Source organism: Bizionia paragorgiae (assembly GCF_900107625.1).
GTDB classification, from domain to species: domain Bacteria; phylum Bacteroidota; class Bacteroidia; order Flavobacteriales; family Flavobacteriaceae; genus Bizionia; species Bizionia paragorgiae.
Window position 1 is genome coordinate 1 of sequence record NZ_FNQK01000001.1, and the last position, 115343, is coordinate 115343.

Below are 115343 nucleotides of genomic sequence, written 5' to 3' on the forward strand. Positions count from 1 at the left end.
TCCACGGCTATTTTTTTTTACAAAAATCGTAATCTTATTTCAATTCACACACAACTTTTGAGATTGATCCCTTTTATTACTGCGGCTACTAAAAAGAAATCTCAACCTATTCCAAACCTTCTTGAACATTACAAACTACAAGTCACTAAACTCAAGGAGAGAGATCTACAAATTAAAGACGAGGAGAACCAGAACCTTATGGCTTCTAAAAAACACTCTAAAGTCATTAAAGAGGCCTTTATAAAAGCATGCTTGCAGTTGGACGCCTCTATTTTTGAACCTCTTATTAAGGAAGATCAATACTTCCAAGATTTGGACAAATATAGATTCTTACAATCGCTAAAGGATGAATTTGACACTTGGAAAATACAAGGTTTCACCAAAACAACACTAATAAACGGACACTGTCAAGGTTGTCATTGCGGAGACCTAGTTTATCAGTTTTATACTAACTCTCTAACACCTGCGTTTGCATATAGAATACACGAAAATAACGGGGAAATTAAAGATATCTTTATGTGTAATTTGAGTAGCGGCATGAAAACCATTGAAATGGCCCTGTTAATGAAATATGATTTTTGGAGGTAAAAACACTTAGTTTTTAATACATAGGGGGTTTTTAATTCCTTTTCGGCACTGCTAAGGAATAGTTTATAGGTTTTTTGCTCTTATAATTAATAAATAAACCCAAAACCCTTCTATTAAAGCTAGATTTGGTTAACCACTTTACGGTTAATCGGGCTCCCCCCCCCTATTTATAACCTCATAGTAGCAATAAAACACATTGACCACATCAAACCTTAAGTTTTTTATAATCGTAAAACATTGTTTTTAGGGAAGTTATATTTTTTTTCAATATTTATATTATTTTAGTCTTTTTTTATTGAGAAAAGGTGTTATATTTGCACCCTCAATAGCGCAAGTTATTGTAAGTATTAAAAAATAATGACCTGGTAGCTCAGTTGGTAGAGCATCTCCCTTTTAAGGAGAGGGTCCTGGGTTCGAGCCCCAGCCCGGTCACTAAAAAAGTTAAGCATCGCTTAACTTTTTTTTTGCTCTAAACTGAACTGCTCCACTTTTCAATTTTTCACAGGTTATTTCAAATTATAAAATAATTAGAAATAATAGTGTTGAATTAATTTTGTTTAACTATTTTAGCTAAACAATGAACAATATAAAAACTCAGTTTAGTATTAAAGATTTAGAAAATCTGTCGGGTATTAAAGCGCATACCATAAGAATTTGGGAAAAGCGCTACAATTTATTTGAGCCCAAACGAACGGACACTAATATTAGGTACTACGATTTAAAAAATCTTCAAAAAGTACTTAACATATCCTATTTAAATAGAAATGGGTTAAAAGTCTCTAAAATCGCAGATTTAAACTCCACTGAAATATCACATTTAGTTAAAGAGTTTGCTTTAAACAAAGATAACAACAGTTACTGTATCGATCAATTTAAACTAGCCATGCTAAATTTTGATCAGCAGTTATTTAACGCCGTCTATTCGGAGTTAACTAAAGAACACGATTTTGATTTCATTTTTTTAGAAGTCTTTTTCCCTTTGCTTAATGATATTGGATTTTTATGGCAAACCGATTCTATAACTCCAGCACACGAACATTTTGTAGTAGAACTTATCAAACAAAAACTACTACTAAGTACATCTGAGCAATCTCAATCAACTGTTAGTGATAACTATAAAACAACCTACGTTTTATTTTTACCTGAAAACGAAATTCACGAACTGGGTTTACTATATATCAATTATAAATTAGCCGAAAAAGGGTGTCATCATATCTATTTAGGACAAAGCGTACCTCTTCAAAGTTTAGAACACCTCTTAACGCATTTTAATAAAATCACTTTTATAACCTCTTTAACCGTGATGCCAGAAAAACCACAAATTGAAGCGTATTTAAAAACCTTTAATGACACCTTATTACACGGTAAAAACAACAATCTCATAGCATTTGGTTATTTAACCCAATCTATTGAAAGCAGTAACTTAGCTAAAAACATCACTTTATATGATTCTACCAAAGACGCTGTTAACTCTTTAATTCCACTCTTGGAAACCGCTACTACTCATGACTAAAAATATATCAATAATAGGTTCTGGATTTGCTGCATTATCTGCCGCTTGCTATTTGGCAAAAAGCGGACATCAGGTTAATATTTTCGAAAAAAACAAAACGATTGGTGGTCGCGCTAGACAACTAAAAAAAGAAGGGTTTACTTTCGATATTGGTCCGACATGGTATTGGATGCCTGACGTATTTGAGCGTTTTTTTGCTGATTTTGATACCACACCAGGGGCTTTTTATACTTTAGATAAACTCAACCCCGCTTATAGTGTCTATTTTGGTAAGGACGATTTTATTACCATAGAAGACACCTTAGAAAAGATTTATAAAGCTTTTGAGACTGAAGAACCTGGTAGCTCTATTAAACTACAGGAGTTTATAGCTAATGCTCAAGATAATTATAATGTTGCTATAAAAGACCTCGTTTATAGACCTGGAGTTTCACCTTTAGAATTAGTTACGCCAGTTACTATAAAAAAGATCAATCAGTTTTTTAGCACGATAAAAAAAGACGTTAGAAAAGAATTTAAAAACAATCGATTAGCGATGATTTTAGAGTTTCCTGTTTTATTTCTTGGTGCTAAACCTAGTAACACCCCATCCTTTTATAGTTTTATGAATTATGCTGATTTTGGGATTGGCACCTTTCATCCTAAAAAAGGAATGTATCAAGTTATATTAGCCTTAGAAACCTTAGCAAAATCTCTAGGGGTTACCATTGAAACCGAAAAAGCCATAGAAAAGATTGTTATAAACAAGGGTAAAGCAGAAGCTATTATTGCCAACGGAATCACTTACCCCTCCGATATTGTTTTAAGTGGTGCCGATTACCATCACACAGAAACCTTATTAGACGAAAAACACCGTCAATATTCAGAATCGTATTGGGAGAGTAAAACTTTTGCGCCCTCATCACTACTCTTTTATATCGGGTTTGATAAAAAAATAAAAAATGTAAATCATCATACTCTATTTTTTGATGTGGATTTTGAAGTTCATGCTAAAGACATATACGACGAACCAAAATGGCCAGAAAACCCCTTATTTTATGCCAGTTTCCCTAGTATAACCGATGAGAGTGCAGCCCCTTCAGGGAAAGAAGCTGGAATATTTTTAATCCCAATAGCTCCTGGATTGGAAGACAATGATGACTTAAGAGCAGCTTATTTTGATAAAATTATAACGAGATTCGAGAAATTAACTTCACAAAATATCCGAGAATCCATTATCTTTAAAGAGTCCTTTTGTGTAAAAGACTTTATAAGCGATTATAATTCTTATAAAGGAAACGCTTATGGAATGGCGAATACCTTATTACAAACTGCTTTTTTAAGACCTAATTTAAAAAGTAAAAAAATAAGCAATCTCTATTTCACAGGACAGCTAACCGTACCAGGACCAGGCGTACCACCAGCCTTAATATCCGGAAAGTTAGTTGCTGATTTAATTAACAAACACCATAAAAATTAATGAAAGCTTTATTCGATTCGGTTTCATACAGTTGTAGCAAGCTCGTTACACAATCTTATAGCACATCATTTTCTATGGCTACCAAAATGCTATCTCACACGATACGACAAGATATTTATAATATTTATGGTTTTGTACGCTTTGCAGATGAGATAGTCGATTCCTTTTACGATTACAATAAAAAAGAATTGTTTTCAAATTTCGAAAAGGAGTTAGAGTATGCATTACATCATAAAATAAGTTTAAATCCCATACTCAATGCGTTTCAGCACACCTATCACAAGTATCAAATAGAGAAACATATGGTAGACTCCTTTATGGAAAGCATGAGATTGGACCTACATAAGTCTAAATACCTAACCGAAAGTGAATTTAAAAACTATATTTACGGTTCGGCAGATGTTGTTGGCCTTATGTGTTTAAAGGTTTTTGTTAAAGGAGATAATGAGAAGTACGACAACTTAAAAAGTGGCGCCATGTCTTTAGGCTCTGCCTTTCAAAAAGTTAATTTTTTAAGGGATTTAAAAGCTGATTTTCATGATTTAGAACGGTCTTATTTTCCAAATACGGATTTAAACAATTTAGACGAAAGGGCAAAGAAACTCATTATTCAAGATATAGAACACGATTTTAAATTGGGACTAGAGGGTATTAAACAGCTACCAATAGAAGCTAAGTTTGGTGTTTTTATGGCTTATAGATATTACAATCAGTTGCTAAAAAAATTAAAGAAAACGCCAGCTTTAGAGATTAAAAACACCCGTATTCGCGTACCGAATTATAAAAAAATTGAGCTTCTCACAAGAAGCTACGTAAAATATCAACTTAAACTATTATAATGCAAATACTATATTGGACACTTATTTTTCTAGGCACATTTAGTATCATGGAATTTAATGCTTGGTTTACTCATAAATATATAATGCACGGTTTCCTTTGGAATTTGCATAAAGACCATCATAAAAAAGACCATAATAGCTGGTTTGAACGTAACGATGCCTTTTTTATTTTTTATGCTGTGATTAGCATGACTTGTTTCTATTTATGGAGTTATGAAGGCCTGTGGTATTGTCTTCCGATAGGATTGGGTATTATGGCCTACGGCGCGGCCTATTTTTTAGTACACGACATTTTTATTCACCAACGCTTTAAAATTTTTAGAAACGCAAACAATTGGTACGCAAAGGGTGTTAGACGTGCACATAAAATGCATCATAAACACTTAGGAAAGGAAGATGGCGAATGCTTTGGAATGCTTGTCGTTCCATTCAAGTATTTTAAACGCTAACCTGCATTACAATTATGGTTAATAACCACTTCGATTATATTATTATCGGTAATGGTTTGGCCGGTTTTCAACTGGCTATCGCCCTTTCAAAAGATCCTTATTTTAAAAATAAGCACATTGCTTTGATAGATAAAGATCCTAAATTAACAAACGATAAAACATGGTGCTACTGGGAAAAAGGTTCTGGGAAGTGGGATCACCTCATTACTCAATCTTGGCAAACCGCGTATTTCTATTCTTCTAAAAAAGCGATAAACCTTGACTTAAAACCTTATACCTATAAGATGTTAGAAGCTATTCATTTTTATGATGAAGCTAAACGCATCCTATCAAAAAACAAAAACATTACCTGTATTGTAGAGGCCGTAATTTCGGTAGAGGCACACACTGAAGTTATAGTCAACACGACAGAAACTACGTATACGGCAACCCATGTGTTTGATAGTAGGATTACTCCTGAGTTTAATGACAAGAAGGAGGCATTTATTACTATTGCTCAACATTTTAAAGGTTGGACTATAGAAACAGATACCCCTGTTTTTGATACCAATGCGTTTACGATGATGGATTATAGGATAACACATAATAATCAAACCACCTTTACTTATGTATTACCTATAACACCAAAAAAAGCACTTATAGAATTCACTTATTTTACAAAAGAACTTGTAAAAGACGACGTTTACGATACGTTTCTAAAACGCTATATCTCAGAAATTTTAAAAATTGAGAACTATACAATTACTGGAGTTGAAAGAGGTGTAATACCAATGACCACCTTTCCTTTTAACTCCTACTCCACTCCAAAAATTACAAAAATTGGTACTGCAGGTGGATGGGTAAAAGGGTCTACCGGGTACTCTTTTAAACATACTGAAAAGAAAGTAGAACAGCTTTTGGTAAATTTAAAAGCTAACAAAAGCCCTTCAGTCGGTTTTTTTAAAAAGAAATACGGTTTTTACGATAAAGTATTCCTTAAAGTACTTTTAGACCATAACACTATGGGAGAATGGATTTTTGAACAATTTTATACAAAGAACCCTGTACAAACTATGTTTAAATTTTTAGATGAAGAATCTAATTTTAAAGACGAGTTTAAGGTGATGAAATCACTGTTTTCACTGGCTTTTATAAAGGCTTTTTTCAAGACCTTATAAACCCAATAACTCATCTATCTTTTCTCGAACTTTAGTACTGTTCCAATTAGCAGCTCCCGATTCATCAATTACAATTTTTCCATGTTTATCGATTAAATAGGATTGAGGAATACTACGAACATCAAAGCTTTTAGGACTCTTACTTAAAGCTGAGTAAACAGGGAAGCTATACGCCTTGTTTTTTAGAAATTTAGAAATGACTGCAGGCTCTTCGTTCGAGACCAATACAAATTCTATTTTATCTTTATAATCATCATATAGTGCTTGAATTGAAGGCATTTCAGCAATGCACGGCGGACACCAGGTGGCCCATAAATTAACAAAAACAACTTTATTTTTGGTCGTCTTAAAATCGAAAGCTTCTCCATCCAATCCCTGTAAACTCCAATTATAACTACTTAAAGGCTCTGAATTGTTAGCAGATTTAATACTAGGTCCGATTAAAGCGATACCTTTATTTAATACGAGTTGTATTTGTTTTCGTGATTGCGGAACAATTAGCGCAATAATAATCACTAGGTATACTATATTTTTAATAGAGAATAATTCTTTTTTCATGATGTTTATTAATTACGATTGAAAAGTACGTGTCTTAAACAGATAATATTATCCCATTAAAAACCATTACATATAAAAAAACTCCTGAAAATGATTCAGGAGTTTTAAAATTATAAAGATCTTAATACATTAAGATGCATTTTCCTTTTTTATTAAGTTTAAAGCAGAACCTTCATTATACCAGTCAATTTGTGCTTGGTTATAAGTATGATTCACTTTAATGGTGTCTTTACTTCCATCGGCGTGAACAAGCTCGATAGTTAATTGCTTGTCTGGAGCAAATTCATTTAAATCTAAGAAGTTAATTGTATCGTCTTCTTGGATTAAATCGTAATCAGCTTCATTGGCAAAAGTTAAACCTAACATCCCTTGTTTCTTAAGGTTTGTTTCGTGGATTCTAGCAAAAGACTTAACAATTACAGCAGCAACACCTAAGTGTCTTGGCTCCATTGCAGCGTGCTCTCTAGAAGATCCCTCACCGTAGTTATGATCTCCAACCACTATCGTTTTAATACCTGCTGCTTTATATTCTCTAGCTACATCTGGAACTCCAGCATACTCACCAGTTAATTGATTTTTAACAAAGTTTGTTTTCTTACCAAACGCATTAACAGCACCAATTAACATATTGTTAGAGATATTATCTAAATGCCCTCTGTAACGTAACCACGGTCCAGCCATAGAAATATGGTCGGTAGTACATTTTCCGAAAGCTTTGATTAATAGTTTAGCTCCTTTGATTTCGTTTCCGATTGGCTCAAATGGAGTTAATAATTGTAAACGCTCTGATGTCGGACTTACAACGATTTCAACTTTACTACCATCTTTAACAGGCTCTACATATCCATTTTCTTTAACATCAAATCCTAATGGCGGTAACTCTAAACCTTTTGGTTCATCTAATTTTACTTCTTCACCATTTTCGTTAAGCAACGTATCATTCATTGGATCGAAATCTAAACGCCCTGAAATTGCAATAGCAGCAACCATTTCTGGTGATCCTACGAAAGCATGTGTATTAGGGTTTCCATCGGCACGTTTAGAGAAGTTTCTATTAAACGAGTGAACGATTGTGTTTTTTTCATCTCCTTTTCTATCACTTCTCTCCCATTGTCCAATACAAGGTCCGCAAGCGTTTGTAAATATTGTAGCATCTAAATCTTCAAATACTTTTAAGATACCATCTCTTTCAGCAGTAAATCGGATTTGCTCTGATCCTGGGTTAATTCCGAAATCTGATTTTGACTTAATATTTTTATCTACGGCTTGTTTAGCAATAGAGGCAGCACGTGTTAAATCTTCGTAAGAAGAGTTTGTACATGAACCGATTAATCCCCAATCCACTTTTAATGGCCATCCATTTTCTTTAGCTTTAGCACCTAATTCTCCAACTGGAGTTGCTAAATCTGGAGTAAATGGTCCGTTTAAATGCGGACGTAAAGTATCTAAATCGATTTCGATAACCTGATCGAAATATTTTTCTGGGTTTTCGTATACTTCAGCATCACCTGTTAAGTATTCTCTTACTTTATTAGCTTCGTCTGCAACATCATTTCTATCTGTAGCACGTAGGTAACGCTCCATAGAATCATCATAACCAAAAGTTGAAGTTGTTGCTCCAATTTCAGCTCCCATATTACAGATTGTTCCTTTACCTGTACACGATAAGTTTGTAGCACCTTCACCAAAATATTCAACGATTGCACCAGTACCACCTTTTACAGTAAGGATTCCTGCAACTTTAAGAATAACATCTTTAGCCGATGTCCATCCATTTAATTTTCCTGTTAATTTAACACCAATAAGTTTTGGGAATTTTAACTCCCAAGCCATACCAGCCATAACATCTACAGCATCTGCTCCACCAACACCAATAGCTACCATTCCTAATCCACCTGCATTTACAGTGTGAGAATCGGTACCAATCATCATACCTCCTGGGAATGCATAGTTTTCTAATACCACTTGGTGAATGATCCCTGCTCCTGGTTTCCAGAATCCGATACCATATTTATTTGAAACTGATGCTAAGAAATCAAACACCTCGCTACTCACATCGTTAGCGCGTTTTAAATCTAATTCAGCACCTTGTTTAGCTTGAATTAAGTGATCACAGTGTACAGTTGTTGGAACTGCTACTTGTGATTTTCCTGCTTGCATAAATTGCAATAATGCCATTTGTGCAGTTGCATCTTGACATGCAATACGATCCGGAGCAAAATCCACATAATCTTTACCTCTAGTAAACGCTTTAGTCGCTTTACCATCCCAAAGGTGATTGTATAAAATTTTCTCAGAAAGTGTTAACGGTTTACCAACAACCTCACGAGCAGTATCTACGCGCTCAGCCATTTGACTATAAACCTTTTTTATCATATCAATATCGAATGCCATATAGTATAATTTTAATTATGTTATTTTTGTTTTCGTCTTGCAAATTTACGAAAATTAAAAGTATTTGGAAAGTATTTAATAAAAAGCAAATAAACTTAAGGATAACTCAACTTTTATAAGGTTTTAGTGACTAAATATAACGAAAAACTAGAATTACGTTTAAAACAATTATAATTTAACAATTTAAGTGCGCTTTTAAGCCCTATTATTTATAAAGAATCATTTTAAACTAGAAGCTATTTTTCAGGTTATTAGGCTTTCGTAACGCATTGCCAACACGCCTAAACCAAATAAAACCAAAATATAATATATAGTATTTCTACTACATGTATTTGCATTAAGACAGTGAAGTAAAACAACTATTTTATCACTATTGGAGGCCCCATAAATTTTGGTTTCACAGCAAAAACCACATCAATTAAGGCTTTAGTTCTCGCAAAATACTCGCGTATTTGAGTTTTTACCCCTCCTTTTATGGAGACGTCTTTAGCATTATAACCAATAGCATCTATACCCTGTCTTTGCGCTATAAAAATAGCCCTCTCGTTATGAAATTTTTGAGATATAATAGTGATTCGATCCTGACCAAAAATGTGTTTCGCCCGAACTACAGAATCTAAGGTTCTAAAACCCGCAAAGTCCAAGAAAATCTTATGCTCGGGAATTCCGTTTTTAATAAGTTCATTTTTAAAGTCTGTTGGCTCGTCGTAAAACGCATTACTATTGTCTCCGCTTACCAAAATAAAATCTATTTTCCCAGCATTATACAAGTCAACCGTAGCCTTTATGCGGTATTTAAAATACCTATTAATTTGACCGTTAGCCCTTCTTTTTGACGTTCCAAGAACCAAGCCTACACGATTTTTATCAATTTTTGAAACTTCAGTAAAGGTTTTGTTTTTAGCAGAATACTCTATAACTGTATTACCAAGAAGCAATAAGAAAACCGCTAGTAAAACCAGGAAAACAACGCTAAAATTAATTTTTCTTTTCATGGTATTCTTAGGACAACAATAGAATTATAACTTTTGTATTAAAGTCATAAAAACTGTTATTAATACATCCCGAGCTTAAAATCGTATTAAATGCAGATACGCCTTCTTAGGCCTAACGACATAAAAGCAAAATCATTAGAGCTTTAAAACAGACTTTTAATAATCTGTTCTTCGGTTACACCTTCGGCTTCGGCTTTGTAGTTTTTAATAATACGGTGTCTAAGAATACTAAAAGCTACCGCTTGAACATTCTCGATATCTGGAGAAAACTTCCCTTGAACCGCGGCATGTGTTTTCGCTGCTAGGATAAGGTTTTGTGAAGCTCTTGGCCCTGCACCCCAATCGATATATTTTTTCACTAAATCACTAGCAGTATCTTTATTTGGTCGTGTTTTAGCCACCATAGAAACCGCATATTCAATAACATTATCAGCTACAGGAATTCGTCTAATAAGATCTTGAAAGTCTATAATTTCTTGTGCAGTAAATAAGGCATTAACCTCAGATTTCACATTAGAAGTCGTTGCTTTTACAACATCTACTTCTTCCTGAAAGGAAGGGTAATCCAGATGTATAGCAAACATAAAACGATCTAATTGCGCTTCTGGTAAGGGATAAGTCCCCTCTTGCTCAATAGGGTTTTGTGTTGCTAGTACAAAATAAGGCAAGTCTAATTTATAGTGATGTCCAGCAACAGTTACCGAACGTTCTTGCATAGCCTCTAATAAAGCAGCTTGTGTTTTTGGAGGCGTACGATTAATTTCATCGGCAAGTATAATATTCGAAAAAATTGGTCCTTTTAAGAATTTAAAATTTCTATTTTCATCTAGAATTTCACTCCCTAAAATATCACTAGGCATTAAATCCGGGGTGAACTGAATACGTTTAAAATCTAATCCTAATGATTTAGCAATGGTATTTACCATTAAAGTTTTTGCGAGACCTGGCACTCCAATTAACAACGCGTGACCTCCAGAAAAAATGGAGATTAAAATTTGATCGACTACGGCATCTTGGCCAACAATAACTTTGGCTATTTCCTGCTTTAAATCGGTGTATTTTTGTACTAATTGTTTAATTGCTGCTACGTCTGACATACTTAAAACTCTATTTTTTTAACCAGTTACTATTAAATTGGCAATCTTTATAGCTATCACTAATTTTAATGTACGTATCCATTATTTTTTCTTCCTGCCATTTACCAATAATGTTCAAACGTTTTTCATTTAAAGCTAATTCTTTTATTTTTAAATAATCACGAGAATAATTAGCTTCATGCTCATCAATTCTATCTGTAACCGTAACAATTTTAAACTTTATATCACCTGTTCTATCTTGATCAGTAATCACTTCAGAAACCTCGTTATTTTCCAGACCTTGCAGTTGACCATATAATTCAGGATCCATTTTTGTTAATTCGAAATTATAATCTTGAGTTTGAGGATTTATTAATTGTCCACCTTGAAACTTAGTTTTCACTTCATCACTAGACTCTTTAGCTGCATCAGCGAAGGTTATATTACCATCAATAATATTTTGACGGATATTTTCTAGTTTGGCTTTAGCCTCTTGAACAGCTTCATTAGTTACCTCGGGAATTAATAAAATATGACGGACGTCGTACTCTTGTCCTCTAATTTTCTCTAATAAAACAATATGATATCCAAATTCTGTTTTAAAGGGTTCTGATATTTGTCCTTCTTGTAACGAAAAAGCCACTTCCCTAAACTCTTTAACCATTTGTGGTTTACTACGATTTAAAGTATATAACCCCCCTTTAGACTTTGAAGCTAAATCATCTGTATATAAAACCACTTTAGATCTGAAGTTGGCACCGTTTTCTTCTACATCTTTTTTGAATTCATTTAAACGATCGATTGCACGCTGAACACTTTCAGGCTCCACAACAGGTTTAACAACAATTTCAGCTACTTTTAATTCTGTACCAAAAATTGGACGCTCATCGGCAGGAATATTATTAAAAAAAACACGCACCTCTTCTGGAGTTATTTCAACACCATCAATAATTTTCCTCTGCATTTCTGAGGCTAATTTGTTTCCTTTATTCAATTCAAACATTTCATCTTTTAAAGTTTTTTCCGTATCCTTTTTATAAAACTCTAAAACCTCTGAAAGATCACCTTTAAATTGAATTTTAAATTGTTCGACTTGTTGGTTAACATACGATCTGATTTCAGCATCACTTACAACAATACTATCTTGGATCGCATGGTGTGCATATAGTTTATCTTCTAAAAGTTTGCCAAACAGCTCACACCTAGAAAAATTTGCAGGATCACCACCTTGAGCTTTAATTTGTAATTCGGTTTTATCAATATCCGAATCTAAAATAATAAAATCACCTACAACAGCGGCAACACCATCGATTTTTGATTCAACAAATGGCTGAATAGTGTCAGTTATTACTTTTTCTTGAGGTTTATCCTCTATAATTTCTTGAGCAAAAAGCCCCGTTGCGGCAAAAATAGATATGCTTAACGCTAAAATATTTTTCAAGTTACTTGTAGATTTCAAATTGTTTATTTTTAATAGCATCTTTTGTGATGTCTTTTTCTAATTGATTAATTAATTCTAATTTCCTTCTATTCACAACTATTTGGCGTATTGTAGGTCTTACATATTCCAACGGCGCCGTGTCGTTTCTTAAAAGTACATCGTTAATTTGCATCAAATATAATCCTAATGAGTCGTTGAGTCGTATAAAATTAGTTTTTTTTAACAAAATGTCTTTGTTCTCGACATTTACCACAGGGATTTTATTCAACACTTGACTTACGCGAATCCAAACCGAATCGTTTAATGAAAAAGATCTAAAATGAATTGAAATAGAATCTAATTCCCGTTGATCCTTTTTATTAAAGCGTTTAAACTTAGTTTCAATAGCATTTACATCTTGTCGATTAGGATCTAATTTTATGTATCGAAATTTTATAAGTTCTTCATTTAATTTAAAGGCCGTTTTATTTTCTTCATAATAAGCAGCAGCTTCACTTTTGCTTACCGCTGTATCTAAACTCTTATAAACTAAAGCTTCTAAATACGCTTTACTATAGAGATCCGTTTTATATTGCTCTACTAATTCATTAAACTCCTGTTGCTTCTCCTCTTTTAAATTGAGTTCTGCTCCGCCTACCAAAAGCCTACGAGTTGCCCAGCGGTTAATGTAATTATTGACTAATATTATACTATCTTCTTTGGTATAATTTTCGGGCAAAATATCTTTTAAATCGCTTTTATACAAATAGGAATCGATCGCTCTTGCCACAACATCTTCCTCTTGTTTAGGCTGAAAATACTCACAAGAAAAAAAGATAGTGAGTAGCAGAATGTAGATTATATTTTTAATTGTTTTCAGATTTAAGAGTTGTCCTTACTTCTTTTAAAACGTCTTCGTTTACTTTTATAGTATACGTACTAGCTAAGTCTTTTAGCCATTCCTTTTCTTTTTGTACTTGGAAATCACTAATCACTTGTCCTTTACAATCCTCGAAACTTTTTAGCTTAGACTCTGATGCACTGTTTATTTTCACCACAACATACGCATCGTTATGTTTATAAACTTTAGAAACACCTACGGCAATCTTTAGTTTCTTAGGAAGTGCTTGATGCTCTATTTCCAAGTCTCCAGTTGTAAAAGTAACATTAACAGTTTCTTTTGTGTTCAGCTCATTTTTTATTTCCGCTACGCTAAGCTCATCTTTTAAACGTTTCGCAACCGTTTTTATAGTTCGTTTATTGGCTGAAGAAGCCACTATAGCGTCAATAGTTTCACCTGTTACATATTTAGACTTATGCGTATTGTAATAGGCTTTGAGCCCTAGACTATCGTTTTTGGCTGCATTCCATATTTCGGTTTCCATTAAATTGAATAACAAAATACCATCTCTATATTCCTCGATAATATTAGCGTATTCTTTATTTTCATTTATTAAATTATCTTCTTGATAAGAAAATAATGCCTTTTCCAAAAAGGAGTTATACGCCTGTTCTACTATACTGCTCAGTTTTTTTTCGGTTTGGTTTAGGTACTGATGTTTTAGTAGGTAATCACTAAAATCACCGGTATTAAACGCTCTGTTTTCAATTTTTAAAAATGGAGTATCGGCTTTAAAATCTGATGGAAGCTCCCATTTTTTATTCAAAAAATCATTGGTAAGGATCGACTCAAAATAAGATAAATCTACATTATCTTCATTAATGGTATATCGCGATTTTAAACTCTCTAAACGCGAAGTGTTTATAAGTTGAGAGCGGGAGTCGCGTTTAATTCTACTAATCAATTCATTCCTTAAATCTTTTAATGGTGGTGTTCCACTCTTGTCGTACAATTTAATAATATGCCAGCCGTACTCACTTCTTATCGGCTCACTTATATCCCCCTTTGATTTTAAATTAAACGCCACATCTTCAAAGCGTGTAGAACTTAAATCGCCACTTGAAAATGGCTTTAGTCGCCCACCACTGACTGATGAACTAGGGTCTTCTGAATATTGTTTCGCTAAGGACTCGAACTCCTCCCCTTGCTGAATTCTTTTATAAATCTCATTTACTTTAGTCTCATCATTTTTAATCATAATGTGCCCTACAGTAACCTCGCCTCTTGCTTTTCTTTTATCTAAAACCTGTACAATATGGTAACCAAATCGTGTTGTAAAAGGTTTAGACACCTCACCCTCCGGCGTGTTATACGCTACATTCTCGAATTCATAAACCATTTTTAGCGCGCTAAAATAGCCTAAGTTTTCTGCGAAAACAGATGTTCCATTATGCACCGCTTTTTTAACAGCATCAAAACCATCGCTTTTAATATCATCACGTAGTTTCAATAAGGTGTTGTAAGCCGCTAACGAGTCTTTAGATGTTGCATTCTTATTAAGTCTAATCAATACATGATTAGCATTAACTTCATTATTTAATCGGTAATAGGCCTCATTTACTAATTCTTCGGTAACCTCTGTATCTAAAATAAAGTTTTTAGCTAATTGTTTTTTATACCCTTCGAGTTCTTTTTTATAATCGGCATCTTCATTGTATTTTAATCTCTTAGCTTCAGCTAATTTTAATTTATATTGAATAAAGAGCTTAAGGTATTCCTCGACATTCTTTTGAGATTCATCTTGAACTAAATCTAAATTTTTATTGAAAACCCTTACAAATTCCGAAGCATAGGTTGGCGTTCCATTTACGGTAAATAATATTTTTTCACTGTCTTGAGAAAAGCCGGTAAAGACAATTCCTAAACACAAATAAATAAAGCAAAGGACATTTTTTAATCTCATTATATCTATCGTTTTTAATAATTGCAAAAATAAGAATATTGGATTACTAATCAAGCAAAACGGCAACGGACTCCAATCTTTAATTCTTATTATTTAAAGGCATACAAGATAGGAACTAATTTAAAATTTAAAGTATTTTTACCGAATAAAAGTAACCTTAATCGAGTGTTTGTCTCTACTAGTAAAAAAACACATATCTTAGCTTTTACATTTACTATTTTTATGAAGTATACCACAACGGTAATAATTGATATTTCACTTTCAGAATTCGTAAAAATCTTAACAGATTACAATGCTATTAAATATTGGCAGCGTGGATTTATTAGTTTTGAACATATCTCGGGTAATTTTAGTCAGGTAGGCGCTACTATAAAACAGAATTATGATTTTGGTAAAGGATTGATTTCAGTCACGCAAACCATTAAGCACAGTAATTTACCTCACGAAATTTTTCTAAATTACGATTCTAAGGGTATATGTACTTATCAAAAGAATTATTTTACCGAGCTATCCGAAAATAAAATCCAGTGGGTTTGTGAAACGCGCTGTTTCGCGACTAATTTTAAAACTAGGATGCTGACTTTGTTTATGCCTGGCGTATTTAAAAAACAAACGTCTATATACCTTAACGACTTTAAAAACTATGCCGAAACAGGCAAAATTGTAAATCATGCGAAAACTTAAATTAATATGGGATTTTCGAGGTCCTGATAGTTTAAAAACTGCCCAACATCACGAGATTCACCTTAAAGAGTATATAGCGATAGAAAAACTGAGCTTAAATATCACAGGTTTTGAAGTGATTAGTGACAACCACACTATAGCTTTTATGGTTGTCAATGACGACGAGATGCGCCCTGTGCGTGATGCTTTAAAGCCACATCGCGGTCAATTATATACTGAGCAACCCTAATTGGTGTTTTCAAGGCGTCTTTTCAATTAACGTAGCGCTTATTACGTTAAAATAGTTCTGTTTTTACGTTAAAAATTTTCTATTTTTAGGAGTAACGGTTATCTTATGGTGTATACAATGAAACATCTCTTTATTTCCATATTAACCCTAATATATATGCCTATACAAGCGCAACATCAAATTCCTGAAGTTATAGCCCAGGAAGTTTCTACTGCCCTAACTTATTTTCCACAGTTAAAAAACACACCCATAGAATTTAAGTTTAAGAAAAACATTAAAAAATCCACTATGCAGGCTCAGCCTACTTTTGGCAGCCTCCTAAAATCAAAGAAAAATCGCAGTTATGTTATTCTAATAAGTGAAACGGTTAAAATATCGGACACCACCTTTTTAACTAAAGATATACCGAGTCCTGTTTTAACTGGCTGGATAGGTCACGAATTGGGACATATAATGGATTACCGGTCGCGAAGCAATTTAAACCTTATTTGGTTTGGCTTTAAATATCTATTCTTCGACACCCATATTATTGATGCAGAACGCGCTGCTGACACCTTTGCTGTACAAGCGGGTATGTCCGATTACATTTTAAAAACGAAGGACTTTATTTTAAACCATTCTGATATCGATGCCGATTATAAAAAGCGAATTGTTAAGTATTATTTATCACCGGAAGAGATTATGCATCTCCTAGAAAAAAAGTCTAAAAACGATAAAGATGGTATTATAAAAGTGACGCTCTAAGCACTCACAAAAGCCTCCCACTCTTTAAACTTATCCTCCCCCATAACGCGTTCCATTTTAACCTGACCGCCTTTCTTTTTATTGGCGCCATTCCAATCGTGAAATACATCGGGACGCACTACATGCACTTTAACGCCTTCCAAGGCTTTACCTCTTGCCACCTTATAGTTTTTATTTGCCGATTTCAGGTATTTATCTAAAGCTTCAGCAATAGTTTCTCCATCAGCTTGCAGAGTATCTGACCCCAAATACCACGAGTGATAAAAGCCATCATCGAATCGTTTTGCACATAGGGTATATTCCGGAATGGTCGTTGAAAATTCCTCCTCTAAAAACCGAATGGCATCGTCTAATTTGTTTACCGATAATTGGGAACCTACCGTATTTAAAAAGAACTTTGTGCGGCCTGTAATTTTAATTTCGGCACGCTCTACATTAGTAAACGCAATCGTATCCCCTATAAGATAACGCCACGCGCCACTCACCGTACTCATTATTAAAACATAGTCTTGATCCAATGCCACATCTTTTAATGTGATACTAGGTGCATGATCTACAAGAGACCCGTCGGGTTTAATATAATCAGGATGAAATGGAACGAACTCAAAATAGATTCCGTTATTCGTCACTAATTGCATGGCATCTGTTTCTGGTCGGCTTTGAAAAGCAATAAAACCTTCCGATGCCAAATAAGTATCGATAACTGTAATTGGGTGACCTAGCAAGGCATTAAAACTCTTTTCATAGGGTCCGAAAGCTACCCCACCCGAGGTATAAACTTGTAAATTCGGCCAGATTTCATGAATATGATTGGCATTATGATAATCAATAACAGCCTTCATCATAAGCTCCATCCATGATGGAATACCACTTAAAGCTCCAATATCCCATTCTTTAGCGCGCTTAGCTATAGTAGCAACCCGCGTATCCCAATCGTCAATTTTAGCAATATCTTCACCGGGCTTATAATAGCCCTTAAACCAAAAAGGAATATTACTGGCACTAATACCGCTGATTTCTCCTTCTAAATGATTCTCTTTTTCTGTCAAGTTTGTTGAACTCCCCAACATCATTACCTCCTTACTAAAAAAATCGGCAGGCAAATCAAAACTACTTAAAGCTGTAACTTGCTGTATTCCGGCTTCGCGAATAGCAGCTATCATCGCATCGGTAACAGGGATACGCTTACTAGTCTTACCTGTAGTCCCTGAGCTTAAAGCATAATACGATGGTGCACCTGGCCAAGTAACATCCTGCTCACCCTGGTGAAGTTTATTCCACCACTGCTCAGAAATGGTATTATAATCGAAATAAGGAATAGTAGATGCAAAATCTTTAGCGATAGTCTTACTCTCTAATAGCCTTTCAAACTGATAAGCTTTACCAAACTGCGTTGCTTTGGCAGTTTCCAACAGGTGTATTAATACCCGCTCTTGTGCTTCAATAGGATTGACTTCTGGGGTTAATGAATCTTTTAAATGGATCGCTCCTTTAATTATATTTCCTAGAATCTCCATTACTGATGTATTTTTCGGTTGGTTTCATTAAATATAGAAATAACACTTCACTTTTCAACTTTATTTAAAATAAGCTTAACAGAAGTAATAAAATAACATGCTCATCTTATAGCATTCCCTCTACAGTTTAGAGCAAAAAAAAGCCCCAACTAAGCGTTGGAGCTTTATACTATATTATGAGTCTCAAATTATCTTGAGTAATTTGGTGATTCTTTAGTAATGGTAACATCATGAGGGTGGCTCTCGTTGATTCCTGAAGCGGTAATTTTCACAAAACGACCAGTTTCTTTCAAGGTATCTACATCTTTAGCACCACAGTATCCCATTCCTGCACGTAGGCCACCAATAAACTGGTGAATACTTTCGTTCAACTCGCCTTTATAAGCCACACGACCTACGATACCTTCAGGCACTAACTTTTTAATATCATCTTCCACATCCTGGAAATAACGGTCTTTACTACCTTTTTTCATAGCTTCTACCGATCCCATCCCACGATACGATTTGTATTTTCTACCTTCGAAGATAATAGTTTCACCTGGTGACTCTTTAGTTCCCGCTAAAAGCGAACCTAACATGACACTATCGGCACCCGCAGCAATTGCTTTTGGAATATCTCCTGTGTAACGAATACCACCATCGGCAATAACAGGAACACCGCTACCTTTAATAGCTGCAGCGACTTCTAATACTGCAGAGAATTGAGGAAAACCAACACCAGCTACAACACGAGTTGTACAAATAGAACCAGGTCCTATTCCTACTTTCACCGCATCGGCACCAGCTTCTACTAAATACTTAGCAGCTTCGGCAGTCGCGATATTACCTACAACGACATCCAACTGTGGAAATTTACTTTTAATATCTTTTAACACGGAAACCACACCTTTAGTATGTCCGTGAGCTGTATCTATAATAATTGCATCGACACCAGCATTAACTAAAGCTTCTGCGCGCTCTACAGCGTCTCCAGTAACTCCAATAGCAGCAGCCACTCGTAAACGACCAAAGGTATCTTTATTAGCAATAGGCTTTTGGGTTACTTTAGTAATATCTCTAAAGGTAATTAAGCCTTCAAGTTTATAATCGTCATTTACGATTAGTAACTTTTCAATTTTATGTTTTTGAAGAATTAATTCCGCATCACTTAACGAGGTCCCTACGGGTGCAGTAACTAATCGATCTTTAGTCATTACCTCTGTAATAGGACGATCACCTTGATGTTCGAAGCGCAAATCTCTATTGGTAACAATACCTTTTAAGATTCCATTTTCGTCTACAATAGGAATACCACCAATACTATGTTCTTTCATAGCCTTATTAGCATCGTCAACAATTGCGGTAAGCGGTAAGGTCACCGGGTCGATAATCATACCACTTTCGGCACGTTTCACCTTCCTGACTTCTTGTGCTTGCTGCTTAACCGTCATATTCTTGTGTAACACTCCGATACCTCCCTCACGAGCCATAGCAATAGCTAAAGCGCTCTCGGTAACCGTATCCATTGCTGCAGAAACAATAGGAATGTTAATTGTAATATTTCTAGTAAATTTTGTTTGAATGTTTACTTCTCTTGGAAGTACTTCGGAAAAAGCAGGCACTAAAAGGACGTCATCATACGTTAATCCTTCACCAACTATTTTATTTTCGTGTGCTGTCATTGCAATTGGAATTAATTGCGTGCAAATTTAAGGTATTTATTTTATTCTATCTCTATTTAATTTACTTATATAGTAATACGCTTAAAATTTAACTTGCAACGTGGCATAATAATTTCTAGGTGAAGACGGAATTATTCCAGGCCCAGGGTAGCCTGTAGCTCGTCTTGTAAAGTAGGCATTATCTAATACATTATTGATTCCTGTTTCTAATTTAAAACGCTTATAACTGTAAGATAATGACAAGTCTAGAATATCATAACTCGGAATTTCTCCAACAATACCGCTGATTCCTGAGGAAACTGAATTCGAAGCATCTGTAAATTGTTCTGACAAATAGGAATACTGAACGTTAGCTAAAAGATTTTTATAACCGAACTTCACTCCGGTTTTAATATTCACCTCAGGAACAAACTCCACCTTATTTCCTTTAATACCTACTTCTTCTGAAGCGGTATATTCTGAATTCACAAATGATGAGTTTATAAAGTAATTAAATTTAAAATCATTTGTTAATCCGACAATTTTCTTCAAATTAAAGTCAAATAAAGACTCTATTCCATACATTCTAGCATCTCCAATATTCCCTCTTTCGTTTATGGTTCTATTAGTCGATTCCTTTTTGGTAAGTACACCGATTCTTCCGTTATAAAACAATCCGAAAACACCAACATCATAAGATACCATGCTATTTATAGCGCCACGAACTCCAACATCGGCAGTATATCCTTCTTCGTCTGTAATGTTTTCATTAATTCTAAAAGTAGGGTTCACAATATTAATATCTGAAAAGGTTACCGATCTGTAGTTCTGAGAGAGATTTCCATACACTTCTAGTGCTGAATTTGGTTTATAACTCCCCCCAATACCAAATAGCACAAAGGAGCGCTCAAAGTCTTGATTATCGCTAAGAGTTTCTTCAAAAATAACATTCCCAGCACCATCAAAATTTATGTTTTTATAAAAGCCATCACTTTGTGTTCTAATATACTCGAAACGAAAACCAGGTGTTATAGACAGCTTATCGTTTATATACACTATGTTTTCACCGAAAACGGACATATTAAAATTTGGTAACTCAAATTGCGATTGGTTATTATAACCAGAAAATTGATCGTTATAAAAATTAAAATCTGCTCCATAACCATCACTACCAGCTCCCTGTTGTTGTGCGTTATCGGCCTTATACAATTTAGCACCTATTAAAAAAGTAGCGTCTTTATCTAGCAGATGATATTTACTTAGCAAACGCGTTTCGAATCCGTAATTTTTAAAATCTCCTTTTATCAAATCGCGTTCTTTTAACGGATCGGCTTGATCCACACGGTTACTTCTATAACCCAATGCATCTCTAGAAGCGTTCAATCCGAAAAAATTAAAAGTAAAATTGGTTTGATCAGAAAATTTATGTGCAAACTTTAGATTGTATAGTAACCAATCGACCTGAAACCAGTTACGTTCTCTATTGCTTTGATACGGATCGTTATAAAACATATTGTCCGACAAGCCTCCACCTTGCTGGGCTAAGTATCTCATATAAGTTAGCTCGCCGGTTAAGGATGTATTATCATTAAATTGATATCCTACATGGGCAAAAACATTTTTAGATTCAAATTCAGAATTCGCTCTAAATCCGTCGCCTTTTTTATAATTAAAGTAACTGTAATAGCTCAGTTTATTTTTGGTACCACTTACGCTCGTAAAGTTGGTGTATAAACCGTAACTCCCCACCGTATTTCTTGTAATAAGTTCGAAGGGTTTGTTAGGGTTTGGCGCTTTCATTTTAAAGTTAATTAATCCTCCAAATTGGGTTCCGTACTGCAAGGAAGCTGCACCACGAATCACTTGAATCTCTTTAATGCCTTCACTTGCCGGTGTGTAATAGCTTTCTGGATAGCCTAAAACATCGGCACTAATATCATACCCGCTTTGTCGTGTATTAAAATTGGCAGTACGATTAGGATCTAATCCGCGACCTCCAATATTTAATTGCAATCCCGCATCGTCATTCTGATAAATATTTAAGCCCACCACCTGACTGTAAATCTGTCTTGCGTTGTTACTTGCCAAATTGGCCATGGACTGCTCGACCAAAATCACTTCTGTTTTTTTACCGGCATAGATTGCTGTTTCTTCGATGTCTTTTAACCGACTTATTTCAAAAACCTTTTCTTTTCTAGAAGCAATTTGAACTTCAGAAAGAGTGACCCCCAAAGGTTTTAATCGCACATTTACTTGCTCATCTTTCTGTATAAAAAGCAAGTGTTCTACAACTTCAAACTCATAAGAAAAGAAGACAAGTTGCAGCTCTTTTTTATCCGTTTGAAACTCGTAAAAACCAGAAGCATCACTTTCTGCCAGCAAGCCTGTGGTTTTATTATAGATCTGCACATCGGCAATCCCCTCTCCGGTATCGGCATGGCTTATCACTCCTGAAATAGTCTGTTGTGCTAAGGCATAACTACTAATTAATGCAACTACAATTACTAATTTAAAGTCCTTTAATCTCATCGTTAAATGGTAAAATCCACGTTTTAGGTTTAAATGATTCTTGTTCTTGATATAAATCGACAGTTTTATCTATAAACGGCTGACTTCGTCTACCGTTTAGGGCTACATAACTCTCTGCGAATACCTGTATATTCTTATGGCCTTGAGCCGCAAAATGATCGCCTAAGAAGTGTGCATACTCCAGAATAAAATCGGGTTGCGTACTCATTTCTTTCTCTTGAAAAACGGTCAGGAAATCTGAATTATTAACTATAAATGCCTCTCCACTCACCTTATCGACAATCTTGAATGTGGTATAACCCATTTTTTCCATTAGCATTACGCGCCACGAAAACCGATACCCTTCTTCTGTCCAAAATAACTCGCCTGGATACACAACATATCGAAAGGGCAAAAGTAATTGAAAAGCAAAAAATAAAGTCAATATTGCGGCACTAAAACGTTGAAATTTTGGAATCATAGGATGTGAAGTCACTTCTATGGGTTTAAAAACCCCCATAGCCTTTAAAAGTCGTTTTAGAATCGCGATAATTTTAAGGTGAAGCCCTGCATCGAAAAATATAAGCGTTGAGACTATCATAATAAAAGGAAACATTCCGATAGGAAATAAAACCCGAGTAAACACATGAAAAACCACCACTAAAAGAAAAGCGAAACCACGTGTTTTTCTGTAAAGTAGCAAAAAGGGAATACACAAATCGTATAACATACCACTCCAGCTCATTGCAAAATGAAACCACTCTTCTTGCATAATATGTGTTCCTAAAATTGGCATATCGTATTTTGAAGGCAGCCATATTTTTAACGGCATGGCTTTAAACAACCAATCGGAATTTATTTTAGCCAAACCCGCATAGAAATAAACCATGGCTAATAATAGTTTCACACTATCGATTGTCCATTTTGGAACCGATTGAAATGCTATTTTCCTCGTATATGCATCTACCGAGAAAAAGGCATTAGCTGGTAGAAAAATCATTACAAAGCTTAATACACTAATAAAGTAGTAATGGTTTAAATACGTGGTTTTATCCATTAACTCGATATAGGTAAAACTTAAAAAGAAAACAACAATTGCGAATCTGTATTTATAGCCTATAGCTACAAACAGTGCAGATAGTCCAGCGACACTAAAAAGAAGATTTGTGTAAATACCTAGGGGTTGAATCCACTCGAATCCATAATAAGAGAAGTGAAATTTAGGCTCAATGTACAGCGTGTTTATCCACCCATGATACCAAAATCGTACAATGCTATACAACATCATTATACCAAATAGCATTCTAAATACAGCCAAAGGAGCTGCGTTAGTTTGGGATTTAAAGTATGTTTTTAATTTTGCTGTCATCAGAAAAAATTTGCATAAAAAAAGATTCTCCAAAACCAATTAGAGAATCTTTATGTATTTTATTTTAAATGCTATTAATCGCCATCATTATCAACATAACCTTGGTCCAATTGAATCTGAAATGCTTGAAGCATATCTACTTTTAATAAAACCACACCTATTTGCAGGGCATCGTAAACAAGTGTCATTTTACTATTATCATTTTGTATTTGCTGATTAAAATTAGGATTAAGCACTTGAATACCATTTTGAGCTTGACCAAATTGGGTTAATACAGATGATGAGATATCCGATTTATTTAAATATTCTAAATAGGCCTTTAAACTCGGTCCGGTAGTCGTCGAATTATAAGCATTCCCAATAAAAAAGGCTTCAACGGCAGCCAGGGCCTCGGTAGCCAATTCTTTAGAATACACTTTAGAGTAGTAACCTTCTACCTTTTCTGGAAGTGGGTTATTAGAAAACACACCTGCAGGGATTCCGAATTTTGCCGATCGCAAACCACGTTCGTAATAGTTTACAAAATCATTAACCGTTTCGTTTACCGCACTTGTTTGTGAGTTTCCTGAACGATTTACATAATCTGCACGGTAGCCAGAATTCCAACTTGCTACCACTGTTTCGGTTAACATTTTCATTTTATTAACCACATCAGATAAGTATGTCGTATAATTACTTGCATTTACACTCGTCGAATATATAGCAACAATATCAGCATCTGTAGTCGCTACTCCAAATAATAAATAATCTAAAGCAGGGAATCCTACCGCTGCATTATTACCACTATTACCTAAATCGTAAGATCCATTTGAAATATTACTTTCGATTAAGATTATATTTGTAGGATAGATATTCATTTGTTTGTAATACCCTATTTCATCGGCTTTACCAACATTAAACATTTCCGCATACTGCCAAACTTTATAAGCTGATAACCAAGCTGTTCTAAGCCCTTCTAAATTAGCTTGATTTGGTGTGCTTACAAAAGCATCTTTTGCTTGCACCAAGGCTTCTAATTCTGAATTAACATCATCTAATACAGGCATGATAATAGCATCCGCCCAATACACCAACATGGCCTGTCTATCAAAATTATCTGAAGTACCACTAGGAGCATCTGGAGAATCACTATCTGAAGAACTACACGACACTATGATTAATGCTAACACTACAATTGAAATAACTTTTTTAATCATCCTTTTATATTTATTTTTAAAAAGTTTTGCAAAGATACTAAAACCCTAAGTATCTCATTTATTAAACCTTAATAAGCGTATTGTTTTTAATTGAAAACAGAAAAAGCAGATCGTTTAAATAAACCATCTGCTAGATTACTGTTTTATTATAATGCTTGTTGTACAGAGAAGCCAAAACGTGTTGCAATAGATTCTGACATTGTATTTAAGGTTTCAGGAGTGACGTCCCAAAAACCGTTACCATTTAATAACTGGTTACTAAAATCTTCCACTTCACTATCTAATACATAAGGAGCATCGGTATTTGGCTCTCTTGTAAATTGTAAACTATACATAAATCCAAACCCTTCAGATAATTGGTGGAAAGTTTTTGCCATATCTCCTGCTGCTAATGCATTTTTACCACCTTGTAAATAATGTACTGCGCGAACTGCAATCACTTTAGAGATATTTGCTCTTAAAATGGCAACTTGCTCATCTCTTAAGTCATAATCGTTAGCAATAATAGCGGCACGACCTAAAGTAAAGGCGTTAAAAACAGTAGTTGCAATTCCGGCGAAATCACCATCCTCATCTACTTTCCCTAAGTAATTGTTTAAGAACGCATCTCCTGATAAGGTTGGAAATGCAGGGTTTGCTTCGGCACCATAAAGATATCCAAAAGCCTCATCCCATTTGTGCTCCATAGTGGTATATGATTTTCCATCTTCTAAAACTTTATTGGTATTATTAGTTCTATTATCACCTGCATCTAAAACCGCAATACTTAAATAGTTATTTAAAATTTGATCGGCCATTAAACCACCAATCAATCCTTTGGCTACGGCTTGATTTAGTTCTAATCCTTTAGCATTTACATAACGGATTGCTCCGCCGCCAGCTTCTTGCTTAAAACCTGCTGTTCCTGCAGTCGCTTCTACACTCCAATTAGGGAATACTGTAGTTGCCTGTTCAGAAATCCAAGAATCAAAATCTGCTTTTATCGCATTAGAACCTGTTGTATTTGCTGCAAAAAAATCGTTAGAAGCAGCCACTTTACTACGTATATTTTTTCCTGAAGCATTTAATTCGGCATCCGAAAAATCTGCTTCACCTTCCACATGCGCAAACATATTGTTTAATTCTGTTTCGGTAGTAGTGTTTATTTTTAAGGCAGTAACTAACTCGGTAGCCATAGCTATACGCGTTGTTTGTCCGCCAAAGCTCACCGTAGATTCTCCATCACGTGTAAACTCGTAAGAGGTTGGTTGTTCTATACCAGGCTCTTGTGGTATTGATAATGCAACATCATTATCACTACTACAAGCGTTAAATGCCATTGCTGTTACTACTGTTAATCCTAAAACTACTCGTTTCATTTTTACTCTTTTTATTTAGACTTATTATAAATAATATTGTTTTGAGTCCACAAAAGTAAAATGCATACACGTACTACGCAAGTTTATTTAGACTTATTTTAAATAGATTATTAAAAAAAATAAAGGATAGCTCCTCTTATACTAATTTACAGTGACTTAATGGTACCGGCTAAAAACTTTAGTGGCTTCGTTATAGGCACTTTCAAAACTCAAAGCGTTTAACTGTGAGTCGTTTTTAGTGGTTAAGTAGGACAATAATTTTTCAGTTGGCATATTACCGGTAAGATCATCTTTTGCCATTGGGCAACCTCCAAACCCCTGAATCGCTCCATCAAACCTACGGCATCCCGATTTATAAGCGGCATCGATTTTCTCAAACCATGTATTAGGAGTAGTATGCAAGTGTGCACCAAATTCTATATTGGAATACTCCGGAATTAAGTGAGAAAATAAATAATTAATATTTTCAGGATTAGACGTCCCCACGGTATCACTTAATGATAGTATTTTAACGCCCATTTTAGCCAATCTTTCGGTCCACTCCCCTACAATATCAACATTCCATGGATCGCCGTAAGGGTTACCAAATCCCATAGAAATGTACACCACCACTTCTTTATTGTGTTTATTGGCAATATTAAGAATCTCTTGAAGTGCCACTACCGATTGAGCAATGGTTTTATGTGTGTTACGCATTTGGAAGTTCTCAGAAATAGAAAATGGATAGCCCAAGTAATCAATTTCTGGGTGCTTACACGCATCTTCAGCACCACGCACATTAGCTATAATAGCTAATAGTTTGCTTGTTGTTTTGCTCAAATCCAATTGGGCCAATACCTCGCGAGTATCAACCATTTGCGGAATTGCTTTTGGAGAAACAAAACTACCAAAATCAATGGTATCAAACCCCACTCGTAATAACGACTGTATGTATTGTACTTTTTGTTCCGTAGGTATAAAACCCTTGATACCTTGCATAGCATCACGAGGACATTCGATAACTTTTACTGGTGTTTTCATAGGAGTTCAAAGATAAAAAAGAATAGTAGTAAGTAAAATGTTTCTCTGTGTATTTTTTAGCAGACCTTATACATGTATTAGCACTAGGACCTATTATTCTAGCACACCACTTATATCAAAATCAAAATAGCAATAGCAATAAACACCACAATTTGCAGCCATTTTAAGACGACTCCAATATGTTTACGTTTTTTTATAGCTGTAGAAATCAGTCCAGCCAAAATCGCTATTAGGGTAAAGATAATGAATGATGTTATCATAAATAACAAGCCTAAAACATAAAATTGGGTCACGGTACTCAGGCTATCATCAAAAAGAAACCCAGGAAAAAAAGCTAAAAAGAAAATGGACACTTTCGGATTTAGCACGTTCATAATCACCCCTTGCTTAAAGAGTTCGCCGTAGGTTTTTTTGGGGACAGGACTATCTGACAAGGTTATTTTATCGGATGCTGAATAGACTTTATAAGCTAAAAACAACAAATAAGCAGCGCCAAACAATTTAATTATGAAAAACAGGCTTTCATTTGCTTTTAAAACTGCCGAAACTCCGAAAGCCACCAACGTGGTATGCAACAAACATCCAGAAATTAATCCGCACACCGTAGCGATTCCGTATTTAGTACCGTGAGCAATACTCTGCAATAGCACATAAATATTATCCGGACCAGGCGATAATGCCAATGCCGAAGTCGCAAGTATAAAGGCTAAAAGAATATCGTAGTGCACGTGTCTATATTATGTGGAAATCATTTTAGGAATTAGAAACTAACGTTCTGATTCTAAAATCGCTTTATTAATCTTTTTAATCAGGCTTGGACCTTCATAAATAAACCCTGTATAGATTTGAATAAGATCGGCACCAGCATCAATTTTATCTAATGCATCTTTAGCAGAATGCACACCTCCTACTCCTATAATAGGAAAGGCCTTATTACTTTTATCGGCAAGGTATTTAATCACTTGCGTCGATTTCTCTTTTATCGGCTGTCCGCTTACCCCACCATTTCCAATCGCTTCTAACTTTTCCACAGGTGTTTTTAGACCCGAGCGATCTACCGAGGTATTACTCGCAATAACACCATCTAGTTTTGTGGTCAGTACCAATTCGATAATTTCATCTAACTGCACTGTATTTAAATCTGGTGCTATTTTAAGCACTATAGGTTTCTGGGTAGGAAAACTCTTATTAATTTGTTGTACCGCTCCTATTAACTCCTCCAAATAATCACGATCGTTAAGTTTAGCATGGCTGCCAACGTTAGGACAACTCACATTTAATACAAAGTAATCTACATAGGGGTGCAAGGCCTTAAAACAATCTACATAATCTTGGGTATAGTTTTCTGGCAATGTGGCTGTGTTTTTTCCAATATTACCACCAATAACCAATTTTCCTTTATTTTTCTTTAATTGAGAAATGGCTGATTCTAATCCTTCATTATTAAAACCCATTCGGTTTATTATTCCTTTATCAGACTGCAGTCTAAACAATCTTTTTTTAGGGTTACCGACTTGGCCTTTAGGCGTTACTGTTCCGATTTCGATAAAACCAAAACCAAAATTAGCGAGCTCATTAAAAAGTACTGCATTTTTATCAAATCCTGCCGCTAATCCCACAGGATTTTTAAAAGTTAATCCGAAGACTTCACGTTCTAATTTTTTATCTTCAATACAATACAAACTTCTAAACAATGCTGGAACTCCAGGGATTTTAGAGCTTGATTTTATTAAAGAAAACGTAAAATGATGAATTTTTTCTGGATCGAAAAGAAAAAATAAAGGACGCAGTAATACTTTATACATAGGTGTAGATTTGGGCAAAAATAAGCCTAAAAAAAAAGATGAACAATTCAAAAGTCAAAAAAATTAATAATCGTACTTTAGCGCATCATATTAAGCAAGAATTAAACACCTTAAAAATGTCATTAAAAATGATTTCTAAAGAAGATATTATTAAGCGCTTTGTAAGTTACGTCACTGTAGATACAGAGTCTGATCCAGAAAGTAAAACGACACCGAGTACTGAAAAGCAATGGGATTTAGCGAATGCTTTAGTCGGTGAGTTAAAAGCTATAGGCATGCAAGATGTAAGCATAGACGAAAACGCTTATATTATGGCTACTTTACCGAGTAATGTGGACCATGACGTGCCTACTATTGGTTTTGTATCACATTTCGATACGTCTCCAGATTTTACTGGTGCTAATGTAAAGCCTCAAATAATTGATAAATACGATGGAAAAGACATTGTATTAAACGCCGCTGAAAACATTGTATTATCTCCGGACTATTTTGAGGATTTATTATTATATAAAGGACAAACTTTAATTACAACCGATGGTACTACTTTACTAGGTGCCGATGATAAAGCTGGAATTACAGAAATTGTTTCAGCTATGGAGTATTTAATTCAGAATCCACAAATAAAGCACGGTCCAATTCGAGTTGGTTTTACACCAGATGAAGAAATTGGTCGTGGAGCTCATAAATTTGATGTTGAAAAATTTGGTGCCGACTGGGCTTATACTATGGATGGTAGCCAAATTGGAGAGTTAGAATACGAAAACTTCAACGCTGCAGGTGCTAAAGTGCGTATAAAAGGAAAGATCGTACACCCAGGGTATGCTAAAGGAAAATTAGTAAACTCGATGTATATCGCGACAGAATTCATTAACTCATTACCGCGTTTAGAGACTCCTGAACATACTGAAGGTTACGAGGGATTCTTCCATTTATACTCTATGCATGGTGAGGTTGAAGACACCGTTTTACAATACATTATCCGTGATCACGACAGAGAGCATTTTGAAGCTAGAAAGGAAGTGATGCTCAAGTTAACAGAAGAAATTAACTCTCAATATGGGCGTGAAGTAGTAACGATTGAAATAGAAGATCAGTATTACAATATGAAGGAAAAAGTAGAGCCTGTAATGCACATTGTTGATATTGCTGAAGAAGCAATGAAACAATTGGGAATTAAACCACTTATTAAAGCTATCCGTGGGGGTACCGATGGTTCTCAATTAAGCTACATGGGATTACCTTGTCCGAATATTTTTGCTGGAGGTCACAATTTCCACGGACGTTACGAATATGTCCCTGTTGAAAGCATGATTAGAGCAACAGAAGTTATCTGCAAAATTGCTGAACTTACTGCACAGAAAAAATAGGCAAAAGTACAGCTGTTTAAAATAGCAAATCATAAAAAAGTCACTCTTTAGTTTTAGAGTGGCTTTTACTTTTTATAGGAGGCAAAAAGTCCTCTTAAAACGATAATGCCGACCTTATTTTCGTTGAAATTTAGACCTTAAACTTCCATTAAAACAGCATAAAAGCATAGGTATTAGAAACTATATCACAGCTTTTTTATTTAATTTAGACCTTTTAAAAATCTGCTCCTCACCTAATAACACGAGTTAGAAGTATAACTTAAAGTACAACACCATGAAAAAAGCAACAACTGTTGATGATTATATTGAACTCCATCCTAAATTTGGCAATAAACTGGAGGAATTGAGAGCCCTACTTCTAAGCACAGGCTTAAAGGAAACCCTTAAATGGAATGCTCCTGTATACACTTTAGACTCTAAAAACATCGTCGGTATTGGTGCTTTTAAAAACCATTATGGTCTTTGGTTTTTTAACGGCGTCTTTTTAAAAGACAAACACAAGCTTTTAGTCAATGCTCAAGAAAGCACTAAAGCCTTACGCCAAATGCGATTTGACGAGGACACCATTATAAATAAAGAGCAAGTATTATCGTATATAGAAGAAGCTATACAAAACCATAAATCTGGGAAAGAATTAAAGCCCGAACGTTGCAAACAACCTGTTGTCATTCCAGAAGAACTACAAGTCGCTTTACAAGAAGATCCTTCATTAGACCATGCTTTCACTACCTTATCTCATGCTAAGCAGCGTGAGTATTGTGAGCACATTGCATCTGCAAAGCGAGAGACTACAAAGACAACCCGTTTAGAAAAGATAAAACCTTTAATCCGTAAGGGAGTTGGATTACATGACAAATATAAAAATTGCTAAAAAGATAAGTTAAAAGAACAAAAAAAAGCTTCAAGAATAAACTTGAAGCTTTTTTTTGGTGAGCGTAAGGCTCTATGATTTTTCAGGTGTATTTACGATTTTACTCAATTCCATAGAAATTGATGAACGATCGAATTTTAATTTCCCTGACATCGTTTCAATTATACAGCTACGATCTTTATCGTTAAGCTCTAAAATTTTTCCGTGTAGTCCGCTTTTAGTGACAATTTTATCACCTTTTTTTAATTCTGAGGCGAACTTTTTTTCTTGTTTAGAACGTTTCATCTGTGGTGCAATCATAAAGAAATACACAACAGCAAACATTGCTAAAATAGGTAAAAAACTAGAAAGACTTTCCATTACTTAGCTACTGGCGTAATTGCTGCTGAACCTGCTTTTGTAGGTGCATTAGGGTCTGGTTTAACAAATGCAGAAATTTTAACAACTTCTCTACCTTTTTCTGTGTTAGCAGTTACTGTTACAGCTTTAGAAACTTTATTTGTTCCTTTTCCGTTAAATTTAACTGTAAAACTTCCTGACTCACCTGGAGCTAATGGCTCTTTACTCCAATCTCTTGGTACAGTACATCCACAAGTACTTTTAATATCTGTAATTACTAAAGGAGCATCACCAGTATTTGTGTAGTTAAACACTGTTTCTACATTAGTTCCTGAAATAAGCTCACCGAAATCATGCTCGCTTTTATCAAACGTAAGCACTGGGTACTTAGAAGATTGTGCATCTCTCTCTGCAGCTGCAGTTACGTTATTTTCATCAATCTTTTTCGTTGCATCTTCTTTACAAGATGTAAATGCTATTAAGCACATTGCACTTAATGCTAATACTACTTTTTTCATAATTAATTTTATTAATTTTATTAATTTTTAATTTAGGATGTGTAAAAGTAACAATAATTTTAGACTACATCAACCCTCTACCTATTTTATTTAGTTTTCCCTCACTTTCGTATTCTTTAACCAATTTGTCTAAAATACCGTTAATAAATATTCTACTTTTTGGCGTAGAATACTCCTTAGATATTTCGAGGTATTCGTTAATAGTTACTTTTGTTGGAATGGATGGGAAGTTTTGAATTTCACAAACCCCCATTTTTAATAATAGCATATCTATTTGCGCAATACGTTCAGAATCCCAATTGGTCGTTTTCTTAGTTATTTCTGCTAACAGTGCGTTTTGATTTAAAAGGGTCTTGGTAAATAAATTTACAGCGAAATCTTTATCTTCTAAGTCCTTATAAAGTTTTGGTATAAAGTGAAACGGACTAGAATCGGATTTTACTTTGCGCAATAGTTTTAATACGGTCGTATTTACTGTCGGCAAATCGTCTAACCACGTTAGTTTTTTGTCTTCTAAATAATCGTAAAGTTTCTCGTTTGGAGCGATTATCTCTTTAAAAATATCTTCTACGAAGGCTTTATCTTCTTTAAACGAAGACGTTCGTGTTTCTGTATACTCTTTGTATAGGTCGCTTTTTAAAATCGCTTTAAAAATTAAATCGACATATTCCCCATCAAGTTCCCAGTTAGAAATATTATACTCCTCAAATTTAGCTTGCAATTGCTCGTTTTCGGCAAGCATTTTAAGCACTTCATTATTGACAAATTTTCTATTGGGATTTTTCTCTTCTTGAGTCGCTAAGTGTTTATTTTGAGATTTTGTAATATAATCTTCGGCTCTTTTTTGAACCTCTATTAGTAAAGAGATGTTTAATAAATACAAATTATACATATTATCGATACTGGACAATAAAAACCTTTTGTCTTTACCAAAATCGTCACTTTCTGTACCATTAAATGCATATAAAACCTGCATTACTTTTACTCTTATGTGTCTTCTACTTAGCATAATTACAAAGAACTTTTTCTTATTATTTTAAAGGGATTAAAAAAAGGCGAAAAGTTATAAATAACTTTCGCCTTGCAAAAATAGTGTTTTTTATGAATATTACTTATTCATATTTTCTTTTTTTCTTGTATCAATTCTACCTTGAGCAATATTAAGTGCTGCTTGATAGGTTGTAATTTCGTTAGTATCTGCGTTTGCTAAAATCTCTAACGTCGTGTTATAGATATTTTCTGTTTTACGCATAATTTCGGCTTTACCGTAATTTTCTAATTCAGCATAAACATTAATAATCCCACCGGCATTAATTAAAAAGTCAGGAGCGTAAACGATACCTCTTTCTTTTAAAGCTTGTCCGTGAATCACTTCGTTTGCCAATTGGTTATTTGCAGCTCCTGCAATAACTTTAGCTTTTATTTTATTTACAGTATCATCGTTTAGTGTTGCTCCTAAAGCACATGGTGCATAGATATCTACATCTTCGCTATATAAATCTGATCCTCTATAAATAGTAGCACCGTATTTTTTACTAACCTCTTCTAAACGTGCTTCATTAATATCAGAAATAATAACCTTAGCGCCTTCATTAGATAAATATTCTACTAACGTTTCACCAACGTGCCCAATTCCTTGAACGATTACTTTTTTGTCTTCTAATACGTCAGATCCGAATTTATATTTCGCTGCTGCTTTCATTCCCATAAACACTCCGTAAGCGGTGATTGGAGATGGGTTTCCAGAACCTCCTCTTTCTTCAGAGATACCTGTAACATAAGGTGTAACATCGCGAACGATATCCATATCTGCAGTTTCCATTCCTACATCTTCGGCAGTAATATACTTTCCACTTAATGAGTGTACAAACTCACCAAAGCTTCTCATTAATTCTGGTGTTTTTTGTGTTTTAGAATCACCAATAATTACAGCTTTACCTCCTCCAAGGTTTAGTCCTGTAATAGCCGATTTAAAACTCATACCACGAGAGAGACGCAAAACATCGTTTAATGCTTCCCATTCGTTAGCGTAATTCCACATTCTTGTCCCTCCTAAAGCAGGACCTAATACTGTATTATGAATACCTATTATTGCTTTTAAACCTGTATCTTTGTCGTTGCAAAAAACAATTTGCTCGTGATTATCGAATGATAATTGACCAAAAACTGGGTCTAATTTGTGTAGTTCGTTTGTGTTTACAACTTCAGCTGTCATTATAATTATAAATTAAGTTAATAAGGTGCTTTTGTTATTTATGCAAAATAAAGCCACAAAAATAGGCTAATATTAAGAGTATAGCAAAATTAAGACTCAAATAAAAGAAATATTTAATAGCGAATTAAAACATTGGTTTTTCGAATGAAAGAATTACAACACTTAAATAAATACTTTTTAAAATATAAATACCAACTTGTTATAGGTGTTATTATTACTGTTGTCTCCAAGTTATTTATTGTTTTTGTACCACAACTAATTGGATCAACAATAGATATTGTTAACCAACAAACGCAAAACCCACAAGCCGATATCGCCGTCTTTAAAAAAGACTTGCTTACCAATATTCTGTTAATAGTCGGCACGGCGGTTATCGCTGGAATATTAACCTTCTTAATGCGTCAAACCATTATAAATGTATCGCGATACATTGAATACGACTTGAAAAATGAAGTCTACCAACAATACCAAAAACTATCTCTTAACTTTTATAAAAAAAATAAGACAGGGGACTTAATGAACCGTATTAGTGAGGATGTTGGACGGGTTCGTATGTATGCGGGTCCTGCTATTATGTACAGCATTAATACCATTACCCTATTCTTTGTCGCTATCTTTTTTATGTATAAGCAAGCGCCGTCATTGACCTTTTACACCATTATCCCCTTACCTATTTTATCTGTGTTAATTTATCTTATTAGCAAGGAAATTAATAAGCGCAGTACAATCGTTCAACAGTATCTATCTAAATTATCGGCATTCACTCAAGAGTCTTTTAGTGGGATAGCGGTTATAAAAGCCTACGGATTAGAGTCGGAAACCTTTAAAAATTTCGATGAACTCTCACAGGCAAGCAAGGAAAAACAATTGCATTTAGTGCGTATTCAAGCCTTTTTCTTCCCTATGATGGTACTGCTTATCGGTATTAGCAACCTGATTGTTATTTATATAGGAGGAAAACAATATATCGATGGCATTATTAGCTTAGGAACAGTATCTGAATTTATTATATATGTCAATATGCTAACCTGGCCGGTGGCGACAATTGGTTGGGTGACTTCAATTGTTCAAGAAGCTGAAGCCTCTCAGAAACGTATTAATGAGTTCTTAAAGATCGAGCCTGAGATTAGGAATACGAACACTACGCCTTCCGATATTAAGGGCGCTATAGAGTTTAAGGACGTCCATTTTACATACGACGACACCAACATTAAAGCCTTGCAAGGACTAAGTTTTAAAGTCGGTAGCGGAGAAACCCTGGCTATTATTGGTAAAACAGGCTCGGGGAAATCGACTATTTTAGATTTGATAAGCCGTTTGTATGACGTAGATTCTGGAGATATTTTAATTGATGCTAAAGAAGTATCAACACTAAACTTAAATAGCTTAAGAAACGCTATTGGTTACGTTCCTCAAGAAGCCTTTTTATTTAGCGATACCATAAAAAACAATATCAAATTTGGTAAGGAAGATGCCACCGATGAGGAAGTGATTTCAGCTGCAAAAAATGCTCAGGTTCATAAAAACATTAGCCAATTTACTCACGGATATGACACGGTATTAGGTGAGCGTGGTGTTACTTTATCTGGAGGTCAAAAGCAAAGAGTATCTATTGCTAGGGCTATTATAAAAGACCCTAAAATATTGTTATTTGACGATTGCTTGTCGGCAGTCGATACCGAGACCGAAGAAAAAATATTAAATAACCTGAATAAGGTCTCCCACGGAAAAACCACTATTATAGTGAGTCACCGAATATCTTCAGCTAAAAATGCCGATCATATTATTGTTCTAGAAGATGGTAAAGTAGCTCAAAAAGGCACCCACAATGAGCTTATAGCAATTGATGGTTACTACAAATCGTTATACCTAAAACAACTTAACCAAAAAGAAATGTAGTAATAAGTTGTGTGATTTCATTTTTTTTTAGATTTTTGAATGATAGTAACGTAAACAAATAAATTAAATAATATATAAAGGATGCACAATAACGACATGATGGAGAAGGAAGAGATTTATTCCAAAGTATTAAGAGCAGGTAGGAGAACGTATTTCTTTGATGTAAGATCTACTAAAGCTGGAGATTATTATTTAACGATTACTGAGAGTAAAAAATTTACTAACGACGACGGGTCGTTTCACTACAAAAAACACAAAATCTATTTATACAAAGAGGATTTCACAGAGTTTAATTCTATTTTAAAAGAGATGACTGATTATGTTATTTCTGAAAAAGGAGATGAAGTGATTAGCGAGCGTCATCAAAAAGATTTTAAGAAAGAATACGACATCCCTAAAGGTGAAGAAAATACGACTACCGATACAGAAAACGAACCTACAACAACTGTTGAAAGTCGTTTTACAGATATCGACTTCGACGATATATAATTGCGTATATATGTTACAACAAAAAAACCGTTACTCTTTTTAAGACTAACGGTTTTTTTTTATAGGCTATTTTAATAGGTCTAACTCACTATGCTACCATTGGGAACCTTGTTTTCAGGATGTAGCAAAATTACCTCTTTGGCATTAACTGCTCCAATAACAAGACATTCACTCATAAACTTCCCTATTTGCTTACGTTCAAAATTTACTACGGCAACAATTTGTCGTTGCATTAAATCCTCTTTAGTATACAATTCTGTAATTTGTGCTGATGATTTTTTAATCCCTAAATCTCCAAAATCTATAGTTAATTTATAAGCGGGACGTCGTGCCTCCGGGAAGTCCGCCACAGCAATAATAGTCCCTACTCGTAAATCTATTTTGGTAAAATCGTCGAATGTAATTCTTGTACTCATACTGTAAATATATTATTATTTTTAAAATAAAATGTATCTTAGAAATCGAATTTACCTCTTAAAACACTAGTCTATGTATCAAGAACGATTAAAGCTATACGATAATATCGTTTCAAAATGTGAGCGTTTTACAAGAAAAGGTAAAACCATGCCACACACTGCGGCCAACGGCTATATGTTTTCATTACTTAATAAAGCAGGGGAAATCGGATTTCGTTTTGACAAAGCCACACAAGAAAAATACATAAAACAGTTTAGTAGCACACACTACACCTCGTACAATGCTATAATGAAAGGTTATGTTTTAATTCCAGAAACGATGCATTCGGATGTCGATCTCCTAGTTGATTATTTAAACGAAAGCTATGATTATGTAATGCGCTTACCTAGTAAATGATTAATGTATTACCCCTGTTTAAACCCCATTAATTCCAGAGCTAAACGTAGTAAATCTTGATATAATATAAGCGTCTTAGTTATGATGTAATTATCCCATAAAACAATTAATTTTACCAACTACTAACTAACAGTTTTTACTGATATACTAGCTTATGAATTGGATACTACTTATTATCGCTGGCTTATTCGAAGTGGCTTTTGCTACCTGCTTAGGCAAAGCAAAAACAGCAACAGGAAACGCTGCCTTATTTTGGTACACTGCCTTTTTAGTATGTTTAATTATTAGCATGTCGCTATTAGTAAAAGTGACTCGAGAGCTCCCTATTGGAACGGCTTATGCGGTTTGGACAGGTATTGGCGCCGTGGGCACTGTACTTATTGGCATATTTGTTTTTAATGAGCCGGCTCACTTTTGGCGCTTACTGTTTTTAACAACACTTATAATATCGTTGGTGGGATTAAAATTTGTTTCGCAGTAAAACAGTGAACTCTTTATGCAATATGGTAAATTGCTATGATTTTGAATGTAAGAAACTAAAAACCCGCATTATATAATGCTAATATGTTTATTAATTATCTTATTTTAATCTTTTCTAAACAGCTATGAGCAACATGATAGATACTATTAGAAACAATAAATTAAGCCGGTTTATTTCTAAACATCAAAAGTACCTACTTGTTTTATTTTTTATTGGTGGTTTTATTTTTGATACTATAACACTTGGTCGCATCGATCGCACCTACGATTTAGTCGTGCTGTGTTTACACATGACATTTTTATCGTTAACACTGTATCTATATAACTTGACGGATGATGGCAAATGGAACAACACCTTTTTAGAGCGTTATCAACGCTTTTTCCCGTTAGCGATCCAGTTTTTCTTTGGTGGTTTATCGAGTGCTTACGTTATCTATTTTTCAAGAAGTGTTTCCTTATCTAAAACAATCACATTTTTTGTCATTCTTATTGCCTTACTCATGGCGAATGAACTCTTAAAAAAACGGATTTCAAATAAGTACTTGCAATTTAGCATCTATTTCTTTCTCAGTTTCACCTTTTTCACCTTTATGGTACCCGTTTTCATTAAAAAAATGAGTACACCGGTGTTTATATTTTCGGGGCTTTTAAGTTTAGTCATCACCCTTACCCTAATAACCTTTATCCATAAACAAAGTCCCAGTACACGCTCAGAAGTTCGACTAGGAAAACTATATGGTATTATTTTAGCAATTTACGGAACCATTAATTTGTTCTATTTCTCCAACCTTATTCCTCCAGTACCCTTGGCCTTAGATTCAGGATTGGTTGCTCATAAAGTAAAAAAAGTGAACAACAGCTATTTAGTGACCTACGAACGCGACGATTGGTATGTGTTTTGGAGAGATCATCGCATAGAGTTTATTCATAGCCCAGGTGAAAACGTTTATATTTTCACGTCTATTTTTGCACCTACCGAAATCGAGAAATCTATTTTTCACCGTTGGAAATGGTACAATACAACGCTTGATACGTGGGAGGTTCTCGATACGATAAGTTATGATATTACGGGCGGACGAGATGATGGATTTCGGGGCTATACATTTAAAAACAATGTCATGCCTGGCTTATGGCGTGTTGATGTCACCACCAAGGAAGGCCTCATCCTCGGAGTTATTGATTTCGAAATTATTTCGGACCCCAACTTACAACCGAAACGCATGAAAGAAAGGCAATTTTAATTAAGGGAGCCTAACACTACTTTTCCGAGATAGACTGTGACTACAGACTAAAAAGCATCCCTATGCAATGGTTTTAGTCCTATTTTAATTAAATTTACAACTTTAAAAGGGCGCTAAGATCGTATTTGAATGGAATCGACAATAAATCTTAGCACATCCCTCCTTTTTACACCTATTAAAATATCACTATGCGACACCAAATATCAAAATTTATATGTGCCATTTTTATACTGTTAAGCAGCACACTTATACTGCGTGCACAAACCAAAACAGAAGGCGTAATAACTGATACACTTCGCATAGGCGTTTCTGGAAATGAACCTTTTGTTTATGAAGGCAACGCGCAAGGAATCGCCCTTGAGATATGGGACCGAATTGCAGAAAAAAAAGGGTGGCATTGCCAATACACGTCCTATGACACGGTTGATAAAGCTCTAATTGCTTTAGACGAAAAAGAGGTTGATCTCCTTGTTGGTCCTATCAGTATCACCTCCGAACGTGTCGAAAATTTTAAATTCTCACAGCCTTTTTACAATTCAAGCATATCGATTATTTCACGAATTGGAAATCAAAGTATATGGCAAAAAGTGAAACCTTTATTTAGTATAAAATTACTGATGGCCGTTGGAATCTTTCTTATTATTCTAGCAGGTGTAGGCACGTTATTATGGTTAGCAGAACGCAAAGCGTCACCAGAACAATTTTCTCACGATCCTATAAAGGGAATTGGTACCGGAATGTGGTTAGCTATTGTTACCATGAGCACCACTGGTTACGGGGATAAAGCAGCCGTAACTTTAACAGGGCGAATAATTTCTGGAGCGTGGATGATTATTTCTATTATTTTCGCCACCTCAATGGTCGCTGGAATTGCTAGTACCCTAACTATTAACTCCATTGGAGCGACCACCATAACAAGTTTAGAACAGCTATCAGGACATAAAGCAGCGACTATTTCTGGTTCATCGTCAGCTCAATTTTTAACGAAATCCAATATAAAAACTATAGGAGCTAATAGCTTAGAGGATGCCATGTTAAAACTTCAGAATAAGGAAGTCGACGCTGTCGTGTACGACCGTCCGCAATTACTATACTACCTAAAAAATAATAAAAGCGTTAACGAACACTTATATATTAGCAAGGCTGAATACTATAAGCAAGGTTACGGGTTTGCCTTTCCTTTTGATTCTGAGTTAGTATACAGTGTAAATAGAACACTTTTAGCCCTCGCTGAAAATCAAGAAATAGAAAATATTGTTCATTTGTATATTCAAAAAGACGAATAAACACCATCTCCTTTTTTAATAAAAGAATCCCTAATACGACCTTATATGAGTCAAATTTCATCAGTAAGACCGAACAGATTCACACCATAAAAATCCACTCCACCATAAATTTTTCTAAATAAATCTCTATTTTTAATTCTATTAATCGTAATATTGCAATAAACAAATCAACTATGGGTATTACTAAGTCGGAAATATTTACATCTGATCAAAACGAAATCGCAACCTTTGCCAAAGTATTTGGTCACCCTGCTCGTGTTGCAATTTTACAACATCTCTTTAAAATCAACGCTTGTGTATGTGGTGATTTAGTTAGTGTTATCGGTTTAGCCCAACCCACCATTTCTCAGCATTTAAAAGAATTAAAAAATTTAGAATTAATTAAAGGCACGATTGAAGGCACTAGCGTTTGTTATTGCATTGATAAAGACAACTGGTTAAAAATGAAAAGCATTATGCAGACCTTTTTAGATCAAGATTATGCAGAATCTACAACCTGTTGTTAAACAAAGAAAACACACAACATATAACTATTTAATACGATTGACATATGACATTATCAGAAATTAAAGCCGTTTTAAAAGCGGTTAAAAGCATCACTTTTCAACTACCTAATGGTACTTTAGTACCGCCTCACTTTCATGTAACAGAAGTGGGTAAAATCACAAAAGATTTTATCGATTGCGGAGGAACCGTAAGACATGAGGAGGTAATTAACTTTCAGTTATGGAATGCCGATGATTACGATCACCGTTTACACCCAGAAAAATTAGTGAATATCATAGAATTATCTGAAAAGACCTTAAACCTAAAAGACCTTCCTATTGAGGTAGAATACCAAGGGCAAACGATAGAAAAATTTGGCTTAGAATTCAATGGCACTCAGTTTATTTTAACCTCTACAGCTACCGATTGTTTAGCAAAAGACAACTGTGGTATTCCAGAGCCTAAACAGAAATTAAATTTCGCCGACCTACAAACGGGGAATTCATGTGAGCCTGGATCAGGTTGTTGTTAATCCCTTTAAGCGTATGAAATCACTTTTTCCCGAGTTAGACAAACACATCATAGATTTTGATGACACTACTATTACGGACGACCGTAAAAAATTATTAAACCCTATAATTCAAGATCTTCAGCAAAAACTAACGCAGAAGGAAGCAATTAGGCTTAATTTTATTTGCACGCACAACTCGCGTCGTAGTCATTTTGCACAAATCTGGGGACAGACCTTAGCGTATTATTTTGGTATTCCTAATGTGAGTTGTTATTCTGCCGGCACAGAGGCCACCGCTCTATTTCCTTCGGTACTCAAAACCCTAGAAGACAAAGGCTTTCAAATCACAACGCTCTCCGATGGCAAAAACCCTATTTACAGCATAAAATACGGCAGTAATACACCACCAATCATTGGTTTTTCTAAAACCATTGATCACTCTTTTAATCCGAAAACAGATTTTATTGCTATTATGACCTGCTCACATGCCGATGAAGGCTGCCCGTTTATAGCTGGTGCCGAGCGTCGTTTTGCTTTTACATTCGACGATCCTAAGGCCTTCGACAATACCTCAAAAGCACAAGAAGCTTATCAGAATACCAGTTTACAAATAGCAAACCAATTACATTATATCTTTTCAAAGCTTAAGCCTTAAACGATGAGCACACCAAAAAAATTAAATCTTTTAGATCGCAACCTCACGGTATGGATCCTTATTGCTATGGGACTAGGCGTAGCTTTAGGTTATTTTTTTCCTAAATTTCCTGTGTTTGTAAATGGTTTAAGTAGTGGGTCGACAAATATTCCTATTGCCATTGGATTGATCTTAATGATGTATCCGCCACTAGCAAAAGTAAATTATGCTTTATTACCTAAAGTCTTTAAAAACACAAAAATACTATCCATTTCCCTAGTTTTAAATTGGGTGATTGGCCCTATACTTATGTTTATTCTAGCATTAGTATTTCTTCAAGACCACCCTGGTTATCTGGTTGGTTTGATTCTTATTGGCTTGGCACGCTGTATTGCCATGGTATTGGTTTGGAATGATCTCGCTGAAGGAAGCAGTGAATACGGAGCTGGTTTAGTCGCATTAAACAGTATTTTTCAAGTCTTTGCCTATAGTTTTTATGCCTGGTTATTTATTACCGTGCTACCGCCTTACTTTGGTTTTGAAGGGGCTATTGTAGATATTTCAATTGCTACTATTGCCGAAAGTGTGGCTATTTATCTAGGCTTACCCTTTTTATTAGGAATTGTGAGTCGCTATGTATTGGTAAAACAAAAAGGGGTAGAATGGTATAATACGGTCTTTATACCCAAAATATCTCCCTTAACCTTAGTGGCCTTACTTTTTACTATTGTGATTATGTTCTCGTTAAAAGGAGAGCTCATTGTGGAGATTCCGTTTGATGTGGTTATCATCGCTATTCCATTAATGCTTTACTTTACCATCATGTTTGCTATCGGTTTTTTTATGACTAAAGATAGTGGTGCGGACTACGATAAAACAACTGCTGTAGCATTTACGGCTGCTGGTAATAATTTTGAACTGGCTATTGCTGTTGCTATTGCCGTTTTCGGACTCCAATCGGATCAAGCCTTTGCGGGTGTTATCGGACCACTAATTGAAGTTCCCGCCCTCATTCTCCTAGTGCGCGTGTCTTTCTGGTTGCGTAAAAAATACTTTGTAAACATTACAAACTAATACAAATACTCAAACCCACATGTTTAATGAAAAGGCTTATTACTCGTTGTTATAAGCTTTTATATACCGTTGAGCACGTGGGTTTGCACTTTCTAAAGCTAGGGATTTGGAGTAGTTATTATAGGCTTGCAAACTATCACCACTTCGCAAATAAGCATCAGCTAAACTATCATACACATTAGCGCTTTTAGGATACAAAGCCACATTAATTTTAAAAATAGCTATAGCCTCTTCATAGGCTTTGCTACTCAACTTATTATATCCAAACCTGTTAAACTTTACTTCTTCAATAAGAGCTAAAGACGAATCTTTACTTTGCAGCTCTAGATACCCTTTTAATGCCTTGTCATACGCTTTCCTATGCAAATAATAACTCGGCACGCGTATAGAATCCGGTTGCTTTCTATAATCGTAAGTCACGGACTCATCACCCATTACCTCCGACAAGTAGTATAGACCGTCTGAAGGGTTTTGAACAAATCGCATTTTTTTATTCATTTCCTTTATGTAAAAGGTCTCGTTATCTAAAAGTAAGGGCTCTATATCTTTCACACCTACCCAATCTATTAAGAGTTTATTGTTATCATAATGCACATCGATTTCGGCATCGGGATGAAATAAATAATGCCCTGTAGTTTGCTGCTGAAAGGTTTCAGAAAAAACAGGTTTATCAGAACAACTACATACGATGACGGTAAATAAAAGAAAATACAAATATTTCATCTGAAACAGGGATTTAATAGTATGTAAAATAAGGGTATAAAAAAACGCCTCATAGCTATGAGACGTTTAAATTGTATTTTTGTTACGTATGGATTATTTAACAGCCATAAGTTCTACATCGAAAATTAAAGTAGCATCTGGTGGAATAACTCCCCCTGCACCACGAGCACCATATCCTAAATCACTAGGAATAACGAAACGCGCTTTATCTCCAACATTTAAAAGGCTTACACCTTCATCCCATCCTGCGATAACTTGTCCCATACCTAAAGCGAAATCTATAGGAGAATTACGTTTGTAAGACGAATCGAAAACGGTCCCATCAGTTAAAGTCCCCTTATAGTGAACAGATACTGTTTTTCCTTTTTCTGCTTTTGCTCCGTTTCCTTTTTGAATGATTTGGTAACGCAATCCACTTTCAGTAGTTTCAAAACCTTTAGCATACTTCTCTAATTCTGCTGCTTTTGCTGCACGCTCTTCAGCGATACGCGCCTCACGAGCCCCTTCGAAAGTTCTAAACGCTTCAATAGCATTAAAATTTTCGGCAGCCTCACCCACTCTAACTATTTCTAAGGTTTCAATGCTATCACCTTGAGCAATGGCATCAACAATATCTTGTCCTTCAATAACTTTTCCAAATACAGTATGATTACCATCTAACCAATCGGTAGCAACATGTGTAATAAAAAACTGACTACCATTTGTTCCTGGTCCTGCATTAGCCATAGATAAAACTCCTGGTCCGTCGTGTTTTAATTCTGGATGAAACTCATCGTCAAATTTATACCCTGGGTTTCCAGTTCCTGTTCCTTGAGGACATCCCCCTTGAATCATAAAATCAGGAATTACTCTGTGGAATTTTAATCCGTCGTAATAAGGAGTACCCTGTGGTTTTGCAGTGTTTTCCATATTACCCTCTGCTAAAGCAACAAAGTTACCTACTGTTCCTGGTGTTTTTTCAAATTCTAAATTCACTAAAATAACACCTTTGTTCGTGTTAAATTTTGCGTATAAACCGTCTTGCATTGTCTTATTTTTTTATGAGTGGCAAAGATACTAAGGTTTTACGAATTACGTTTTATCATTTCACATCTTTTTAAAATGGGCTTAAATAAAAATCAGCCTAAAAAAAGATTATTTTAGGCTGATTGTGTTTTAGTTAGCGACTTCACTCATAAATTTGATACGATAAAGCCGAAGCTCTTCGTCATCGTATTCACCATCGAACTCATCGATAGCGACATCTATTTTATCAGTTTCCGACTCCATAAAATAATCATGAAGCTCTTCCTGTTGGTCTTCATCTAAAATATCGTCTATCCAGTAATCAATATTCAGTTTTGTACCTGAGAATACAATCGCTTCCATTTCTTTAATAAAAGCTGGCATCTCCATACCTTTTGCCGAAGAGATATCGGTAAGAGGTAGTTTTCGGTCCACATTCTGAATAATATATAATTTAAGCCCTGAATTTGTTCCCGTAGATTTCACTACCAGATCATCAGGTCTTACAACATCATTATCTTCTACATAACGCGCTATAAGGGCAACAAAATCCTTACCATATTTCTTGGCTTTCCCTTCACCTACACCGTGAACATTACTAAGTTCTGCTGTCGTAATAGGGTATTTCAAAGCCATATCTTCTAGGGACGGATCTTGAAAAATCACAAATGGCGGTACGCCTAATTTTTTCGCATTTGTTTTACGAAGGCTTTTTAACATCGCCATTAACTCCTTATCTACAACAGCTCCACTACCTTTTGAAGCGGCAACAATACTATCGTCGTGCGTTTCATTAAAAGAGTGATCCTCAGTCATCATAAATGACGTAGGATTTTTAATAAAATCTAAGCCTGATTTTGTAATCTTAATCACACCATACGTTTCGATATCTTTTTTAAGATATCCTGATACTAATACCTGACGTATTAATGCCATCCAATAGGTGTTTTCCTTATGTTTACCGGTACCAAAAAAGGGTTTTGTTTCGGTTTTATGAGATTTTATTAAGGCATTTTCCTTACCGATAATAACGTTTACCAAGTCTTTAGACTTGTACTTCTCCATTGTTTTTTTAACAATCTCCAATAGCAACTTCACATTATCCTGCGCTTCATGTTGCTTTTTAGGGTAACGCATATTATCGTCTAAGTCTCCACCCTCTCCGGTTTCATTATCGAATTCTTCACCAAAATAGTGTAAAATAAATTTACGCCTAGATATTGAAGTCTCAGCAAAAGCTACTACTTCCTGAAGCAGTGCCTGACCAATTTCTTGTTCAGCAACGGGTTTCCCAGACATGAATTTCTCTAACTTCTCGATGTCTTTATAACTATAGAAAGCTAAGCAATGCCCTTCTCCACCATCGCGACCTGCACGACCGGTTTCTTGGTAATAGCTTTCAATACTTTTTGGAATATCATGATGGATTACAAAGCGCACATCGGGTTTATCGATTCCCATTCCAAATGCAATGGTAGCAACAACCACATCAATATCCTCCATTAAGAACATATCTTGATGTTTTACACGGGTTTTAGCATCTAACCCCGCATGATAGGGTAAAGCTTTTACTCCGTTAACCTGTAACACTTGGGCTAGTTCCTCTACACGTTTACGACTTAAACAGTAAATAATACCTGTCTTACCTTCATTTTGCTTAACAAATCGGATAATATCGGCATCGACATTTTTAGTTTTTGGGCGTATTTCGTAGTATAGATTCGGGCGGTTAAAAGATGCTTTAAAGGTACGCGCATTAGACATCCCTAAGTTTTTCAAGATGTCCTCTTGAACTTTTGGAGTTGCCGTAGCCGTTAATCCTATAATAGGGATATTGTCGCCAATACGTTCTATAATCTGTTTTAAATTTCTATATTCTGGTCTAAAATCATGTCCCCACTCACTGATACAATGGGCTTCGTCTACAGCCATAAAAGAAATTTTTACACTGCGCAAAAATTCTACATTCTCTTCTTTGGTAAGGGACTCCGGGGCAACATATAAAAGCTTCGTTATACCATTGGTAATATCTTGCTTTACTTGTTTAACTTCAGTTTTATTTAATGAGGAATTTAATACGTGTGCAACACCATGTTCATCAGAAACACCACGAATGGCATCCACCTGATTTTTCATTAGTGCGATTAAAGGCGAGACAACAATTGCCGTTCCCTCTTGCATTAATGCTGGTAGTTGATAACATAAGGACTTACCGCCACCCGTAGGCATAATAACAAAGGTGCTTTCCTTTGCTAAAATACTTTTGATAACAGCTTCTTGTAATCCTTTAAATTCACTGAAGCCAAAATATGTTTTTAGTGCTGAATGCAATTCACTTTTCACTAGTAACTTAATTGGTTTTAATTATTATTTACACTTTTTAAACTATACAATTTTCAAAAAAATAATCACTAATATTTAACGCTCTTTAATAATCTTTCCTTTTTATTTTTTCGCTAAATTTGCTGCGAATAAGAGATATTACAAATTATTCATATTGCATAATATTTTAAAGATAACAAAATCTTTTAAAAGCATCATCTATAAAATTTGATTATTTTGAATACTAAAGACAACATTATAAAATTAGCAAAAGAAACGATCGCAATAGAAAGCAAATCTATTGAAAACTTAGCACATTTAATCGATTCTGATTTTGCTGATGCTGTTGAATTAATATACAACTCCAAAGGTAGGGTAATTATTACAGGAATTGGTAAAAGTGCTATAATTGCCACAAAAATTGTAGCGACTTTAAATTCTACAGGTACACCTGCAGTTTTTATGCATGCCGCCGATGCCATTCATGGAGACTTGGGTTTAATCCTAAAAGACGATGTGGTTATTTGTATTTCTAAAAGTGGAAACACTCCAGAAATCAAGGTTTTAGTTCCCTTAATAAAAAATGCAAACAATAAGATGATTGCTATAACGGGAAATAAAGATTCTTTTTTAGGCAAGCAAGCAGATTACATTTTAAACGCCTTTGTAGAAAAGGAAGCGTGTCCTAATAACCTAGCACCAACAACTAGCACTACTGCTCAATTGGTAATGGGTGACGCTCTAGCAGTCTGTTTGTTGGAACTTCGCGGTTTTTCAAGCAAAGATTTTGCAAAGTACCACCCTGGAGGCGCTTTGGGTAAAAAACTATATTTAAGAGTACACGATTTATCGTCGGCCAACCAAAAACCGAAAGTCAACTTAGACACTAACGTTAAACAAGTAATTATTGAGATTTCTGAAAAAATGTTAGGGGTTACTGCGGTTGTAGACCAAGACAAGATTGTTGGAATTATTACCGATGGTGATTTAAGACGTATGCTTACCAAAGTGGATGACTTTACGAAGTTAACCGCAAAAGATATTATGAGCGCCAATCCGAAATGCATCGCCGAAGAAGCAATGGCTGTCGACGCAATGGACCTTATGGAAACCTATGGTATTTCTCAGTTATTAGTAGAACATAATGGTGTCTATGCTGGTGTTGTTCATTTACATGATTTAATTAAAGAAGGTATAATATAATGGCAAAAAGAGATGTAAACAGTATGTCATTTTTAGATCATTTAGAGGATCTAAGATGGCATTTAATTCGAATCTGTGTCGCTATTATCATTTGCGGGGCGGTAGCCTTTGTTTTTAAATCCTTCATTTTTAATGTGGTTATTTTTGGCCCAAGTAAAATGTCATTCCCCACTTACGAATGGTTATGTAGTATGGCAAATTTTGTCGGTATTGAGGAGTCCACCTTTTGTGGAGAAGAACTACCATTTATTATTCAAAGTAGAACGATGGCTGGGCAATTCTCTGCACATATATGGACCTCTATCTATGCTGGTTTTATTGTAGCCTTTCCTTACGTTATTTATCAATTATGGCTTTTTATAAGCCCAGGAATGAAATCTGGAGAACGTAAACACTCACGTGGTTTTATCATCGTATCCTCATTTTTATTCTTTTTAGGTGTTCTTTTTGGGTACTATATTATAACTCCACTATCAATAAACTTTTTAGGAACCTATCAGGTGAGTGCGCAGGTGGAAAACAATTTTGATATTAGTAGCTATATTGGCTTATTGCGAGCGTCGGTTATAGCCTCTGGATTAATTTTTGAGCTTCCCATCATTATTTATTTCTTAACTAAGGTAGGCTTAGTAACTCCAGAATTCCTAAGAAAATACAGAAAGTATGCTTTAGTAATTGTCCTTATTTTGTCTGCAGTAATCACACCTCCAGACGTCGCTAGTCAGATTATTGTAGCTATTCCTATTCTTATCTTATATGAGATAAGTATTTATATTTCAAAATTTGTGTTGCGCAAAGAAGAACGTAAAATCAAGAAAGATGTCAGACCTAGTTAGTGAATTCAATGACTACCGTTCTAAAATGAACGATAAGATTCTAGCCGATAACAACAAAGTTATCAAACGTATTTTTAATTTAGATACTAACGCGTTTTCTGAAGGGGCCTTAGATGTGCAAACCAAAGAATTATTAGGCTTGGTAGCCTCTACAGTATTGCGTTGTGACGATTGCATAAAGTACCACTTAGAAGCGTGTTACAAAGCCGGTTTATCTAAGGAAAAGGTTGTAGAAACCTTAAGTATTGCTACTTTAGTAGGTGGAACTATCGTTATTCCTCATTTACGCCGTGCTTACGAATTTTGGGATGCCTTAGAAGCACAGCGTTAAACTTTGCATAATTAGTCACTAGTGATTCTTGTTTTATTTTGAATTTACTATTTTTAGCACTTATACTCAAACCTTATGAAGCTTAAAGCCGAAAATTTAATGAAGTCCTACAACGGACGAAAAGTTGTAAAAGACGTATCTCTAGAAGTGAATACTGGAGAGATTGTTGGTTTACTAGGACCTAATGGTGCTGGAAAAACAACCTCGTTTTATATGATTGTCGGCTTAATAAAACCGAATGGAGGAAGTATCCATTTGGAAGGTACAAATATCACCAATTACCCGATGTACAAACGTGCACAACACGGTATTGGATACTTAGCTCAAGAAGCTTCTGTTTTTAGAAAGCTTAGTATTGAGGATAATATTTTGAGTGTGCTTCAAATGACTAAGCTGAGTAAAAAAGAGCAACTACATAAAATGGAGTCGCTTATTGAAGAGTTCAGTTTAGGTCATATTCGTAAAAATAGAGGAGACTTATTATCGGGAGGGGAACGCCGAAGAACGGAGATCGCCAGAGCACTTGCTACCGATCCTAATTTTATATTACTCGATGAGCCTTTTGCAGGGGTTGACCCTGTTGCAGTTGAAGATATCCAGCGTATTATTGCACAGCTTACAAAGAAAAACATTGGTATATTAATTACCGATCACAACGTGCAAGAAACTTTAGCGATTACCGATCGCACCTATTTAATGTTTGAAGGAAGCATCTTAAAAGCTGGAGAGCCTGAAGAATTAGCTAATGATGAAATGGTTCGTAAAGTGTACTTAGGACAGAATTTCGAACTCCGTAAAAAGAAAATTCGCGACTAATAGACTTCTATAAATTAGTAGTACGCAGTTTTAGTTCTGAGTGAAGCCGTACACTTAACATTCAACCTGCTACACGTTAGCAATCTTGTAAATGGAACAACGCAAAACCATTTCATCAAACATTGCCTTTAGAAAATACTTCCTATCATGGATGCTACTACTTATAGTATACATAATTACCTAATATTTTAATTTAAGCCGCTTTTGGGATTATGGGGTTTGGACAATCGCTTTACTTACTTTTGTTTTATTCATTTCCTTGAAAAAGGTAGAGTTCACAAAAAATGCGGTCTATTTTGATAATAAAAAAACCGAGTATGAATCTATTACAGGTTTAAAAGTATTTGAAATCCAACAAAGACCTTTTTATCTTTTTAAAACGAATTCTACACGTATTTTTAAGAGATACCATCTCACTGAATTGGGTGGCATTGGCTACTTTGCCATACTTAAGATTTTATTTACTAAATCAGCCGACACTGAATTGGTATTAGCTGAATTTTTGAAGCTATTAGATGAAAAGTCTAATATCCCGAAGACTCATTAAGTTCAACAACTGAACATCTATTTAATATCTATAGCAGCTCTTACTTAGGCTTTTTTCACTTTCGAAACAATCCACTTCACACCTACTACAAGGCCCAATACAAGCGCTCCAAAAGCTAGACCGACGATAAAATCACGAAGCATTCCTGGTATAGTTTCTAAAAAGTGATGTAGAAACTCTATGTTATGAACAAATATCCCTCCAGCGACTAATAGTAAAGCTATCGTACCAATTACCCCTAAGCTTTTAATCACCCACGGTAAGGCATTTACAAAAAAACGTCCAATAGACGCTAAAACCCCTTTACCATCATCACTTAATGCGATTAATTTCAAACCGAAATCATCCATTCTTACAATTAAAGCAACGATACCATACACCCCAATGGTCGCTATAATAGCGACTATAGACACTACCAAAACTTGAAACAAAAGATCGCGTCCTACAACGGTTCCTAAAGCAATAATTACGATCTCTACCGACAGGATAAAATCGGTTAAAATTGCCGATTTAATTTTACTTTTTTCAGCTTCAAGAACCTCTTCTTCTGTCAGCTCTTCTTTAAGTTGCGCTGTTTTTTCATGAGCGTGTGGCACGAGGTATTCGTAGATTTTTTCAGCACCTTCATAGGCGAGATAAAACCCTCCTAATACCAAAATAACGGTAACGGCAACCGGTAAAAAGGCACTCAATAAAAAGGCGACCGGTAAAATAATCAACTTATTAATAAAGGATCCTTTGGTAATTGCCCATAAAACGGGTAGCTCCCTAGACGAAACAAATCCTGAAGCTTTTTCGGCATTTACTGCTAAATCATCACCTAAGATCCCAGCGGTTTTTTTAGTTGTAATTTTACTCATCACCACAACATCGTCCATTAATGCTGCGATATCGTCTAATAATGCAAAAAATCCTGAAGCCATAAAATTTAAGTCTAGTTTATTGTAATGTTTTGAGGTTTGTTATTGATCTTTTAAAATCTCTATTTGGAAAACAAAGACATTAAAATATATAATAGTATTATTAAAGGGATAGCTGCAAACTGAAGCACTATCAATAACACCACACATAATAAAATAAACAGATATCGGATGGCATTGTTTTTAAAACTCCAATCTTTAAATTTTAGGGCGAATAATTTCACCGGTGCATTTAAAATATAACAGCTTGCAATAGCTAACGGTATTAAGAACCAAGTATTTAAAATGATACTATTTATAAGATCATTATTTTGAAACTCCATGATTAAAGGCAGCGAAAGAATCAGCAGGGCATTTGCCGGAGTTGGTAAGCCTTTAAAATAAGACTGTTGCTCTTCATCTACATTAAATTTTGCCAAGCGATAAGCAGAACCCAAAGTCACTAAAAACCCAATTAGGGCGATAGGAGCAAATTTAAAATCACCTAGGTGTAACATAGAATTCCAATCTGTAGACCCTGTTAGGAATGCCGAATCATCGATACTCAGGCTTATCAGTTTAAACATCACAATCCCTGGAACCAATCCGCTAGTTACCATATCGGCTAAGGAATCTAACTGCAAGCCTATTTCACTTTGCACATTGAGTTTCCGCGCTAATAATCCGTCGAAAAAATCAAAGAAAATTCCCAAAAACACAAATACTGCGGCAGCAACAAATAAATTATTAACCGCGAATAAAACGGCGATACTTCCGCATAATAAATTAAGAAGAGTCACGAAATTTGGAATAAAAGACTTTATAGCCATACAGATGATGTTTATTTTTTTGTAAAAATAATAAAGTAAACGCGTAAAAAAAGGGTTTATACAATATACTATGCGCTTTCAAGTTTAATATATAGAAAAATTATAGCATCTTTGTAAAAAATTTCGCAATTGAAAGCATTTATTACACTTGTTTTTATAACAGTGACCTTGGCAACCTATGCTCAAACCAAATATTCTAATGAATTTATGAATATCGGTGTCGACGCGGCTGCTCTTGGAATGAGTAATGCTGTTACTGCAAGCACAAAAGATGTTAACGCGGGATATTGGAATCCTGCAGGACTAGTTAACCTAGAAGATAGGCAATTGGCATTAATGCACTCCAGTTACTTTGCTAATATAGCCAATTACGATTATGCTGCTTTTGCGATGCCTTTAGATGACAGAAGTGCCTTCGGAATCTCATTAATCCGATTTGCTGTCGATGATATTTTAGATACCACACAACTTATAGACGACCAGGGTAATGTGAATTACGACCGTATCAGTTTATTCTCTACTGCCGATTATGGGTTAACCTTTTCTTATGCCAGAAAACTACCGGTTCAAGGCTTAAATTATGGAGTAAACGCTAAAGTGATTCGACGTATTATTGGTGACTTCGCCAACTCATGGGGGTTTGGTTTCGATGCTGCTATTCAGTTTAAAACGGATAACAATTGGGAATTTGGTGTGATGGCAAGAGATATTACAACAACTTTTAATTCGTGGAGTTACGACGAGGAGGCTTTCGAGCGTGTTCAAAATGCTGTTGAAGGTCAGAACCAAGAGCTACCAGAAACAACAGAGATAACAATTCCGAAATTACAACTTGGCGTTGCTAAAACTTATACTTTTCATTACGATTATACCTTACGTGCTGAGTTGGATTTAAACATGCGATTCGCACAAAACAATGATATTATCTCCACCTCTTTTGCTAGTATAAATCCTGCTTTAGGATTTGAATTCGGCTATATCGATATGATATATCTTCGTGGTGGTGTCGGAAATTTTCAAAATGAATTACAAATAGACAATAGTGAATCGTTAAGCTTTCAACCAAGCTTTGGTTTAGGGTTTAAATACAATGGCATTCATGTCGATTACGCGTTTACTGATATTGGTGACCAGAGTGTCGCCTTATATTCTAACGTCTTTTCACTTAAATTAGATTTCAGCATTTTTAGATAGATGTTCTTTTGCAACCTATGAAAAAACTACTTCTTATATGCGCACTTTTTATGAGTGCCGTTACTACCGCTCAAAACTCTCCGATAATAGAAAACGCACAATTTAGCGTGCTAACTATTGGCCCAGGAACATCCTTAAATGATGCTTTTGGACACAGTGCTTTTCGTATAAAAACATCGTTTTCTGACGAGGTTTATAACTACGGTATGTTTGATTTTGATGCACCAAATTTCTATTTAAATTTTGCTAAAGGGAAGCTCGATTATTATATGGGTGCGAGTAGTTATAAGCGTTTTAAAGACGTCTATATTTGGCAAAACCGGACGATAAAAGAGCAGATTTTAAATATCACACCGGCTCAAAAAATAGAGTTGTATAATTATTTAATTTATAATCTAAAGCCTGAAAACAAGTACTATGCTTACGATTTCTTTTTTGATAATTGCGCCACTAGAATTCGCGATGTTTCAGAAAAAGCATGGGATGGTAATTTAAAATACACTACACCAGCATCCTACAAAGGAGAAACCTTCAGAACGTTAATTCAAAACAACCTAGAATGGAATTCTTGGGGAAGTTTTGGGATTGATGTTGCCTTAGGCTCGGTAATCGATACCAAGGCCACGCCTAGAGAATATATGTTTTTACCGGAATACATCTTCGAATTCTTTGAAGAAACCACCTTTAAAACCACCGGAGCCCCTTTAGTTAAGGAATCGCATATCATCTATAAAAAAAGAGACAAGGACCACTCTAGCGCTTTTTTAACGCGTCCGTTGTTTGTATTTTCTATACTAAGTCTTCTCATCTTATTTATAACCTACCGTGATTTTAAAACCAATTCCCGATCTAAAGTATTAGACCTTATCCTATTTAACATTACTGGGCTTATAGGTGTTTTACTTTGCTTTTTATGGTTTGCTACCGACCACACGGCAACGGCTAATAATTACAACCTATTATGGGCCTTTCCATTAAGTTTGTTTTGCACACTACAGCTTTTAAAAAGAATCCCTAAGCAGTGGTTTATTGGTTACCTAAAATTACTGGTTGTCATGTTGTGTTTATTGACCTTACATTGGAGTATTGGTGTGCAACGATTTGCCCCGGTATTAGTACCGTTATTAATAGCGTTGGTGGTTCGCTACATGTACCTCATCCGCTATTACAAAACGATAAAAGAATAAATTATTTTCTAATTTGGACAAATTTACAGAAACGGTCATTTCCATAATTATAGGTCTTCAGTACGAATAACAAAACTTCTATCGGATTTTTTGGATATTTAGCCGTTATTTGCATAAAAACAATACATTGAATTATTTAACGGTAGAAAATATAGCGAAGTCTTATGGTGAACTCACCCTTTTTGAAGACCTTTCGTTTAGTGTACATAAAGATCAAAAGATAGCTTTCGTTGCGAAAAACGGAACAGGAAAGACCTCTATTTTAAATATTTTAGCACAGTTAGACTCCCCCGATGCAGGTCAGGTGATATTTAGAAAAAACATTAAAGTCTCTTTCCTCCCTCAAGAACCCCATTTGGATGAAAATTTAACCGTGGAGGCTACAATTTTCAATTCTGACAATCCAATATTGGATGTCATTAAAAATTACGAAAAAGCCTTACTAAACCCTGAAGATGAAGAGCTTTACCAAAGAGCTTTCGAGCAAATGGATATTAATAATGCTTGGGATTTCGAAACGCAATACAAGCAAATTTTATCAAAGCTTAAATTAGATAAATTAGATCAAAAAGTAAGCGCACTGTCTGGGGGACAAAAAAAGCGTCTATCGCTAGCCAATGCCTTAATTAATAAACCTGATTTATTAATTTTAGATGAGCCTACCAACCATTTAGATTTAGAAATGATTGAGTGGTTAGAAGAGTTTTTTGCTAAGGAAAACATCACCTTATTTATGGTGACTCACGATAGGTATTTCCTGGAGCGTGTGTGTAATGAGATTATAGAATTAGACCACGGAAAACTGTATTCTTACAAAGGAAACTACTCGTATTACCTTGAGAAAAAGGAAGCGCGAATAGAGCAAGATGAAGTAGAAACTGGCAAAGCCAAACAATTGTATAAAAAAGAATTGGGGTGGATGCGTAAGCAACCGAAAGCCCGAACTACGAAATCAAAATCTAGAATTGACGATTTCGCCGATATTAAACACCGCGCACAGCAGCGTCGCCAAGACCATGAAGTCCAGTTGGAACTGAATATGGAGCGCTTGGGGAGTAAAATCCTTGAGTTTCATAAAGTATCAAAAGCTTTTGATGACAAAGTGATCCTTAATAAATTCAGTTATGTCTTTCAAAAAGGTGAACGCGTTGGGATTATAGGAAAAAACGGAACCGGGAAATCGACGTTCCTGAATATCTTAACCCAAAGAGAAGAGCCTGATGCGGGAACAATAACCATTGGTGAAACCGTAAAATTTGGTTACTACACCCAAAAAGGAATAAAAGTAAAACCAGATCAAAAAGTTATTGATGTGGTTCGTGAGTTTGGTGATTATATCCCATTAAAAAAAGGACGCCAAATTAGTGCTCAGCAACTTTTAGAACGCTTTTTATTCGACAGAAAAAAACAATATGATTTTGTCGAAAAACTAAGTGGTGGTGAACGCAAACGTTTATATCTATGTACTGTATTAATTCAGAATCCTAACTTTTTGATTTTGGATGAGCCGACTAACGATTTAGATATCGTAACGCTTAATGTTTTAGAACAGTTTTTATTGGATTTCCCTGGTTGCTTAATTGTTGTGTCTCACGACCGTTACTTTATGGATAAGATTGTCGATCACCTTTTTGTATTTAGAGGTGAAGGGCTTATCGAAAACTTCCCTGGAAACTACACCGACTTTAGAGTTTATGACGACAGTAAGGATGTTGTTGTAGAGGCTGATGAGGACGATAGTAAAAAAGAAAAGAAAAACTGGAAGAAAGAGTCAACCGTAAAATTGAGTTACAACGAGCAAAAGGAGTACAAAAACCTTGAGAGTAAAATCAGCAGTTTAGAATACGACAAGAAAGAGTTTGAAAAGAAGTTTTTAAACCCTGACCTCAGCACAGAAGAAATTAACGAACTGTCGTTAAAACTTCAGAAGATTATTGATGCTCTTGAAGAAAAAGAAATGCGTTGGCTAGAACTCTCCGAAAAACTAGAAGGCTAATTTCTTTTATCAATTCGTTATACTAATGTGGTACAGTATTCTAGCCTATTTTAAGTTTTTAACAAAAGCCTCAAATCAGCACGGCGTACACTCGCCATTTGTCTATAATTTTATCACCAAATGCGTGTACGACAACACGCGTTATAGCGCTTATACCGCTTTAAAACACTATCGCAAACAGTTATCGTCTTCCAAAGAGACGTTAGAGGTTAGCGACTTTGGTGCGGGTTCTCGCGTAATGAAAACCAAAACAAGACGTGTTGGTGCTATGGCTAAAAAAGCGGGCACCCCGTTAAAACGCGCTAAATTAATGTATCGAATGACGCGTTATTTTAACATGGAGGAGCTTTTAGAACTCGGCACCTCTTTGGGTACAGCGCCCCATGCTATGCATCTAGGAAATCCCAAAGCACAGATTACTACAATTGAAGGCTGCCCGAATACTGCTGAATTTGCAAAACAAAGTTTAAAACAAAACAATGTAGCTAATACCACAGTTATTACAGGTGATTTCAGATCCGTATTACAAAAACAAAACACAAGGCCTTACGATTTGGTGTTTTTTGATGGTCATCATGAAAAAGAAGCGACTATAGCTTATTTTGAAAGCCTTGTTGTTAACACACATAACGATTCGGTTTTTATTTTTGATGATATTTATTGGTCTCGGGGTATGACAGAGGCCTGGGAATACATTAAACAACATCCTCAAGTAACGGTAACCGTTGACCTCTTCTTTTGGGGTATTGTGTTCTTCCGCAAAGAGCAAGTCAAAGAACATTTTAAAATCCGATTTTAAGTCTATACTTTTTAAAAGAATGGCGCAACTAAAAGATTTTGAATCGAGAACTTACACAGAGTAAAATTGCTTCTCGATACAATTCCTCATGCTCCGGAATCACTCGAAGTGACCTCGTTTTCCTCATTGTCAGTTCGAGTGTTTTACGTGCAATGCAATGGAACATAAAATGTATCGAGAACAATTTCAATAATCAAGACTTCAGGTGATTTACATAATCATAGATTAAACGAAATAGATGTCATTCTGAAAGAGGTACGACTAAAGAATCTTTACAAGAATTGAAGTTATAAGGTCCATTTTGATCGAGGACACATGTAGCGTAAGATTCCTCGCTATGCTCAGAAATCGAAGATTCGACGCAGTCAATGACAAAGAATGGCTCATCGCGTAACTAAGACTTCCAAATTCTACCCTCTAGCTTCCAGTTTCCAGCTTCCAACCTCTAGCTTCTACCCTCAACCTCTCAAAGTGACATAGAGGCTCTATGCATCAAGTGACCCGGAATTAAAACCTAATCCCAATTCCCTAATGACTAACCCCTACGAACCCTGTCAGTTCGAGTGGCGCGACATAGGAGCGTTGTATCGAGAACCTTTTGTACGAAATCACTTCCTTCTTGTCATCCTGAAAGAGGTACGACTGAAGAATCTTTACAAGAATTGAAGTTTTATGCCCGGGTGTGATCGAGGACACATGTAGCTCAAGATTCTTCGCTATGCTCAGAAATCGAAGATTCGACGCAGTCAATGACAAATAATGGCTCATCGCGTAACTAAGACTTCCAAATTCTACCCTCCAGCTTCTACCCTCAAGCTTCTTTGGAATCACTCAAAGTGACATGGAGGTTCTATACATCAAGTGAACCAAAATTAAACTATTTACTAATTACTGGCTACTAACCGCTTTTTACGCCTGAAGAACCTATACTTAAATTCAATCAAAAAGTTTCTTTTGTTACTTTGTTCATTTTTTTCATCGCCAAAAAAACGAACCAAAAACATCTAGGCTGACGAAACTATACCTAAATTTTATCATTCGACAGCTAAAACTTAGGAACTCGCTGGTGGAATCCGCATTCACGTCATGCTTATCACAAGCTCAAACAGCCTAAATTTTTTAACGCTGCCTTCATTTCAAATTTTACGATATATATTCGATAGGCCGAAGGCTTCCTTTTGGAACTACTAGTTGTGATTAAAACCTATCATTCCATGTTTCTTTAAACCCTAACCTTGATTATCATGATAATCATGATAATCAAAAAGATTAATTTTTGTCATTCTGAAAGAGGTACGACTGAAGAATCTTTACAAGAATTGAAGTTATAAGGTCCATTTTGATCGAGGACACATGTAGCGTAAGATTCTTCGCTATGCTCAGAAATCGAAGATTCGACGCAGTCAATGACAAATAATGGCTCATCGCGTAACTAAGACTTCCAAATTCTACCCTCCAGTTTCCAGTTTCCAGCTTCCAACCTCAGGCTTCTTTGGAATCACTCAAAGTGACATGGAGGCTCTATGCATGATGTGAACAGAGATTAAACTAATTACTAACTACTATTCCCCCTAATTTACTCTATAACGATTCTTCCTTACCTGCTTTCAATTTTCACTTTTTTGATATACCTTTAACCTATGAAAATTTACACAAAAACTGGAGACAAAGGCACCACTGCATTATTTGGTGGTACCCGAGTACCAAAACATCATATTCGTATTGATAGTTATGGTACTGTAGACGAGTTAAACTCACATATAGGATTAATTCGCGATCAAGACATTAAAAAAGAGTACAAAGACATTCTTGTTATTATACAAGACCGCTTATTTACTGTTGGTGCTATTTTAGCTACCGATCCTGAAAAGGCGACTCTTAAAAATGGAAAAGAACGTTTAAACATTCCGAAAATATCTGAAGAAGACATTGCTCTTTTAGAACGTGAGATGGATGCTATGAACGCCGACTTACCACAAATGACGCATTTTGTGCTTCCTGGCGGTCACCAAACGGTGTCATTCTGTCACATTGCACGCTGTGTATGCCGTCGCGCAGAACGCTTAGCATCAGCACTTAACGAAATAGAGCCTTTTTTACCCGAGGCACTAAAGTATTTAAATCGTTTATCTGACTATCTTTTTGTGTTGGCACGAAAATTGTCTTTTGACCTGCAAGCAGATGAAGTGAAATGGATTCCGGAGAAAAATTAAAACAAATTATATCTTCAATAAGAATACTTAAAAAAACACGCGCTTTTTCTGTAATTTAATAACACTGCAAGATATTTACAGTCAAATAGTTTCAGTGCAAAAAAGACGTTCTTTTTTATTATTGATAAAATAATTCACTTTTTTCTTGACTATTACAACTAAAAAATTATTTTTGCAAAAAAATAAACCTAATAAGAAATGTATTGGACTTTAGAATTAGCATCTTATTTAAGTGATGCGCCTTGGCCGGCAACAAAAGATGAGCTTATAGATTACGCTATTAGAACAGGAGCTCCTTTAGAAGTTGTTGAAAACTTACAAGCAATTGAAGACGAAGGAGATTCGTACGACTCTATAGAAGAAATCTGGCCAGATTATCCAACAGATGAAGACTACCTCTGGAATGAGGATGAGTATTAATAAATTAAAATAAAGAAAAAAGTCTCATAATGGAGACTTTTTTTTGTGCTTATTTTAAAAAAAGCACAGAAACATAACGTATATTTAAGCCCTTTTTACAAGGGGTATTAATATACATATAATAATTACCAGTAAACTCTGCTGGTGCAACAATAAATAATCTACAATGAGTTTTTTAGATTCAGTATTAAAACTATTTGTTGGCGACAAATCAAAACAGGATGTTAAGTCCATAACGCCAATCGTTGAAAAAATTAAAACATACGAAGCTGCCCTAGAAGCACTATCTAACGATGAGCTTAGGGCGAAAACAGCTGAATTTAAAGCCATAATTGCTAAAACTAGACAACCGTTTAATGACAGAATTGATGCGCTTTTAGAGGAATCTAATGCTTCGGATGATATTGATAGACGTGAGGATATTTATTTAGAAATTGATAAAATAAAAGACGAGTCTTACCTTGCTACCGAAGACACGCTTAACACTATTTTACCAGAAGCTTTTGCTGTTGTTAAAGAAACTGCAAAGCGTTTTACTAACAACACTCAAATTACGGTAACTGCAAATGCTTTCGATAGAGAGATTTCTGGTACTAAAGGCTACGTTACCTTAGAAGACGATAAAGCCATTTGGGCAAACTCATGGGATGCTGCTGGAAAGCCAATCACATGGGATATGATTCATTACGACGTACAGCTGATTGGTGGTATTGCGATGCACCAAGGTAAAATTGCAGAGATGCAAACGGGTGAAGGTAAAACATTAGTAGCAACCCTTCCGGTTTACTTAAATGCTTTAGCTGAAAAAGGCGTTCACTTAGTAACAGTAAACGACTACTTAGCAAAACGTGATAGCGCGTGGATGGCCCCTCTGTTTGAGTTCCACGGTATGAGTATCGACTGTATCGATTACCACAAACCAAACTCAGACGCTCGTAAAAAAGCGTATAACGCCGATATTACTTACGGTACAAATAACGAATTTGGATTCGATTATTTACGTGATAATATGGCAAACTCACCTAACGACTTAGTACAACGTCCGCATCACTACGCAATTGTCGATGAGGTCGATTCTGTATTAGTCGATGATGCGAGAACACCATTAATTATTTCAGGACCTATCCCTCAAGGTGATCGTCATGAATTCACTGAATTAAAACCTAAAGTTGAAGATATTGTAAACGTACAACGTCGTCACTTAACACAAGTTTTAGCAGAAGCTAAAAAACTCATTGCTTCTGGAGACACGAAAGAAGGTGGTTTCCAACTGTTAAGAGTGTATAGAGGTATCCCAAAAAACAAAGCTTTAATCAAGTTCTTATCGGAAGAAGGGATTAAGCAATTGCTTCAAAAAACAGAAAACCAGTACATGGCAGATAACAATCGTGAGATGCCAAAGGTTGATGAAGAACTGTACTATGTTATTGAAGAGAAAAATAATCAGATTGAATTAACCGATAAAGGTATCGAATACCTATCAGGAAAAGACAATCCTGATTTCTTCGTTATGCCAGAAATTGGTATTGAGATTTCTAAAATAGAAGCTCAAAACCTATCTTCTGAAGAAGAAGCGAATTTAAAAGAAGAGTTATTTAGAGAGTTCGGAGTTAAATCGGAACGTATTCATACCCTTAACCAATTACTAAAAGCTTACGCTTTATTTGAAAAAGACAACCAATATGTTGTTATGGAAAATAAAGTAATGATTGTAGACGAGCAAACCGGTCGTATTATGGATGGCCGACGTTATAGTGATGGTTTACACCAAGCGATTGAAGCTAAAGAAAATGTAAAAATTGAAGATGCGACCCAAACTTTTGCAACGGTAACACTTCAAAACTACTTTAGAATGTACCGCAAACTGTCTGGTATGACGGGTACAGCGGTTACTGAAGCTGGAGAGTTCTGGGAGATCTACGAACTTGATGTTGTAGAAATTCCTACCAACAGACCGATAGCACGTGATGATAGAGAGGATTTAGTTTTCAAAACAAAACGTGAAAAATACAATGCTGTTATTGATGAGGTCACCAAGCTTTCAAAAGCGGGACGCCCTGTATTAATTGGTACAACAAACGTTGAAATTAGTGAGTTATTAGGTCGTATGTTAGACTTAAGAAAAGTCCCTCATAATGTATTAAACGCCAAATTACACAAAAAAGAGGCCGATATTGTTGCTGAAGCTGGACAACCAGGACAAGTAACTATTGCAACCAATATGGCGGGTCGTGGTACCGACATTAAATTATCGGAGGCTGTAAAAGCAGCTGGTGGTTTAGCTATTATAGGTACCGAGCGTCACGATTCACGTCGTGTAGACCGTCAGTTAAGAGGTCGTGCTGGTCGTCAGGGAGATCCAGGAAGCTCTCAATTCTACGTATCGTTAGAAGATAACTTAATGCGTTTATTTGGTAGTGAGCGTATCGCTAAAATGATGGATAGAATGGGCCTTGAAGAAGGTGAAGTGATTCAGCATTCAATGATATCAAAATCTATAGAACGTGCTCAGAAGAAAGTCGAAGAAAATAACTTTGGTGTTCGTAAGCGTTTATTAGAATATGATGATGTAATGAACTCTCAACGTGAGGTGGTTTACAAGCGACGTCACCATGCTTTATTTGGAGAGCGTTTACGTGTGGATTTAGCAAATATGATTTTCGATATTTCGGAAACGATTACAGACAGTAATAAAACGGCTAACGATTATAAAAATTTCGAATTTGAATTGATTCGTTATTTCTCTATGAGTTCACCGATTACGGAAGCTGAATTTGCAAAATTATCACCACAAGTGATAGCTCAAAAAGTATACAAAACAGCATTCGACCACTATAAATCAAAAATGAGTCGTAATGCAGAAGTTGCTTTCCCTGTTATTAAAGATGTTTTTGAAAACCAAGGGGATAAATACAAGCGTATTGTTGTTCCATTTACAGACGGTACAAAGACATTAAACGTGGTTACCGACTTAGAAAAAGCTTACGAATCTCAAGGTAAAGAATTGGTTAACGATTTCGAGAAAAATATAGCTTTAGCAATTATTGACGATTCTTGGAAAACGCATTTACGTAAAATGGATGAGTTAAAACAATCGGTACAGTTAGCGGTTCACGAACAAAAAGACCCTTTACTTATTTACAAGTTTGAGGCCTTCGAATTGTTTAAAACAATGATTGACCAGGTTAATAAAGATGTTATCGCTTTCTTATTTAAAGGAGAGTTACCAAGTGAAACTACAGCTGCTATAAGCGAGGCTAAACAAGTTCGTGAAAAAGACAACTTACAAACTCAAAAAGATGAGATTCCGAATCTTGATGAGCGCTCGTCGCAAAACCAGGCTGCCGGAAACACTCAAGCGCAACAGCAAGTGGTAGAAACTATAGTTCGCGACAAGCCTAAAGTTGGTCGTAACGATAAAGTGACTATCAAACACGTTATGAGCGGTGAAAATAAAACTTTAAAATACAAACAAGCAGAACCTTTAATCGCTAAAGGAGAATGGGTGATTATTGAAGATTAACACTACATTTACTACTAAAAAAAGCCTGATGTTTATTATAAACATCAGGCTTTTTTTTTTATAAATAACATAACTTTATTTATTTCGCTTACAATCTCTAATCCAATTATTACTCTTTTAAAACTTACTTCAAAGAGCTGCTTAAATTATCTAGCATTAAAAACTAAAAACTCCTACTACAATCACTTGAATTAAAAACGAGTCCCTCAGTTCGCTTTATTCCAATTTCAGAAACTATAAATAGGTATATTTCTCAATTTTTATTCTTAAAACGATTAAAATAAAAAAAATTTAACAAAAGTTTCACAGTAATAATAATAAATCACTAAATTCATCAAAATTATGAAGAATTAACCATAAGTCCTTAATCAATAAAACCCTAATATAACCTACTATGAAGATTACACAATTACTATGTGCATCTGTTATTATTTTTAACAGCTGTAGTTCTACAAAAAAAATTAATAAAGATAATATTATAGGCTCCTGGAGAGTTTCAGAAATCAAAAAGTTTGATAAAGATAATTTACTACTTGACGAAAACACTCCGTTAGATTTAGAAAATCAGCAACTAAACAAAGGATCAGTATTGCATCTATTTCCAGATTCTACTTATACTGAATTAACTGAGCAGAAAGTAGAAGTAGGACAATGGTCTTTTCTTAATGATAGAGAATTTAAATATAAAAATCACAAATTAACAATAGAGCGGTTTGAAGAATTAGAGGCCAGCAAAAATCTAATAGCAAGTATTCCAAGGGAAGATCAATCAATAGAATCGGAATTTACTTTAGTTGAAGATGTATCCAAAATAAAAGATTATAAGAAAGATCCGTTTTACCCAAGTAATAATCAATGGAGACAAAAACCTTCAAAAAAAGAAAATAATGAAGAAATAATTGCTCGATTATCTAATTATTTATTACACAATGCTTATATCTTGAAAGCGGCACATGAACGAAATGAAAGTTCAGTTTCCTTTACACATTCTAAAGGGATTATTAAAGTATATCAAGGTGGAATAGGAATCGTTAAAGAGGATAAAATACATAAAGCATGGTTTGATTATTTCTATGACGAAAAGGACGCTATGAAAGCGTATCATTTATTTAATAGCTATTTAAATAACGAAGGTATTTCCACGATAAAGTCAACTGGAGATTGGGTAAAAGATGATTATGAAATATTATTAACCCTACATTCTCAAATTAGCAAAACTAAAAAAAGAGAGCATCGACGATTTATTGCAAAAAAAATCAGTTAATAACTCTTTAGCCATAAATTTATTTAAATAAGCATCACTAAATATCCCCCTAAATAATACTGCTATTATTTAGGGGGATATTTAGTTTACATAATTAATTATATACTATTTTCCTAACCCCAAAATAATATTAGGATCCGGACAATTTTGCTTGTAAAACTCTAAATCTCTTAGTGATGATACTCCGGGGTAATCGCCTATATTGCCCTGCAATTCTCTAATCACTTGAAAATGCAAATGCGGTGCATAATCACCGTTTACTGAGGCATCGCCCAAAACAGCTATCTGCTAACCTTGTTTTACAACTGTTCCTTCTTTTAAATCCCTCAAAGATTCGCGACTTAAATGCCCATATAAAGTATAAAAAGGAACGCTGTTAATGGTATGTTTTAAAATAAGCGTTGGTCCGTAATCCCCATAATTCCTATTGTCTTTAAAACTATGGATTTCGCCATCAAAGGCAGCCAACACTTTAGTACCTGATTCCACCCATAAATCCACTCCCAAGTGAATATTGCGTTCGGTTTCTGAAACTTCTGTATTAAAATACGCACTCCGTGAATAGATACTTCGACGTTCTAAATACCCTCCATAAGCCACGCGCTTGCCTTGGGCCGATAACCGAGAGCTAATATACTCTTGCCATGCCCTAGACGACGAGACATCAAATTCTTTTAAATCACGATTTGCTTCAGACAAATCTATAGGCATATAACTCGACCTATCTAAAGTCGCATCAATCACACAACAAGGAGACTGAATATTTTCGGCTAAAACAGAAGAAAACAAAGCGGTTGTCATCATAAATTTTATTTCCTTAAATGTAAAAAAAAGACCATCATGGCAGATGGTCTTTTACACTTTATTTACACTAAGATTATAGGATATTATTCTTGAAAAAACTTAACACCGTCTAATTTTTCCCATCCACCACGAGTGAAATCAGGAATTTCTACTGGAGCAGAATTATTATCTAAAGACAATTCTGTTAGAGGTCCTAAACACGACCATTCGGCTAAATCATAAACATCCATATCTAATGGCAATCCTTTTTGCAGGCAATACATTAAACGGTAGTCCATAATAAAATCCATACCGCCATGGCCACCAACTTCTTTCGCTTTCTCTTCAATATCTTTCACTATAGGATGCTTATATTTTTCCATTAAAGCGGTTTTAATATGATCGGGAGTAAACTGATGTGTATTAAATTTATCTGAAGGCGATACAATATCAGACCCTAAATCTTCAGCATTTAAAGCAAAGCCTTCTAAAGGATACTTGTTCGCGAATCCTTTGGTTCCACTCAATTGAAACATTCTTGAATACGGACGTGGTGAGGTCACATCATGTTGGATGTGAATGGTTTTACCTTTTTCGGTTTTAATCATGGTCATAGTATGGTCACCATTTCTAAAATCGGTTACCACCTCTCCTGTAGTTTCTTTAATATACGCAGGGTTTCCTACGGCTTTGGTGTCCATAGAAACTAAGTAGTTCATTTTATCTCCACGGTGAATATCTAGAGACAAGCAAGCTGGTCCCATACCGTGTGTCGCATACAAATCGCCACGGTGTTTGCGGTTGTAGTCCATGCGCCAATTATTCCAATAGTCTCCCCAATACGGTTGTAATTGGTGGATATATGATCCTTCGGCATGCAACACTTCTCCAAAAACACCTTGTTGTGCCATGTTTAAACTGGTCAACTCAAAAAAGTCATACACACAGTTTTCTAGTTGCATACAGTGTTTTCTAGTTTTTTCAGAGGTATCTATAAGCTCCCAAATTTCTTCCATTGTTAAAGCTCCCGGCACTTCTATAGCCACGTGCTTACCGTCTTTCATAGCTTGAACTCCCATTTTCGCATGGTTTTTCCAGTCGGTAGCAATATAAATCAAGTCTAAATTTGGCAAAGCTGAAAGCTCTCTCCACCCGTCCTCGCCGTAAAAAGCTTGAGCTTTAGGAAGGCCTAAGCCCTCTAAGTCGGCATTTACAGCTTCGGTACGGTCTTCCATAATATCACAAATAGCGACTATCTCGACATTTGGAATATTAGTAATTCGCGTTACCGCTCCAGAACCTCGCATCCCCAAACCAATAAACCCTACACGAACTACCGGAATAGGATCTGCTGTAAGACGCAAAACATCTTTCTGACCTGCAGCACGTATAGGAACCTCTGTTTTAATAACTGGAGATGTCGACGATTGCGTTGCTGGCTGAGTAGTGTTACACGACAACACAGTGAGCACTAACACCAATAAAAGGCTACATCCTTTTTGGAATGATAAATAATTCATGAATTTAAATTTATAAGGTTTGATTGTACTGAATATTATAGGTTTTACTTAAGTAATGTTTTACGTTTTCAAACAAATGCAATTGTGTTTTAGTCCGTATAAGATTATGGTTTTCATAACTGACTTCGTAATAGATATCATTATTAAGATAGTCTTCCAAAAAACGACAGGCTTGTTCTAAGAGAATTAAAGGTAAACTAAAATGAATAGCGCTTAGCTCTTGAGGTGTTAAAAAGTCTTGTCCTTCTTTTATATACGCTGATATAAATGCATCGTAAACGGTTTCATTAAAACGAACTTTACTCAGATCTTGCTCATCTTCGGGAGCTGTACTTGCCCCGGTTCTTAAGGCATCGCCAATATCATGTAAAACACTCCCTGGCATTACCGTATCAAAATCAATTATAGTGAGTAAATCACCATCAGAATTGAACAAAAAATTACTGACTTTGGTATCATTATGCACCACTTTTTGTGGAATTGTTTTATGTTGAATTGCCTTTGCTATAGGCTGAATAAAGTCAAAATTAGCCTGTACATATGCTATTTCCCGATCGGCGCTTAAGCGTCTTTCTGCTGAAGCATTAGCTATACTTGACAATAAATTAGAGTACCGTTTTTCAGTATGATGAAAATCTGGAATTGTCTCTATCAATTCAGACATAGGAAAATTGGTTAAAGCAGCATGAAACCTTGCGAGATACCCTCCCAATTGCCCGGCCATTTTTGGTGAGTCGATAATATGCTGCACCGTAGAAGGTATATACTTAGAAACCTGCCAAACACCATGTTCTGCCTCGACAAAAAACTCCCCGTTTATAGTCGCTAAAAACGCAATGGTTTTAAAATTGTTAGCTTGTAAATAATTGACAACATTTATCTTATTATTTAACACCCCTTGAATATTAGGGAATACCTTTTGGTTTATCTTTTGAATAATAAAGATACCACGCGAAGTATCCACTTTATACGTACTATTTATTAGTCCGCTTTGAAGCGTTTCTACACTAGAAATTGTGATAGTATCAAAATAACACTTTAATATGGTAAGCAGTTGGTCTTTCATTATATAGTGTCGTAGATTCCTTTATCGTGTAATTGCTGTAACTGAGTACGCACCTCATCCTTATCAGATTTGTAGGTCACCCCTACCCAATTGGATTCTGTAACCAAAGCTTTTACTTTAAAACGCTCTTGTTGAATCATAGCGTCTATAACTGTTGGTAATTGGTATTCTATACTCGGGTTTTGTTGCCACTGCGCAATAAAGTCGGTAATATCGTCATCTATAAAATCATAAATATCTGGCGTTAAGCCCCACATATTCATAGAAACTAAGCTGTTTTTTGCTAGCACTTTCTGTTTTCCTTCGGCAGAGAGGTAAACAATATCATCATTGGCCTTGCTTATTTTTTCTCGCTCAACGGTAGTTTGCAACCAACCGTTATTAATGGTTGCTTCCGCCCTATTAACAGTGCCATTACTACTTAATGTTTTTTCTATGGGGAATAAAACAGCACAGGGTTGCGCTTCCGACTGTAAATAATTATAGGCTAAGCGAAACGACTCGCGGCCATAAAAATCATCAGCATTAATCAATACAAAAGGTGTATTTATTTCATCTTTAGCACACCACAACGCATGAGCGGTACCCCAAGGTTTCTCTCGGGAATAAGTTTTACCTGTAACAGTAACGTCCTTTTCTTGAATAGCAAAACGTACCGGCCAGTTTCTCTGAGTAATATAGCGGTCTGTTAACAGCTCTACCATCGACTCTTGAACCACCAGAACAATGGAGGTAAACCCCACGTTTAAAGCATCAAATAAAGAGTAATCCATAATAGAATATCCGTTGGGACCAATAGCATCCACCTGTTTAAAACCACCATAACGTGATCCTAATCCTGCTGCCAATACCACTAATGTTGTGTTCATCATAAAACTTTTGTGCGATAACAAATTTATCGTTTTATTCTAAGAATCCTCCGAAATTTCATAAAACGAGTCGATTTTTACCGGTTTGTCTTGAAAAATGTAAACTTTTTGTTTATACTATTAATGTGATGTTAAATTCTAACATTCTATTGACACATAATTAGGTTTTAAAGTATCTTTATACCTCTAATACATACTATAATTAATGAATGCTTTTCTAAAATGGTTTATCCTAGTTTTGATCGTTGTTGCAGCGGGTGTATTCTCGTATTCCTATTTTAACGACGGGATTTTTAATGAGACTTTAAGTCCGAAAAAAACAGTCGCTTTTGAAGTGGACGACCTGGAGCTTAAAGTGGTTTATAACCGCCCATCAAAAAGAAACCGTGAAGTGTTTGGTGCACTAGTACCGTATAATAAAGTATGGCGAACGGGAGCCAATGAGGCGACGACTTTCGAAACAAACAAAAATCTTACGGTTGAAAACCAGGTGCTTCCTGCGGGAAAATACACCCTTTGGACGATTCCTAATGATACGGCTTGGAATGTGATTTTCAACTCTAAAATGTACCCTTGGGGCGTTAATGAAACGATGGAAGCCATGCGTGACCCTCAATATGATGTCGCTACCTTAAAAGCAGCACCTCAAAAAATAGATACAACAGTAGAACAGTTTACAATCGCTTTTGATAATTCTACCGATAATTTGTTTTTAACCTTAGCTTGGGATATGACAAAAGTTGCCGTACCTTTAAAATAACACGTATTAAATTCCTTGATTATTGACAGCTTCTAAAAAATCGGCATTAAAAGAAAACGATGGTGTTTCCCCACCAGAAACCACCAATGCTATATCTATTGCTAAGATTAAAGCCAATCGAAAAAAACACCGTTCGGTAGAGTCGCTGGTGTCTGCTATTTTGGAGGGTAATATTACTGCATTAAGTCAGGCGATTACCTTAGTAGAAAGTAAAAACCCTGAACATTTAGAAAAAGCAAATGCGATTATAAAACACTGTCTACCTCACGCTAACAAATCGGTAAGAATCGGAATTACCGGTGTCCCAGGAGTTGGTAAAAGTACTTTTATTGAATCTTTTGGAATGCACCTCACGGCTTTAGGAAAAAAGGTTGCTGTTTTGGCTGTAGACCCGAGTAGTTCGATTACAAAAGGTAGTATTCTAGGCGATAAAACGAGAATGGAAGATTTGGTAAAAAACAAAAATGCCTATATCCGTCCTTCGGCTTCCGGTTCTTCTTTAGGAGGTGTTGCCCGTAAAACACGAGAAAGCATTATTTTATGTGAAGCGGCAGGTTTTGATTCTATTATTATCGAAACCGTTGGTGTCGGTCAAAGTGAAACCGCTGTTCATAGTATGGTTGATTTCTTCTTGCTGCTCAAACTAGCCGGTGCTGGTGATGAGCTTCAAGGCATTAAACGCGGTATTATAGAAATGGCAGATACCATTGCGATTAATAAAGCCGATGGTGAAAATATGAAAGCTGCAAAGCTGGCTAAAGTCGAATTTAATCGTGCCTTACATCTTTATCCTCAGAAAGCATCACAATGGCAACCTAAAGTAACCACCTCTAGTGCGATTAACAACGACGGTATTGATAAAATATGGGAGATAATTTCTGATTATGTGACCCTAACTAAGGCCAATCAGTTTTTTGATGACAACAGAATGGATCAAAATAAATTTTGGCTGATTCAAACTATTGAAGAACAACTTAAAAATGATTTCTTTAATAATACGGAAGTTAAAATAGAACTCGCAAAACAACTTCAACTGATTGAAGATAATAAAACGACACCTTTTGCGGCTGCCGACTATCTTTTAAAGCTTAAACTATAGTTTCGGCTTTTACGAGATTATAAGAAATTCTCTTTATACCAATTTACTTGCTGCTCTACCGATTCTAACAAGGTTGTCTTCGGATTGTAATTCAGCAGGCGTTTCGCTTTTTCAATATTTGCCTTGGTACGTAATTGATCTCCAGCTCGCGCTTCCACGTTTGTAATCGCAATCGCTTTTCCTATCACTTTTTCTACGGCTTCTATCCCTTCTTGGGTAGTATGCTCTACTTCTGTCCCTAAATTTATAATTTCACCATCTACAGCTGTTTCATTTCCGATGACACTAACAATACCATCGATAATATCTCCCACATAGGTAAAGCTACGCAGGTGAGACGCACTCCCTTGATACAGAGGGAAAGCATCACCGTAATAAGCACATGCTATGAGTTTGGTATACATTTTCTCTGGGCGTTCGCGAGGGCCGATAACAGAATACAGTCTTAAAGAACATGCTTTAAACAGTGTTTCTCGACTTTTTTGAAGCACCAATTGCTCGGCTGCTAATTTTGTTACCCCATAATGAGAAGCGGGCTTTGGTGCCACATGTTCTGGAAAGGTAGCTTCCAGTCCATAGATAGATGACGTCCCTATATTTATAAAGAGCTGCAAATCGGTAAGCTGAACCGCAAAATCAATTAATTGTTTTGTCGCCAAGATATTATTGGTAAAATAATCTTCGAAGCTAGACGATGCCGAAATCCCCGGTTGAGCGGCAAAATGAAAAATATAATTAATATCCTGTGGTAAAAGAGAGCTTAAGTCGGCAGTACGCAAGTCACCAGTAATTATCTGTATGCCTTTATCAACTAAAGCCTTTGCATTCAGCTGTTTTAACTCTAAACTGTAATACGGATTAAAGTTATCAAAGCCAATAACATCATGACCCATTTCTTTCAGTCTTTCGCATGTATGCGAACCAATAAACCCTGCTGCTCCTGTTACTAATATTCTCATAAATTTCAATATCCTTCTACAAAGAAACATATTTTATTTCATACTCATTTTCAATTCTTAAAAAAACAATACATTTGCAGTATTAATACTTATTTATGAACTACGATTTTACAATAGTTGTACCGGTTTACAACGAAGAAGATAATTTATTACGTGTTGAAACCGAATTACTAGCTTACACAAAAAAAGCTTTAAAAAAAACTAAAATATTATTTGTAAACGATGGTTCTAAAGATAAAAGTCAGGAGCTAATAGAGCTGATAGCGCATAGAAACCCAGAATTTTCTTTTATATCTTTTGAGGAAAATCGCGGATTAAGTGCAGCGATTAAAGCGGGTTTTGATTATACTGAAACACCGCTTGTTGGCTATATCGATTCTGATTTACAAACCGCTCCCGAGGATTTTAATCTGTTATTACAACATATTGGCAACCACGAACTGGTAACTGGTGTTCGCGCTAATAGAAAAGATAGTTTTGTAAAGAATATGTCTTCTACCATTGCCAATGGTATACGTCGTAGTTTCACTCATGACGGGATGGACGATACGGGATGTCCGTTAAAAGTCATCAAAACCGATTACGCAAAACGCATTCCGATGTTTAAAGGTTTACACCGATTTTTACCGGCTATGATTTTGTTACAAAACGGAAAAATCAAACAAATTCCTGTCCAACATTTCCCGCGTGTGGCTGGAGAAGCTAAGTTTGGTGTATGGAACCGTTTACTTGGTCCGTTAATGGACTGTTTCGCTTATTTGTGGATGAAAAAAAAGTACATTAGTTATACGGTAGCAAAACAAGGATAATGAGCGACTGGATCATTTACAGTATCGGTTTTCTGGCGCAACTATTATTCTCGTCTCGTTTGGTTGTACAATGGCTCACCAGCGAAAAGCAAAAACGAGTGATTACACCTACCCTATTTTGGACTTTAAGTTTAATTGCATCTTTTCTACTTTTTATTTACGGCTACTTACGAAACGATTTTGCTATTATGTTAGGACAAGGTTTAACCTACTTTATATACATACGCAATCTACAATTACAAAATCAGTGGCAGCGCTATCCGGTGATTGTTAGGTATATTCTATTATTTATGCCTGCCTTTATCACTGTTTTCTATTTTAATAATAACACTATAGATGTGCAACTGTTATTTAAAAATGAAAGCATACCGCTGTGGCTTTTAGTTTTGGGAATAGTTTCACAAACGGTATTCACCCTACGCTTTGTGTTTCAATGGCTATACTCAGAAAAGCATAAAACCTCTTCTTTGCCTTTTGGTTTTTGGGCTTTGAGTTTAATTGGTTCTCTTCTTATATTAGCATATGCTATTTTTAGAAAAGACCCAGTGTTACTTGTAGGTCATTTATTAGGAGCCACCATCTATATTAGAAATTTAATCTTATTAAAAAAGCAAGATGCCCAAACTTCTTAAAAACTATCCGATTCTTACAATTTGTTTGTTGGTAGCGGTAATGCTATTGCCAAATTTAGATGCTATTCAGGTTTCTATTATGGAAGCCCGCAATTTTATTACTGCTCGTGAGATGGTGTTAAATGATAATTGGTTGCTGACCACAATGAATGAAGAACCCCGTTACCAAAAACCACCGTTTCCCACATGGCTAACCGCTTTTTCGGGACTCGTTTTTGGTGTTGATAGTGTTTTTGGTATGCGTCTACCAGCTGTTTTATTAGTGATGGTTGTGGGGATTTTTATGTATAAACTATCCCGTAGCATTTTAAAAAGTAGAAGTCATGCACTTATTAACGCACTAATTGTGGTAACTTCTTTTTATGTGATTGGAATTATTATCGAAGCACCGTGGGATATTTTTGCCCATGGATTTATGCTCGTTGCTATTTATCACCTACACAAATTATTTAACGCAAAAGGTATGGTGTGGAAACACACGTTAATCGCTGGTATTTTTATTGGATTTTCCCTGTTAAGTAAGGGACCGGTTTCCTTTTATGCGCTATTATTACCCTTTTTACTAGCTTATGGCTTTACCCTAAGTTATAAAAACCCAAAAGCGAAAGTATTTTCTTTTTTTAGTGTCCTTGTTATAGCTTTAGTTGTTGGTGGCTGGTGGTATGTTTACGTACGCCTTAACGACCCTACAACTTTTAATGCAATTACCGAAAAGGAAACGGGGAATTGGACGAGTTATAATGTGAGACCTTTTTATTATTACTGGAGCTTTTTTACCCAAAGCGGATTGTGGACTATTCCCGCAGTAATTAGTTTACTATATCCCTATTTAAAATCAAGAGTCAGCCATTTTAAAGCCTATAAATTTAGTCTACTTTGGACTATCCTAGCTGTGGTATTACTCTCCATTATCCCTGAGAAAAAATCACGTTATCTCATGCCGGTATTAATTCCCTTAGCTTTTAACATCGGGTTTTATATTGAATACCTCATCAGACGATTTAAAGACCTTAAAGATAAGCGCGAAACACTACCTGTTTATTTTAATTTCGGACTCATAGCTACTATTGGAGTAGCTTTTCCGGTGGTGTTTTATGTGCTATTTAAAAATGATATCCAACACCATTGGTTAGCCTTTTATATTGCCTCGTTGGTATTAGTTTCCCTGGGAGGCCTCATTTTACAGCAACTGATTAAGAAAAACATAAAGCAGGTGTTTTTACTTAGCGTATTGTTTTTTTCGGCTGTATTTATCGTAGGACTACCGCTAATCGGACTGTTTAAAAATGATAATTTCAGATCGGTTGCCAGTTTAAAATCTGATAATGACAAACGCGGGATTACCTTGCACGCCTTAAATTACGTTGCACCAGAAACCATTTGGCAATACGGCGATATGATGCCGCAGATTCACTTTAGTGAAAACGCCTATCAATTTCCTTCAACACCAAAATTTGGAATACTTACCAATCGTATATCACCTGAAGAACTAACACTTATAAAAGCTACTTATAACGTGAAAGAAATAGGAACTTACGATTTAAACCAGGCCAAAGAAGGCTCTAAGCAGTATAATGACCGTTTAACAAACACCTTTTATATTCTAACTAAAAAGTAAGAGCTTACCTCCTACCGCGAAACCGAAGCCGGTAATACCCTTATTAAATCGTTTTTACAATGTAACTGCTGGGTAAAAACTAAACCTCCAAAAACCGTAAGGTTGAATTATCAAACCTGTGGTTTATTAGGCGTATGAATACCTTTTCCTAACCTCACTACTTAATTACGGTAAAGCGTTTCTGAATGTAGCTATCTAACCTATAAAAAGCGTATCCAGAGATTGCTCCAAAAATACCTCCACATAAAATATCTAATGGAAAATGCACTCCAATATAAATACGGCTATAGGCCATAAGTAAAGACCACACAATTAATATATAAATTAAGTATTTAAAGCGGTACTGAAGCATTTTACCTGTAAATATAGCAACCGCCATACTGTTACTTGCATGACCAGAAAAATAACCATACTGACCACCACAATACGATTTTACTAAACGCATCACATCTACCAAACTCGCGTCATGACATGGTCTTAAACGTTGAAAACCACTTTTAAATAAGTTCGTCACCTGATCGGTAAATGTTATCATAAAGACAATAACAACTAGAGTGAGTATAAACATTTTAGTAGGACGTTTTTTATACATTAAAAACACTAAAATAGCATATAAGGGTATCCAATTAAATTTGGCTGTATAAGACATCCAAAAGGCATCCCAGTACACGTTACCTAGGCCGTTTAAGAATAAAAACAGTTCTTTGTCTAACTCTATAAGTTGTTCTATCATATCATATATTTTGATGGGTACGTCCTAGGTTATACTCTTTATATCTCGGATGGCGCTTGGACGTAAACTAAACCGAAACGGCAATACATGCCAGTAATGATTTGCATAAATTAAGCAAAGCCACTAGAATATTACTCGTCGTATCTTGAAACTTCTCTATCGTAAAATGCTGTAGCCAATTCTATTAAATTTTCAGTTTCTAACTCTAATTCTTTTTGATCTTCAGCATCAAAATCTTCTAACCATTCCACCTCATCATTCTCTAGGTTTATAATAAACATTGGGAATTCAGTATGAATGACAAAAATAGCATTCGGTAAATCGGTATTATCACCGAGTATAAATTTAGGTAGTTCCATTATTCGTTTCTTTTTGAGCAATTAATTTTTTTGTAAGATAATTAAATCGGATATATAATAAAATAGAAGCTGTAGTTAATCCTGCGATTAGCCCCATCCAAATACCAAAACTAGCATAATACGCCTCGGTACCGAAATAAAAACTGATAGGAAAACCTACTAACCAGTAAGATATAAATGTTAAGATAGTCGGTATTTTAACATCTTGCAACCCACGAAGTGCACCTAGAACTACCACTTGAATACTATCACTAATTTGAAACACTGCAGCGGCTAATAGTAGTTTTGCTGCAATACTCACCACTTCCATATTGTCCTCATAGTTAATAACGTCGTCAAAATCGACATAAATCCGCGGTAAGTACTCATGGAAAGCCAAAAAGAGCAAGCCGAAAAAGAGCGCTAAAATAGTTCCTAATAAGAATAGTGAAAAGGCAATACGTCGTAGTTCGTAATATTTATGTAATCCTTTTTGATTTCCAACTCTAACCATAGCTGCCACACTCAAACCAGAAGCCACCATAAAGGTCATAGAACTTAAGTTTAAGGCTATTTGATTCGCCGCTTGTGGGTTTTTACCCAACAAACCACTTAACCACACTGCAGAAGTAAAGATTCCAACCTCAAAAAACATTTGCATAGCACTTGGTGTTCCTAAGTTCACTATTTTTCTGAGCATAAGTTTATCTAAAACAAACAGCTTGATATTGGTAACGAAATAACGACTTTTATCTTTTTTCTTTAACAAATACCAAAGGTACCACAACATGACGAAACGAGAAATTAATGTTCCGTAGGCGGCACCGACAATTCCGTATTCCGGGAATCCGAATTTCCCAAAAATGAATAGGTAGTTTAATACAATATTAATTACATTTCCTATAATAGTCGCATACATAGGATATTTTGTCATAGACATCCCATCACTAAACTGTTTAAAAGCTTGGAAAATAATTAAAGGTATAAGTGAGAACGCTACTAAGTCCAGATAAGGCAAGGCTAAATCAACAACCTCTACGGGCTGTTTCATTAAATACATTAATGGTTTTGAAAAGTAGATCATTAGGAATAGTAAAATCCCTAGAATAGTACATAAGACTAGCCCGTGTTTAAATGCGGATTTACCATCCTCTTTATTCTTAGCGGAATCGGCCTCTGCAGTTAGGGGTGTAATGGCTGTACTAAATCCAATGCCTATGGACATAGCGATAAACATAAAGCTATTTCCTAAGGAAACTGCTGCTAACTCGGCAGTACCCAATTGCCCCACCATAATATTATCTACAAAGCTCACAAAGGTATGTCCCAACATCCCCAACATCACAGGTGCTGCGAGCTGCCAATTGTATTTAAACTCTTTCGTGTATTGACTTAAAATCATCGTGCAAAAGTAAGACTTAGCTTTGAGGTTTGAATGAAAAAATATAGAGATTTTGTACGCTTTTATCGATTTAACTTTTTATTATAAAATCGCTATGAATACTATAGGTTTACCACTTCTGCTTTCGCTTTTTCAAACTCAGAAACGATATCTTTTACTATAGTCGCTACAGGTTTTATATCGTGAATCAGCCCTGCTATTTGTCCGATTTCTAATTCTCCATCATCTAAATCCCCTTCAAACATACCTCTTTTAGCACGGGCACGACCTAGGAGTTTTACTAGATCGTCAACCGACGGTCCTGTTTTATAAAGCTCTTGTACCTCATCGTAAAACTTATTTTTTATTAAACGTACTGGAGCTAATTCTTTTAAGGTTAATTGGGTATCCCCTTCTTTAGCATTAACTACAACCTCTTTAAAGTTTTGATGTGCTGATGACTCTTCACTAGCCACAAAACGACTTCCTACCTGTACGCCATCGGCACCAAGAACCATACACGCTAACATTGCTTTACCAGTGGCTATACCACCAGCGGCAATTAACGGAATGTTTAATTGTTCTTTAACCATTGGAATTAAAGTCAGCGTTGTCGTTTCATCACGCCCATTATGACCCCCAGCCTCAAAGCCTTCTGCTACTATGGCATCGACTCCTGCATCTTGTGCTTTTAGAGCAAATTTTACACTACTCACCACATGTACAACGGTAATACCGCGATCTTGCAACCACTTGGTCCAAGTCTTAGGATTTCCTGCCGATGTAAATACGATTTTCACATCTTCTTCTACAATAATATCCATGATTTCAGTGATATTAGGATATAGCATAGGCACGTTAACGCCGAACGGTTTATTGGTCGCCGCTTTACATTTCTGAATATGCTCTCTTAACACGTCTGGATACATACTCCCCGCCCCTATAAGTCCTAATATTCCCGAATTACTCGCTGCCGAAGCTAAGCGCCAGCCGCTATTCCAAATCATTCCTGCTTGAATGATTGGATAGTCGATATTAAAAAGTTTTGTTATTCTGTTTTCCAATGTTAAAAAGTTTTATGTTATGATAAAAACAAGGTGGCTTACCCCTATAAATAAGGCGATAGGACACACTTCTGTTTCCGATTAATTTAAAATTAGTTTACTTGTTTTTGAACCCGATTCTGATTCAATTTTTATTAAATACACCCCTCTTGGTAGTTCAGAGACATTCACTTTAGATTGCTGACTAAGTAAGGCAACATTCAATACTTTTTTCCCTAATACCGTATATAGTTTTAGCTGAGCTGTAGTAATACTCGAAGGCAGTTTTACGTATACGAATTGCTTAGCAGGGTTAGGATAGACCTTAATCGCTATAGGTTCTAAAACCTCGTCGTTAACCGATAAGCCTTGTTGTAAGGCAAGAGACAAATCGGGAATACCATAGCCTAGATAATAATCTGGCGCGGTATATTGTGATGCCGACTCCCTAACCAGCTGCATAATTTGGGCATTCGTTAAATTCGGTAAAGCTTGCCACAGACAGGTTATACCACCGGCTAATATTGGGGAACTAAAAGAGGTCCCGTTTACTGTAGACACCCCTCCACTAGTATTAATAACATAGCTCGCCTGACCTTGAGCTACGACATCTGGTTTTTGGGTAGGTTGAAAAGCACTCCCTACAGAACTAAAACTCGCATAAGTGCCGTCCGATTTTACTGCTCCAATAGAAAGTACACCTGCCGCATCTGCTGGTGCAAAAACACCATTAGCTCCAGAATTTCCTGCCGAAGTAACTAATAACATCCCTTTTTCGAAGGCGATATTAGCCCCTTTAGTGATGTAGGTGGTATTACCATCTAGATCGGCACTGCTATATGTGTAATTCGGATTGTCGTAAGTTTTATAACCTAAAGACGTATTAATAACATCTACCCCCAAGCTATCGGCACGCTCTGCAGCTTCCACCCATAAACTTTCTTCTATAGGGTTTTCGGTTGGTGCGTTTTCGGTAATAAACAAGTAGTAATTCGCATCGGGTGCTGTACCTACAAAGGTATTTTCAAGATACCCTGCCATATCACTAAACACTAAAGTTCCGTGATTACTCTGGGTGTTGTTATACACATCGGCATCGCGATTAACAAAATCGTAAGTCCCCAAGATATTACCGGCATTGCGAACACGATCAAATCCTGGATTAGTATCAACACTAGGAAAACCAGCATCAATAACCGCAACTGTCATTCCCGAACCGGTATAATTTGCAAGATGCAAATCGTCACCATTAAACATTTCTATTTGATTTGCGGCATCACCATAGTTAAAGGTGGTACTTACACTTTGTAATTCGTATTCAAATTTATTAGCCACCTTTTTAGGGTTGGCGATTTTAGCATTTAAACCCCCATCAGCAAAAACAATATCGTCTATAAACGTTAAGGCTGATAACGCATTAATATCTGATTCTAAACCGCGAACATGGACGGCATTAAACCATTTTGATTTTGCCAATACGGTAATACCGCTTTGCGTTTTTAATTGGGAAATGTAATTTTCGTTAACAGGAACATCTCTTTCATCGATAGCTACATTATGTGCCGTTTTACGGTCGATAGCCTTTTGTGTTAAAATAGCAATCGGATTGGCTATAGACGCGGCTACATTCTCCTTATCGGTTAAATATACCCATGCATCTTCTTGGGCATAAACCGACAGTTGAAAACATAAAAAAGCTAAGACTAGTAATTTGTATTTCATAAGACTACAGTTAGACTGCAATTTATGAAATAACTCCCGAACCTACTAATTCGTCTTCCAAATACCAAGCTACAAATTGCCCTTCTGTAATTGCCGATTGGTTGTTTTCGAATTCCACATATAGTCCAGAATCCACTTTGTATAAGGTCGCTTTTTCTAAAGCTTGACGGTAACGAATACGAGCCAACACCTCTAAAGTTTCACCTGTTTGTAATTGCAAATCCTCACGTACCCAATGTAATTCGTCATTAGACACAAATAAAGCGCGCTTGTATAAGCCTGGGTGGTTTTTACCTTGTCCCGTATAAATAATATTGGTTTCTACATCGGTATCAATAACAAATAGCGGTTCTACTTTACCACCAACAGACAGTCCTTTTCGTTGTCCTTTAGTAAAATAATGCGCCCCTTGATGAGTACCAACCACATCACCATCGGTAGCGGTGTATTTAATTTTACGTGCTAGATATTCTAATTCCTCTTCTTTAGAATCAAAATCTTTTTTATCCTCATTATACGCTCCAAAGGCTTTTGGTATTTCAATAATATCACCTTGTTTTGGTTTTAATTGTTGCTGAAGAAATTCTGGCAACCTTACTTTACCAATAAAACACAAGCCTTGAGAATCCTTTTTATCAGCAGTAATTAAATCGGCTTCTGCTGCTATTGCTCTTACTTCTGGTTTCTGTAATTCACCGATAGGAAATAAAGCTTTCGCTAATTGGTCTTGCGATAATTGGCATAAAAAATACGACTGATCCTTGTTATTGTCTTTTCCTGATAATAACTGATAGGTTTCTTTTCCGTTTTCTGTAAGTGTCCCTTTGCGGCAGTAGTGTCCAGTGGCTACGTAATCTGCACCTAAGTCTAAGGCGATTTTCATAAACACATCAAACTTAATCTCACGATTACATAACACATCGGGATTTGGTGTTCTTCCCTTTTCGTATTCGTTAAACATATAATCTACAATACGCTCTTTATATTGCTCGCTTAAGTCTACGGTTTGAAAAGGAATACCTAATTTTTCTGCCACTAACATGGCATCGTTGCTATCGTCTAACCACGGGCATTCGTCAGAAATCGTTACAGAATCGTCGTGCCAATTTTTCATAAATAGTCCAATAACCTCATAACCTTGCTCTTTTAACAAGTATGCTGCTACACTAGAATCTACGCCTCCTGAAAGCCCTACTATTACTCTTTTTTTCATTGTTTTATTTATCGCTGCAAAGATACTAACATTTTTGCTATTATTAAGCCTTCTATAGGCTAACGAAACGCGGGATTAAACGGTATAATTTCTGGACTTAATTACATCTCATCACTACACCTTCTTTCAATTAGCAACCTAAGAGTTTCTCAATTAACATCTGGATTACTGACTACAATAGGTGGAGATATTACTGTAGATGCGGCTAACCTTGCGTTAACAGATGTTCAACAAAGAGTTTGTAATATAAGCCCTACACTAATTAACATACAAGCAACAAATGGGGTTGCCCATTTTATAGACAACCTTATTTTAACCCAACTATAAACAGAATAAAACCATCCAGTAAATAAGCAATAACCCGCATGGACACAGAAGTGTACATGCGGGTTATTTATTACTCAACCTATTGAGGAATATTATTTATTTTTATTCTTGTATGGGTTTTTACTGCGTTTAGTAAAGTCTTTTTCTCTAACTAGCTTACCATTTTCATAGAATTTCCAGATTCCGTGTTTTAAATCATTTCGATAAACACCTTCCATTTTAATCTTTCCATCAGAATCATAAGATTTTGATGGTCCTTCTAAAGCACCATTGGTATAATTAAACAAGCGTATTAGTACGCCTTTCTCAGAAAACCATTCTGATACACCATCTAAAACACCGTCTTTAAAATTAGCTTTTTCAGCAATAACACCGTTTTTATAGTAGGTCTTCTTTTCTCCTTCTAACTTTCCATTATCATTATAAAACTCTTCCATCATTACAAGGCCACCCCCCTTGTGGTAGTACACCCATTTGCCTACTTGAATTTTATCTTTCATTCCACCTTTACTCACTATATTTTTGTTAGTGTCATAAAAGGTAACGTGTACTACCTCACTATTAGTAACAAATTCTCGTGTTACCGCTAGGACAGCTTTTCCATCCACATTTTTATAGAATTTGAAAGTCCCCGTTTCTTTACCATGGTTAAACTCCCCTTCATAACGTAATATCTTGGAGTTATCGTAGTTTTTAGTCCATTTTCCGTGGCGCTCGCCCTGTGCATCAAATTGATTAATCTCTTGAGCAAAAAGTTGTCCTGAAAAAAAACATAGAATAATTATAAGTATCGATCTCATAAAATTATAACGTTTAAATTAATAGTATTAGTATGAAAAAAAAAAGCTGCCTTCTGTAAAAATTGGGAAGGCAGCTTTTTTATTGATTATAAAGGATTATTTTTTTCCTTTTTGATTTTGCATTTTTTTCTGTTGCTCTGCCTGCTCCATCATTTCCTTCATTTTCTTTTGGAATCGACTTTCTTTCTTAGGATTCTTTTTCTTCACTTGAATTTTAGCATGAATTTTTTCTTCATCTAAAACAAAGTTCTTAATCACTAATAAAATTCCAATACTAATAAGGTTTGAAATAAAGTAATACAAACTCAATCCTGAAGCATATTGGTTAAAGAAAATCATCATCATAATCGGTGCAAAATAGATCATGTACTTCATCATCTTTTGCATATCTGGCATCCCTTCTTGAGTTGGTGCCGACATGGTTTGCTGTCCTGTTGTTAACTTCATATAGAAGAAAATAGCTACCGCTGCAAGTATAGGAAATAAACTTACGTGATCACCGTATAACGGAATATGGAATGGTAACTCTGCAATCACATCATAAGATGATAAATCGTCTGCCCAAAGGAAGCTTTTTTGACGCAATGCGAATGCTGTTGGGAAAAACATAAACAGAGCGTAGAATACCGGCATTTGAATTAATGCTGGTAAACATCCTGCTAGCGGACTCGCCCCGGCTTTATTTTGAAGTGCCATAGTTTCCTGTTGCATCTTCATTTTATTGTCTTTATACTTTTCACGAATCGCATCTAGCTCCGGCTTTAACACCTTCATTTTCATTTGCGATAAATACTGTTTGTATTGAACAAAAGACATGGCTAACTTAATCAATACTGTCATTACAATAATGGCAACCCCATAAGGGAAAACACTAGATAAGAAACCAAACAACGGAATAAATAAATATTTATTTATCCATCCAAAAATCCCCCACCCCAATGGAATACTTTTTTCAAGACCTTTTTCTGCTTTTTTTAGGGCTTTGACCTCGGTTGGTCCATAATAGAACCCTAAATTTTCATTAAATTCATTACCACTTAAGGCTAATGTTGTTTTGGCATTGTATAGTTTAGTATATACGGTATCAATCTCTTCATCTTGAACTAAATTATTAGACGTTAATGAAATCGATTTAAAGGCGCTGTCGTTCGTTAAAATCGAACTAAAGAAATGCTGTCTAAAAGATAACCAATCAACATCCTCTTCCACCTCATTATCCTGATCTCCATGACCTAATTTTTCGATGTTACCTCCGTCTTGTTGGTATGTTAAACGTGTATAACGATTCTCGTATGCGATACTTTGGTCATGACGAAAAGCTTTTAAAGACCAATCTAAATTAACTTCTTGTGAGCTATTAATGACATCATTTAACCCTTGAGATTTAACTGTGAAATCGATTAAATAGTTATCCGGTTTTATAATATATCTGTATTCTAAAAATTTAGATTCAGACACTTTAAGTTTCATCGATACTATTGTATTCTCACCACTCTTAGTCACTTTAGGTTGAAATACTAAGTCTTTCGTATTTAAAATGCGATTATCGGTTGTACCGAAATTAATATTAAAAGAGGCGTTTTTATCTTTTACAAGATAAATAGGAATAGAATCGTAGTTAACAAACTTATTAAGTTTCACTTCTGAAATCTGACCTCCTTTAGTATCGAAAGTAATGGTTAATAAGTCGGTTTTAACCACAGGATTTTCAGCTGTAGATGCTTGTGATGCTGAATAAGCGAATGCTCCAAATTTATTTTGTAAAGCAATGGTTTTTAAAGAATCAGGCAAAGCTTCTAAAGGAACATCAGCTAGCGCTTCGGTTTTAGAATTCTCAATTAAAGCATTTTGCTCTTGCTTTGCGGCATCAATTTGCTCTTGTTTTGCTTTTTCTTGAGCAGCCAGTTCTTCTTCGCTTGGTTTATTCTGCCATAGCATAAACAATAAGATTCCAAAAATAATAATGAATCCTATTATCGAGTTTAAGTCTAATTTTTTTTCTTCCATGTTTTAATATTTAGAGCTTTAGTCATAAAAACTAAACACATCTATTTAATCGTTATAGTCAAACTTCTGACCACAAATCTATTTATGCCAATGTGGCGTATTACTTTTTCTTCTTTTTCGATTTGTACTGCTTAGCTGCAGTTACAAAAGCCATAAATAATGGGTGCGGACTCGCTACCGTACTTTTATATTCTGGGTGGTATTGAACACCTACAAACCAAGGGTGTGAAGGGACTTCAACTATCTCTACTAATTTCGTCTCTGGATTAAACCCGGTTGCGAGCATACCTCCAGCTTCAATTTGAACTTTAAAATCGTTGTTATACTCATAGCGGTGTCTATGACGTTCTTGAATAACTTTTTGGTTATAGACCTTGCTTGCAATGGTGTTTTCAGCAAGTTCACAATCCCAAAGCCCTAAACGCATAGTTCCTCCCTTTTCAGTAACACTTTTTTGCTCCTCCATTAAATTAATAACAGGGTACTTTGTGTTTTCATCCATCTCGGTAGAATTCGCATCCTCTAAGCCTAAAACATTTCTAGAGTATTCTATAACCGCCATTTGCATTCCTAAACAAATTCCTAAGAATGGAATATTGTTTTCTCTGACATACTTAATCGCTTCAATTTTACCACTTATTCCACGCTCTCCAAAACCTGGCGCTACTAGAGCTCCATCTAGATGAGAGAGTTTCAGTTTTATATTATCGGCGTTTAGATATTCAGAATGTATACTTTCTATATTAACTTTAACTTCATTTTCTGCCCCGGCATGCGTAAACGCTTCCAAGATAGACTTGTAAGAATCTTGTAATTCTACGTATTTACCAATTAAACCAATAGTAACTTCACTTTTTGGGTTTTTATGGCGTTTTAAAAAGGCATTCCACTGTTTTAAATCTGGTGTTTCACTTTTTAAATCTAATTTCTTTAAAACTATTTTGTCTAAACCTTGCTCTAACATTAAATTAGGAACATCGTAAATGGTTTTTGCATCTATAGATTGAATTACCGAATCTTGTGTAACGTTACAGAAACGTGCTAATTTAACACGTAAATCTTGAGGTAATTCGTGTTCGGTACGGCACACTAATATATCGGCTTGGACTCCACTCTCCATAAGAGTTTTAACACTGTGTTGTGTAGGTTTTGTTTTTAATTCACCTGCTGCTGCCAAGTAAGGCACTAAAGTTAAGTGAATAACTAAGGCGTTGTGTTCCCCTAAATCCCACTTTAACTGTCTTACAGCCTCTATATAAGGTAGTGACTCAATATCACCAACAGTACCTCCAATTTCAGTAATAACAATATCAAAATCGCCAGAATTACCTAAAATTTGGATTCTATTTTTTATCTCGTCTGTAATATGAGGAATGACTTGAACTGTTTTACCTAAAAACTCACCACGACGCTCTTTGTCGATAACACTTTGATAGATACGTCCGGTAGTCACATTATTGGCTTGACTAGTAGCAACGTTTAAGAAACGTTCGTAATGTCCTAAATCAAGATCTGTTTCAGCGCCATCATCGGTAACATAACATTCACCATGTTCGTAGGGATTTAATGTACCGGGATCGATATTAATATAAGGGTCTAATTTCTGAATTGTAGTTCTATACCCTTGTGCTTGTAGTAGTTTTGCTAAGGAAGCTGCAATGATTCCTTTTCCTAAAGAAGAACTTACTCCTCCTGTTACGAATATGTATTTTGTTGTTGCCATAGTGCGTTGTTAAACGCGAGCAAATTTACAATATTAAGTTGATAAAATTAACCTTTAACACTTTATTTATTTTGGAAAATTTCGTTGAATATTTCTTACAATATTCTCTAGACCATTAAGCTTTAATGTGTATACCGTTTCCAACATTTGACCTAACTTCCCTTTAGGAAAACCTTTGGCATGGTACCAAACCACATAGTATTCTGGTAAATCTATTAAATACCGATCTTTATATTTTCCATATGGCATTTTTGTATGTGCCAATTGTATTAAAAATTTTTTATCGGGTTGTAGGGCTTCCATTTTATGGGGTTTTATATGAAGATGTTTTTTTTAATGCTAGGGCTACGTGTTTAGACCAGAACATTTGACCTTCTTTATCTAAAGAAAACTGACTTTCTTGATCGTATTGACGCTGCATAATTTCTAGAGCTTTATTAATAGAATCATGTACAAACTTAAGGTCTTCAACAATTGTATTTGATGCTGTTAATTGTGCCGCTCGGGCTCTAAAGTAGCGTGCGTGTAACTCGGTAATATCAAAATGTACCTGTTCGTGAGCTAAAATATGATTGGAAATCTCATCGGTTTTAAACCAAGAGTATTCAGGATAGAAAAGCGCAGATATATCAGATTTAAACCCTACAATATCACGTCCTCTTTTTTGTAATGAATACCTATAACTAAGACCAGCAGCTGTTATTGCTGACGCTTTTGTATTATAATCGGGCTGCCCCTTAAAATCGGACCATTTTAATTTATAATCTTCACTCCATGTAATCGCTGTTTGCGTATCCTTTTGAAAAATGGACAGACAAAAGAATATTAAAAGATACTTAAACATAACACGGGCATTAGAATTATAAAACGCTAAGAGCGCGCTGCTTATTGCTTAACCTCTTCTATTTTTAGGTCGTTAAAATGTACAATATAAACCGCGTTATTATAATAGCCTCCAAACATTTTCTTTTGATAAGAAAACTTACTTTCTACATACTTAGTTAGTGGCGCATCGGTAGTTGATGTGTATAAATCGTCTGATGTTAACAGGCGTAGAACAACATCCATAGTAACATCAAAACCTCTTACTACATAGGCATTAGGTGTTAAACCATAGGTCTTTTTATAGCTGCTAACAAAACTATTTTCTTCATCCTCATTAACCACTTTAGATACAGCTGGATAGGTGAATTTTAAGTTAGACAAATGATAATTTGACACAATATCTGCTTCAAAAGCTTTTGTTTGACCAGAAGTAGCTAATATAATTTCTCTCTGACTAGAGTCGTTTAAAGAATTTAATATACTCGTCACATTAGAAATAAAACCCGAGTTATCCGTTTCTAAAAACACTATATTTTTACCTGGCTTTAGGGCCTTTATTACATCTTGATCAAAAATATAAAAAGCATCTTTACCAGATTTTTTATCCGTTCTTGAACTTACACTTGACGCTCCTAGTTGTGTTTTTAAAGCCCCCGCTTTTGTAAGGTGTTTTTGATCTGACACCACAACTATATTAGCTCCTGCTTGGTTTTTAAAATGATTAATTATAGCTTGTTCTAAATCGTCTTCGGAAGCTCTAGATTGAAAGACATTACTTCCTAGTGTAACCGATTTAGTAATTGGTGACACTACAGCGATATTATCTTCTCTTAAAGCTGATGCTACTGCATTAAAGTTCTTTGGCATCAACGGACCAATAACAGCATCGGTGTTTGAAAAGTCGTTAGTACTTAAAATTGACAACAATTCACTGTGCATATTTTGTGTATCGTAAACATTCACTTTTAGGTTAGCCCCCATCTTTTTAAGTGAATCCAAGGCAATTAAAGCACCTGAATAAAAATCTAGTGAGATACTTAAAGTTCTATCATTTTTTACCGCCTCTTTAGGGTCTTCACCAACTTTATTTAATCTAAAAGGTAGCATAATTGCTATTTCTTTGGCTCCTGCGTCACGACGATTTAATTCTGTTATTAAATTAGTACTAGACAAGTCGTTTACCTGACCTTGCATGCTTTCTGAATTATTTTCAACCGCCAAACCTTTTACAAATGGCACTTTTAACACCATGCCTTCTTTTAATCCTGTTTCAGATAAGCCTGGATTTAAATTTTCTAATTCCTCTTGCTCTAATCCTGTTTTTACTTTTAACCTATAAAAACCTTCTTTAGGTAAAACGGTATAATAGCTAAATTTATCATCTACATTTTTAATGGCTTCCTTTTCAAGACTAGGCACCTTAATCGTTTCTCCAGGTTGTAGCACCTCTGGTAAACCAGGGTTTAAATCCTCTAGTTCTTTAACGGTTATACCATATTTGTAGGCTATTCGCCATTTCCCTTCTTTAGGCTGTACGACATAGGTATTGGTGTTTCCCGAATTATTTGGAGTTACGGGAGTAGTAATCGTATTTGGCTCTTGATTTTTATCAGCCCCTTTTACAGCGACCTTTTTATACACTGGTATTTGTAACTCATCACCTTTTCTTAGATTATTGGCATATAAGAACGTGTTGTGTTTTTTAATATCCGCTTGAGAAATGTTGTAAGTTTTAGACAGACTGTATAACGTTTCTTTACGTCTTACTTTATGAGTAATAAACTTATCCACTTCATCGACAACCGTAACCTGCTTAACAGGGTTACTAATTACCGTTCCTGCTTTAGGCAAAATTAAAACGGTATTACTTTTTAAGCCTTTTCTTGCATCTGGGTTTAATCCTAAAATAGCAGAAACAGACACGTTATAGTGTTTCGAAATACTTTCTAAAGTTTCTCCGGAAGTTACTTTATGCGTGGAATAATCTTGTCCTTGCATGGAAGTACATCCTAAAAAACTAAATGCTATTACTACTGTAACTAATATTTTTCTCATATGTTCATTATACTTTAAAAACGGTAATGCAATACCACACCATTATTTTTATTTCTCACTAGTAAAATGGGATTGCAAAAGAAAGCGCGTTCACTTAGGTAACGCGCTTTCCTATACAATTCTTATAATTCTAAATATTAAACGCTAAAAAAACGTTTACTTTTTTATTCCCACTCTATTGTTGCTGGTGGTTTAGAACTTATATCGTATACTACTCGGTTTACACCTTTTACTTTATTTATAATATCGTTAGATGTTTTTTGCAGAAATTCATAAGGTAAATTTACCCAGTCTGCCGTCATACCATCTGTACTTTCTACTGCTCGTAAAGCTACACATTTTTCGTAAGTACGCTCATCGCCCATTACACCTACACTATTTACAGGTAGTAATATAGCGCCTGCTTGCCATACTTTATCGTATAGTCCTGCTTTTTTCAATCCGTTAATAAAAACAGCATCAACTTCTTGCAATATTCTCACTTTCTCCGGGGTAATATCTCCCAGAATACGAATTGCTAAACCTGGACCTGGAAAAGGGTGACGCCCTAACAGCGCTTTATCCATTCCCATAGACGCACCTACACGACGCACTTCATCTTTAAACAATGCCTTTAGAGGCTCCACAATTTTAAGTTTCATAAAATCTGGTAGTCCGCCAACATTATGGTGACTTTTAATAGTTGCACTTGGACCTCCTGTTGCCGAAACACTTTCGATTACATCAGGATAAATCGTTCCTTGAGCCAACCATTTCACATCTTGAATTTGGTGTGCTTCATCATCGAAAACCTCAATAAACACACGTCCAATAGCCTTACGCTTTAATTCTGGATCGCTTAATCCTGCTAATGCATCCAAAAAGCGTGCCGAAGCATCGACTCCTTTTACGTTTAAGCCCATTCCTTTGTATTGCTCTAATACATCGGTAAACTCATTTTTACGCAAGAGTCCGTTATTTACAAAAATACAATATAGATTTTCTCCAATTGCTTTGTGTAATAACATAGCAGCCACACTAGAATCTACACCTCCCGAAAGCCCTAAAACCACCTTATCGTTTCCAATTTGTGCTTTTAGCTTATCGACAGTTTCTTCTACAAAGCTATCTGGTGTCCAATCTGGATTAACCTTTGCGATGTGAATTAGAAAGTTTTCTAGTAACTGCTTACCATCTGTAGAGTGGTAAACTTCAGGGTGAAATTGAATAGCGTAGGTTTCCTCACCTTCAATTTTATAAGCCGCATTTTGAACGTCTTCAGTACTTGCTAAAAGCACTCCATTTTCAGGAAGACTTTTTATAGTATCACTGTGACTCATCCAAACTTGGCTCCCTTTTTCTATGTTTTTGAAAAATGTTTCTCCTCCTTTAACAAAACTTAAATTAGCTCGTCCATATTCTCTTGTATTGGAAGGTGCTACCTCCCCACCAGAAAAATGAGCTAAATATTGAGCCCCATAACACACTGCAAGCATAGGCTTTTTGGTTCTTATGGCTGATAAATCTGGATGAAAAGCTTCATCAGATCTCACAGACATAGGGCTACCAGAAAGGATAACTGCCTTGTAATCTGAAACGTTTTTTGGAATTTTGTTAAATGGGTGTATTTCGGAATAGATGTTAAGTTCTCTAACTCTACGCGCAATAAGTTGTGTGTATTGCGATCCAAAATCTAATATTAATACCTTGTCGTGTTGCATACGCAAAAATACTATTTAATTACAAAAAAATAAATGATACACGAAATAAATTAATGCATCGAGTTTAATATTAATTCTATGTCCTTTTCTGTCGTATCGGGATTGATAAAACAAAAACGGGATACGGTTTCGTAAGTCTCTCCTTGCTTGTACTTTGTAGGGGTTACTAAAGCAAATCCTTTGCGATGGTTTTCGTAGGTCCACTCGGTATAATCTTCCGGCTGCCATCCTTTTCTTCGATACAGCACACAAGATAAGCTTGGTGGTCTTACCAATTCTAAATCTGGATGAGCTTCAATCATTTCCCCTGCTATTTTAGCGAGTTCTAATCCGCGCTCCACAGCATCTTTATAACGATCTATACCATGCATAGCTAAAGAAAACCATAATGGTAAGCCACGAACACGTCGTGTAAGTTGAATTTGGTATTCGGCAGGATTAAATCCGTGCGCCCCTTCATCTTTAAAAATATCCAAATAGGACCCTTGTTGTGAATGTGCATTTTTTGCCAATTCAGGGTTTTTATAAAGTACAGCACCACAGTCGTAGGGTGAGAACATCCATTTGTGGGGATCGATAGTAATACTATCTGCTCTTTCTATTCCATTAAATAAATGTCTTACAGAATCGGCAACCAAAGCCCCTCCTCCATAAGCCGCATCTACATGAAACCATAAATCTTCAGCTTCACACACTTTGGCAATACCCTCTAAATCATCTATAATCCCAGCATTTGTAGTTCCACCTGTAGCCACAACTGCAAATAAGCGTTCGCGCTCTACATCAGACAACTTTGAAATCGTTTCTTGTAAACTAGCCCCTTCTAAGGCTTCTTCAGACTCTACCAATAGCACATCGACATCAATGACTTTAGCCATGGCTTTTACAGAAGAATGCGCTCCGCTAGAAGCAATCATTATTCCTTTCATTCCTCTATTGCTTGGCTTTTCTCGCCAATGCTCGCGAGCGGTAACTAAGGCAGATAAATTGGCTGCCGTTCCGCCACTAGTAAATACACCAAAAGCACCTTCTGGCAATCCTGTTAAGGACACAATCCATTTCATTGCTTCATTTTCACAAAAAATACCACCAGCACCTTCCATCCAGTATGCACCATGAATACTTGAGGCCGAGGTTACTAAATCGAACATAATAGCCGCCTTTGTTGGAGATGCTGGAACAAACGCTAAATTGCGAGGATGATCGACAGGTACATTAGCATTTGCCAAGTGCTGTTTCCATAAATTAAAAGCATTTTCACCTCCTATTCCTTTATCGGTAATTGTTTCACCTACCAGGGCTTTTAATTCTTCAGCTTTTAAGGGTTTTCCTATTTTTCTATCAGTTGCCGAAATACGGTCTATTGCGTATTTCATTACATCCATAGTCATTTCGACTAGTCCTAAATCTATTTTGTGCATGGGTTACAATTCTAATATTACGAAATTGTCGTTTAAAGGGTGAAGTTCATTTAGAAGGTTAGGGATTAAATCCTCCCCGAACTCTTCATATAATTGTGAGAAATTTGTTATTCTTTCTTGTAAGCTTTCATTTGGAAACAACTCGTTTTGAAGTGTTGTCGCACGTGAAATAGCGTCTTTTAGCTTACGCTTTTGTGCGGTTAACAATCGCTTCTCTAAATGTTTTAATCCGTTAACTTGTTTTTGCTCTTGCGCTGCAACAGCACCTATAAAAGACTTATCGGTTTGCTCGGCTAAGGAATACAAGTTTTTAAACTGGGATTTTAAATGTGCTATTTGCTCCGAAAAATCAATATCGATATTAGAGATTTGACGTACGCGTTTATTGATAAAGCTATCGCGATTTAAAAATAAATCTTGATTAGAAATTTTTAGCTGATGTTGTTTTTTGGATTGGTTCTCGGTTTTTATTAAAGCTGAATTACGCAATAAAAGCATCGGAAAAACAACGGCGTTTGCTTTAAAATTGTCTTGCAACTGAAACCAATAGGCCAACTCACCACCACCACCGATATAACATAAATTAGGTAATATAACCTCTTGGTATAAGGGTCTTAAAATAACATTAGGACTAAAATGTTCCGGATGTAAATCGACCTCATGCATTAATTTATCGGTCGTCCACGTGATATCGGTATTAAGGACTTTGTAAGTACGGTCTTCAAAAACAATACGCTCTCTTACATTTTTTATAGTGTAAAAAAGATTGATTTCTCTTGGGTTAACCTGAATGGTATAATCGCCATCAACCTTACTTAAAGCTTCACTCGTTTTACTTACTTCTTGAAAAGCAATTTGTTCTAGTAATTCTTTTTTAATAAAGGGAACAAACTCCTGCTTAAGTGCTTTAGAACTTGCGTCGATTATTACTAATCCGTAATCTTTAAACAATTCATTTGCTAGATAACGCGTCGCATCTGCTAAATTATCGTGGTCTAGATAAGCCTTTTTAAATAGATTGCGAAGGGTGTTTGCATTATCACCTAATCCCAGTTCTTTAGAAAACAGGTCAAATACAGGCGCTAAACCTTCCGTGTTTAATTCACCAACAGCTCCAGAAGCTGCTTTATTCCATCGGATTTTTTTTCCTTTAAAATTGAAGTAATTAATTTCCTCAAAATCATGATCCTCGGTAGCCATCCAATACACAGGTACCACATGAGCCTCAGGGTAGGCTTCACTTACCTGCTTAGCAAGATTTATGGTCGAAACAATTTTGTACAAAAAATAAAGGGGACCGGTGAATAAATTCAGCTGATGTCCTGTGGTAACGGTAAACGTACTAGGCTGCTTTAAAGCTTCAATATTTTGAATTACTGCTGCTGACGTTTCGGTATTTTTATATTGAGACCAAAGTGAATTTGATAGCACTTCTCGGGTTTCCATAGAAATGGTTTGCCGTTTCGCTTCCATTTGAAACTTAAAATTCTCTAACTTTGGAAAATAGTTATAAAACGGCTTCAATTCTTCTTTTTCCGCGAGGTAATCGCACATTAACTTAGAAAAAAAACCAGTGTCTTTAAATGAAATATAGTCTGTTGGCATAGTCAATTTTGATTCTTCCGTAAAGATAAGGCACTTTGGATAAAATCAGGTCTTAAAATTTACATAAAAGATTGCTTAATGCTCGGCTATTTTTCGTAATTTAAAGTGTGTAAAACACCTCTATTATGAAAGCGCACACCTCTATAGCACAACAAAAGCTCTCTTTACAGTTAATTTCACTTATGCTATTTTTATTAGGTTTAGGGGGTCTGCAAGCGCAACAGATTACAACTATTAAAGGCGAAGTTATAGATTCTCAAACCGACCACCCTATTCCATTAGTCCGTATACAAATCAATGATAGTAATATTAGTACCGTATCAAATTCTGAAGGTGATTTTATGTTGAAAATCCCTCAAGGTAACACATCTCAATTTGTAACACTTAGCGCATTAGGTTATAACAAAAAAGTGATAGCTCTAGCAGATTTAAAAGCGTCGCAAAACACCGTTACATTGGACATTGCTCCAACAGTTTTAGCACAAGTTGACATCAATACCCCTAGTAGCGCACGCGTTTTAGTAGAGAATATGTTAAACTTAAAAAATAAAAATTACAATACGAATAAGGTTATCATGACTGGTTTTTATAGAGAAACCATTAAACGCCGACAACGAAATGCCTCATTATCTGAAGCCGTAATTTCTATTTACAAAGAACCCTATACCAGTAGTAAACAAGACGCTATTTCACTTATAAAAGCAAGAAAACAAACAGATTACAAAAAGTTAGATACGGTAGCCTTTAAACTTCAAGGAGGTCCGCATAGTGCTTTGCACACAGATATTATAAAGTATTCGGAATATGTATTCCATGAAAATAATTTAGACAAGTATATTTTTTCATTCGAAAAATCAACTCAAATAAACAATAACCTGGTGTACGTTGTCTCTTTTAAACAACGTGAAGACATTTTAGATGCCTTGTATTATGGCACCTTGTATATTGACGCCGAAACCTACGCTCTAACCCGAGCTGCCTTTAAATTAAACATAAAAAACAGAGAGGAAGCCACGCGCTTATTTGTGATTAAAAAACCCCGAAAGGCAATTGTCTATCCCACAGAAGCCACTTACGTTGTGCATTATAAAAATGACAATCACATCTGGCAAATTGCCTATAGCAATATCACCTTGGCATTTAAAGTGAAATGGAAAAACAAGCTTTTTAATACACGCTACACCTTACAAAGCGAAATGGCTATTACCGATTGGAAAGACAATACGGATAATACAGCTCTTAAAAACAAAGAAAAACTAAAGACAAATGCCATACTTCAAAATGAAGCTTCAGGATTTTCTGAACCTGAATTTTGGGGCAGGTATAATATAATTGAGCCTGAAAAATCGATAGAATACGCCATCGATAAAATAAATAAGGAACAAAAAAAAGAGTAATCTAATTATAGATTACTCTTTTTTAATGTTTTTAGTATCGTTTTTTAGCTGATGACCTCGGCATACAAATCAAAATCTGCAGCATCGGTAATTTTAACCTTTGTAAACTCTCCAGTTTTTAGATATACTTTAGAGGCATCAATTAACACTTCATTATCCACATCTGGTGAATCAAATTCGGTACGCCCTACAAAGTAGTCGCCTTCTTTTCTATCGATTACCACCTTAAGCTCTTGTCCGATTTTTTCTTGATTCAATTCCCATGAAATTTGAGATTGAATTTCCATGATTTCATTAGCACGCTCTTGCTTCACTTCTTCAGGAACATCATCCTCTAAATTATAAGCATGAGTATTTTCTTCGTGTGAATATGTAAAACAACCCATACGTTCAAAACGCATTTCGCGAACCCATTCTCTCAACTCTTCGAAATCTTCCTGAGTTTCTCCAGGGTATCCAACAATTAGAGTTGTACGAATAGTCATTCCAGGAACTGTTTCTCTAAAAGCCTTTAGTAATTTGGTCGTCTTTTCTTTGGTGGTACCGCGACGCATACTCTTTAAAATAGAGTCACTAATATGTTGTAAAGGAATATCTAAATAATTACAAATTTTAGGCTCGCGATTCATAAGATCTAAAACATCCATCGGGAATCCTGTTGGAAAAGCATAATGCAGACGAATCCACTCAATACCTTCTACCTTAACTAGGTTTTCTAAAAGTTCGGCTAGATTTCTTTTTTTATAAATATCTAATCCGTAGTAAGTTAAATCCTGAGCAATTAATATTAATTCCTTAACACCATTTGCAGCTAATTTTTCAGCTTCAATCACAAGGTTTTCAATGGGTGTACTTTTGTGTTTCCCTCTCATTATAGGAATAGCACAAAAACTACACGGTCTATCACAACCTTCTGCGATTTTTAAATAAGCATAATTTTTAGGCGTTGTCGTTAGACGCTCCCCTATTAATTCGTGTTTATAATCGGCACCTAATGCTTTTAAAAGTCCAGGAAGTTCTGTGGTACCAAAATACTGATCCACATTAGGAATTTCCTTTTCTAAGTCCGGCTTATAGCGCTCTGATAAACATCCGGTAACAAACACCTTATCTACTTCACCATCTTCTTTTTTCTGCATGTACTCTAAAATGGTATTTACACTTTCCTCTTTGGCATTATTTATAAAGCCACAAGTGTTAATAACCACTATATTTCCTTCCTCTTCATGTGCTACCTCCTTACCGCTCGCTTTTAATTGTCCCATTAAAACCTCACTATCGTAGACATTTTTGCTACAACCTAAAGTGATGACATTGATTTTGTTCTTCTTAAGTGATTTAGTACGCATATAATAATTTTGGATTGCAAAGATACAACGATAATTAAACCTTTTCTATATTTTAAGATTTAAAACGAATAGCCTCTTTTAGCAATCGTGTTTTTTTAATGTGAAAGTCTTTTATATTGAATTACAAAAGACTGTTTAACTGATTCTAAGTTGGTTGTGTTATAACCAACTCCTATTGGAAACAAAAATTGAAGCTGTATTAGAGCTTCAATTTTTACTATCTATTTTAAGGGATGAGCTATTTAAAAAAAGAATCTACAAACTCATATTTATTAAAAACTTGTAAATCTTCAATACCTTCACCTACCCCAATATACTTTACAGGAATTTTAAATTGATCTGAGATCCCGATAACCACACCTCCTTTTGCCGTTCCATCTAATTTAGTCACTGCCAATGAGGTTACCTCTGTAGCTGCCGTAAATTGTTTAGCTTGCTCGAAAGCATTTTGACCGGTAGAACCATCTAATACTAATAATACATCATGAGGCGCATCGCCAACCACTTTTTGCATCACGCGTTTTACTTTCGTCAACTCGTTCATTAGGTTAATTTTGTTGTGCAAACGACCTGCTGTATCAATTATAATAACATCGGCATCTTGAGTCACCCCAGACTGTAAAGCATCGAAAGCAACACTTGCAGGATCACTTCCCATTTCCTGACGTACCATTGGTACATCTACGCGATCTGCCCAAACTTGTAATTGATCGATAGCCGCCGCTCTAAATGTATCGGCAGCACCAAGAACAACTTTTAAACCTTTCTTTTTAAACTGATAGGCTAATTTTCCGATGGTTGTAGTTTTACCAACCCCGTTAACACCTACGACCATGAGTACATAAGGCGTTTTTTTACCATCGGGTTGTGGAGCTAATTTAGGAATGGTATACTCCACGTCTTCACCAGAATTGGTTTCAGATAATAAACCAGCGATTTCCTCTCTTAAAATTTTATTGAGTTCGGCTGTACCGAGGTATTTATCTTTGGCTACTCGGTCTTCGATGCGGTCAATAACTTTTAGAGTCGTATTCACTCCGACATCACTAGATACCAGAACTTCCTCTAAGTTATCTAATACATCCTCATCTACTTTCGATTTACCTGCGACCGCCTTACTTAGTTTACCTAAAAAAGACGTACTCGTTTTTTCTAATCCTTTATCTAAGGTTTCTTTTTTTTCTGAAGAAAATATTTTTTTAAAAAAACTCATATTATTGTGTGTTGGCTATACAATTAAAGGCCGTTGTTAACTATGGTCTAAACAACTTACCTAAAGGCTCTATAACAAATTTTAAGCCTTTTTTAACAAACTGAAAATTTGTCATTAAAACTGACGTAAAGAAAAGCAATATTATATAAAAACAAAAGCCGCTTTCTAAACGAAAGCAGCTTACTGTAAATTTTATATAAGAAGTAGAACTTATTTTTTGAAAAATTCCTCTACTAATTCTGGTGCCATAATTGATTCAACAAACATGTAAGCTCCTGTTTTTGGAGACTTTACCATTTTTATTGCTTTTGATAATCTCTTAGATCCTGTCTGTAATGATGCTACTGATTTCTTTGCCATGACTCAATTATTTTATTTCTTTATGAACTGTCATACGCTTAAGAATTGGATTAAATTTCTTAATCTCCATTCTATCTGGCGTGTTTTTCTTGTTTTTTGTTGTAATATAACGAGAAGTTCCTGGTTTCCCAGACTCTTTATGCTCCGTACATTCTAATATTACCTGTACTCTGTTGCCTTTTTTTGCCATTTTCTTATGCTTTTAAACCGTTTTGGCTATTATTTTAAAAATCCTTTAGATTTAGCATCTTTAATCGCTGCCGCAATTCCAATCTTATTGATTGTTTTTAATGCTGATGCAGAAACTTTTAAAGTTACCCACTTATCTTCCTCAGCAATGAAAAAACGCTTCTTTAATAAGTTCACGTTGAATTTACGCTTCGTTCTATTCTTTGCGTGCGACACGTTGTTTCCAACCATCGCTACTTTTCCTGTAAGTTCACAAACTCTTGACATTACTATATAACTTTAAAAATGATGTTATTAAAAATCGAGGTGCAAATATATAAAATGTTTTAGTAAAGTCAATCTGTTTTTCAGCAATTTTTCTAAATTTCTTTTTTCAAAAGCTCTAAAGCCTTATTAACAGCCTTGTTTAGTACTCTTTCGCGATTACTTCCTAATTGCAATTTTTGTGAAACTACTTTATTTTCTGAAGCAAAAGCAATAAAAACAGTTCCAACTTCGGCACCCGAGTCCCCTTTTAAAGGTCCGGCGTTGCCAGTTGTTGATATAGCATAATCACTTTTATATAATATCCTTGCTTTTTTCGCCATAGATTCTGCCACCTCAGCACTTACTACAGAATGTGCTTCAATTAGCGCTTCAGGCACGCCTAAGATGTCTATTTTACTTTGAGTAGCATAGGTTACCAAACCGCCTTTAAAGAACGCAGAGGCTCCCGCACTTGCTGTAAATAATTCAGCCATCTTACCTCCAGTACAACTTTCTGCTAAGGCTAGGGTTTTACCCGATTTAACAAGGCGTTTTGCAATTACAAGCTCTAAGTCGCCATCCTCCTCTTCTATACCAACAAACTCCTCCGAGATAAGCGGGAGTAGCTTTTGAATTTCGGCATTTACAGTCTGAGTGATAAGGTCATTATTGATACCAATAGCAGACAAACGCAATCTTACTTTACCAAAATTTGGCAAGTAAGCCAATTTTATATACTCCGGAAGATTAGATTCCCAAACCGAAATTTTCTCAGCAAGAAGACTCTCACCAACGCCATAAGTGATTACGGTTTTATGAAGTATGTAGGGACGTTTGTACTTGGTTTTTAGTTTAGGAATAACTTCATTTTCCATTAACAAGCGCATCTCATAAGGCACACCGGGTAGAGAAATAAAGACTTTGTTATTCTTCTCTATCCACATACCTGGAGCACTCCCTACAGTATTCATTAACGCTTGTGCTTGCGATGGTATTAAGGCTTGATCTAAGTTTACTTGTTGCAGGGGTTGCTTGACATAATCACGCCATAAACGTTCTATATTTTCGGTTACAGCTTGGTTACGCACCAAATGATCATTAAAATACGTACAAATAGTATGCTTGGTAATATCGTCTTTGGTAGGACCAAGACCACCGGTTACAATAATAATATCGGCATTCGCTTCGGCTTCTGCCAAGGCTTTTAGAATATGCTCTTTATCATCTTGAATAGAGGTGATTTGATACACAGAAACACCAATAGAATTCAGAATTTTTCCTATAAATGCCGAGTTAGTATCAACAATTTGACCTATTAGAATTTCGTCGCCAATAGTTATAATTTCTGCTTGCATTAATTACAAATTAAAATCTACTTTCAATTCATTGGAAGCAGCCTTTATAGCTTTTAATACTTTTTGAAGTTGCATAGAAACATCTTCATCTCTTTTTTCAAATTTACCCCAGTCTTGAATATCTACAAGCTCGTTTAAAACACCTAATTCGAACACATCGATAGTAGGTTTCATTTTATGAGCCGTTTGGTAAGTTAACATGTAATTTTCATTCTCTACAGCCTCTTTTAATGTATTTGCATCAGCAGGGACTTCTTCTAAAAAGGTTTGCGCTAAGGCTATTAAAAACTCCTCATCATTATCCGCTAACTCTCTTAACCGATGCAATTTATAGCTATTTTCCATTATTTTACTGTGATTGAAAACATTTCGTTTTGTTCAATAAATCCTTTTAATTTGTCGTTGGCATTTACTTTGCCAACTCCTGAGGGTGTACCCGTAAAGATAATGTCTCCAATCTTTAAAGTAAAATATTTCGAGACATATTCGATAATTTCATCAATTTTCCAAAGCATCAAACGCGTATTCCCTTCTTGAACAAGGGTCTCGTTTTTCACTAGTGAAAAATTCAAATTCTCTAGGTTATCAAACTCACTTTTAGGTATCCATTTCCCTATTACTGCGGCCCCATCAAACGCTTTTGCCTTTTCCCAGGGCAGTCCTTTTGCTTTTAAATCCTGTTGCAAATCACGTGCCGTAAAGTCAATTCCTAAGCCAATTTCATCATAATATTTGTGGGCAAATTTTTTATCAATATACTTCCCGACCTTATTAATCTTTACTAAAATTTCAACCTCATGATGTACATCATTCGAAAATTCAGGAATAAAAAACGGCTGTTTTTTTAACAAGATTGCCGTATCTGGTTTTAAAAACACAACGGGATCTGTTGGCTTTTCATTATTGAGTTCTGCAATGTGATCGGTATAATTTCTACCTATACAAATTAGTTTCATATGGATTATATATTATAAAAACAGCAGTACTAATTGCTTATATTTTATTGTTGAATGCGCGTAGTTTTATCGCTGTTAGCACTTTTTTAGTGTACAAAGGAAAGTCGGCATTTAACAACCACCCGAAGTAACCAGGTTCTTTATCTAAAACGTCTTCTACTGCTTTACCTTTATGTTTTCCAAAAGAAAAACACTCTACACCTTCTTTATTATACGCTATAAATCCAGCAAAATCAGCGAACTTTTTATGCGCACTAAATTCCGCTAAAAATTTAGTATCATTTTCAAGATTTTCATAACGCTCTATTTGCGCTTTTAACACTTCGTAGGTAGCCATAGTATCTGCTTCTGCAGAATGCGCATTTTCTAAACTCTGGTCGCAATAAAACTTATAGGCTGCACTTAGTGTGCGTTGTTCCATCTTATGAAAAATGGTTTGCACATCGATAGCTACCCTATTTTTCATATCAAAATCCACCTCAGCACGTAACATTTCTTCGGCTAAAAGCGGGATATCAAAACGATTAGAATTAAAACCTGCCAGATCACAATCTTTAATCATAGCATTAATCTCTTTTGACAAGGCCTTAAAAGTAGGCTCGTTTGCCACCTTTTCATCGGTAATTCCGTGAATTGCACTGGTTTCTGCCGGTATTGGCATTTCTGGATTTACCAACCAGGTTTTACTTTCTTTATTGCCGTTTGGAAATACTTTTAAAATTGAAATTTCGACGACGCGATCCTTAGAAATATTAATACCTGTCGTTTCTAAATCGAAAAAACAAATGGGCTTTTTGAGATTTAATTGCATGGAATTGTTGTATGATTTATGCAAATATAATTTTATTATACTACTTTTACTTTGTTAGCATTTTAATTATTTAAAACTTTACAGCTATTCCCTAAAACGATTTAAATATGATTATTAGAAAAGCCACAAAAAAAGATTCTGATTCGATAGCCACATTATTATTACTTGCAATGGAAGATATTGCCTATAAATTAGTGACTGAAAATGATTACGATAAAGCGAAACGGTTTTTAAAATATTTTATTGAGAAAGAGAATAACCAGTACTCTTATGAGAACTGTACTGTAGTTGAAAATGACAATACTATTATCGCTGCTGTAAACATTTATGACGGCGGACAATTAGAGACTTTACGCGCGCCTATAATTAAATATATCCGCACCTTTTACAACTCCCAAATACATATTGAAAACGAAACACAAGCAGGAGAATTTTACATCGATGCTTTAGGCGTTTGCGAATCGCAACAAGGATTAGGTATTGGCTCAAAACTTTTAAAGCACCTTATCGAAGAGTATGTAACCAAGCGTAAAGTGACTTTAGGCTTACTGGTTGATAAAACCAATCCGAATGCTAAAAAATTATATTTAAAATTAGGTTTTATACCTGTAGGAGAGAAAACATTACTAAGCTACCATTTAGATCATATGCAAATAACTCCTTAAAAATAAAAGAATAACAAGTGGTGATTCACTACGAGTTATAACAAAAAAAGCACAGTTTAAAAACTGTGCTTTTTTATTATGGTTTACTGGTTGTTACCCCCGTTTTATAATTCTCTTTTAACATCCCAAGCTTCTAGGTAATCTTTAACAGCTTTTACAAACTGACCTCCAAGCGCACCGTTTACAACTCTATGGTCGTAAGAGTGAGACAAGAACATTTTGTATCGGATACCAATAAAATCACCATCTGGTGTTTCAATTACTGCAGGCACTTTACGAATAGCACCTAAAGCTAATATCCCTACTTGTGGCTGATTAATAATTGGTGTTCCCATAATACTTCCAAAAGTCCCTACGTTCGTCACCGTGTAAGTTCCTCCTTGAATATCGTCTGGCTTTAATTTATTCTCACGTGCTCTAGTAGCTAAATCATTAACTTGCTTAGTCATTCCAACTAAATTAAGTTGATCTGCATTTTTAATTACTGGAACAATTAAATCACCACTTGGTAAGGCCGCAGCCATCCCTAAGTTAATATTTTTCTTCTTGATAATTTTATCTCCTTGTAACGAGATATTCATCATTGGGAAATCGCGTAATGCTTTTGCAATAGCTTCCATAAATATCGGAGTAAACGTTAAGTTCTCTCCTTCGCGCTTCATAAAGCTATCTTTTACTTTCTTTCTCCAGTTCCAGATATTAGTTACATCTGCCTCAATAAAACTCTGTACGTGTGCACTCGTTTGTACCGATTCTACCATGTGATGAGCAACTAATTTACCCATTCTAGTCATTTCGATAATTTCATCTTCACCACTTGCAACAACTGGAGCTGCCTGCTTAACAGGAGCTTGTTTTGGTGCTGCGGTTGCTGGAGCAGCAGCTTGTGCTGGTTTCGAAGATCGCGTTTCTAAATAAGATAACATATCGTTTTTAGTCACACGTCCATCTTTACCTGTACCAGGAACAGCATCTAATTCAGCTTGTGAAACGCCTTCCTTTTTCGCCATGTTCTTAACTAATGGAGAATAGAAGCGGTCGTCATTAGATTCTATTGGTGCCGCAGTTTCTTGAGCAGAAACTACTGTTTGCTCTACCTCTTTAACTTGTGCCGGAGCTTCGGCTGTATTACTCTTTGGTGCTTCAGTGGTTTCACTACCTTCACCATCTGTTTCTATAATCGCTATGGTTTGTCCTACCTGAACAACATCGTCTGCATTAAATAGCTTTTCAACTAAAACCCCATCTACCTCACTTGGCACTTCACTATCCACCTTATCAGTTGCAATTTCTAAAACTGCTTCATCTGCTTCAATTGTATCACCAACTTCTTTAAGCCAAGAGGTTATTGTTGCTTCTGCAACGCTTTCTCCCATTTTTGGTAACTTAAGTTCAAATCTTGCCATATCAATAATTTATAGATCTATTTTCTTTTTTAGAGTGTAAAATTAATAAAAAATAGTCGATTTCTTTCACTATTCAATATAATTCTACTGTTATAGTTTTGTTATTTTATGAATTAAAAAGGAATAACCTCTCCTCTTGATTTAGAAGAGTCGCTTCCGAGGATAAAATTAGAGTTTTTAGGTAGAATTTTAAAAGTAAATTTTTTATTTTTTTCAGATTCAGAAATTTCCTTGATTATGTCTTTAAAACTCACAAAATTAGCATCAAAAATAATTTCAGATTGGCTAGCTGCTTCAGTGCTATTAGAAATGGCATTTACTGGAAATGAAAATCGCTTCTGATAATCGGTAGCAGCTCCCGAGCCGCGAATGCAAGATGATTTCTTTATTAATTTAGCGTCAGGCTTTTCTGTTTTTAAACGACTAGCCATTTGAATCCCTAACCATACCAAGCCATTAAAAATAAGATTACTTTTAAAATGTTTTTTATAAAAAATTTGCATGGCGCCATAAAAACGCTTCGCATACTCTTTATCTTTTAAAGTACTTTCTCCTTTATAATGTATAACTGTTGTTTTACCATAATAGTAATTACTATACCCAGCTTGAAGCACTTTATATGACAAATCGATATCTTCTCCATACATAAAATAGTCTTCATCAAAACCACCAACACGCTTATAAACGTCATGCTTCATTAGCATAAATGCACCAACGAAAACGGGGGCTTCTCCAATAGCGTCTTCAGTTAAGGTATTTACATAATACAGCGTATCGTGACCCAACATTTTTGTTATTGCCACCTGAGGTGTTGGAACGTGTCGTTTACTTTCGGGAAGAAAACGCCCTGTACCATCTATTAATCGGCATCCAAGAATACCTAAATTAGCAGTATTCTCAGCAAATTTTAACAGCTCAGTAAAAGTATCTTCTCCTACCACTGTATCGGGATTAAGAATACAAACATACTCCCCATTAGCTTTTTGAAACCCTAGGTTATTCCCTTTAGAAAACCCTGAGTTCTCTTTGTTTTCGATTAGAATTACATTGGGAAACTTTTCTTTTATCATCACACAGCTGTCGTCTTTCGAATCATTATCGACAACGATAATTTCTGCATCAATAGGTGCAATAGCAGCTTCCACACTTTGAAGACACAGTTCTAAAAAGTAGCGTACATTATAATTTAATATGATTACAGAAAGCTTCAACTACCAGTTATTGTTTTAAAGAAGCCTCGAAAGGAATACGGTTTAAAATACTACGTCCTAAAGTAATTTCATCGGCATACTCTAACTCATCACCCACTGAAATACCTCTTGCAATCGTAGATGTTTTGACATCTAAGCCTTGAATTTGTCTAAAGATATAAAAGTTTGTCGTATCACCTTCCATGGTAGAGCTCAACGCAAATATAAGCTCCTTTACGCCTCCAGATTTCACTTTTTCTACCAAGCTCGGTATATTTAAATCGTGCGGTCCAACACCATCTATAGGCGAGATTTTCCCTCCTAGCACATGATAAATCCCTTTATGAGACGCCGTATTTTCGATCGCCATGACATCGCGAATATCTTCTACGACACATATAATTTCTTTATCGCGGTGTACACTTGAGCAAATTTCACAAATAGCTACATCACTTAAATTATGACAGGATTCACAAAATTTCAAATCATTACGCATAGCACTTAGAGCCCCTGTTAAAGTTTGCGTTTGCTCTTTTGGCTGACGCAATAAATGCAACACCAAACGCAATGCCGTTCGTTTACCTATACCCGGTAATTGAGACACTTCGCCCACTGCTTTTTCTAATAGTTTAGATGAAAATTCCATAGTCGCAAATTTACTACTTTTTTAAATTTTTGTTGAGCATTATCCGACTATATTTTAATCCCTAATTAAAGCGCTACAACTAACTTTATTTGTATTTTTGAGGCACCGAAATTTATCTTATACCATGTCTGCAACTCAAATTATCCTATTAATTGCCGCTTATTTTGGAGTGTTAATTTTAATATCCTACCTCACCGGGAAAGAAGATTCTAACGCTGCTTTTTTTAAAGCTAATAAGTCCGCACCTTGGTACTTGGTTGCTTTTGGAATGATTGGCGCTTCATTATCTGGAGTCACCTTTATATCGGTGCCAGGAGCTGTAGAAACCAAACAGTTTGGATACTTTCAAGTGGTATTGGGCTATTTTTTTGGCTACCTAGTCATTGCTTACGTTTTACTACCACTATACTATCGGATGAATTTAATCTCCATTTACTCCTACCTTAAAGAGCGATTTGGAATGGTGAGCTACAAAACAGGATCGGTAGCTTTTTTAATTTCTAGAACCGTAGGCGCTGCCTTTAGACTCTTTTTAGTAGCCAAGGTATTACAGCTATTAATTTTCAATCAGTTTGGTATTCCATTTCCCATTACTGTTATTTTCACCATTGCTTTAATTTGGCTCTACACCTTTAAAGGCGGTATAAAAACCATCATTTTTACCGATACCTTACAGACACTTTTTATGCTAATTTCGGTGGTAGTCACCATTTCCTTTTTAGCTTCTGCATTAGATTTAAACAGTATTTCGGCCGTTATTTCCAATGTGAGAGCAAGTGAGATGAGTACCATTTTCTTCCTAGATGACGTTAACGATGCACAATTCTTTATTAAGAGTTTCCTGGCAGGTATGTTTATAACCATTACGATGACCGGTTTAGACCAAGATATGATGCAAAAAAACCTAACCTGTAGAAATCTAAAGGATGCTCAAAAAAACATGATTGTATTTAGCATCGTTCTTATCGCTGTCAACTTATTATTTTTAGCCTTAGGTTTATTACTCACACAATATGCTCAACAACACGGTATAACTGCCAACAAAGATGATTTATTCCCAACAATAGCTATGCTCCCAGAGATAGGCATGGTCACTTCAGCTTTCTTTTTATTGGGACTTATTGCTGCTGCGTATTCTAGTGCCGACTCGGCCTTAACATCCTTAACCACATCCTTCTGTATCGATATTATCGATTTAGAGAAAAGACCTGAAGACCGTCAGAAAAAAATCAGAAAACAGGTTCATATTATGGTGAGTATCATCTTAATTATTGTAATTATTTTGTTCGATACTATTTTTAAGGACGTTTCTGTCATCTGGGAATTATTTAAAGCTGCAGGATACACCTATGGTCCGTTATTAGGTTTATTTGCCTTCGGGATATACACTAAAAAACAAATAAAAGACCAACACGTATGGATAATAGCTATTGTAGCGCCCATATTATCCTACATTTTAAATATGTATTCGGTAGATCTATTTAATGGTTACCAAATTGGTTTCGAAATACTAATCGTAAACGGATTAATTATGGCTTTAGGTTTATTTTTAATTTCTAAAAAGAAAACACCTATTACGGCCTAGTAATTAATATTGATTGGTTGACAATAACACTAAGGTACACGCCACCTCATAATCTATCCCTTCTGCTTTTAAAAGGTCATAGAATTCAGGGTTTTCGGTTCCGGGGTTAAAAATAACACGCTTTGGACTCAACCCCATAATGTAATTATAATACTCTTTTTGACGTTCCGGATTTAAGTACAACGTAACGGTATCAATATTTTTATAAGGTTTTAACTCGGTATCTATTACCACGCCTCGAACCTCACCTTCACGTAAACCAATTGCCACAGTTTCATGATTGTAATCAGCTAACCTATTAATGGCAATATTAGAATACCGACTCGGCTTTAACGAGGCTCCAATAACAACTGTTTTTTTACTCATATTTAATTTGTTTTAATAATGTATATGTATGTTCTCTTATTTAATAGCATAAATTAAGATCTGCAACTCTATTGTAGAATTAAGAGACAGTCAAAGTACAAAATATACTTTTTGTTAAAAACACCTTTATACTTTTCTTATAAGACTTTAGATTCACCCAAACACACAACCCTCTGACTGCAAGCTTCTTAAGATTAATCCTATTTGTAGAATTTTTATTACTAATATAAACTTAATGCAATGTTAAACTTGTACTAAACTGCTAGAAATGAGAAAACAACTCCTTTTTATTGCCTTATCTTTGCAGTAATAATTTAAATCATACTTCGATTTTTTAATTATTGTTGATTAATAGCAAAAAAATCCTAGGAATTAATTTCTAGGATTTTTTATTTAGAGAATGAAAGGCTTTGGTCTTTCATTTATACAGAAAGCAGTTTAAGAATTATATTTTATTTGAATTAGTCTTCCTTTTTATAAAATTCTCACAACCACTTAACGTATATACATTAAAAATCCCAAAGCATGCTTCGGGATTTTTTTATTTTATTGACAAAACCAAGTCGGTTTGGACTCCTGGATTACCATTTAAGAATAACACTTCCCCAAGTAAAACCACTTCCAAAAGCAGCTAAAACTACGGTATCACCAGTTTTTATTTTTCCTTGCTCCCAAGCTTCTGTTAAAGCAATAGGAATAGAAGCTGCCGTTGTGTTTCCGTATTTTTGAATATTATTAAACACTTGGTCATCGCTTAATTGAAATTTCTTTTGAATAAACTGTGAGATTCTCAAATTCGCTTGGTGCGGAATTAACATATCAATATCTTCAGGGGTTAATTTATTTTTCTGAAGCCCCTCCATAATCACTTCACTAAAACGGACTACAGCATTTTTAAATACAAACTGTCCATTCATATGCGGAAAATAACTCTCATCGTTTGGATCGTTATCGGCAATAATATCATTTACCCAGCGCTTGCCCATTCCTGGAGCGACTAATACCAATTCTTCGGCATGCTCCCCTTGAGAGTGCAGGTGTGTAGATAAAATTCCTTTAGACGTATCTTCTTCACGTGTTAAAACTGCTGCTCCAGCACCATCTCCAAAAATAACTGAAACGCCACGTCCGCGAGTTGTTTTATCTAATCCATGAGAGTGTAACTCTGACCCAATAACTAAAATGTTTTTATACATTCCAGTTTTTATAAAATTATCGGCTACAGAAATAGCATATACAAAGCCCGAACATTGGTTACGAATATCTAACGCACCCACGGTCTTAATATTTAGTGCTTCTTGAACTTGAACTCCTGGACCAGGAAAATACATATCCGGACTCAAGGTTGCAAAAATTATAAAATCGATTTCATCTTTATCAATTCCTGCCCGCTCGATAGCTATTTTTGCGGCTTTTACCCCCATAGAGGATGTCGTATCACCAGAATCTTTCACCCAGCGACGCTCTTTAATCCCCGTACGTTCTTGAATCCATTCGTCGTTGGTATCCATTAATTGAGACAACTCATCATTGGTGACAACGTTTTCTGGAACAAAATGACCTAAGCCTATAATTTTTGAATTATACATAAATTTCTATTTAATCGTAAAAGTTACCAATAACTCTTCAACATAAAAAGTTATTCGGGCGCAATTTAACCTTTTCAGCCCGTAGTACACAAAATTATTTTTTAATAAAAGTAAGAAATCAATATTGACAGTTTGTCACTTTTTATCTATTGGCATTTTTGTTGACTATTATATTTCCACGAGTTAAACAACAAACAACTTCTCGATCTATCGAGAAAAAAATAAATTAATTATTATGGCAAAAGGAAATATTAATGTTTCTGTAGAAAATATTTTTCCGCTTATTAAGAAGTTCTTATATAGTGATCACGAAATATTTTTAAGAGAATTAATTAGTAATGGTACAGATGCGACCTTAAAATTAAAACATTTAACAAGCATCGGGGAATCTAAATCTGAGTATGGTAATCCTTTTATCGAAGTTAAAATCGATAAAGAAGGAAAAAAACTACACATTATCGATCAAGGTTTAGGAATGACTGCCGAGGAGGTAGAGAAATACATTAACCAAGTTGCTTTTTCTGGAGCTGAAGAGTTTTTAGACAAATATAAAGACTCAGCAAAAGACTCTGGGATTATTGGTCATTTCGGATTAGGTTTTTACTCAGCATTTATGGTGGCTGAAAAAGTAGAAATCCTGACAAAATCGCATAAAGCTGATGAGCCTGCTGCTCACTGGGTGTGTGACGGGTCTCCTGAATTCACTTTAGATACTTGCGACAAACAAGATCGAGGAACAGAAATTATTTTACATATCGCAGAGGATTCTACCGAGTTTTTAGAAGACAGTAGAATTAGTGCTTTATTACAGAAGTATAACAAGTTTATGCCTATTCCAATTAAATTTGGAACAAAAGAAGAAACACTACCTCTTCCTGAAGATGCAAAAGAAGATGCAACACCAGAGAAAATAACTGTCGATAACTTTATTAACAACCCTAACCCGGCGTGGACAAAACAACCAACGGAGTTAGAGGATAAAGATTACAAAAGTTTCTATAGAGAGTTGTACCCAACACAATTCGAAGAACCTTTATTCCATATTCACTTAAATGTTGATTACCCTTTTAATCTTACTGGAATTTTATACTTCCCGAAGATGACTCAGGATATGGCGATGCAAAAAGATAAAATTCAATTGTACCAAAACCAAGTTTACGTTACAGATAACGTAGAGGGTATTGTACCTGAATTCTTAACTATGCTTCGCGGAGTAATTGATTCTCCAGACATTCCATTAAACGTATCGCGTTCTTACTTACAAGCCGATGGAGCGGTAAAGAAAATATCATCTTACATTACTCGTAAAGTAGCCGATAAACTGAAGTCTCTTTTTAATGAAAACCGTGAGGATTTCGAAAGCAAATGGAACGATATTAAAGTTGTTATCGAATACGGAATGCTTTCTGAAGATAAATTCTTCGAAAAAGCCGATGCCTTTGCATTATACCCAACAGTAGATGGTAATTACTACACTTACGAGGAGTTAACAGAAAAAATCAAAGAGAACCAAACAGATAAAGATGGTAAATTAATACTTCTTTATGCTAGTGATACCGATGCACAACACACGTATATTGAGGCTGCTAAAGCTAAAAATTACGAGGTTCTATTATTAGATTCTCCAATCGTACCTCACCTAATGCAAAAACTAGAAAGCACGAAAGAAAACATTACGTTTGCTCGTGTAGATGCGGATTCTATTGATAAATTAATCAAAAAAGAAGACTCAGCAATTTCTAAATTAAGTGAAGACGAAACAAAAACTTTAGACGAGCTTTTAAAAGAAGTCATTCCTTCAGAAAAGTTTATGGTACAGCTAGAAGCTTTAGATAGCGATGCTGCTCCATTTATGATTACGCAACCAGAGTTTATGCGTCGTATGAAAGAAATGCAAGCTTCTGGAGGTGGTGGTATGTTTGGCATGGGTAATATGCCAGAAATGTACAACCTTGTGGTTAATACAAACTCTGCATTAGTTGGCGATATTTTAGCCACTGAAGCTAAAGAGAAAAAAGAACAATTAATTACACAAAGTTTAGATTTAGCACGTTTATCTCAAGGTCTTTTAAAAGGAAAAGAGCTAAGTGACTTTATAAAACGTAGTTACGAGATGATCAAATAATAGCTAGTCTATTCTATTTGACACCTATTTAATAGAAATCCACTTCATCCTTTTGAAGTGGATTTTTTTATTTACTTTTACTTATTAGGCAGAACCTATACTCGACATAAAACCTAATGAGACTTTATAGTCAACTACCAATAAACGCATATATAAATGGTACTAAAAAAACAAATCAACACCTTATTTGCTTTTGTGTTAATCGCCTGTCTGTCATTAACCACAACAGCGCAAGAAAAAGCAAAACCCGTCTTCGAAAACGGAGAAGCTCAAATTGTTAAAGCATTCAGCGACCCGAAATCGTGGATACGCCACGACCTTTGGGTAGAGACTGAAACAAACACAGATGGAGACGACCAATTAGATCGTGTTCACGTCGCAGTAACGCGTCCGCAACAAACAGAAACCGAAGGTTTACAACTACCAATTATTTACGTAACGAGTCCGTATTTTGCAGGTGTCGCTCCCGATATTGATGGTATTATGTGGGATGTAAAGCACGAACTAGGCGAGCCAGCACCAAGAGGCCGTGTACACCCGGAAGTAAAACGCCAAGGAAAACGTCCGATAATCTCAAATTCCCACCTATTAAAATGGGTCCCTCGAGGTTATATTGTTGTGCATTCTTCTTCTCCAGGAACAGGTTTATCGCAAGGTGCTCCAACCTTAGGAGGGGAAAATGAATCTTTAGCACCAAAAGCTGTTATCGATTGGTTAAACGGTCGAGCTAAGGGATATACAACGCCCGATGGTGACGAAACTGTAGATGCCTATTGGTCTACAGGAAAAGTAGGAATGACAGGTACCTCGTTTAATGGAACGCTACCTTTAGCTGCTGCTACCACTGGTGTAGACGGCTTAGAAGCTATAATCCCAATTGCACCAAACACCTCGTACTACCATTACTATAGATCTAACGGATTAGTGCGTTCTCCAGGTGGTTACTTAGGAGAAGATATTGATGTTTTATATGATTTTATTCATAGTGGAGATGAAGCAAAAAGACCTCATAACAACAAGGTGATTAGAGATACTGAATTAGTGCCTAATATGGACCGGTTAACGGGTGATTATAATGCATTTTGGGCGAGTAGAGATTATTTAAACCATATGAAACCAATGAAGGCCGCTTTATTAATGTCTCATGGTTTTAATGATTGGAATGTTATGCCGGAACACAGTTACCGTATCTACAAACAAGCAGAAAAACAAGGTATCCCATCTCAAATTTACTACCACCAACAAGGTCACGGCGGACCACCACCGTTAACCCTAATGAATCGTTGGTTTACACATTATTTACACGGGATAGATAATGGTGTCGAAAATGATGCTAAAGCGTGGATAGTTCGTGAGAACGATAAAAACGATGCGCCTACAGCATACGAGAATTTCCCAAATCCGAAGGCAGAAAAAGTAAGCTTATTTTTAGGAAAGGGCGGATTAGCCAATGGGAGTTTAAATACAACAAAACCCAAAAGAAGTATAAAAGAAACACTTACCGACAACTATAATTTTTCGGGAAGTGATTTGGCGCAAGAAGAATCATCAAAACACAGGTTGCTATACACAACACCTATTTTAAAAGAGGCTATACACCTTTCTGGAGAAGCCGAAATAACCATAAGATTATCTAGTAGTAAGTCGGCAGCAAACCTATCTGTGTGGTTAGTCTCTTTACCATGGAATACAGAGAAAAAAGCAAAAATCACAGAAAACATTATCACTCGTGGTTGGGCCGATCCTCAAAATCATAAATCGCTGTCAGAAAGCGCACCGTTAATTCCGGGAGAGTTTTATGAAATGACTTTTAAATTAATGCCAGACGATCAAATTATTCCTGCAGGTCAGCAAATTGGATTGATGATTTTTTCTAGTGATTCAGAATTTACCATTTTACCAAAACCAGGCACGAAGCTAACGGTAGATCTTCAAAACACCTCCTTAACACTACCAATTGTTGGAGGTGAATCAACTTATAAAAAAGCAACGCTTCAGTAATACTAGCGTTTCAAATTGTTTTAAACCACTCAAAAATCAATTTAGAGATTTATGAGTGGTTTTTTTATTCCATACAAATTCTCTTATTTTGATAAAAAGCACACTTTTTAAAAAGGCAATTCAACTATCTTTGTGGCAGATTTTATACTATGAATTTTAAATTATTGTCTTCACCCTTACAGGGTTTTACAGATTACCGTTTTCGTAACGCGCAGCAAAAATACTTTGGCGGCATAGATACCTTTTATGCGCCTTACATTCGATTGAATGGTAAGCTTAAAATAAAGTCGTCCTACGAACGCGATCTACTACCAGAAAACAATACGACCTTAGAGGTTATTCCGCAAGTGATTACTAACGACGCTGAAGAGTTTTTATTTGTAGCTAAATATGTTCAAGATCTAGGGTATAAAGAATTAAATTGGAATTTAGGCTGTCCCTACCCCATGGTAACCAATCGCGGTATGGGCTCTGGATTAATTTGTGACCCCAATAAAATTGACGCTATTTTAGAGCGCGCACATACTGAAACGGATATTCTAGTCTCGATGAAAATGAGAATGGGCTATGAAACCCCAGAAGAAATTCTACACACCTTCCCTATTCTAGAAAAGTATCCGATAAAAAACATTGCCATACACGCCCGAATAGGCAAGCAACTCTATAAAGGAGGCGTAAACTTAGAAGCCTTTGAAAAATGCATAAGCACGACTAAACAAAAACTCTATTATAATGGCGACATCACATCGGTTGCTGGTTTTAAGGCCATGCAAGACCGATTTCCATCGATAGATCATTTTATGATTGGTCGCGGATTAATTGCTGATCCGTTTCTGCCTAGTATGATAAAAAATAACACTACGGAATACCCTGAAAATCGTTGGACTATCTTTAAGGAGTTTCACGATGAAATTTACCATCAATATGATGCTACCCTATCGGGTCCGACACCTATAAAAATGAAAATGCTAGGCTTTTGGGAGTATTTCTCTCAGTCTTTTTCCAATCCGCAAAAAACCTATAAGAAGATAAAAAAAGCTTCAAATCCAGTAAAATACCAAGCTGCCGTAGCCGAAATATTATCTTCTGAAAGGTAACTACAAAAATATAGTATTGGTATAATTCAATGTATACTAATACAAACTGTTAAAAAAATGCTCAGGCTTTTCGTTAATCTAACGTTAAGCCTGTTTTATTATACTTAGACTATAGTTATTTTTATAGAATGAAGTC

General features: G+C 35.5%; 105 protein-coding genes and 1 tRNA gene (1 of these 106 running past the window's edge). 46 read left to right on the forward strand and 60 right to left on the reverse strand.

Annotation, left to right across the window (positions count from 1 at the left end):
* The 7 genes from BLV64_RS00005 to BLV64_RS00035 form a co-directional block, all read left to right on the forward strand.
* The coding region (locus BLV64_RS00005) for a hypothetical protein (RefSeq protein WP_218138660.1) at positions 1-588 on the forward strand (588 nt) is incomplete at its 5' end.
* A 359-nt stretch (positions 589-947) separates the two neighbouring features.
* Positions 948-1020, forward strand: a tRNA-Lys gene (locus BLV64_RS00010).
* A 145-nt stretch (positions 1021-1165) separates the two neighbouring features.
* The gene (locus BLV64_RS00015) at positions 1166-2101 is read left to right on the forward strand and encodes a MerR family transcriptional regulator (RefSeq protein ID WP_092130886.1); all 936 of its coding nucleotides are present in this window, start codon (positions 1166-1168) and stop codon (positions 2099-2101) included.
* Positions 2094-3560 (forward strand): phytoene desaturase family protein, encoded by a 1467-nt coding sequence (locus BLV64_RS00020; RefSeq protein ID WP_092130889.1) that lies wholly within the window; start codon positions 2094-2096, stop codon positions 3558-3560. Before BLV64_RS00015 ends, BLV64_RS00020 begins: the two co-directional genes overlap by 8 nt.
* Positions 3560-4399: a phytoene/squalene synthase family protein gene (locus BLV64_RS00025; RefSeq protein ID WP_092130891.1), complete on the forward strand. Its 840-nt coding sequence runs from the start codon at positions 3560-3562 to the stop codon at positions 4397-4399. The genes BLV64_RS00020 and BLV64_RS00025 overlap by 1 nt, the downstream gene beginning before the upstream one ends.
* Entirely contained in the window at positions 4399-4848 is a 450-nt protein-coding gene (locus tag BLV64_RS00030) for a sterol desaturase family protein (RefSeq protein ID WP_092130893.1), read from the forward strand. The genes BLV64_RS00025 and BLV64_RS00030 overlap by 1 nt, the downstream gene beginning before the upstream one ends.
* Positions 4849-4862: 14 nt before the next feature.
* Positions 4863-6005 carry a lycopene cyclase family protein gene (locus BLV64_RS00035; RefSeq protein ID WP_092130895.1) on the forward strand — a complete coding sequence of 381 codons (1143 nt, stop codon included), beginning with the start codon at positions 4863-4865 and terminating at the stop codon, positions 6003-6005.
* Here BLV64_RS00035 and BLV64_RS00040 read toward each other — a convergent pair.
* The 7 genes from BLV64_RS00040 to BLV64_RS00070 form a co-directional block, all read right to left on the reverse strand.
* Complete coding sequence (locus BLV64_RS00040; protein ID WP_092130897.1) at positions 6000-6563, reverse strand: TlpA family protein disulfide reductase; 564 nt, start codon at positions 6561-6563, stop codon at positions 6000-6002. The two genes, BLV64_RS00035 and BLV64_RS00040, sit on opposite strands and share 6 nt — an antisense overlap.
* Positions 6564-6692: 129 nt before the next feature.
* Positions 6693-8957 (reverse strand): aconitate hydratase, encoded by a 2265-nt coding sequence (locus BLV64_RS00045; protein ID WP_092130899.1) that lies wholly within the window; start codon positions 8955-8957, stop codon positions 6693-6695.
* A 359-nt stretch (positions 8958-9316) separates the two neighbouring features.
* The gene (locus BLV64_RS00050; protein WP_092130901.1) at positions 9317-9952 is read right to left on the reverse strand and encodes a SanA/YdcF family protein; all 636 of its coding nucleotides are present in this window, start codon (positions 9950-9952) and stop codon (positions 9317-9319) included.
* A gap of 143 nt (positions 9953-10095) precedes the next feature.
* A complete protein-coding gene (locus BLV64_RS00055; RefSeq protein ID WP_092130903.1) occupies positions 10096-11049 on the reverse strand; it encodes an AAA family ATPase in 954 nt (317 codons plus the stop codon).
* Positions 11050-11059: 10 nt separating this feature from the next.
* The gene (locus BLV64_RS00060) at positions 11060-12487 is read right to left on the reverse strand and encodes a peptidylprolyl isomerase (RefSeq protein WP_394332340.1); all 1428 of its coding nucleotides are present in this window, start codon (positions 12485-12487) and stop codon (positions 11060-11062) included.
* Positions 12471-13238 carry a peptidyl-prolyl cis-trans isomerase gene (locus BLV64_RS00065; RefSeq protein WP_245705841.1) on the reverse strand — a complete coding sequence of 256 codons (768 nt, stop codon included), beginning with the start codon at positions 13236-13238 and terminating at the stop codon, positions 12471-12473. Before BLV64_RS00065 ends, BLV64_RS00060 begins: the two co-directional genes overlap by 17 nt.
* A gap of 76 nt (positions 13239-13314) precedes the next feature.
* Positions 13315-15252: a peptidylprolyl isomerase gene (locus BLV64_RS00070; protein ID WP_092130909.1), complete on the reverse strand. Its 1938-nt coding sequence runs from the start codon at positions 15250-15252 to the stop codon at positions 13315-13317.
* 222 nt (positions 15253-15474) lie between these two features.
* On the opposite strand from BLV64_RS00070, the gene BLV64_RS00075 reads away from it, so the two are divergent.
* From BLV64_RS00075 to BLV64_RS00085, 3 genes are all read left to right on the forward strand, one after another.
* Positions 15475-15936 (forward strand): SRPBCC family protein, encoded by a 462-nt coding sequence (locus BLV64_RS00075; RefSeq protein ID WP_092130911.1) that lies wholly within the window; start codon positions 15475-15477, stop codon positions 15934-15936.
* Positions 15920-16165 carry a hypothetical protein gene (locus BLV64_RS00080; protein ID WP_092130913.1) on the forward strand — a complete coding sequence of 82 codons (246 nt, stop codon included), beginning with the start codon at positions 15920-15922 and terminating at the stop codon, positions 16163-16165. The genes BLV64_RS00075 and BLV64_RS00080 overlap by 17 nt, the downstream gene beginning before the upstream one ends.
* A gap of 156 nt (positions 16166-16321) precedes the next feature.
* Entirely contained in the window at positions 16322-16909 is a 588-nt protein-coding gene (locus tag BLV64_RS00085; protein WP_092130915.1) for a hypothetical protein, read from the forward strand.
* Here BLV64_RS00085 and BLV64_RS00090 read toward each other — a convergent pair.
* From BLV64_RS00090 to BLV64_RS00130, 9 genes are all read right to left on the reverse strand, one after another.
* Positions 16906-18426 carry a GH3 family acyl-acid amido synthetase gene (locus BLV64_RS00090; RefSeq protein WP_092130917.1) on the reverse strand — a complete coding sequence of 507 codons (1521 nt, stop codon included), beginning with the start codon at positions 18424-18426 and terminating at the stop codon, positions 16906-16908. The two genes, BLV64_RS00085 and BLV64_RS00090, sit on opposite strands and share 4 nt — an antisense overlap.
* A gap of 188 nt (positions 18427-18614) precedes the next feature.
* Entirely contained in the window at positions 18615-20087 is a 1473-nt protein-coding gene (gene guaB, locus BLV64_RS00095) for an IMP dehydrogenase (protein WP_092130919.1), read from the reverse strand.
* A gap of 81 nt (positions 20088-20168) precedes the next feature.
* Positions 20169-22595 (reverse strand): TonB-dependent receptor domain-containing protein, encoded by a 2427-nt coding sequence (locus BLV64_RS00100; protein WP_092130921.1) that lies wholly within the window; start codon positions 22593-22595, stop codon positions 20169-20171.
* Complete coding sequence (locus BLV64_RS00105; RefSeq protein ID WP_092130923.1) at positions 22576-23943, reverse strand: HTTM domain-containing protein; 1368 nt, start codon at positions 23941-23943, stop codon at positions 22576-22578. Before BLV64_RS00105 ends, BLV64_RS00100 begins: the two co-directional genes overlap by 20 nt.
* A gap of 74 nt (positions 23944-24017) precedes the next feature.
* Positions 24018-25139 (reverse strand): imelysin family protein, encoded by a 1122-nt coding sequence (locus tag BLV64_RS00110; protein ID WP_092130925.1) that lies wholly within the window; start codon positions 25137-25139, stop codon positions 24018-24020.
* A 146-nt stretch (positions 25140-25285) separates the two neighbouring features.
* Positions 25286-26497 (reverse strand): DUF4856 domain-containing protein, encoded by a 1212-nt coding sequence (locus BLV64_RS00115; RefSeq protein ID WP_092130927.1) that lies wholly within the window; start codon positions 26495-26497, stop codon positions 25286-25288.
* A 156-nt stretch (positions 26498-26653) separates the two neighbouring features.
* The gene (locus tag BLV64_RS00120) at positions 26654-27517 is read right to left on the reverse strand and encodes a hydroxymethylglutaryl-CoA lyase (RefSeq protein ID WP_092130929.1); all 864 of its coding nucleotides are present in this window, start codon (positions 27515-27517) and stop codon (positions 26654-26656) included.
* Between the two features lie 110 nt (positions 27518-27627).
* Positions 27628-28245, reverse strand: coding sequence for a LysE family translocator (locus BLV64_RS00125; protein WP_092130931.1), 618 nt, complete (start codon positions 28243-28245; stop codon positions 27628-27630).
* A 39-nt stretch (positions 28246-28284) separates the two neighbouring features.
* Entirely contained in the window at positions 28285-29322 is a 1038-nt protein-coding gene (locus tag BLV64_RS00130; RefSeq protein ID WP_092130933.1) for a quinone-dependent dihydroorotate dehydrogenase, read from the reverse strand.
* Positions 29323-29450: 128 nt separating this feature from the next.
* On the opposite strand from BLV64_RS00130, the gene pepT reads away from it, so the two are divergent.
* Both pepT and BLV64_RS00140 read left to right on the forward strand, forming a co-directional pair.
* A complete protein-coding gene (gene pepT / locus BLV64_RS00135; RefSeq protein ID WP_092131357.1) occupies positions 29451-30689 on the forward strand; it encodes a peptidase T in 1239 nt (412 codons plus the stop codon).
* A gap of 274 nt (positions 30690-30963) precedes the next feature.
* Positions 30964-31560 (forward strand): YdeI/OmpD-associated family protein, encoded by a 597-nt coding sequence (locus BLV64_RS00140; protein ID WP_092130935.1) that lies wholly within the window; start codon positions 30964-30966, stop codon positions 31558-31560.
* 72 nt (positions 31561-31632) lie between these two features.
* On the opposite strand, the gene yajC is transcribed toward BLV64_RS00140, so the two are convergent.
* The 4 genes from yajC to BLV64_RS00160 all read right to left on the reverse strand — a co-directional run bounded on the left by yajC (position 31633) and on the right by BLV64_RS00160 (position 34632).
* The gene (gene yajC / locus BLV64_RS00145) at positions 31633-31920 is read right to left on the reverse strand and encodes a preprotein translocase subunit YajC (RefSeq protein WP_092130937.1); all 288 of its coding nucleotides are present in this window, start codon (positions 31918-31920) and stop codon (positions 31633-31635) included.
* Positions 31920-32417 (reverse strand): DUF1573 domain-containing protein, encoded by a 498-nt coding sequence (locus BLV64_RS00150; protein ID WP_092130939.1) that lies wholly within the window; start codon positions 32415-32417, stop codon positions 31920-31922. Before BLV64_RS00150 ends, yajC begins: the two co-directional genes overlap by 1 nt.
* 64 nt (positions 32418-32481) lie before the next feature.
* Entirely contained in the window at positions 32482-33393 is a 912-nt protein-coding gene (gene nusB / locus BLV64_RS00155; RefSeq protein ID WP_092130941.1) for a transcription antitermination factor NusB, read from the reverse strand.
* A gap of 132 nt (positions 33394-33525) precedes the next feature.
* The gene (locus BLV64_RS00160) at positions 33526-34632 is read right to left on the reverse strand and encodes a Glu/Leu/Phe/Val family dehydrogenase (protein ID WP_092130943.1); all 1107 of its coding nucleotides are present in this window, start codon (positions 34630-34632) and stop codon (positions 33526-33528) included.
* A 144-nt stretch (positions 34633-34776) separates the two neighbouring features.
* Here BLV64_RS00160 and BLV64_RS00165 point away from each other — a divergent pair, with 144 nt between their 5' ends.
* Together BLV64_RS00165 and BLV64_RS00170 are read left to right on the forward strand one after the other, a co-directional pair.
* Positions 34777-36531 (forward strand): ABC transporter ATP-binding protein, encoded by a 1755-nt coding sequence (locus BLV64_RS00165; RefSeq protein ID WP_092130944.1) that lies wholly within the window; start codon positions 34777-34779, stop codon positions 36529-36531.
* Positions 36532-36612: 81 nt separating this feature from the next.
* A complete protein-coding gene (locus BLV64_RS00170; protein WP_092130946.1) occupies positions 36613-37020 on the forward strand; it encodes a PUR family DNA/RNA-binding protein in 408 nt (135 codons plus the stop codon).
* 80 nt (positions 37021-37100) lie between these two features.
* On the opposite strand, the gene BLV64_RS00175 is transcribed toward BLV64_RS00170, so the two are convergent.
* Positions 37101-37436 carry a tRNA-binding protein gene (locus BLV64_RS00175; protein ID WP_092130948.1) on the reverse strand — a complete coding sequence of 112 codons (336 nt, stop codon included), beginning with the start codon at positions 37434-37436 and terminating at the stop codon, positions 37101-37103.
* A 73-nt stretch (positions 37437-37509) separates the two neighbouring features.
* Here BLV64_RS00175 and BLV64_RS00180 point away from each other — a divergent pair, with 73 nt between their 5' ends.
* The 8 genes from BLV64_RS00180 to arsB all read left to right on the forward strand — a co-directional run bounded on the left by BLV64_RS00180 (position 37510) and on the right by arsB (position 43545).
* Positions 37510-37833 (forward strand): hypothetical protein, encoded by a 324-nt coding sequence (locus BLV64_RS00180; RefSeq protein WP_092130950.1) that lies wholly within the window; start codon positions 37510-37512, stop codon positions 37831-37833.
* Positions 37834-37987: 154 nt separating this feature from the next.
* Positions 37988-38314: a DMT family transporter gene (locus tag BLV64_RS00185; protein WP_092130952.1), complete on the forward strand. Its 327-nt coding sequence runs from the start codon at positions 37988-37990 to the stop codon at positions 38312-38314.
* Between the two features lie 124 nt (positions 38315-38438).
* The gene (locus BLV64_RS00190; RefSeq protein WP_092130954.1) at positions 38439-39554 is read left to right on the forward strand and encodes a DUF2914 domain-containing protein; all 1116 of its coding nucleotides are present in this window, start codon (positions 38439-38441) and stop codon (positions 39552-39554) included.
* Positions 39555-39742: 188 nt separating this feature from the next.
* Positions 39743-40840 carry a transporter substrate-binding domain-containing protein gene (locus tag BLV64_RS00195; RefSeq protein ID WP_092130956.1) on the forward strand — a complete coding sequence of 366 codons (1098 nt, stop codon included), beginning with the start codon at positions 39743-39745 and terminating at the stop codon, positions 40838-40840.
* Between the two features lie 173 nt (positions 40841-41013).
* The gene (locus tag BLV64_RS00200; RefSeq protein WP_092130958.1) at positions 41014-41346 is read left to right on the forward strand and encodes an ArsR/SmtB family transcription factor; all 333 of its coding nucleotides are present in this window, start codon (positions 41014-41016) and stop codon (positions 41344-41346) included.
* Between the two features lie 44 nt (positions 41347-41390).
* Positions 41391-41858: a DUF6428 family protein gene (locus BLV64_RS00205; protein WP_092130959.1), complete on the forward strand. Its 468-nt coding sequence runs from the start codon at positions 41391-41393 to the stop codon at positions 41856-41858.
* A gap of 13 nt (positions 41859-41871) precedes the next feature.
* Positions 41872-42492, forward strand: a complete 621-nt coding sequence (locus tag BLV64_RS00210; protein WP_092130961.1) for an arsenate-mycothiol transferase ArsC — start codon at positions 41872-41874, stop codon at positions 42490-42492.
* Between the two features lie 3 nt (positions 42493-42495).
* Positions 42496-43545 carry an ACR3 family arsenite efflux transporter gene (gene arsB / locus BLV64_RS00215; protein WP_092130963.1) on the forward strand — a complete coding sequence of 350 codons (1050 nt, stop codon included), beginning with the start codon at positions 42496-42498 and terminating at the stop codon, positions 43543-43545.
* 39 nt (positions 43546-43584) lie between these two features.
* Here arsB and BLV64_RS00220 read toward each other — a convergent pair whose 3' ends face one another.
* From BLV64_RS00220 to BLV64_RS00230, 3 genes are all read right to left on the reverse strand, one after another.
* Complete coding sequence (locus BLV64_RS00220) at positions 43585-44268, reverse strand: tetratricopeptide repeat protein (protein ID WP_092130965.1); 684 nt, start codon at positions 44266-44268, stop codon at positions 43585-43587.
* A 93-nt stretch (positions 44269-44361) separates the two neighbouring features.
* On the reverse strand, positions 44362-45294 hold the full coding sequence (locus BLV64_RS00225; RefSeq protein WP_092130967.1) for a peptidylprolyl isomerase: 933 nt from the start codon (positions 45292-45294) through the stop codon (positions 44362-44364).
* Between the two features lie 129 nt (positions 45295-45423).
* Complete coding sequence (locus BLV64_RS00230) at positions 45424-47616, reverse strand: RecQ family ATP-dependent DNA helicase (protein WP_092130969.1); 2193 nt, start codon at positions 47614-47616, stop codon at positions 45424-45426.
* Positions 47617-47832: 216 nt separating this feature from the next.
* Between BLV64_RS00230 and BLV64_RS00235 the strand changes: the two genes are divergently transcribed.
* The 4 genes from BLV64_RS00235 (at position 47833) to lptB (ending at position 50781) form a co-directional block, all read left to right on the forward strand.
* Positions 47833-48798 carry a KpsF/GutQ family sugar-phosphate isomerase gene (locus BLV64_RS00235; RefSeq protein ID WP_092131359.1) on the forward strand — a complete coding sequence of 322 codons (966 nt, stop codon included), beginning with the start codon at positions 47833-47835 and terminating at the stop codon, positions 48796-48798.
* Positions 48798-49634, forward strand: a complete 837-nt coding sequence (tatC, locus tag BLV64_RS00240; protein ID WP_092130971.1) for a twin-arginine translocase subunit TatC — start codon at positions 48798-48800, stop codon at positions 49632-49634. Before BLV64_RS00235 ends, tatC begins: the two co-directional genes overlap by 1 nt.
* The gene (locus BLV64_RS00245) at positions 49618-49965 is read left to right on the forward strand and encodes a carboxymuconolactone decarboxylase family protein (RefSeq protein WP_092130972.1); all 348 of its coding nucleotides are present in this window, start codon (positions 49618-49620) and stop codon (positions 49963-49965) included. The genes tatC and BLV64_RS00245 overlap by 17 nt, the downstream gene beginning before the upstream one ends.
* A gap of 75 nt (positions 49966-50040) precedes the next feature.
* On the forward strand, positions 50041-50781 hold the full coding sequence (lptB, locus tag BLV64_RS00250) for an LPS export ABC transporter ATP-binding protein (protein ID WP_092130974.1): 741 nt from the start codon (positions 50041-50043) through the stop codon (positions 50779-50781).
* 591 nt (positions 50782-51372) lie between these two features.
* On the opposite strand, the gene BLV64_RS00260 is transcribed toward lptB, so the two are convergent.
* Entirely contained in the window at positions 51373-52251 is an 879-nt protein-coding gene (locus tag BLV64_RS00260) for a DUF808 domain-containing protein (RefSeq protein WP_092130978.1), read from the reverse strand.
* Between the two features lie 59 nt (positions 52252-52310).
* Positions 52311-53057 carry a CDP-alcohol phosphatidyltransferase family protein gene (locus BLV64_RS00265; protein ID WP_092130980.1) on the reverse strand — a complete coding sequence of 249 codons (747 nt, stop codon included), beginning with the start codon at positions 53055-53057 and terminating at the stop codon, positions 52311-52313.
* A gap of 129 nt (positions 53058-53186) precedes the next feature.
* Here BLV64_RS00265 and BLV64_RS00270 point away from each other — a divergent pair, with 129 nt between their 5' ends.
* From BLV64_RS00270 to BLV64_RS00305, 8 genes are all read left to right on the forward strand, one after another.
* Positions 53187-54251: a putative type IX sorting system protein PorV2 gene (locus tag BLV64_RS00270; protein ID WP_317042091.1), complete on the forward strand. Its 1065-nt coding sequence runs from the start codon at positions 53187-53189 to the stop codon at positions 54249-54251.
* A 17-nt stretch (positions 54252-54268) separates the two neighbouring features.
* Entirely contained in the window at positions 54269-55438 is a 1170-nt protein-coding gene (locus tag BLV64_RS00275) for a lipoprotein N-acyltransferase Lnb domain-containing protein (RefSeq protein WP_092130982.1), read from the forward strand.
* A gap of 127 nt (positions 55439-55565) precedes the next feature.
* Complete coding sequence (locus BLV64_RS00280) at positions 55566-57434, forward strand: ABC-F family ATP-binding cassette domain-containing protein (RefSeq protein WP_092130984.1); 1869 nt, start codon at positions 55566-55568, stop codon at positions 57432-57434.
* Between the two features lie 25 nt (positions 57435-57459).
* Positions 57460-58233, forward strand: coding sequence for an O-methyltransferase (locus BLV64_RS00285; RefSeq protein WP_092130986.1), 774 nt, complete (start codon positions 57460-57462; stop codon positions 58231-58233).
* 1640 nt (positions 58234-59873) lie between these two features.
* Entirely contained in the window at positions 59874-60446 is a 573-nt protein-coding gene (locus tag BLV64_RS00290) for a cob(I)yrinic acid a,c-diamide adenosyltransferase (RefSeq protein WP_092130988.1), read from the forward strand.
* Positions 60447-60644: 198 nt separating this feature from the next.
* Positions 60645-60866: a DUF2795 domain-containing protein gene (locus BLV64_RS00295; RefSeq protein ID WP_008272287.1), complete on the forward strand. Its 222-nt coding sequence runs from the start codon at positions 60645-60647 to the stop codon at positions 60864-60866.
* A 166-nt stretch (positions 60867-61032) separates the two neighbouring features.
* On the forward strand, positions 61033-64389 hold the full coding sequence (gene secA, locus BLV64_RS00300; protein WP_092130990.1) for a preprotein translocase subunit SecA: 3357 nt from the start codon (positions 61033-61035) through the stop codon (positions 64387-64389).
* Between the two features lie 394 nt (positions 64390-64783).
* Positions 64784-65653: a hypothetical protein gene (locus BLV64_RS00305; RefSeq protein WP_092130992.1), complete on the forward strand. Its 870-nt coding sequence runs from the start codon at positions 64784-64786 to the stop codon at positions 65651-65653.
* Positions 65654-65941: 288 nt separating this feature from the next.
* On the opposite strand, the gene BLV64_RS00310 is transcribed toward BLV64_RS00305, so the two are convergent.
* The 4 genes from BLV64_RS00310 to BLV64_RS00325 form a co-directional block, all read right to left on the reverse strand.
* Positions 65942-66457, reverse strand: a complete 516-nt coding sequence (locus BLV64_RS00310; protein WP_317042092.1) for a peptidoglycan DD-metalloendopeptidase family protein — start codon at positions 66455-66457, stop codon at positions 65942-65944.
* 83 nt (positions 66458-66540) lie between these two features.
* Positions 66541-67956 carry a Gfo/Idh/MocA family protein gene (locus BLV64_RS00315; RefSeq protein WP_092130994.1) on the reverse strand — a complete coding sequence of 472 codons (1416 nt, stop codon included), beginning with the start codon at positions 67954-67956 and terminating at the stop codon, positions 66541-66543.
* A 10-nt stretch (positions 67957-67966) separates the two neighbouring features.
* Positions 67967-69022 (reverse strand): phosphotransferase enzyme family protein, encoded by a 1056-nt coding sequence (locus tag BLV64_RS00320; RefSeq protein ID WP_092130997.1) that lies wholly within the window; start codon positions 69020-69022, stop codon positions 67967-67969.
* Positions 69022-69894 (reverse strand): sugar phosphate nucleotidyltransferase, encoded by an 873-nt coding sequence (locus BLV64_RS00325; RefSeq protein ID WP_143034111.1) that lies wholly within the window; start codon positions 69892-69894, stop codon positions 69022-69024. Before BLV64_RS00325 ends, BLV64_RS00320 begins: the two co-directional genes overlap by 1 nt.
* A gap of 202 nt (positions 69895-70096) precedes the next feature.
* Between BLV64_RS00325 and BLV64_RS00330 the strand changes: the two genes are divergently transcribed.
* Positions 70097-70651: a DUF2911 domain-containing protein gene (locus BLV64_RS00330; RefSeq protein WP_092131001.1), complete on the forward strand. Its 555-nt coding sequence runs from the start codon at positions 70097-70099 to the stop codon at positions 70649-70651.
* 22 nt (positions 70652-70673) lie between these two features.
* Positions 70674-71750, forward strand: coding sequence for a methylmalonyl Co-A mutase-associated GTPase MeaB (gene meaB, locus BLV64_RS00335; RefSeq protein WP_092131002.1), 1077 nt, complete (start codon positions 70674-70676; stop codon positions 71748-71750).
* A 17-nt stretch (positions 71751-71767) separates the two neighbouring features.
* On the opposite strand, the gene BLV64_RS00340 is transcribed toward meaB, so the two are convergent.
* The gene (locus BLV64_RS00340) at positions 71768-72709 is read right to left on the reverse strand and encodes an NAD-dependent epimerase/dehydratase family protein (protein WP_092131003.1); all 942 of its coding nucleotides are present in this window, start codon (positions 72707-72709) and stop codon (positions 71768-71770) included.
* Positions 72710-72804: 95 nt separating this feature from the next.
* Between BLV64_RS00340 and BLV64_RS00345 the strand changes: the two genes are divergently transcribed.
* Genes BLV64_RS00345 through BLV64_RS00355 form a run of 3 tightly spaced genes read left to right on the forward strand, consistent with a single transcriptional unit; the run spans position 72805 to position 75768 of the window.
* Positions 72805-73518 (forward strand): glycosyltransferase family 2 protein, encoded by a 714-nt coding sequence (locus BLV64_RS00345; RefSeq protein ID WP_092131005.1) that lies wholly within the window; start codon positions 72805-72807, stop codon positions 73516-73518.
* Complete coding sequence (locus tag BLV64_RS00350) at positions 73518-74150, forward strand: lipid-A-disaccharide synthase N-terminal domain-containing protein (RefSeq protein WP_092131007.1); 633 nt, start codon at positions 73518-73520, stop codon at positions 74148-74150. The genes BLV64_RS00345 and BLV64_RS00350 overlap by 1 nt, the downstream gene beginning before the upstream one ends.
* Positions 74134-75768 (forward strand): ArnT family glycosyltransferase, encoded by a 1635-nt coding sequence (locus BLV64_RS00355; RefSeq protein WP_092131009.1) that lies wholly within the window; start codon positions 74134-74136, stop codon positions 75766-75768. The genes BLV64_RS00350 and BLV64_RS00355 overlap by 17 nt, the downstream gene beginning before the upstream one ends.
* A gap of 157 nt (positions 75769-75925) precedes the next feature.
* Here BLV64_RS00355 and BLV64_RS00360 read toward each other — a convergent pair whose 3' ends face one another.
* The 15 genes from BLV64_RS00360 to bshC all read right to left on the reverse strand — a co-directional run bounded on the left by BLV64_RS00360 (position 75926) and on the right by bshC (position 94661).
* Complete coding sequence (locus BLV64_RS00360; RefSeq protein ID WP_092131011.1) at positions 75926-76501, reverse strand: phosphatase PAP2 family protein; 576 nt, start codon at positions 76499-76501, stop codon at positions 75926-75928.
* A gap of 131 nt (positions 76502-76632) precedes the next feature.
* A complete protein-coding gene (locus BLV64_RS00365) occupies positions 76633-76860 on the reverse strand; it encodes a hypothetical protein (RefSeq protein WP_092131013.1) in 228 nt (75 codons plus the stop codon).
* Positions 76847-78241, reverse strand: a complete 1395-nt coding sequence (locus BLV64_RS00370) for an MATE family efflux transporter (protein ID WP_092131015.1) — start codon at positions 78239-78241, stop codon at positions 76847-76849. Before BLV64_RS00370 ends, BLV64_RS00365 begins: the two co-directional genes overlap by 14 nt.
* Positions 78242-78342: 101 nt before the next feature.
* A complete protein-coding gene (locus BLV64_RS00375; protein WP_092131018.1) occupies positions 78343-79284 on the reverse strand; it encodes an NAD(P)H-dependent flavin oxidoreductase in 942 nt (313 codons plus the stop codon).
* An 81-nt stretch (positions 79285-79365) separates the two neighbouring features.
* A complete protein-coding gene (locus tag BLV64_RS00380) occupies positions 79366-80985 on the reverse strand; it encodes a S8 family serine peptidase (protein ID WP_092131020.1) in 1620 nt (539 codons plus the stop codon).
* 22 nt (positions 80986-81007) lie between these two features.
* Positions 81008-82210, reverse strand: a complete 1203-nt coding sequence (gene mnmA, locus BLV64_RS00385; protein ID WP_262484269.1) for a tRNA 2-thiouridine(34) synthase MnmA — start codon at positions 82208-82210, stop codon at positions 81008-81010.
* Positions 82211-82617: 407 nt separating this feature from the next.
* Positions 82618-83325: a toxin-antitoxin system YwqK family antitoxin gene (locus BLV64_RS00390; protein ID WP_092131024.1), complete on the reverse strand. Its 708-nt coding sequence runs from the start codon at positions 83323-83325 to the stop codon at positions 82618-82620.
* A gap of 96 nt (positions 83326-83421) precedes the next feature.
* Positions 83422-85332 carry a membrane protein insertase YidC gene (gene yidC / locus BLV64_RS00395; RefSeq protein WP_092131026.1) on the reverse strand — a complete coding sequence of 637 codons (1911 nt, stop codon included), beginning with the start codon at positions 85330-85332 and terminating at the stop codon, positions 83422-83424.
* 100 nt (positions 85333-85432) lie between these two features.
* Positions 85433-87055, reverse strand: coding sequence for a CTP synthase (locus BLV64_RS00400; RefSeq protein ID WP_092131028.1), 1623 nt, complete (start codon positions 87053-87055; stop codon positions 85433-85435).
* Positions 87056-87121: 66 nt separating this feature from the next.
* Complete coding sequence (locus BLV64_RS00405; RefSeq protein ID WP_092131030.1) at positions 87122-87358, reverse strand: DUF3820 family protein; 237 nt, start codon at positions 87356-87358, stop codon at positions 87122-87124.
* A gap of 1 nt (position 87359) precedes the next feature.
* A complete protein-coding gene (locus BLV64_RS00410) occupies positions 87360-87899 on the reverse strand; it encodes a DUF922 domain-containing protein (RefSeq protein WP_092131032.1) in 540 nt (179 codons plus the stop codon).
* Positions 87900-87940: 41 nt separating this feature from the next.
* Positions 87941-89935, reverse strand: a complete 1995-nt coding sequence (locus BLV64_RS00415; protein WP_092131034.1) for a LysM peptidoglycan-binding domain-containing protein — start codon at positions 89933-89935, stop codon at positions 87941-87943.
* A 164-nt stretch (positions 89936-90099) separates the two neighbouring features.
* Positions 90100-91635 carry a glutamine-hydrolyzing GMP synthase gene (gene guaA / locus BLV64_RS00420; RefSeq protein WP_092131036.1) on the reverse strand — a complete coding sequence of 512 codons (1536 nt, stop codon included), beginning with the start codon at positions 91633-91635 and terminating at the stop codon, positions 90100-90102.
* A gap of 50 nt (positions 91636-91685) precedes the next feature.
* Complete coding sequence (locus tag BLV64_RS00425) at positions 91686-93056, reverse strand: pyridoxal phosphate-dependent decarboxylase family protein (protein ID WP_092131038.1); 1371 nt, start codon at positions 93054-93056, stop codon at positions 91686-91688.
* A gap of 3 nt (positions 93057-93059) precedes the next feature.
* Complete coding sequence (bshC, locus tag BLV64_RS00430) at positions 93060-94661, reverse strand: bacillithiol biosynthesis cysteine-adding enzyme BshC (RefSeq protein WP_092131039.1); 1602 nt, start codon at positions 94659-94661, stop codon at positions 93060-93062.
* Between the two features lie 125 nt (positions 94662-94786).
* Between bshC and BLV64_RS00435 the strand changes: the two genes are divergently transcribed.
* Positions 94787-96058 carry a carboxypeptidase-like regulatory domain-containing protein gene (locus BLV64_RS00435; protein WP_092131041.1) on the forward strand — a complete coding sequence of 424 codons (1272 nt, stop codon included), beginning with the start codon at positions 94787-94789 and terminating at the stop codon, positions 96056-96058.
* Positions 96059-96102: 44 nt separating this feature from the next.
* Here the strand turns inward: BLV64_RS00435 and rimO are convergent, their stop codons facing one another.
* The 9 genes from rimO to BLV64_RS00480 form a co-directional block, all read right to left on the reverse strand.
* Positions 96103-97407, reverse strand: a complete 1305-nt coding sequence (rimO, locus tag BLV64_RS00440; protein ID WP_092131043.1) for a 30S ribosomal protein S12 methylthiotransferase RimO — start codon at positions 97405-97407, stop codon at positions 96103-96105.
* A 238-nt stretch (positions 97408-97645) separates the two neighbouring features.
* A complete protein-coding gene (gene ftsY / locus BLV64_RS00445; protein WP_092131045.1) occupies positions 97646-98620 on the reverse strand; it encodes a signal recognition particle-docking protein FtsY in 975 nt (324 codons plus the stop codon).
* A gap of 210 nt (positions 98621-98830) precedes the next feature.
* Positions 98831-98980 (reverse strand): DUF4295 domain-containing protein, encoded by a 150-nt coding sequence (locus tag BLV64_RS00450; RefSeq protein ID WP_092131047.1) that lies wholly within the window; start codon positions 98978-98980, stop codon positions 98831-98833.
* A 7-nt stretch (positions 98981-98987) separates the two neighbouring features.
* On the reverse strand, positions 98988-99170 hold the full coding sequence (gene rpmG / locus BLV64_RS00455; RefSeq protein ID WP_092131049.1) for a 50S ribosomal protein L33: 183 nt from the start codon (positions 99168-99170) through the stop codon (positions 98988-98990).
* 29 nt (positions 99171-99199) lie between these two features.
* Positions 99200-99436 carry a 50S ribosomal protein L28 gene (gene rpmB / locus BLV64_RS00460; protein WP_092131051.1) on the reverse strand — a complete coding sequence of 79 codons (237 nt, stop codon included), beginning with the start codon at positions 99434-99436 and terminating at the stop codon, positions 99200-99202.
* 92 nt (positions 99437-99528) lie between these two features.
* Positions 99529-100770: a CinA family nicotinamide mononucleotide deamidase-related protein gene (locus BLV64_RS00465; protein ID WP_092131053.1), complete on the reverse strand. Its 1242-nt coding sequence runs from the start codon at positions 100768-100770 to the stop codon at positions 99529-99531.
* Between the two features lie 3 nt (positions 100771-100773).
* Complete coding sequence (locus BLV64_RS00470) at positions 100774-101115, reverse strand: Hpt domain-containing protein (RefSeq protein WP_092131054.1); 342 nt, start codon at positions 101113-101115, stop codon at positions 100774-100776.
* Positions 101115-101726 carry a fumarylacetoacetate hydrolase family protein gene (locus BLV64_RS00475; RefSeq protein ID WP_092131056.1) on the reverse strand — a complete coding sequence of 204 codons (612 nt, stop codon included), beginning with the start codon at positions 101724-101726 and terminating at the stop codon, positions 101115-101117. Before BLV64_RS00475 ends, BLV64_RS00470 begins: the two co-directional genes overlap by 1 nt.
* Positions 101727-101763: 37 nt before the next feature.
* On the reverse strand, positions 101764-102537 hold the full coding sequence (locus BLV64_RS00480; RefSeq protein WP_092131057.1) for a 3'-5' exonuclease: 774 nt from the start codon (positions 102535-102537) through the stop codon (positions 101764-101766).
* A gap of 107 nt (positions 102538-102644) precedes the next feature.
* Here BLV64_RS00480 and BLV64_RS00485 point away from each other — a divergent pair, with 107 nt between their 5' ends.
* On the forward strand, positions 102645-103202 hold the full coding sequence (locus BLV64_RS00485) for a GNAT family N-acetyltransferase (protein WP_092131059.1): 558 nt from the start codon (positions 102645-102647) through the stop codon (positions 103200-103202).
* A gap of 104 nt (positions 103203-103306) precedes the next feature.
* Here BLV64_RS00485 and BLV64_RS00490 read toward each other — a convergent pair whose 3' ends face one another.
* The 3 genes from BLV64_RS00490 to recR all read right to left on the reverse strand — a co-directional run bounded on the left by BLV64_RS00490 (position 103307) and on the right by recR (position 106444).
* Complete coding sequence (locus BLV64_RS00490; RefSeq protein ID WP_092131061.1) at positions 103307-104608, reverse strand: dihydrolipoamide acetyltransferase family protein; 1302 nt, start codon at positions 104606-104608, stop codon at positions 103307-103309.
* A gap of 113 nt (positions 104609-104721) precedes the next feature.
* Entirely contained in the window at positions 104722-105819 is a 1098-nt protein-coding gene (locus tag BLV64_RS00495; protein ID WP_092131063.1) for a glycosyltransferase family 2 protein, read from the reverse strand.
* A gap of 7 nt (positions 105820-105826) precedes the next feature.
* Positions 105827-106444 (reverse strand): recombination mediator RecR, encoded by a 618-nt coding sequence (gene recR / locus BLV64_RS00500; RefSeq protein ID WP_092131065.1) that lies wholly within the window; start codon positions 106442-106444, stop codon positions 105827-105829.
* Positions 106445-106568: 124 nt separating this feature from the next.
* Here recR and BLV64_RS00505 point away from each other — a divergent pair, with 124 nt between their 5' ends.
* Positions 106569-108029, forward strand: a complete 1461-nt coding sequence (locus BLV64_RS00505) for a sodium:solute symporter (RefSeq protein ID WP_092131067.1) — start codon at positions 106569-106571, stop codon at positions 108027-108029.
* A 3-nt stretch (positions 108030-108032) separates the two neighbouring features.
* Here the strand turns inward: BLV64_RS00505 and BLV64_RS00510 are convergent, their stop codons facing one another.
* Both BLV64_RS00510 and BLV64_RS00515 read right to left on the reverse strand, forming a co-directional pair.
* Positions 108033-108395 carry a CoA-binding protein gene (locus tag BLV64_RS00510; RefSeq protein ID WP_092131069.1) on the reverse strand — a complete coding sequence of 121 codons (363 nt, stop codon included), beginning with the start codon at positions 108393-108395 and terminating at the stop codon, positions 108033-108035.
* A 581-nt stretch (positions 108396-108976) separates the two neighbouring features.
* Entirely contained in the window at positions 108977-109984 is a 1008-nt protein-coding gene (locus tag BLV64_RS00515; RefSeq protein WP_092131071.1) for a 3-oxoacyl-ACP synthase III family protein, read from the reverse strand.
* 235 nt (positions 109985-110219) lie between these two features.
* On the opposite strand from BLV64_RS00515, the gene htpG reads away from it, so the two are divergent.
* The 4 genes from htpG to BLV64_RS00535 all read left to right on the forward strand — a co-directional run.
* Positions 110220-112109 carry a molecular chaperone HtpG gene (gene htpG / locus BLV64_RS00520; RefSeq protein WP_092131073.1) on the forward strand — a complete coding sequence of 630 codons (1890 nt, stop codon included), beginning with the start codon at positions 110220-110222 and terminating at the stop codon, positions 112107-112109.
* Positions 112110-112265: 156 nt separating this feature from the next.
* A complete protein-coding gene (locus BLV64_RS00525) occupies positions 112266-114110 on the forward strand; it encodes a Xaa-Pro dipeptidyl-peptidase (RefSeq protein ID WP_092131075.1) in 1845 nt (614 codons plus the stop codon).
* Between the two features lie 149 nt (positions 114111-114259).
* Positions 114260-115207 (forward strand): tRNA dihydrouridine synthase, encoded by a 948-nt coding sequence (locus tag BLV64_RS00530; RefSeq protein WP_092131077.1) that lies wholly within the window; start codon positions 114260-114262, stop codon positions 115205-115207.
* A gap of 128 nt (positions 115208-115335) precedes the next feature.
* Positions 115336-115343, forward strand: partial view of a hybrid sensor histidine kinase/response regulator gene (locus tag BLV64_RS00535; protein WP_092131079.1) — the 5' end (the start) only. 2398 nt of this gene lie beyond the right edge of the window; 8 of the gene's 2406 nt are visible here — the first part of the coding sequence; it begins with the start codon at positions 115336-115338; its stop codon lies beyond the right edge, outside the window.

What these genes read in the sequence shown, in the direction of transcription:
- BLV64_RS00030 (WP_092130893.1), top strand. Translation starts at nt 4,399, where the DNA reads ATGCAAATACTATATTGGACACTTATTTTTCTAGGCACATTTAGTATC.
- BLV64_RS00475 (WP_092131056.1), bottom strand. Translation starts at nt 101,726, where the DNA reads ATGAAACTAATTTGTATAGGTAGAAATTATACCGATCACATTGCAGAA.
- BLV64_RS00465 (WP_092131053.1), bottom strand. Translation starts at nt 100,770, where the DNA reads ATGCAAGCAGAAATTATAACTATTGGCGACGAAATTCTAATAGGTCAA.
- BLV64_RS00015 (WP_092130886.1), top strand. Translation starts at nt 1,166, where the DNA reads ATGAACAATATAAAAACTCAGTTTAGTATTAAAGATTTAGAAAATCTG.
- BLV64_RS00480 (WP_092131057.1), bottom strand. Translation starts at nt 102,537, where the DNA reads ATGCAATTAAATCTCAAAAAGCCCATTTGTTTTTTCGATTTAGAAACG.
- BLV64_RS00435 (WP_092131041.1), top strand. Translation starts at nt 94,787, where the DNA reads ATGAAAGCGCACACCTCTATAGCACAACAAAAGCTCTCTTTACAGTTA.
- BLV64_RS00410 (WP_092131032.1), bottom strand. Translation starts at nt 87,899, where the DNA reads ATGTTTAAGTATCTTTTAATATTCTTTTGTCTGTCCATTTTTCAAAAG.
- pepT (WP_092131357.1), top strand. Translation starts at nt 29,451, where the DNA reads ATGATTTCTAAAGAAGATATTATTAAGCGCTTTGTAAGTTACGTCACT.
- BLV64_RS00180 (WP_092130950.1), top strand. Translation starts at nt 37,510, where the DNA reads ATGTATCAAGAACGATTAAAGCTATACGATAATATCGTTTCAAAATGT.
- BLV64_RS00195 (WP_092130956.1), top strand. Translation starts at nt 39,743, where the DNA reads ATGCGACACCAAATATCAAAATTTATATGTGCCATTTTTATACTGTTA.
- BLV64_RS00320 (WP_092130997.1), bottom strand. Translation starts at nt 69,022, where the DNA reads ATGAAAGACCAACTGCTTACCATATTAAAGTGTTATTTTGATACTATC.
- BLV64_RS00035 (WP_092130895.1), top strand. Translation starts at nt 4,863, where the DNA reads ATGGTTAATAACCACTTCGATTATATTATTATCGGTAATGGTTTGGCC.
- BLV64_RS00485 (WP_092131059.1), top strand. Translation starts at nt 102,645, where the DNA reads ATGATTATTAGAAAAGCCACAAAAAAAGATTCTGATTCGATAGCCACA.
- BLV64_RS00055 (WP_092130903.1), bottom strand. Translation starts at nt 11,049, where the DNA reads ATGTCAGACGTAGCAGCAATTAAACAATTAGTACAAAAATACACCGAT.
- BLV64_RS00170 (WP_092130946.1), top strand. Translation starts at nt 36,613, where the DNA reads ATGCACAATAACGACATGATGGAGAAGGAAGAGATTTATTCCAAAGTA.
- rpmG (WP_092131049.1), bottom strand. Translation starts at nt 99,170, where the DNA reads ATGGCAAAAAAAGGCAACAGAGTACAGGTAATATTAGAATGTACGGAG.
- BLV64_RS00405 (WP_092131030.1), bottom strand. Translation starts at nt 87,358, where the DNA reads ATGGAAGCCCTACAACCCGATAAAAAATTTTTAATACAATTGGCACAT.
- BLV64_RS00330 (WP_092131001.1), top strand. Translation starts at nt 70,097, where the DNA reads ATGAATGCTTTTCTAAAATGGTTTATCCTAGTTTTGATCGTTGTTGCA.
- BLV64_RS00220 (WP_092130965.1), bottom strand. Translation starts at nt 44,268, where the DNA reads ATGAAATATTTGTATTTTCTTTTATTTACCGTCATCGTATGTAGTTGT.
- BLV64_RS00245 (WP_092130972.1), top strand. Translation starts at nt 49,618, where the DNA reads ATGTCAGACCTAGTTAGTGAATTCAATGACTACCGTTCTAAAATGAAC.
- BLV64_RS00505 (WP_092131067.1), top strand. Translation starts at nt 106,569, where the DNA reads ATGTCTGCAACTCAAATTATCCTATTAATTGCCGCTTATTTTGGAGTG.
- BLV64_RS00425 (WP_092131038.1), bottom strand. Translation starts at nt 93,056, where the DNA reads ATGCACAAAATAGATTTAGGACTAGTCGAAATGACTATGGATGTAATG.
- BLV64_RS00075 (WP_092130911.1), top strand. Translation starts at nt 15,475, where the DNA reads ATGAAGTATACCACAACGGTAATAATTGATATTTCACTTTCAGAATTC.
- BLV64_RS00045 (WP_092130899.1), bottom strand. Translation starts at nt 8,957, where the DNA reads ATGGCATTCGATATTGATATGATAAAAAAGGTTTATAGTCAAATGGCT.
- BLV64_RS00515 (WP_092131071.1), bottom strand. Translation starts at nt 109,984, where the DNA reads ATGTATAATTCAAAAATTATAGGCTTAGGTCATTTTGTTCCAGAAAAC.
- secA (WP_092130990.1), top strand. Translation starts at nt 61,033, where the DNA reads ATGAGTTTTTTAGATTCAGTATTAAAACTATTTGTTGGCGACAAATCA.
- BLV64_RS00285 (WP_092130986.1), top strand. Translation starts at nt 57,460, where the DNA reads ATGTGGTACAGTATTCTAGCCTATTTTAAGTTTTTAACAAAAGCCTCA.
- BLV64_RS00020 (WP_092130889.1), top strand. Translation starts at nt 2,094, where the DNA reads ATGACTAAAAATATATCAATAATAGGTTCTGGATTTGCTGCATTATCT.
- arsB (WP_092130963.1), top strand. Translation starts at nt 42,496, where the DNA reads ATGAGCACACCAAAAAAATTAAATCTTTTAGATCGCAACCTCACGGTA.
- BLV64_RS00390 (WP_092131024.1), bottom strand. Translation starts at nt 83,325, where the DNA reads ATGAGATCGATACTTATAATTATTCTATGTTTTTTTTCAGGACAACTT.
- recR (WP_092131065.1), bottom strand. Translation starts at nt 106,444, where the DNA reads ATGGAATTTTCATCTAAACTATTAGAAAAAGCAGTGGGCGAAGTGTCT.
- yajC (WP_092130937.1), bottom strand. Translation starts at nt 31,920, where the DNA reads ATGGAAAGTCTTTCTAGTTTTTTACCTATTTTAGCAATGTTTGCTGTT.
- BLV64_RS00160 (WP_092130943.1), bottom strand. Translation starts at nt 34,632, where the DNA reads ATGACAGCTGAAGTTGTAAACACAAACGAACTACACAAATTAGACCCA.
- BLV64_RS00205 (WP_092130959.1), top strand. Translation starts at nt 41,391, where the DNA reads ATGACATTATCAGAAATTAAAGCCGTTTTAAAAGCGGTTAAAAGCATC.
- BLV64_RS00290 (WP_092130988.1), top strand. Translation starts at nt 59,874, where the DNA reads ATGAAAATTTACACAAAAACTGGAGACAAAGGCACCACTGCATTATTT.
- BLV64_RS00070 (WP_092130909.1), bottom strand. Translation starts at nt 15,252, where the DNA reads ATGAGATTAAAAAATGTCCTTTGCTTTATTTATTTGTGTTTAGGAATT.
- BLV64_RS00185 (WP_092130952.1), top strand. Translation starts at nt 37,988, where the DNA reads ATGAATTGGATACTACTTATTATCGCTGGCTTATTCGAAGTGGCTTTT.
- BLV64_RS00115 (WP_092130927.1), bottom strand. Translation starts at nt 26,497, where the DNA reads ATGAAACGAGTAGTTTTAGGATTAACAGTAGTAACAGCAATGGCATTT.
- BLV64_RS00295 (WP_008272287.1), top strand. Translation starts at nt 60,645, where the DNA reads ATGTATTGGACTTTAGAATTAGCATCTTATTTAAGTGATGCGCCTTGG.
- tatC (WP_092130971.1), top strand. Translation starts at nt 48,798, where the DNA reads ATGGCAAAAAGAGATGTAAACAGTATGTCATTTTTAGATCATTTAGAG.
- BLV64_RS00140 (WP_092130935.1), top strand. Translation starts at nt 30,964, where the DNA reads ATGAAAAAAGCAACAACTGTTGATGATTATATTGAACTCCATCCTAAA.
- BLV64_RS00305 (WP_092130992.1), top strand. Translation starts at nt 64,784, where the DNA reads ATGAAGATTACACAATTACTATGTGCATCTGTTATTATTTTTAACAGC.
- BLV64_RS00355 (WP_092131009.1), top strand. Translation starts at nt 74,134, where the DNA reads ATGCCCAAACTTCTTAAAAACTATCCGATTCTTACAATTTGTTTGTTG.
- rimO (WP_092131043.1), bottom strand. Translation starts at nt 97,407, where the DNA reads ATGCGTACTAAATCACTTAAGAAGAACAAAATCAATGTCATCACTTTA.
- BLV64_RS00325 (WP_143034111.1), bottom strand. Translation starts at nt 69,894, where the DNA reads ATGATGAACACAACATTAGTGGTATTGGCAGCAGGATTAGGATCACGT.
- rpmB (WP_092131051.1), bottom strand. Translation starts at nt 99,436, where the DNA reads ATGTCAAGAGTTTGTGAACTTACAGGAAAAGTAGCGATGGTTGGAAAC.
- BLV64_RS00265 (WP_092130980.1), bottom strand. Translation starts at nt 53,057, where the DNA reads ATGGCTATAAAGTCTTTTATTCCAAATTTCGTGACTCTTCTTAATTTA.
- bshC (WP_092131039.1), bottom strand. Translation starts at nt 94,661, where the DNA reads ATGCCAACAGACTATATTTCATTTAAAGACACTGGTTTTTTTTCTAAG.
- BLV64_RS00345 (WP_092131005.1), top strand. Translation starts at nt 72,805, where the DNA reads ATGAACTACGATTTTACAATAGTTGTACCGGTTTACAACGAAGAAGAT.
- BLV64_RS00360 (WP_092131011.1), bottom strand. Translation starts at nt 76,501, where the DNA reads ATGATAGAACAACTTATAGAGTTAGACAAAGAACTGTTTTTATTCTTA.
- BLV64_RS00190 (WP_092130954.1), top strand. Translation starts at nt 38,439, where the DNA reads ATGAGCAACATGATAGATACTATTAGAAACAATAAATTAAGCCGGTTT.
- BLV64_RS00380 (WP_092131020.1), bottom strand. Translation starts at nt 80,985, where the DNA reads ATGAAATACAAATTACTAGTCTTAGCTTTTTTATGTTTTCAACTGTCG.
- BLV64_RS00415 (WP_092131034.1), bottom strand. Translation starts at nt 89,935, where the DNA reads ATGAGAAAAATATTAGTTACAGTAGTAATAGCATTTAGTTTTTTAGGA.
- nusB (WP_092130941.1), bottom strand. Translation starts at nt 33,393, where the DNA reads ATGCAGGTTTTATATGCATTTAATGGTACAGAAAGTGACGATTTTGGT.
- BLV64_RS00025 (WP_092130891.1), top strand. Translation starts at nt 3,560, where the DNA reads ATGAAAGCTTTATTCGATTCGGTTTCATACAGTTGTAGCAAGCTCGTT.
- BLV64_RS00260 (WP_092130978.1), bottom strand. Translation starts at nt 52,251, where the DNA reads ATGGCTTCAGGATTTTTTGCATTATTAGACGATATCGCAGCATTAATG.
- guaA (WP_092131036.1), bottom strand. Translation starts at nt 91,635, where the DNA reads ATGCAACACGACAAGGTATTAATATTAGATTTTGGATCGCAATACACA.
- BLV64_RS00150 (WP_092130939.1), bottom strand. Translation starts at nt 32,417, where the DNA reads ATGAAAAAAGTAGTATTAGCATTAAGTGCAATGTGCTTAATAGCATTT.
- ftsY (WP_092131045.1), bottom strand. Translation starts at nt 98,620, where the DNA reads ATGAGTTTTTTTAAAAAAATATTTTCTTCAGAAAAAAAAGAAACCTTA.
- htpG (WP_092131073.1), top strand. Translation starts at nt 110,220, where the DNA reads ATGGCAAAAGGAAATATTAATGTTTCTGTAGAAAATATTTTTCCGCTT.
- BLV64_RS00175 (WP_092130948.1), bottom strand. Translation starts at nt 37,436, where the DNA reads ATGAGTACAAGAATTACATTCGACGATTTTACCAAAATAGATTTACGA.
- BLV64_RS00350 (WP_092131007.1), top strand. Translation starts at nt 73,518, where the DNA reads ATGAGCGACTGGATCATTTACAGTATCGGTTTTCTGGCGCAACTATTA.
- BLV64_RS00510 (WP_092131069.1), bottom strand. Translation starts at nt 108,395, where the DNA reads ATGAGTAAAAAAACAGTTGTTATTGGAGCCTCGTTAAAGCCGAGTCGG.
- BLV64_RS00470 (WP_092131054.1), bottom strand. Translation starts at nt 101,115, where the DNA reads ATGGAAAATAGCTATAAATTGCATCGGTTAAGAGAGTTAGCGGATAAT.
- BLV64_RS00400 (WP_092131028.1), bottom strand. Translation starts at nt 87,055, where the DNA reads ATGGCAACAACAAAATACATATTCGTAACAGGAGGAGTAAGTTCTTCT.
- BLV64_RS00040 (WP_092130897.1), bottom strand. Translation starts at nt 6,563, where the DNA reads ATGAAAAAAGAATTATTCTCTATTAAAAATATAGTATACCTAGTGATT.
- BLV64_RS00120 (WP_092130929.1), bottom strand. Translation starts at nt 27,517, where the DNA reads ATGAAAACACCAGTAAAAGTTATCGAATGTCCTCGTGATGCTATGCAA.
- BLV64_RS00085 (WP_092130915.1), top strand. Translation starts at nt 16,322, where the DNA reads ATGCCTATACAAGCGCAACATCAAATTCCTGAAGTTATAGCCCAGGAA.
- BLV64_RS00090 (WP_092130917.1), bottom strand. Translation starts at nt 18,426, where the DNA reads ATGGAGATTCTAGGAAATATAATTAAAGGAGCGATCCATTTAAAAGAT.
- BLV64_RS00365 (WP_092131013.1), bottom strand. Translation starts at nt 76,860, where the DNA reads ATGGAACTACCTAAATTTATACTCGGTGATAATACCGATTTACCGAAT.
- BLV64_RS00225 (WP_092130967.1), bottom strand. Translation starts at nt 45,294, where the DNA reads ATGCAAGACGGTTTATACGCAAAATTTAACACGAACAAAGGTGTTATT.
- guaB (WP_092130919.1), bottom strand. Translation starts at nt 20,087, where the DNA reads ATGACAGCACACGAAAATAAAATAGTTGGTGAAGGATTAACGTATGAT.
- BLV64_RS00105 (WP_092130923.1), bottom strand. Translation starts at nt 23,943, where the DNA reads ATGACAGCAAAATTAAAAACATACTTTAAATCCCAAACTAACGCAGCT.
- BLV64_RS00490 (WP_092131061.1), bottom strand. Translation starts at nt 104,608, where the DNA reads ATGGCAAGATTTGAACTTAAGTTACCAAAAATGGGAGAAAGCGTTGCA.
- yidC (WP_092131026.1), bottom strand. Translation starts at nt 85,332, where the DNA reads ATGGAAGAAAAAAAATTAGACTTAAACTCGATAATAGGATTCATTATT.
- BLV64_RS00340 (WP_092131003.1), bottom strand. Translation starts at nt 72,709, where the DNA reads ATGAGAATATTAGTAACAGGAGCAGCAGGGTTTATTGGTTCGCATACA.
- BLV64_RS00310 (WP_317042092.1), bottom strand. Translation starts at nt 66,457, where the DNA reads ATGATGACAACCGCTTTGTTTTCTTCTGTTTTAGCCGAAAATATTCAG.
- BLV64_RS00275 (WP_092130982.1), top strand. Translation starts at nt 54,269, where the DNA reads ATGAAAAAACTACTTCTTATATGCGCACTTTTTATGAGTGCCGTTACT.
- lptB (WP_092130974.1), top strand. Translation starts at nt 50,041, where the DNA reads ATGAAGCTTAAAGCCGAAAATTTAATGAAGTCCTACAACGGACGAAAA.
- BLV64_RS00370 (WP_092131015.1), bottom strand. Translation starts at nt 78,241, where the DNA reads ATGATTTTAAGTCAATACACGAAAGAGTTTAAATACAATTGGCAGCTC.
- BLV64_RS00210 (WP_092130961.1), top strand. Translation starts at nt 41,872, where the DNA reads ATGAAATCACTTTTTCCCGAGTTAGACAAACACATCATAGATTTTGAT.
- BLV64_RS00530 (WP_092131077.1), top strand. Translation starts at nt 114,260, where the DNA reads ATGAATTTTAAATTATTGTCTTCACCCTTACAGGGTTTTACAGATTAC.
- BLV64_RS00130 (WP_092130933.1), bottom strand. Translation starts at nt 29,322, where the DNA reads ATGTATAAAGTATTACTGCGTCCTTTATTTTTTCTTTTCGATCCAGAA.
- BLV64_RS00200 (WP_092130958.1), top strand. Translation starts at nt 41,014, where the DNA reads ATGGGTATTACTAAGTCGGAAATATTTACATCTGATCAAAACGAAATC.
- BLV64_RS00100 (WP_092130921.1), bottom strand. Translation starts at nt 22,595, where the DNA reads ATGAGATTAAAGGACTTTAAATTAGTAATTGTAGTTGCATTAATTAGT.
- BLV64_RS00315 (WP_092130994.1), bottom strand. Translation starts at nt 67,956, where the DNA reads ATGAATTATTTATCATTCCAAAAAGGATGTAGCCTTTTATTGGTGTTA.
- BLV64_RS00525 (WP_092131075.1), top strand. Translation starts at nt 112,266, where the DNA reads ATGGTACTAAAAAAACAAATCAACACCTTATTTGCTTTTGTGTTAATC.
- BLV64_RS00110 (WP_092130925.1), bottom strand. Translation starts at nt 25,139, where the DNA reads ATGATTAAAAAAGTTATTTCAATTGTAGTGTTAGCATTAATCATAGTG.
- BLV64_RS00050 (WP_092130901.1), bottom strand. Translation starts at nt 9,952, where the DNA reads ATGAAAAGAAAAATTAATTTTAGCGTTGTTTTCCTGGTTTTACTAGCG.
- BLV64_RS00165 (WP_092130944.1), top strand. Translation starts at nt 34,777, where the DNA reads ATGAAAGAATTACAACACTTAAATAAATACTTTTTAAAATATAAATAC.
- BLV64_RS00450 (WP_092131047.1), bottom strand. Translation starts at nt 98,980, where the DNA reads ATGGCAAAGAAATCAGTAGCATCATTACAGACAGGATCTAAGAGATTA.